The 115343-nt window shown below is 43.9% G+C and carries 95 protein-coding genes and 1 pseudogene (1 of these 96 running past the window's edge); 39 read left to right on the forward strand and 57 right to left on the reverse strand.

Features of this window, described 5'->3' with window-relative positions; genetic code table 11:
- From SNR28_RS08005 to SNR28_RS08015, 3 genes are all read right to left on the reverse strand, one after another.
- Positions 1-908 carry the 5' portion of an ABC transporter permease gene (locus SNR28_RS08005; RefSeq protein WP_277823524.1) on the reverse strand. The gene continues 67 nt to the left of window position 1, outside the view, so 908 of the gene's 975 nt are visible here — the first part of the coding sequence; its start codon is at positions 906-908; its stop codon lies off the left edge, out of view.
- A 68-nt stretch (positions 909-976) separates the two neighbouring features.
- Positions 977-2611 (reverse strand): ABC transporter substrate-binding protein, encoded by a 1635-nt coding sequence (locus tag SNR28_RS08010; RefSeq protein ID WP_375748685.1) that lies wholly within the window; start codon positions 2609-2611, stop codon positions 977-979.
- Between the two features lie 360 nt (positions 2612-2971).
- Positions 2972-4468 carry a family 16 glycosylhydrolase gene (locus tag SNR28_RS08015; protein ID WP_375748686.1) on the reverse strand — a complete coding sequence of 499 codons (1497 nt, stop codon included), beginning with the start codon at positions 4466-4468 and terminating at the stop codon, positions 2972-2974.
- Between the two features lie 204 nt (positions 4469-4672).
- Here SNR28_RS08015 and SNR28_RS08020 point away from each other — a divergent pair, with 204 nt between their 5' ends.
- The 4 genes from SNR28_RS08020 to SNR28_RS08035 all read left to right on the forward strand — a co-directional run bounded on the left by SNR28_RS08020 (position 4673) and on the right by SNR28_RS08035 (position 10130).
- The gene (locus tag SNR28_RS08020; protein WP_375748687.1) at positions 4673-5443 is read left to right on the forward strand and encodes an ABC transporter substrate-binding protein; all 771 of its coding nucleotides are present in this window, start codon (positions 4673-4675) and stop codon (positions 5441-5443) included.
- 192 nt (positions 5444-5635) lie between these two features.
- Positions 5636-6532, forward strand: coding sequence for a type IV pili methyl-accepting chemotaxis transducer N-terminal domain-containing protein (locus SNR28_RS08025; RefSeq protein ID WP_375748688.1), 897 nt, complete (start codon positions 5636-5638; stop codon positions 6530-6532).
- 33 nt (positions 6533-6565) lie between these two features.
- Positions 6566-8242: a methyl-accepting chemotaxis protein gene (locus SNR28_RS08030; RefSeq protein ID WP_375748689.1), complete on the forward strand. Its 1677-nt coding sequence runs from the start codon at positions 6566-6568 to the stop codon at positions 8240-8242.
- Positions 8243-8402: 160 nt separating this feature from the next.
- Entirely contained in the window at positions 8403-10130 is a 1728-nt protein-coding gene (locus tag SNR28_RS08035; RefSeq protein WP_375748690.1) for a diguanylate cyclase domain-containing protein, read from the forward strand.
- Positions 10131-10154: 24 nt separating this feature from the next.
- Here SNR28_RS08035 and SNR28_RS08040 read toward each other — a convergent pair whose 3' ends face one another.
- Positions 10155-11027, reverse strand: a complete 873-nt coding sequence (locus SNR28_RS08040) for a LysR family transcriptional regulator (RefSeq protein WP_375748691.1) — start codon at positions 11025-11027, stop codon at positions 10155-10157.
- A gap of 152 nt (positions 11028-11179) precedes the next feature.
- Between SNR28_RS08040 and SNR28_RS08045 the strand changes: the two genes are divergently transcribed.
- On the forward strand, positions 11180-12454 hold the full coding sequence (locus SNR28_RS08045) for a serine hydrolase domain-containing protein (protein WP_375748692.1): 1275 nt from the start codon (positions 11180-11182) through the stop codon (positions 12452-12454).
- Between the two features lie 67 nt (positions 12455-12521).
- On the opposite strand, the gene SNR28_RS08050 is transcribed toward SNR28_RS08045, so the two are convergent.
- The 9 genes from SNR28_RS08050 to SNR28_RS08090 form a co-directional block, all read right to left on the reverse strand.
- Positions 12522-12956, reverse strand: coding sequence for a cytochrome c3 family protein (locus SNR28_RS08050; protein WP_375748693.1), 435 nt, complete (start codon positions 12954-12956; stop codon positions 12522-12524).
- 70 nt (positions 12957-13026) lie between these two features.
- Positions 13027-13161, reverse strand: coding sequence for an entericidin EcnAB (locus tag SNR28_RS08055; RefSeq protein ID WP_375748694.1), 135 nt, complete (start codon positions 13159-13161; stop codon positions 13027-13029).
- A 117-nt stretch (positions 13162-13278) separates the two neighbouring features.
- Positions 13279-14370, reverse strand: coding sequence for a hypothetical protein (locus SNR28_RS08060; protein ID WP_375748695.1), 1092 nt, complete (start codon positions 14368-14370; stop codon positions 13279-13281).
- Positions 14371-14515: 145 nt separating this feature from the next.
- Entirely contained in the window at positions 14516-15778 is a 1263-nt protein-coding gene (locus tag SNR28_RS08065) for a RidA family protein (protein ID WP_375748696.1), read from the reverse strand.
- A gap of 214 nt (positions 15779-15992) precedes the next feature.
- Positions 15993-17039: an ornithine carbamoyltransferase gene (argF, locus tag SNR28_RS08070; protein ID WP_375748697.1), complete on the reverse strand. Its 1047-nt coding sequence runs from the start codon at positions 17037-17039 to the stop codon at positions 15993-15995.
- A 101-nt stretch (positions 17040-17140) separates the two neighbouring features.
- The gene (gene aguA, locus SNR28_RS08075; RefSeq protein ID WP_375748698.1) at positions 17141-18232 is read right to left on the reverse strand and encodes an agmatine deiminase; all 1092 of its coding nucleotides are present in this window, start codon (positions 18230-18232) and stop codon (positions 17141-17143) included.
- 19 nt (positions 18233-18251) lie between these two features.
- A complete protein-coding gene (locus tag SNR28_RS08080) occupies positions 18252-19658 on the reverse strand; it encodes an APC family permease (RefSeq protein WP_375748699.1) in 1407 nt (468 codons plus the stop codon).
- Positions 19659-20260: 602 nt separating this feature from the next.
- The gene (locus SNR28_RS08085) at positions 20261-20644 is read right to left on the reverse strand and encodes a CoA-binding protein (protein ID WP_375748700.1); all 384 of its coding nucleotides are present in this window, start codon (positions 20642-20644) and stop codon (positions 20261-20263) included.
- An 18-nt stretch (positions 20645-20662) separates the two neighbouring features.
- Positions 20663-21277: a hypothetical protein gene (locus SNR28_RS08090; RefSeq protein WP_375748701.1), complete on the reverse strand. Its 615-nt coding sequence runs from the start codon at positions 21275-21277 to the stop codon at positions 20663-20665.
- A gap of 233 nt (positions 21278-21510) precedes the next feature.
- Between SNR28_RS08090 and SNR28_RS08095 the strand changes: the two genes are divergently transcribed.
- The gene (locus tag SNR28_RS08095; RefSeq protein WP_375748702.1) at positions 21511-22788 is read left to right on the forward strand and encodes a cation:proton antiporter; all 1278 of its coding nucleotides are present in this window, start codon (positions 21511-21513) and stop codon (positions 22786-22788) included.
- 58 nt (positions 22789-22846) lie between these two features.
- On the opposite strand, the gene SNR28_RS08100 is transcribed toward SNR28_RS08095, so the two are convergent.
- Together SNR28_RS08100 and SNR28_RS08105 are read right to left on the reverse strand one after the other, a co-directional pair.
- Entirely contained in the window at positions 22847-23611 is a 765-nt protein-coding gene (locus SNR28_RS08100; protein WP_375748703.1) for an ElyC/SanA/YdcF family protein, read from the reverse strand.
- 25 nt (positions 23612-23636) lie between these two features.
- Positions 23637-26804: an HD domain-containing phosphohydrolase gene (locus SNR28_RS08105; protein ID WP_375748704.1), complete on the reverse strand. Its 3168-nt coding sequence runs from the start codon at positions 26802-26804 to the stop codon at positions 23637-23639.
- A 113-nt stretch (positions 26805-26917) separates the two neighbouring features.
- Between SNR28_RS08105 and SNR28_RS08110 the strand changes: the two genes are divergently transcribed.
- Together SNR28_RS08110 and SNR28_RS08115 are read left to right on the forward strand one after the other, a co-directional pair.
- Complete coding sequence (locus SNR28_RS08110; RefSeq protein ID WP_375749918.1) at positions 26918-27145, forward strand: cysteine-rich CWC family protein; 228 nt, start codon at positions 26918-26920, stop codon at positions 27143-27145.
- A 90-nt stretch (positions 27146-27235) separates the two neighbouring features.
- Positions 27236-28021 carry a hypothetical protein gene (locus SNR28_RS08115; protein WP_375748705.1) on the forward strand — a complete coding sequence of 262 codons (786 nt, stop codon included), beginning with the start codon at positions 27236-27238 and terminating at the stop codon, positions 28019-28021.
- Positions 28022-28093: 72 nt separating this feature from the next.
- On the opposite strand, the gene SNR28_RS08120 is transcribed toward SNR28_RS08115, so the two are convergent.
- The gene (locus tag SNR28_RS08120; RefSeq protein WP_375748706.1) at positions 28094-31798 is read right to left on the reverse strand and encodes an SbcC/MukB-like Walker B domain-containing protein; all 3705 of its coding nucleotides are present in this window, start codon (positions 31796-31798) and stop codon (positions 28094-28096) included.
- Entirely contained in the window at positions 31798-33024 is a 1227-nt protein-coding gene (sbcD, locus tag SNR28_RS08125) for an exonuclease subunit SbcD (RefSeq protein WP_375748707.1), read from the reverse strand. The genes SNR28_RS08120 and sbcD overlap by 1 nt, the downstream gene beginning before the upstream one ends.
- Positions 33025-33138: 114 nt before the next feature.
- On the opposite strand from sbcD, the gene SNR28_RS08130 reads away from it, so the two are divergent.
- Positions 33139-33624, forward strand: a complete 486-nt coding sequence (locus SNR28_RS08130) for an acyl-CoA thioesterase (RefSeq protein WP_375748708.1) — start codon at positions 33139-33141, stop codon at positions 33622-33624.
- Positions 33625-33647: 23 nt separating this feature from the next.
- Complete coding sequence (locus SNR28_RS08135) at positions 33648-34121, forward strand: histidine phosphatase family protein (protein ID WP_375748709.1); 474 nt, start codon at positions 33648-33650, stop codon at positions 34119-34121.
- A 67-nt stretch (positions 34122-34188) separates the two neighbouring features.
- Here the strand turns inward: SNR28_RS08135 and SNR28_RS08140 are convergent, their stop codons facing one another.
- Complete coding sequence (locus SNR28_RS08140) at positions 34189-34527, reverse strand: DUF3316 domain-containing protein (RefSeq protein ID WP_375748710.1); 339 nt, start codon at positions 34525-34527, stop codon at positions 34189-34191.
- A 317-nt stretch (positions 34528-34844) separates the two neighbouring features.
- On the opposite strand from SNR28_RS08140, the gene SNR28_RS08145 reads away from it, so the two are divergent.
- The gene (locus tag SNR28_RS08145) at positions 34845-35099 is read left to right on the forward strand and encodes a hypothetical protein (protein ID WP_375748711.1); all 255 of its coding nucleotides are present in this window, start codon (positions 34845-34847) and stop codon (positions 35097-35099) included.
- 387 nt (positions 35100-35486) lie between these two features.
- Here the strand turns inward: SNR28_RS08145 and malG are convergent, their stop codons facing one another.
- The 3 genes from malG to malE form a co-directional block, all read right to left on the reverse strand.
- Complete coding sequence (gene malG / locus SNR28_RS08150) at positions 35487-36377, reverse strand: maltose ABC transporter permease MalG (protein ID WP_375748712.1); 891 nt, start codon at positions 36375-36377, stop codon at positions 35487-35489.
- A gap of 11 nt (positions 36378-36388) precedes the next feature.
- Positions 36389-37954 carry a maltose ABC transporter permease MalF gene (malF, locus tag SNR28_RS08155; protein WP_375748713.1) on the reverse strand — a complete coding sequence of 522 codons (1566 nt, stop codon included), beginning with the start codon at positions 37952-37954 and terminating at the stop codon, positions 36389-36391.
- A 105-nt stretch (positions 37955-38059) separates the two neighbouring features.
- Complete coding sequence (malE, locus tag SNR28_RS08160) at positions 38060-39241, reverse strand: maltose/maltodextrin ABC transporter substrate-binding protein MalE (protein ID WP_375748714.1); 1182 nt, start codon at positions 39239-39241, stop codon at positions 38060-38062.
- A gap of 753 nt (positions 39242-39994) precedes the next feature.
- On the opposite strand from malE, the gene malK reads away from it, so the two are divergent.
- Positions 39995-41134 carry a maltose/maltodextrin ABC transporter ATP-binding protein MalK gene (malK, locus tag SNR28_RS08165; RefSeq protein ID WP_375748715.1) on the forward strand — a complete coding sequence of 380 codons (1140 nt, stop codon included), beginning with the start codon at positions 39995-39997 and terminating at the stop codon, positions 41132-41134.
- 89 nt (positions 41135-41223) lie between these two features.
- Here the strand turns inward: malK and SNR28_RS08170 are convergent, their stop codons facing one another.
- Positions 41224-41478: a hypothetical protein gene (locus SNR28_RS08170; RefSeq protein ID WP_375748716.1), complete on the reverse strand. Its 255-nt coding sequence runs from the start codon at positions 41476-41478 to the stop codon at positions 41224-41226.
- A 211-nt stretch (positions 41479-41689) separates the two neighbouring features.
- Complete coding sequence (locus tag SNR28_RS08175; RefSeq protein ID WP_375748717.1) at positions 41690-42352, reverse strand: LuxR C-terminal-related transcriptional regulator; 663 nt, start codon at positions 42350-42352, stop codon at positions 41690-41692.
- Positions 42353-42907: 555 nt separating this feature from the next.
- On the opposite strand from SNR28_RS08175, the gene SNR28_RS08180 reads away from it, so the two are divergent.
- Both SNR28_RS08180 and SNR28_RS08185 read left to right on the forward strand, forming a co-directional pair.
- Positions 42908-43405, forward strand: a complete 498-nt coding sequence (locus tag SNR28_RS08180; RefSeq protein WP_375748718.1) for a protein disulfide oxidoreductase — start codon at positions 42908-42910, stop codon at positions 43403-43405.
- Positions 43406-43423: 18 nt separating this feature from the next.
- Positions 43424-44149 carry a DsbA family protein gene (locus SNR28_RS08185; RefSeq protein WP_375748719.1) on the forward strand — a complete coding sequence of 242 codons (726 nt, stop codon included), beginning with the start codon at positions 43424-43426 and terminating at the stop codon, positions 44147-44149.
- A 59-nt stretch (positions 44150-44208) separates the two neighbouring features.
- On the opposite strand, the gene SNR28_RS08190 is transcribed toward SNR28_RS08185, so the two are convergent.
- Positions 44209-44409 (reverse strand): restriction endonuclease subunit S, encoded by a 201-nt coding sequence (locus tag SNR28_RS08190; RefSeq protein WP_375748720.1) that lies wholly within the window; start codon positions 44407-44409, stop codon positions 44209-44211.
- Between the two features lie 225 nt (positions 44410-44634).
- On the opposite strand from SNR28_RS08190, the gene SNR28_RS08195 reads away from it, so the two are divergent.
- From SNR28_RS08195 to SNR28_RS08220, 6 genes are read left to right on the forward strand one after another with little or no spacing between them, the layout of a single operon-like run.
- Positions 44635-45591 (forward strand): AAA family ATPase, encoded by a 957-nt coding sequence (locus SNR28_RS08195; RefSeq protein WP_375748721.1) that lies wholly within the window; start codon positions 44635-44637, stop codon positions 45589-45591.
- 11 nt (positions 45592-45602) lie between these two features.
- Positions 45603-46523 (forward strand): DUF58 domain-containing protein, encoded by a 921-nt coding sequence (locus SNR28_RS08200; protein ID WP_375748722.1) that lies wholly within the window; start codon positions 45603-45605, stop codon positions 46521-46523.
- Entirely contained in the window at positions 46523-46999 is a 477-nt protein-coding gene (locus tag SNR28_RS08205; RefSeq protein WP_375748723.1) for a DUF4381 domain-containing protein, read from the forward strand. The genes SNR28_RS08200 and SNR28_RS08205 overlap by 1 nt, the downstream gene beginning before the upstream one ends.
- On the forward strand, positions 46996-47964 hold the full coding sequence (locus tag SNR28_RS08210) for a VWA domain-containing protein (RefSeq protein WP_375748724.1): 969 nt from the start codon (positions 46996-46998) through the stop codon (positions 47962-47964). The genes SNR28_RS08205 and SNR28_RS08210 overlap by 4 nt, the downstream gene beginning before the upstream one ends.
- On the forward strand, positions 47957-49816 hold the full coding sequence (locus SNR28_RS08215; RefSeq protein WP_375748725.1) for a VWA domain-containing protein: 1860 nt from the start codon (positions 47957-47959) through the stop codon (positions 49814-49816). The genes SNR28_RS08210 and SNR28_RS08215 overlap by 8 nt, the downstream gene beginning before the upstream one ends.
- Positions 49816-51486, forward strand: a complete 1671-nt coding sequence (locus SNR28_RS08220) for a BatD family protein (protein WP_375748726.1) — start codon at positions 49816-49818, stop codon at positions 51484-51486. Before SNR28_RS08215 ends, SNR28_RS08220 begins: the two co-directional genes overlap by 1 nt.
- A 98-nt stretch (positions 51487-51584) precedes the next feature.
- Here SNR28_RS08220 and SNR28_RS08225 read toward each other — a convergent pair whose 3' ends face one another.
- A complete protein-coding gene (locus SNR28_RS08225) occupies positions 51585-52478 on the reverse strand; it encodes a LysR family transcriptional regulator (protein WP_375748727.1) in 894 nt (297 codons plus the stop codon).
- Positions 52479-52611: 133 nt separating this feature from the next.
- Between SNR28_RS08225 and SNR28_RS08230 the strand changes: the two genes are divergently transcribed.
- From SNR28_RS08230 to pepE, 4 genes are all read left to right on the forward strand, one after another.
- Positions 52612-53514: an NAD(P)H-binding protein gene (locus SNR28_RS08230; protein ID WP_375748728.1), complete on the forward strand. Its 903-nt coding sequence runs from the start codon at positions 52612-52614 to the stop codon at positions 53512-53514.
- A 314-nt stretch (positions 53515-53828) separates the two neighbouring features.
- A complete protein-coding gene (locus SNR28_RS08235) occupies positions 53829-54683 on the forward strand; it encodes a MurR/RpiR family transcriptional regulator (RefSeq protein WP_375748729.1) in 855 nt (284 codons plus the stop codon).
- A gap of 54 nt (positions 54684-54737) precedes the next feature.
- The gene (gene dcuC / locus SNR28_RS08240; RefSeq protein WP_375748730.1) at positions 54738-56099 is read left to right on the forward strand and encodes a C4-dicarboxylate transporter DcuC; all 1362 of its coding nucleotides are present in this window, start codon (positions 54738-54740) and stop codon (positions 56097-56099) included.
- Positions 56100-56133: 34 nt separating this feature from the next.
- Positions 56134-56865 (forward strand): dipeptidase PepE, encoded by a 732-nt coding sequence (pepE, locus tag SNR28_RS08245; protein ID WP_375748731.1) that lies wholly within the window; start codon positions 56134-56136, stop codon positions 56863-56865.
- Positions 56866-56950: 85 nt separating this feature from the next.
- On the opposite strand, the gene SNR28_RS08250 is transcribed toward pepE, so the two are convergent.
- From SNR28_RS08250 to SNR28_RS08280, 7 genes and pseudogenes are all read right to left on the reverse strand, one after another.
- Positions 56951-57760, reverse strand: coding sequence for a helix-turn-helix domain-containing protein (locus SNR28_RS08250; protein WP_375748732.1), 810 nt, complete (start codon positions 57758-57760; stop codon positions 56951-56953).
- 24 nt (positions 57761-57784) lie between these two features.
- Positions 57785-58840 (reverse strand): threonine aldolase family protein, encoded by a 1056-nt coding sequence (locus tag SNR28_RS08255; RefSeq protein ID WP_375748733.1) that lies wholly within the window; start codon positions 58838-58840, stop codon positions 57785-57787.
- 91 nt (positions 58841-58931) lie between these two features.
- Positions 58932-60122 (reverse strand): GGDEF domain-containing protein, encoded by a 1191-nt coding sequence (locus SNR28_RS08260; protein ID WP_375748734.1) that lies wholly within the window; start codon positions 60120-60122, stop codon positions 58932-58934.
- Positions 60103-61143 carry an alcohol dehydrogenase catalytic domain-containing protein gene (locus SNR28_RS08265; protein WP_375748735.1) on the reverse strand — a complete coding sequence of 347 codons (1041 nt, stop codon included), beginning with the start codon at positions 61141-61143 and terminating at the stop codon, positions 60103-60105. The genes SNR28_RS08260 and SNR28_RS08265 overlap by 20 nt, the downstream gene beginning before the upstream one ends.
- A gap of 430 nt (positions 61144-61573) precedes the next feature.
- Entirely contained in the window at positions 61574-62728 is a 1155-nt protein-coding gene (locus SNR28_RS08270; protein WP_375748736.1) for a glycerate kinase, read from the reverse strand.
- A 148-nt stretch (positions 62729-62876) separates the two neighbouring features.
- Positions 62877-65522 (reverse strand): mannosylglycerate hydrolase, encoded by a 2646-nt coding sequence (gene mngB / locus SNR28_RS08275; protein WP_375748737.1) that lies wholly within the window; start codon positions 65520-65522, stop codon positions 62877-62879.
- 272 nt (positions 65523-65794) lie between these two features.
- Positions 65795-66242 (reverse strand): annotated as a pseudogene (locus SNR28_RS08280) (fructose PTS transporter subunit IIA); the annotation flags it as partial.
- A gap of 237 nt (positions 66243-66479) precedes the next feature.
- Between SNR28_RS08280 and SNR28_RS08285 the strand changes: the two are divergent.
- Positions 66480-67199 (forward strand): GntR family transcriptional regulator, encoded by a 720-nt coding sequence (locus SNR28_RS08285; protein WP_375748738.1) that lies wholly within the window; start codon positions 66480-66482, stop codon positions 67197-67199.
- Between the two features lie 68 nt (positions 67200-67267).
- On the opposite strand, the gene SNR28_RS08290 is transcribed toward SNR28_RS08285, so the two are convergent.
- The 4 genes from SNR28_RS08290 to SNR28_RS08305 all read right to left on the reverse strand — a co-directional run bounded on the left by SNR28_RS08290 (position 67268) and on the right by SNR28_RS08305 (position 72787).
- Positions 67268-68350, reverse strand: coding sequence for an AarF/UbiB family protein (locus SNR28_RS08290; protein ID WP_375748739.1), 1083 nt, complete (start codon positions 68348-68350; stop codon positions 67268-67270).
- A gap of 183 nt (positions 68351-68533) precedes the next feature.
- The gene (gene aspA / locus SNR28_RS08295; protein WP_375748740.1) at positions 68534-69964 is read right to left on the reverse strand and encodes an aspartate ammonia-lyase; all 1431 of its coding nucleotides are present in this window, start codon (positions 69962-69964) and stop codon (positions 68534-68536) included.
- 200 nt (positions 69965-70164) lie between these two features.
- Positions 70165-71466, reverse strand: a complete 1302-nt coding sequence (locus SNR28_RS08300; protein WP_375748741.1) for an anaerobic C4-dicarboxylate transporter — start codon at positions 71464-71466, stop codon at positions 70165-70167.
- Between the two features lie 403 nt (positions 71467-71869).
- Positions 71870-72787: a LysR substrate-binding domain-containing protein gene (locus SNR28_RS08305; RefSeq protein ID WP_375748742.1), complete on the reverse strand. Its 918-nt coding sequence runs from the start codon at positions 72785-72787 to the stop codon at positions 71870-71872.
- Positions 72788-73374: 587 nt separating this feature from the next.
- Between SNR28_RS08305 and frdA the strand changes: the two genes are divergently transcribed.
- From frdA to SNR28_RS08335, 6 genes are all read left to right on the forward strand, one after another.
- Positions 73375-75198 carry a fumarate reductase (quinol) flavoprotein subunit gene (gene frdA, locus SNR28_RS08310; protein WP_375748743.1) on the forward strand — a complete coding sequence of 608 codons (1824 nt, stop codon included), beginning with the start codon at positions 73375-73377 and terminating at the stop codon, positions 75196-75198.
- The gene (locus SNR28_RS08315; RefSeq protein ID WP_375749919.1) at positions 75195-75935 is read left to right on the forward strand and encodes a succinate dehydrogenase/fumarate reductase iron-sulfur subunit; all 741 of its coding nucleotides are present in this window, start codon (positions 75195-75197) and stop codon (positions 75933-75935) included. The genes frdA and SNR28_RS08315 overlap by 4 nt, the downstream gene beginning before the upstream one ends.
- Positions 75936-75938: 3 nt before the next feature.
- A complete protein-coding gene (gene frdC / locus SNR28_RS08320) occupies positions 75939-76322 on the forward strand; it encodes a fumarate reductase subunit FrdC (RefSeq protein ID WP_375748744.1) in 384 nt (127 codons plus the stop codon).
- Positions 76303-76695: a fumarate reductase subunit FrdD gene (frdD, locus tag SNR28_RS08325; protein WP_375748745.1), complete on the forward strand. Its 393-nt coding sequence runs from the start codon at positions 76303-76305 to the stop codon at positions 76693-76695. The genes frdC and frdD overlap by 20 nt, the downstream gene beginning before the upstream one ends.
- Before the next feature lie 430 nt (positions 76696-77125).
- Positions 77126-78832: a D-lactate dehydrogenase gene (gene dld, locus SNR28_RS08330; protein WP_375748746.1), complete on the forward strand. Its 1707-nt coding sequence runs from the start codon at positions 77126-77128 to the stop codon at positions 78830-78832.
- A 273-nt stretch (positions 78833-79105) separates the two neighbouring features.
- Positions 79106-80044 (forward strand): carbamate kinase, encoded by a 939-nt coding sequence (locus tag SNR28_RS08335; RefSeq protein WP_375748747.1) that lies wholly within the window; start codon positions 79106-79108, stop codon positions 80042-80044.
- A 98-nt stretch (positions 80045-80142) separates the two neighbouring features.
- Here SNR28_RS08335 and SNR28_RS08340 read toward each other — a convergent pair whose 3' ends face one another.
- The 4 genes from SNR28_RS08340 to SNR28_RS08355 form a co-directional block, all read right to left on the reverse strand.
- Positions 80143-80430, reverse strand: a complete 288-nt coding sequence (locus SNR28_RS08340) for a hypothetical protein (RefSeq protein ID WP_375748748.1) — start codon at positions 80428-80430, stop codon at positions 80143-80145.
- Between the two features lie 2 nt (positions 80431-80432).
- Positions 80433-80897, reverse strand: coding sequence for a DUF4405 domain-containing protein (locus tag SNR28_RS08345; protein WP_375748749.1), 465 nt, complete (start codon positions 80895-80897; stop codon positions 80433-80435).
- 172 nt (positions 80898-81069) lie between these two features.
- On the reverse strand, positions 81070-82221 hold the full coding sequence (locus tag SNR28_RS08350; protein ID WP_375748750.1) for a winged helix-turn-helix domain-containing protein: 1152 nt from the start codon (positions 82219-82221) through the stop codon (positions 81070-81072).
- Positions 82222-82339: 118 nt separating this feature from the next.
- Positions 82340-83566 carry an aminotransferase class V-fold PLP-dependent enzyme gene (locus SNR28_RS08355; protein WP_375748751.1) on the reverse strand — a complete coding sequence of 409 codons (1227 nt, stop codon included), beginning with the start codon at positions 83564-83566 and terminating at the stop codon, positions 82340-82342.
- Positions 83567-83753: 187 nt separating this feature from the next.
- Between SNR28_RS08355 and SNR28_RS08360 the strand changes: the two genes are divergently transcribed.
- Positions 83754-84710, forward strand: coding sequence for a YhfZ family protein (locus SNR28_RS08360; RefSeq protein ID WP_375748752.1), 957 nt, complete (start codon positions 83754-83756; stop codon positions 84708-84710).
- Positions 84711-84734: 24 nt separating this feature from the next.
- Here SNR28_RS08360 and SNR28_RS08365 read toward each other — a convergent pair whose 3' ends face one another.
- From SNR28_RS08365 to SNR28_RS08380, 4 genes are all read right to left on the reverse strand, one after another.
- Positions 84735-86441 carry an FAD-dependent oxidoreductase gene (locus SNR28_RS08365; RefSeq protein WP_375748753.1) on the reverse strand — a complete coding sequence of 569 codons (1707 nt, stop codon included), beginning with the start codon at positions 86439-86441 and terminating at the stop codon, positions 84735-84737.
- Positions 86441-87934: an FGGY family carbohydrate kinase gene (locus SNR28_RS08370; protein WP_375748754.1), complete on the reverse strand. Its 1494-nt coding sequence runs from the start codon at positions 87932-87934 to the stop codon at positions 86441-86443. Before SNR28_RS08370 ends, SNR28_RS08365 begins: the two co-directional genes overlap by 1 nt.
- A 23-nt stretch (positions 87935-87957) precedes the next feature.
- A complete protein-coding gene (locus SNR28_RS08375; RefSeq protein WP_375748755.1) occupies positions 87958-88902 on the reverse strand; it encodes a hypothetical protein in 945 nt (314 codons plus the stop codon).
- Positions 88903-89029: 127 nt separating this feature from the next.
- The gene (locus SNR28_RS08380) at positions 89030-90430 is read right to left on the reverse strand and encodes an FAD-binding oxidoreductase (protein WP_375748756.1); all 1401 of its coding nucleotides are present in this window, start codon (positions 90428-90430) and stop codon (positions 89030-89032) included.
- Positions 90431-90642: 212 nt separating this feature from the next.
- On the opposite strand from SNR28_RS08380, the gene glcF reads away from it, so the two are divergent.
- Complete coding sequence (gene glcF / locus SNR28_RS08385; protein WP_375748757.1) at positions 90643-91887, forward strand: glycolate oxidase subunit GlcF; 1245 nt, start codon at positions 90643-90645, stop codon at positions 91885-91887.
- Positions 91888-91954: 67 nt separating this feature from the next.
- Here the strand turns inward: glcF and SNR28_RS08390 are convergent, their stop codons facing one another.
- From SNR28_RS08390 to SNR28_RS08405, 4 genes are read right to left on the reverse strand one after another with little or no spacing between them, the layout of a single operon-like run.
- Positions 91955-94030, reverse strand: coding sequence for an EAL domain-containing protein (locus SNR28_RS08390; RefSeq protein ID WP_375748758.1), 2076 nt, complete (start codon positions 94028-94030; stop codon positions 91955-91957).
- Positions 94023-96386 carry an ATP-binding protein gene (locus tag SNR28_RS08395; RefSeq protein ID WP_375748759.1) on the reverse strand — a complete coding sequence of 788 codons (2364 nt, stop codon included), beginning with the start codon at positions 96384-96386 and terminating at the stop codon, positions 94023-94025. Before SNR28_RS08395 ends, SNR28_RS08390 begins: the two co-directional genes overlap by 8 nt.
- A 13-nt stretch (positions 96387-96399) precedes the next feature.
- Positions 96400-96942: a YfiR family protein gene (locus tag SNR28_RS08400; protein WP_375748760.1), complete on the reverse strand. Its 543-nt coding sequence runs from the start codon at positions 96940-96942 to the stop codon at positions 96400-96402.
- Between the two features lie 9 nt (positions 96943-96951).
- Positions 96952-98967, reverse strand: coding sequence for a TonB-dependent receptor plug domain-containing protein (locus SNR28_RS08405; RefSeq protein WP_375748761.1), 2016 nt, complete (start codon positions 98965-98967; stop codon positions 96952-96954).
- Positions 98968-99419: 452 nt separating this feature from the next.
- On the opposite strand from SNR28_RS08405, the gene SNR28_RS08410 reads away from it, so the two are divergent.
- A complete protein-coding gene (locus SNR28_RS08410; protein ID WP_375748762.1) occupies positions 99420-100532 on the forward strand; it encodes a GGDEF domain-containing protein in 1113 nt (370 codons plus the stop codon).
- A 57-nt stretch (positions 100533-100589) separates the two neighbouring features.
- The gene (locus tag SNR28_RS08415; RefSeq protein ID WP_375748763.1) at positions 100590-101189 is read left to right on the forward strand and encodes a hypothetical protein; all 600 of its coding nucleotides are present in this window, start codon (positions 100590-100592) and stop codon (positions 101187-101189) included.
- A gap of 76 nt (positions 101190-101265) precedes the next feature.
- On the opposite strand, the gene SNR28_RS08420 is transcribed toward SNR28_RS08415, so the two are convergent.
- Positions 101266-102453: a DEAD/DEAH box helicase gene (locus SNR28_RS08420; RefSeq protein WP_375748764.1), complete on the reverse strand. Its 1188-nt coding sequence runs from the start codon at positions 102451-102453 to the stop codon at positions 101266-101268.
- Between the two features lie 78 nt (positions 102454-102531).
- The gene (locus SNR28_RS08425; RefSeq protein ID WP_375748765.1) at positions 102532-103455 is read right to left on the reverse strand and encodes a LysR family transcriptional regulator; all 924 of its coding nucleotides are present in this window, start codon (positions 103453-103455) and stop codon (positions 102532-102534) included.
- Between the two features lie 685 nt (positions 103456-104140).
- Here SNR28_RS08425 and SNR28_RS08430 point away from each other — a divergent pair.
- The 4 genes from SNR28_RS08430 to SNR28_RS08445 all read left to right on the forward strand — a co-directional run bounded on the left by SNR28_RS08430 (position 104141) and on the right by SNR28_RS08445 (position 108448).
- Positions 104141-104524, forward strand: coding sequence for a RidA family protein (locus SNR28_RS08430; RefSeq protein ID WP_375748766.1), 384 nt, complete (start codon positions 104141-104143; stop codon positions 104522-104524).
- 17 nt (positions 104525-104541) lie between these two features.
- Entirely contained in the window at positions 104542-105744 is a 1203-nt protein-coding gene (gene dpaL / locus SNR28_RS08435; protein WP_375748767.1) for a diaminopropionate ammonia-lyase, read from the forward strand.
- A 90-nt stretch (positions 105745-105834) separates the two neighbouring features.
- The gene (locus SNR28_RS08440) at positions 105835-107001 is read left to right on the forward strand and encodes an amidohydrolase (protein ID WP_375748768.1); all 1167 of its coding nucleotides are present in this window, start codon (positions 105835-105837) and stop codon (positions 106999-107001) included.
- A gap of 22 nt (positions 107002-107023) precedes the next feature.
- Positions 107024-108448, forward strand: a complete 1425-nt coding sequence (locus SNR28_RS08445; RefSeq protein ID WP_375748769.1) for an alanine/glycine:cation symporter family protein — start codon at positions 107024-107026, stop codon at positions 108446-108448.
- Positions 108449-108544: 96 nt separating this feature from the next.
- Here the strand turns inward: SNR28_RS08445 and SNR28_RS08450 are convergent, their stop codons facing one another.
- The 7 genes from SNR28_RS08450 to SNR28_RS08480 form a co-directional block, all read right to left on the reverse strand.
- Entirely contained in the window at positions 108545-109297 is a 753-nt protein-coding gene (locus SNR28_RS08450; RefSeq protein WP_375748770.1) for a substrate-binding periplasmic protein, read from the reverse strand.
- 21 nt (positions 109298-109318) lie between these two features.
- Positions 109319-111043, reverse strand: coding sequence for a diguanylate cyclase (locus SNR28_RS08455; protein ID WP_375748771.1), 1725 nt, complete (start codon positions 111041-111043; stop codon positions 109319-109321).
- A gap of 118 nt (positions 111044-111161) precedes the next feature.
- A complete protein-coding gene (locus SNR28_RS08460) occupies positions 111162-111446 on the reverse strand; it encodes a hypothetical protein (protein ID WP_375748772.1) in 285 nt (94 codons plus the stop codon).
- 205 nt (positions 111447-111651) lie between these two features.
- Entirely contained in the window at positions 111652-112407 is a 756-nt protein-coding gene (gene pstB / locus SNR28_RS08465; RefSeq protein ID WP_375748773.1) for a phosphate ABC transporter ATP-binding protein PstB, read from the reverse strand.
- Positions 112408-112454: 47 nt separating this feature from the next.
- Positions 112455-113318 carry a phosphate ABC transporter permease PstA gene (gene pstA, locus SNR28_RS08470; RefSeq protein WP_375748774.1) on the reverse strand — a complete coding sequence of 288 codons (864 nt, stop codon included), beginning with the start codon at positions 113316-113318 and terminating at the stop codon, positions 112455-112457.
- 2 nt (positions 113319-113320) lie between these two features.
- The gene (gene pstC, locus SNR28_RS08475) at positions 113321-114238 is read right to left on the reverse strand and encodes a phosphate ABC transporter permease subunit PstC (RefSeq protein WP_375748775.1); all 918 of its coding nucleotides are present in this window, start codon (positions 114236-114238) and stop codon (positions 113321-113323) included.
- Between the two features lie 96 nt (positions 114239-114334).
- Positions 114335-115156 (reverse strand): phosphate ABC transporter substrate-binding protein, encoded by an 822-nt coding sequence (locus SNR28_RS08480; protein WP_375748776.1) that lies wholly within the window; start codon positions 115154-115156, stop codon positions 114335-114337.
- Positions 115157-115343: the final 187 nt, after the last annotated feature.

Genomic DNA, 115343 nt, shown 5'->3' on the forward strand with positions numbered 1-115343 from the left:
GCGGTAACCAGGATAAGAAGGATGGCCTGAATCAGAGGGTAATCACGAGCAATAATGCCTTTTAGCAGGATGTTACCCAGCCCCTGATAGTTGAACACCACCTCAGTCATAATTGAACCAGCGAATGAGAAACCAATCGCCATTGCGATAGCCGTTGCAACCGGAAGAATTGCGTTACGCCCCGCGTAACGGTACATCACTCGGAAGCTGCTTAAGCCTTTTGCTTCAGCCATGGTCACGTAATCTTCGCCAAGCACGTTAATCATGGCGTTACGCATGTTGAACACCCATGTTGCGATACCAACTACAACCATTGAACCTACTGGGAGTACGGCATGTTTTGCGACGCTGCCAATAAACTCAAGCGTGAAAGCTGGAGATAATTCCGGGTCGTATGTGTAAGCCAGAGGTAACATGTCTAACTTCAGACCGAAGATGTAAAAGAGCAGCAGGGCAGTAACGATGTAAGGGAAGTTACTGATAAACGCCAGAACAGGTGGAACAACCTGACCAACAAAACCAGTGCGGTGGTACGAAGCATAAGTACCGATACTCACACCAATAATCAGCGCAACGATCAATGAACCAAGAGCAAGGAACATGGTCCATGGCAGTGCCATTGCGATAACATCAGATACGTTAACAGGGAACATCAGAACAGAAGGACCTAAATCCAGAGTGAACACACTCTTAATGTAAGCCAGGTATTGCTCAAAAATGTTTCCATCTAAGAAACCGTACATCTCACGTACAGCGTCCATTTGTGCCGGGTCCATACGACCCTGCGCAGCTGCGAAAAGTGCTTCAACCGGATCCCCTGGCATTAGTCGTGGCAACATAAAGTTGAACGAAATTGCAATCAGGAATGCAGTGAAGTAAAAGCCAAACCGGCGAAGTAAAAACGACATATAACTCTTTCAACCCAGGGGAACAGTTTCCTGTCCCCCTTATCTATTTAAATGATTTGAGCGCTAGCTTATTTCAGGTGTAAGTTGTTCAGGATGATTACGCGCTTACCACCGTCGTACCATACTGGCTGAACGTATGGGTTCTCTGCACTTGGCCAACCAACAATTTTCTCGTTGCGGTACTGGAACCATGTTGGGTTAGAGAACAGAGGGATAAACGGTAGTTGCTCAGCAGTGAACTCCTGTAGCTCATCAAGAATCTTTTGCTGCTCTGCTGCGTCACCTGTTTTACCGAAGCTGTCGATAAGTGCGTCGATCTTAGGATCGTTTACACCGTGACCCGCGTGCCATGTCTTACCGATGCGCGCAGTGTGGTAGTACTCCTGGTAAGCAAGGATTGGGTTAGTCGCAACCATTGACCAGTTGATGGACATCTTGTAGTTGCTCTCTTTCAGGTTCTTATCGTAAACCGCCCAGTCAACCGTCTTCACGTTTGCTTTGATGCCTACTTCTTCAAAGAACTCAGTCGCCATCTGTACAACCTGAATCCAGTCTGTCCAGCCGTTTACAACTTCGATATCAAACTCAACCGTTTTGCCGTCAGCACCGTCACGGAATCCGTCACCGTTCTTATCAACAATGCCTGCTTCATCAAGAAGTGCTTTTGCTTTCTCCGGGTTGTATTCAGTCAGGCCGCTGTACTTAGCAGAGATATCCTGGTTGATGCTTGTTTTGTATAGCTCACCAATACCACCAGCGTTAAAGTTAGCTGTTGGGTAACCATATGCCGCGATATCTACGATTGCTTCACGGTCAAGCGCCATTGAAAGTGCCTGACGTACACGAAGGTCGCTGAATGGTGCTTCTTTAGTGTTCACGTAAAGATGAATAGCATCGTTCGCCGGGTACCAGTAGTGGTTACTCTTAGCATCCGCCGCTACGAATGTTGCATCGATATCAGCGATGAAGTTTGAACCCCAGTCGATTTCGCCTTTGATAAGTGCAGGCTGAATCTGAGAGTTATCGTTGTAAGAACGGAAAGTCACACAATCAAGGTATGGGCGATTTTCCAGGTAGTAGTTTTCGTTTCGGCAAAGTTGCATCTGTTGTGGTTTCAGATACTTAACTGTTGTCATCGGACCGCTACCAACCGGATTAGGGTTAGTGAAGGTAGTCAGATCTTCAACTTTTGACCAGATGTGCTTAGGTACGATGTGGTAACGCTCAAGGTTCCATGCAAATGTTGAGTCAGCTTCGTTCAGCTCAAATACAACCGTCTTGTCATCAACAACTTTGATTTCCTGCAGGTTCTTACCAGACCAGATACCTTTCTGGTCGAATGCTGCTGCTTCTTTCGTTAACAGGAAGCTGAATGCAACATCTTCTGCAGTAAGCGCTGTGCCGTCAGACCATTTCAGTCCGTCACGAAGTTTTACTGTGATTGATTTCAGGTCATCAGAATAATCGATGGTTTCTGCAAGACGGAAATCTGCTTTGCCTGTCATGTTGTTAAATACAACCAGTGGCTCAAACATGATTCCGTGAAGAAGGTCTTTAGTAGTGTAAGGGTTGAAGTTTTCAACGAAACCAGTGTTGATAATTGGAACTGTTAGTGTGCCACCTTGCTTGATCTCTTCCGCCTGAGCGAAAGAAGCGAACATTGCGCCGCACAGAAGCGAAGCCAGTACAGTTTTGTTTTGCATCACGCTTTTCCTTAATTTGAATGTTTTATTCAGCTCTTTAACAAATTGGTTCTGCTTGTTTCAGCATCCCTCAATTAGAGAAAGCGCTTTCTTTTTCTGTCAAAAAAATATTTTTCTTCAATCTGGTGAGGGGGAAACCCACAAAAGAAAGCGCTTTCTTTTGTGCAAATATTACTTCTGGTTTTCCATATCAGCAATGAGTAGTGAACTGAAACTCTACATCGATCACAGATCGCTAAAGTAGGGAAGGTAAGGAGTTAAAAGTACTTTAAAACAGGTAGTTAGGTAGGGAACTGTAGCTTAACCCACCAAAACAATGTCAAATTAAGCTACCTGGGTCACACTTTTTTGAGTATTTAATTAACGCTCCCAACGGATATTTTTGATCTGATACGTCATCTCATTAGTTGGTTCCAGTACAAGAATGTTTGATACCGACTGAATATTAGCAAAGTTCCCCGGAGCAAGACTGTTCCCACCAGCCATAATCTCTTTAACAGGCAGGCTTATTTCCTTCCAGACACCGCTTTCAGGAAGAGAAAGCTTATAATCACTGGTTGCGGGCCAGCCGCTATCAATTTTAACCAGTAACTGTGCATTGCTTGCAGCACTAATCACTTTTAAATCAAATAGCACCCTTCCACTATCCATAAATGAGGATAAATCCGTACTCTTAGGCAAAGTCAGATAGAAGTTTCCATCCGGCCCGGTCCGCACTACCTCAATATAGCTCTCGTCACCTAAAGGATATATGGCGTAAGTACTGTTACCAGAGTGCTTATAAGTCCCCGGTTCAATGCCGTCTGCCATTTGCTTATCAAAAATCGTCACCTTTTCAGCATTTATTACTGCTGTTTGATTGCTAGATAAATCAGGGGCTTTTTTACCTTTTACCACTTTCCCTGAATCATCTCTGGCGGAGCATTCACCACTTGCAGATACGCTCTCAGGGCATTGATAAACCCGTACATAATCAACTTCAAATCTTGCTGGAAACGCTGACTCATCAATCCCTTTGTCGTTTTGGCTAGCAGCCCAGGAGCCACCGACCGCAAGGTTAAGAATCAGATGGAAACGTTCATTAAAAGGAGCATCTGATATACCTGTCACCATTTCTCCATTTGAATCCTGGTACTGGGTATACCAACCGTCGGAGGTTTGAGTAGCGAAATGGATACCATCAATCAGCCAGCGGATCTTGCCTTCACTCCACTCTACTGAGTAGACATGGAAATCATCAGCAGGGTTAACGCTATCAGGCAACTCATAACTTGTTCCTGAATAAACGTTATCAGGCCATTTGCGACCATAATGGAGTGTGCCATGTACCTTAGACTCCCCTTTAACTTTCAGGTTAACCGACTCAACGATATCTATTTCACCAGACGCCGCCCATGTACCGTAAACGTTGTCAGTCGGTAACATCCAGATAGCTGGCCAGGTTCCCTGCCCCGCCGGAAGTTTAGCGCGGACATCTACTCTAGCGTATTTCCAATCCCCTTTGTTTTTCGTCTGCAAACGAGCAGAAGTATAAGGCTTAGATTGAGTATTGCTTACATCATAGTTTGGATGATCTTCTGGAAGCGCCGACCCTGTATACGTTTCTTTTTGGGCTTTGATTACTAGTACACCCTCTTCGATAAAGGCATTCTCTGCTCTGTTGGTATAACACTGGGCTTCATCGTTACCGCCACCCCAGCAGTTCTGGTCAAAATTCCATTTACTTTGGTTGATGCCTCCGCCAGTAAACTCATCACTCCAGACTAACTCCCAGTCATCAGTCTCAGGAGAGTCGTTCTGCGCATAAGCTGTTATTGGCAAACAGACACCACTCAGCCCAATAAGCGCGGTTGCCACAGCGTATTGACCTGATTTTTTTTATTTTGTACATAAGACACCCTAATATCTGTTCATAAACCAATTCCGAAAAGCTATCTCTTAAATCTATCTCTAAAAGAAAAAGAAAGCGCTTTCTTTTTGCTGTTTTTAATGTAACAGTATGGATATATTGATGCCGAACAGTTCATCTATGAACTGTGATAACAGTCACCAGAAACAAAAATGAACATAGAAAACCAGCAAACCATCACCTTTTGGAACGGAAATAAGTCTCAGGTTCGTCAGGAGCATGAGTTAAAGATACTGGAGGCCATTTTAGAGGCTACCAGCGATGATACCGATTACCAACTTATCAATGACCCAACTGATTACCCAAATGCTGAAGACGAAGGAGACATCTTCCACAAAGGGGCAGATTTGTTGGTAACCGTAGCCGGAAACAAAAAATTTGAAGGCAGAGCATTCATTCCGGTAAATATTCCAATTGCCAACGGGATTCTGGGAAATCGTATTCTTATTATCAGGGAACAAGATCAGGCAGTGTTTTCAACCATCACAGAAACAGAGTTGAAAACACAAAGAGCTGGTATTCCCGCTACCTGGGCAGATGCCGATCTGTTTCGCCACAATGGTTATAACGTGGTTGAAAAAGGGTTATTCGAAGAAGTATTTCAGCGACTTAAAAGCAATGAGTTTGATTATGTCTCTTTAGGCGCGAACGAGGTTGAATCTATTTACCTCGATATGGCTGAATCTTTAGGTGGTTTAAAGATTGAAGCGGATTTGAAGCTATATTACCCCTTCCCTTTAATCTTTTACGTTCACCCTGAAAGAGCTGATCTTGCACAAATGATTGCTCATGGATTAAAGAAAATTAAAGAAAGCTGCGAATATGATGAGCTATTTGAAGAATATTATGGTGACTCAATAAATAGTCTCAGACTTGGCTCCAGAAAAACGATGTCTTTGCAAAACCCACTGATACCCGCCTGATCTTTACAGCAAAAAACAGTCCCGAGACGTGGAACTGCAACAGGCATTCCACTCTTTCGTTTCAGATAGATGAATATGTGATCAACCTATCCATATCTTATTAAGTTTGATGTCATTTTGTAAAAAACATTCAGCAAATTCTATACTTACCGATAGATAAATAATGCAAACAACTTAATAAAGGCTTTTACTATGAAATTACTTCGTTTTTTCACTTGTTTGGCTGCTATCACTGGAATGGTAATGGGATCATCTATGCTCGCTTACGCCGGACCAACGCCTGCAGAATACGGTGTGGTATTAAATCTCTCTGGCAAACAAAGAATGTTGTCTCAAAAGATGTCTAAAGAGGTCGCACTGGTCGCCCTTAACGTCGATGCAGAAAAGAATATTCAGAACCTTGCAGCAACCTCTGCTCTATTTGATAAAACTCTGAAAGGCTTAAAAGATGGAGATGCGTCTCTGGGTCTTCCTGCAACAGAAAGTAAAAGAATCATTCGTCAGCTAGATAAAGTGTCGGATATCTGGGCTGAGTTCTATCCGGTGATACAAGAAGTCGTTTCATCAAAGTCCGTTTCAAAAGAACAGCTTGATACTATCGCTAAAAATAACCTTCCACTCCTTAAGCAGATGAACAAAGCCGTCGGTCTTTACGAAAAAGATGCGAAGAAGACGGGGTTAAGCTCTGCACCGGGGCTAGCTGCAACGCTTAACCTATCCGGTAAACAGAGGATGCTATCTCAGAAAATGAGTAAAGAATTCTTCCTGATTGCGCTTGGCTACGAGGTAGAAGACAACAAACTCAACCTTCTTGAAACTTATTCCCTGTTCGACAGAACTCTGAAAGGCCTGAAAGACGGGGATGAAACCCTCGGACTACCGGGAACAAAACCTGAACATATCCGTAAGCAACTGGATGTCGTCAATGGTCTTTGGCAAGACTTCAAACCTTTGGTTGAAGCAGGATCTTCTCATAGCAGCTCTGGTGCTTCACCTGAACAGGTAACCCAGATTGCCAATCTAAACCTGCCGCTGCTCAAGGAGATGAACGCTGCCGTACAACTTTATGAAGCGGAAGCTGCGAAATAAGTAAAAGCGTTAATCGTTATTGAAGGAGCGCTCATGCTTATTAAAACCAAGTTAATTGCTATCGGCTGTTTTCTGTTCGTAACCCTGATAGGGATCAGCATTGCTGCAAAGTATTCTTTTGATCAGCTATCCACCAGCTTTGAAGAAGTCGTTGAAGGTGCAACTAAAAGTGCTGCAAGCGCTCAGGCAGCGACCGAGAGCTCCAGCAATGGTAGCCAAAAGGCCGCAGAAATAAATATGCACATGCTGGGCATCGTCGATGGTATTAACAGTGCCAATCAACGAACCCGGCTCATCAGCAAAAAAGTTGAAGATATCAGCGTTACTCTGGAAGAGCTCATCGAGACAATCGAAGAGCTTTCCGAGGATGTCGCTGATGAGGAAGCGCTGGCAATTCTGGAAGAAGTGAGTGACGAGGTCAGCGACATCAGTGAAAGCCTTAAGCGTGAAGCTCTTATTAATATCATTGAATCTTCTAAAACTCTGAACTCTTTCAGTCAGCAGATTTCAGGTGAAGCAAACGAAGTAGCAGAGCTCGACACACTACTAAAAAGTCAGGTGAGTATTAGTCAGTCGAGCCAGCAGAATAGCCAGGATATCCAAAAACTCGCCCAGCAATCTTCTGAGGATGTCGCCTGGCAGGAACAGTTTATTGTGACAGCACTGATACTTATGGCTTTTTCAGGGTTGCTACTTACCTTGGTCATCTTAAAAGTGGTTGTTACCCCTATTAATAAAACCGTGAAGCTAATGAAAGACATCGGTGAGGGTGAAGGGGATTTGACCCAGCGCCTTGAGGTGCATGGCAAAGACGAGATGGCTCAGATTTCGGTCGCTTTCAACCGATTTGTAAGCCGAATTCAACATTTAATTCAGGATATTACAGAGTCTACCACTCAATTACGGGAAGCTTCGGTCAATACTCTTCAAGCCATGCAAGAAGGCGATAGAGCGATGCAGAACCAACAGCAAGAAGTGGAGCAAATTGCTACTGCTGTTGGACAGTTGAGTACCAGTTCTCTGGATGTGGCACATAATGCGGACTCTGCTGAAAAGTCCTCACTGGAAGTGAATCAGCACACCGAATCCGGTCAGGCTGTTGTTGCAGAAGCGGTGACATCGGTGACAAAACTGGTCGGCGAAGTAGAGAACGCGGTAACGGTCATCGGTTCACTGAGCGATAAGTCGTCTTCCGTGAATTCAGTTGTTGATGTCATCCAGTCGGTATCAGAGCAAACCAACCTGTTGGCCTTAAACGCAGCAATAGAAGCAGCCAGAGCTGGAGAACACGGGCGTGGTTTTGCTGTTGTTGCTGATGAAGTAAGAACGTTGGCCTCCAAAGTTGAAGCAAGTACATCCGATATTAGAAACATCATTGACGAAATGCTCGCCATGACCGAGAAAGCCGTCACGGTCATGCAATCAAGCCAGGTGGTGAGCAATGAGACTCTCGAAGGAGCAAACTCCGCGCGGGAAGCTCTCGACTCCATTACTGAAGCGATGCACACCGTTATTGCGATGAATGCTCAAATCTCGGGTTCTGCGAATGAGCAAAAAGGGGTGACTGAGTTACTTAATCAACGCATTACACAGGTTAACGAGCTTTCAAATCATACTTCTCTTCAGGTATCGAGAACCCTGGACACCTGCGAGTCATTAAACGAAATCAGCGAGAGTCTTTCGAGGAAGTTAGATCAGTTTAAGGTGTAATCTATAATTATCTAAAAGAACCTGATCTTAATGTGTGGTTCAAAAGTGAGAAGGAGGTTCGGGTATACTCGTTAACTAATTTTTAGCCCGTTTACAAAGAACTATGTATTTCTCAAGTTATAGAGGCGGAGAGCAAAACTCCTACGGAATGGTCAGTTCTGTGACCCGTTACATCCGACTCTTGCTATTAATAGCTCTTTTGGTAACAACGGCGCTCCAGGCTTCGCATGCTGAACGTAAGAAAAAGATTCTGGTCCTGCATTCATATCATCAGGGTTTAGAGTGGGCAGATAATGTCAGTCAGGGAATCCAGCAAGTCTTCGCTCCTCTTACAACCGAATTTGAGGTTTACTACGAATATCTGGACAGCAAAAGGAATGCGGGAGAAGACTACTTAAATAAAATTGCAACCTACATAAATCTGAAGAACAGCAATGTTCAGTATGAACTTATTATCACGGTCGATAATAACGCCCTCAGAATGTTAAATCAGGGACAACTGGCATTCCTCGGTGATCCTCCCGTTGTATTTTCGGGCCTCAATAATTATAAACCCGCACTAATTTCAAACCTCACAGAAGTCACAGGCATCGTTGAAACCACGGATCATAAGAGCACAATCGATCTGATGCGCAAACTTCATCCAGAATCAAAAAATCTGACGGTTATTCTCGATCAAACACCAACAGGTAATCAGATTTACGATGACATTCGCAACATTGAAAACAAGTATCCCGATATCAACTTCCATTATCTAAGAGATTTTTTGTTATCGGACATACCCGAAATAGTGAGAGGTTTTAGCCCGGATGAGCTTTTATACTTGCTCACATTTAACCGAGACAGTGCGAACAACTTTATCTCTTATACCGAAGGGATTGAGATCATCGCTCGCCATACTCAAGCCCCCATTTATGGTTCCTGGGATTTTTATATGGGGAAAGGCATTGTCGGAGGAAAAATAACGACAGGCCTGCTTCAGGGGCAAACCGCAGCTGAAATTGGTTTAAGAATTTTGCGAGGGGAAAACCCCAACAGCATTAAGATCATGGAAAACAGCCCAACTCGGTTTATGTTCGACTACACCTACATACAAAAATATCAGGTAGATGAAAAGCTGTTGCCAATAACAGGACAAATCATCAACAAGCCACCAGGCTGGTTTGAAACCCATAAAACCTTGTTGTTAAACATCTTCATCTTTTTGTTTAGTGCCGTGCTCGTTGCCCTTTACCTCAACAAACAAAAGCAGAATCAGCTTCAGGCAGAATATGCCGCCCACCTTGAAGAGAAAGTTAAACAACGCACAGAAAAGCTAAGAGAAGCCAATGAGAAGTTGCAGCGCCTGTCTGAAATAGATGGCCTGAGCCAGCTATATAACCGACGTTACTTTGATAAAACCCTAAACAGTGAACTTCAGCGCCACCAGCGTACCACTCAGCCAATTTCACTGCTTATGTGTGATATCGATTATTTTAAAAACTATAACGATACCTACGGCCATTTAGCCGGAGACGAATGCATCAAGCAGGTAGCAAAATTAATGCAATCACAATGCATGCGAGCCAATGACACTATCGCCCGATATGGTGGAGAAGAGTTTTCTGTCATTCTCCCTGACACAGATGCAGAAAGCGCACGCGTGATTGCAGACAAAATCTGCACAAGCCTTTACGACACTTCGATTCCTCACGTTAGCTCTCTTATTGCAGACAGAGTCACTATAAGTATTGGTATCGCCGTTGCTACTCCGAACAAGACGACAACGTCACTCGATATTATTTCTACCGCAGACACCGCATTGTATGCGAGCAAGCATAATGGCCGTAATCGGTTTACACTGTTAGAGCATCCGGCTAAACCAGTTCCGCTGAGTGGCGTTTTATAACCCTTATGAGCACACTTTTCGTAATTACAACAACTCGATTAGCTGCTCACGAACAGGATCAAATACTTTCTCAGTTGGCCATAAAAGTTCCACTGACCAGTTAAGACGAAAATCATCTTCAACAGCAAATACCGTCAACTCACCAGACTTCACTTCATCACTGATCATCATTTGAGGCACATTGGACCAACCCACTCCTTGTTTAGCAAGTGCCATAGCAATGTGAAAACTGTCTGCGTTGACTATTTGATGACTGTATACCTGACTCTCAACACCAAGCGTGCGTAACGGAGACATCACAATCTGAGTCATACCACGAACTGTACTTGGAGATATTGATTTTCCTGACTGATAATTATGCTGCTTTAAGTACTGTTCAGTTGCTACACGTACGAAGTCGAAATCCAAAAATCGAAAGCTATTAATATCCGCAGGTAAAGAAAATGTACTCAAGGCAAAAGCCATGTCGGCTTTGTTTTGGATCAACGCCTCCCTAACCGACTCCGTATCGCCCGTCTTCAAAGTGACTTTCAATGCAGGCATCTCTTTTATCATTCTTCCGATGGCATCCATCACTCCCAACTCCACCACCGCTGTATCGACCATGATGGTTGTCTCACCAGAATGCCCCAAAAAAATGCTTTCAATTTTTCCTTCAAATAAATTTGCTTCTGTCAGCAAACCTTTTGCATGGTCATAGAGTGCCTTAGCTTGCATGGTTGGCTCAAGTGAACGGCTATGACGAACAAATAGATCAAATCCAAGCTCATCCTCTAATGCACTGATTTTTCTACTAAAGGTTGATGCATGTCGCTTTGATGCAGTGGCTGCCTGAGCAAAACTGCCCGAATCATACACCTCTACAAATGCAGATAAATAGTCCAGATTGATACTCATTTTCTCTCTCCAAATCCCATAAGCATGCATAAAACGCACGCTCAGCAATTATGCCTTTATTGAATCCATGGTTAAAGTCTTTATCAGAAACACGAATTACACATGACTTTCCACTGCCCAGTCGTCATCAAACGTAGAATTAGGAAACCATTATGAAACTGAAAACTCTATCTCTTGCGGTACTACTAAGCAGCGCTTTTGCAGCCAATGCAGCTACATTCCATCAGCCTGACCAAGCGTTCATCGAATCAGCAGAAGCTTCTGGCCTTCCAGCACAGCTTTGGGATTCTGCGGAGTATGCAGCGTCATCTTTCCCGAATGCTTATAAATTTACCCCATCGTACGAAGTTGAGAGATCGGGTGTTGCACCGGAAGCTTTTAAGAAAGGTGAAGAACTGGATTTCGATAAAATTATGGTTCCTGCGATTGACGGAGAAATGTCTCTGAACGATTTCCTTCGTGACCGTGTTAAGAACCACTCAATGGTTGTGCTTAAAGGTGATCAGCTTCTTCACGAACACTACTGGAACGGTATGGATGAGCACTCAACTCACCTTGATATGTCTGTAACTAAGTCTTTCACTGCTATGTTAGCTGGTATTGCGGTCGCTGAAGGCAAATTGGACATGAGTAAGCAGGTTACTGACTACCTTCCTGAACTAAAAGGTACAGCCTGGGATGGTGCAACCGTGCAAGAAACCGCAGATATGCGCACATCCGTTATTCAGGAAGTCCAGAAACACAAGTCTTGGGATACTCGTATGACTGACTCTCAGGGCTGGAATGGTGACTTCTCTGAGATTTACCCTAACGGCATCAAAGACTACATGCCTATGGTGAAGGAAGTATCAGAGCCTATGGGGAGTAAATACTCTTACCAATGCATCAACACAGAAGTTCTGGGTAAAGTAGTAGAAGCAGCGACAGGTGAAAAACTGGCAGACCTGCTAGAGAAGCACTTCTGGGGCAAAGTAGGAATGGGTGAGAATGCGCACTATCAAGCTGACTACGCAGGTAGCCCTGTCGCATCTGGTGGCCTGAACGCAGCAACAAAAGATCTTGCACGTGTTGGTCGCATGCTAATGAACGAAGGTAAGAACTACAAGGGTGAGCAGGTTGTTCCAGCGGAGTTCATCAACAACATACTTAAAGGTAACGACAAAGTACGTAGCGCATGGCTGAAAGGTAAAGAGTCAGCACTAGCTGAAGGCTGGTACAAAGATCAGTTTCGCGTACTAAACATCGGTGAGCGTACTATTATGGCTATGGTAGGTATTCACGGTCAGGTTGTGGCAATGGACCATGAAACGGGTACTGTGGTTGCGATGAACGGAGGCTACCCTCAAACTGAAACACCTCGTATGGCTATCGCTATCTTCTACAAGGCTCTGCCGGCAATCTTCGCTGCAGCAGACAAGGTAAAGTAATCCTGAACTAACACCAGTAAAAAATCCTATTTTGGGCAACCAAAATCGGATTTTTTCTTTTAAGTATTCACTCAGCGATATGCCAATCGGGTAGAACTGATTTCCAATCTTCTTTATGACATTCCGAGCATGTAAATCGTGAACGCCTATGCACTTTATGACAGCTCGAACACTCATTTCTTGTGTTATGTATTCGATGTGGGTTTATCAGCTTTTTATCTTCAAAGTAAGCAGTACTTTCAATTAACCCTTCATAATTGTCATGGCACTCAAAACAGAACTGGTTTCCAAAATCCCTAGGGTAAAAAGGATGCTCATATCGGCCTGATTGATAGAGTTCTTTTTCTCGTGCGATCTTCTCTTCTGATCTTTCATGGCAATCGGAGCAAGACAACTCCCCTTTACTCTGGTGCTTATGTACAAGCAAATGCGGCTGATTTATAGCGTTTTCAATGTAAGGTTGAATCATATGGCAACCATTACCACATTCCTCCTTACTCATATCAGAACTTGTGTCCGAGAATACTGAAAATGACGCTATAGAAATAATCAGAAAGAGCAGTGTTCTCAAACTACTCCGTCGCCTCATGAATAGCTTCTTTTGTATCATTCCACACTTTTGAGGAGTCCTCTTTCACTCCTTCCCATGTGTTAGAACAACCACCAACAAAAAGTGCCAAAACAGCAAGCAAAGCAGCAAATTTCATTCTTTATTCCTTTTTCGTTTTCAAAGCTTAAACATAACAAATATTTATTAAAATCAAAAATACCCCTCGCTGAATAGGGGTCTGTACCAAATACCATATAGAAAAATTGGTTAATTTTTAGTTAGTACCAAGCTCCTTCCGCAAGTAGCTGACTAACTGCTCAGAGCCATCTTCACAAGCGAGTGTGTCAGGGTATGGAAGTTTACATACCTGTTCGATACAGTTCGCCAGTCTGTCACCTTCTAAATCACTTAACTCTATCTCCTTAAACGGCACACGCTCGCTAAGAAACGCATTTAAATAAGGCGTTTCCGGCCAGTCTGGGCGAGTTAAGCTAAGCACTCTTACCCTTTTGTATTTTGCCAAAGCCGCTATCTCACAATAGCTACCGTAACCTGGCTTGGTAATGATGACATCGCTGCTTGCAACCAACTCCAGAAAAGAGAACGGCAGGTCAGCAATTGGACGAAGATCAGTACGTGATTCAGAGACCGGTTGATCTACCAACCACTGCCACCCTTCTAATTTCGGTAACTGTGATAACTCTATTGGCATAGGGAAACCACCTAGAGCAAAGAGTATGTTTTGACTATCGTTTAGGTTGTTTTCAACTATTAGAGAGGCAGAAGGTTCTTTCGGATGGCTGGCGATACTGGCGATGTTGAACTCTTGGTGAGAGCTTTCAGGCACACTCGGTAGTGGCTTAAAAATGTAGTCCACACTCTGATAAACAAGGTTCATCCTCTGGTGCAACTGTAAACTATGTTGCTCATTCTCGTTCAAGCAGTAAGCCTGATAGATTTGAGCCCAATTGAAGGGACAAACGGTGGCCGTTTTTATCCCTAGCTGTTTAGCTGCCTCTAGAGAAATAGGAGAAATATTGCTGATCAACAGGTCTGGTTTGATGTCAGCGAGACAACGCTTTTCTCTTTCAACGCAATCCCCCCAATCCTCAAGTAATTGCTTATATTTGGCAAAGCTAGCTACAACATCAACCTCAATCGGTGAATGCATCAACATGCCGAAATCATGTCCCATAGCGATATGAGTAAATTCCCCCTGAATGCGGCCTTCAAGGTAGCTGGCTGGCAGTTTACTCAACACCGTTATCCGACAATCAGGAAGTTGATTAATGACCTGATTGATCACCGAACAAGAGATAGCACCATGACCAAAGCCATGAGCCGTAATGGAAAAACAGATATGCATAGTACTCGCCAAGCCTGAACAAAGTTCTTTTATAACAGATCAATACTTGTTCTTGTTAATCAGAGAGAAATTAAGTGGGTAAAAACAGAAAAAGGAGCAGCGAATAGCGCTGCTCCTTTGAGTATCATCAGAAAAGAACGGTGCATTAAGCCTGTGGAGGTGTGCCTTCACCGTTTGAAACAATGGCATCCATCTGAACCAGTGCATTCATTGGAATATCAGAAACACCGATAACTGTGCGAGCTGGAAGGTCACCGTTAAAGAAGCTCGTATAAACTTCGTTTACCGCTTCCATATCAGCCATATCTCGTACCTGAATATTCACCTTCACGATGTCATCCATCACGTGATCAACACTTTCTACGATTGATTTGATGTTGTTCAGACACTGCATTGCCTGCTCTTTTGCACCAATAGCAACCACTTCACCGTTTGCTGGATCAATTGGTAGCTGTGCAGAAATATTATTGTAGTGAGAAAACGCCACAGTTTGAGTCGATAGCGCGCTTACTGGCGCTGATTCCGTGTTGTTTGGTCGAATCACAATACCGTGTCTGTCTTCGATTTCTTGCGGTGGAGTACCATCACCGTGTGATACCGTCGCATCCATCTGTACCAACGCATTCATTGGCAAACCTTCTGTAACCACAACAGAGCGAGCAGGCATGTAGCCAACCGTTCTTGCAATCGATGAATCTGGGAAGAAGGTCGTGTACACCTCGTTAATCGCTTCAACGTCATCAAGGTTGCGAACGTGAATATTGATCTTCACGATATCATCAAAAGGTACGTCAACGCCTTCCATGATAGCTTTGATGTTCTTAAGACACTGAGCAGCTTGTTCTTTCACACCACCGACAGCAACGTTGCCTGTTTTAGGATCAACAGGAAGCTGAGCCGAAATGTGGTTGTAGTGAGAAAATGCAACTGTTTGAGTTGACGTTGAACTTAGTGGTGCATTTTCTGTATTTCTTACCAGTTTGATAAGGTCACAAGGATCTTGTGGGTGTGTACCTTCACCATTAGAAATAACCGCGTCCATCTGAACCAGTGCGCCTTCCATTGGAAGTGCTGCAACAGAAAGAACAGTGCGAGTTGGAAGATAGTTCTGGAAGAAAGAAGCGTACACTTCGTTTACAGCATCATAATCGGTGATGTTTTTTAGGTATACGTTGACGCGAACAACGTCATACATACCATGGTCGATGCTCTCAACGATCGCTTTGATGTTGTTCAGACACTGTTTCGCCTGCTCTTCTACACCACCAGAAACAAGCTCACCTGTCTTAGCATCTACTGGCAACTGCGCTGAAATGTTGTTGTAGTGGGAAAAAGCCACTGATTGTGTAGATACAGAACTCACCGGTGCATTCTCGGTGTTTCTTGAAACTTTAATGATACCGCTCATGTCGATATTTCTCCTGATTGTTTTCTTAGCGGATTTCCGGCATTAACTAAGGAAATCGCAGACAATAAAAGTCAGCCAAGCCCATGATTATTTAAGAATCGGGTCTGGAAGTTTGCCGAAAAATCGGCTTGTTATTGGATATAAACAGAGTCCGCGCTAGGGCCGGTTAGCCCAGAGACAGCGCGAACTTTTAGATGTTTTCTTGAGTACGGACTTATAGAGTACTTAGGAAAGTTTGAATCTTGTCTTCGTGACGACGGATAGTTTCTTCCGTTGGAATAACCGCGTCTTTGTGAGTGAAGTAAACCAGAATTGCCATCTGTGCTGTCAGGCGGTTTTCTGCTTCGTCAAATGCGACTGAGTACTCACTTTCCAACGCACCACGCGTTACTTCTTCTTTATCATTTGCTGGTAGGCAGTGAAGAAGCATTGCACCTGGCTTCGCTTTCGCCATTAGCTCTTCAGTGATCACGTAGTCTGGCATAAATGCAGCTAGACGCTCTTCTTTCTCGTCCATCTGAGTAACCCAGTAGAAACTATCACCGTATACCACGTCACACTCGCTGATTCTTTCAACATCGTCAGTGATTTCGATGTGGCCGCCAGACTCTTTACAGAAAGACTCTGCAAGCTCAACCCACTCTGGCTCCATCTGGTATTTCTTAGGACCGATTTGCTTGAAGCCCATACCGTATTTAGCACAAGTCAGCATTAGAGAACGACATACGTCTGTTGCATCACCCATGAATGCCAGAGTCAGTTCAGACAGTTTACGACCATCTGTGATGTGCTCTTTGATAGTGAACAGGTCAGCCAGCATCTGAGTTGGGTGGAAGCGAGTATCCAGACCGTTAATCACAGGTACAGTAGACATCTCTAACAGGCCATCCAGTGTTTCAGGGCTGTTAGTACGCGCCATAATCACGTCACACATACGAGATAGTACGCGAGAAGTATCATCGATAGACTCTTTACCACCAAGGTGAATGTCTTTTGGAGAAAGGAATAGTGCATGGCCACCTAGTAGCGTTGCTGCAACTTCGAATGAAACACGAGTACGAGTCGAGCCTGCTTCGAAGATCATACCTACAGATTTACCTTTGAAAAGCTGAGGGATCGCGTTGTCACGACGTGCTTCTTTCAGATAAGTCATCAGTTCCATCATGTTGTCCATCTCTTCTACAGAGAAGTCCTTCATTGAAACCATGTGCTCCATGTTAGGTTTTTTTAGTTCAGTTGCACTTGAAGATGGCAGTTTCATGTTTTGTTCCTTAATAAATTTTGTATCTCACCATTCGCCCGTCTGTATGTTTGGGCGAATGGTTTTGTAGGGTTAATGAGTTTTGAATAAATCTTTTTGAATTAAACTTTTGGTACCTGCTGAGTAATGCAGTGAACGTTTCCGCCGCCAAGAAGGATTTCGCGAGCATCTACACCATTTACTTCATACCCAGGGTAAAGTCTTTCCAGAATCGCTTTCACTTCTGCGTCGTAACGCTCATCTAGAAGTGGCAGTACAATCTGGTTGTTAGTGATCAGGTAGTTTGCGTAAGATGCCGCCAGACGCTCACCTGCTTCACGTTCCATACCTTCTGCGATGTCGATACCCGCTGCTTCATGCTCTTTCATAAATAGCGGACCAGGCATTGGCAGTTTGTGAACCTTAATCTGACGACCTTTTGCGTCTTTCTGACTTGTTAGGTAGTCATATGCTTCACGGCTGATTTCATACTGAGGATCGTTTTCATCATCACACCATGTCAGTACAACTTCGCCTGGCTTAACAACATGGATGATGTTGTCAACGTGGCCATTAGTTTCATCGTTGTACAAACCGCGAGGTAGCCAGATGATCTTCTCAACATTCAGGTGATCGCAAAGTACTTCTGTCAGCTCTTCTTTGCTCAAGTCCGGGTTGCGGCTTTCGTGAAGCAGACACTCTTCTGTTGTATATAGCGTGCCTTCACCATCAACATGAATCGAACCACCTTCCAGCACGATTGGTGCTCTGTAGCGAGAGTCTGCTGTGACTTCACACATCTTCTGAGCAACCTGGTCATCGCGGTTCCATGGAGAGTACAGGCCGTCAACAAAGCCACCCCATGCGTTGAATTCCCAGTCAACACCACGACGTTCACCGTTGTCGTTCACTACATAGCTAGCACCAATGTCACGCATCCATGAATCATCTGTTACTGTCTCCAGAACACGAATGTTGTCTGGCAGACGCGATACTGCGTTGTCGTACTGGCCTGGGTTTACCAGCATAGTAACTGGTGTTGTTTTACTGATCTGCTTCGCAACTTCAACAAATACACGCTGAGCAGGTTTTGCACCGTCACGCCAGTTGTCTGTTCTTTCTGGCCATGCCATCCAAATTTCACTATGAGCTTCATGCTCACCTGGCATTCTGAATCCGTCTTGCTTCGGAGTGGTTTCTAGTAATTTTTTCATTTTATTTTCTCCAGTATTCTTAAGCTTCTTGATGCTCTTGAGGCTGTTCAGCTTGTTTTCTTTTTAGTGCGCCTAGCAGGATCCACTCACCAATTAAGATAGTTACGATGACACCGATGAGTACTGGGCCTGTGTAACCCCAATCTGCAATTTCAAGGTCTAGTGCTTCTGGGAAGATAAACAGTACTACCGCCTGGAAGATAACGAAGAAGCAGACAATAGACATAACCCACTGGGCACCGATACCACCAGGCACTTTGAATGGACGCTCACGGTCACCGTCAACCAAGCGTAGCTTCAGGTACGCTGGGAACATGAACAGATAAGGTAGTAGGAAAATACAGCTTGAGAATGCGAAGATAGACCAGAACAAGTCGTCGTTACCTTGCGCAAACAGAGCGTAAGACACGATTACTACTGTCGATACAATACCGGTGATGTTGTTTGCACCAACTGGAGAGCCTTTTTCAGACACTTTCGCTACAGGAGCAGGTAGTTCGCCTTCCTGAGCCGCTTCCGCTGCCGCACGGCTTGCACCCATTGTCCAGCTCACCATGTTGCCGATTAGAGTTAGCAGAGCGAACACACCGAACAGGTAAACCATCGCAGTACCCATAGGTCCGTCACCAAATAGAGTCTTGAAGGTATCAATCAGACCAGCAACAAGGCCGATGCTCTCTACTGGAAGCGCCATCAGGATGCCAACCGTACCGAAGATGTATAGGAATGCAGTGATACCAATAGATAGGAAGACGGCTTTCGGCATATCACGTACGTCTTTCATCTCTTTGGTCATGGTCGCAACCAGTTCAAAGCCCATTAGGTTGAACACGATTGCAGGAAGGAAAGCAACTGCCGAGTCTAGTGACGGAACCATTGCTGGTAGCGAGAACTCGTTTGCTACGCCATTTTTCATTGCGTAGACGAAGCCACCTACACCAAGAGTACCGATTACAATGATCTTTAAGATTGCACCAACGTTTGTTACCCATACACCGATATCTGCTGATACGTTACAGATCCAGACTGTGAACCAGGTAAGCGCCACACAAATGGCTATCTGGCCCCATAGAGATAGGTCCGGCATAAACAGCTCTGCAAACATACCCGCGAACATGATGTAAACCGCTGGCATCCATAGTCCTACGTTAATCCAGTAGAACCAGGTTGTTCTCACAGCCCATTTAAAGTTGAATGCTTCTTTTACCCAATCGTAAATACCACCGTCACCAGGGTAAGTTGTACTTAGTTCAGAAGTTATCAGCCCGTATGGAATTACAAAGAATACCAACATGACTAGCCACCAACCGATAGAGCTTACCCCTATGCTTGCTGACGCGGTTAATGTATCCACTACCAATACAGCACACAATGTAAACAGCGCTATACTGGTGACCCCCATTTTACCTGTTTGTTCGTTACTCATAGCGTAATCCTTATTAACTACTAAAAGTGTTCTTAGAAAGTAGGATTATTCTAATTAGGATTTTATGGGGTTTAGTTGACTTGAATAGAATATCGGCAGGTAGGTTATTAGGGACTTAAAAAACAGTATATAGCTAGCATACAAGGTCAGAATTAAATAAACCGGTTAAAAAATTGATTCTGATCATTTTATTACAGACAGAGTTAATATAGCGGAACAAATCTCTCTCAACCTAACTAAAAAAGCAATCACACCTTGATAAAAAACCGCCAGAACACGAACACAACTCACTGTTTTATATGAAAATAATATCAAAGCCCAATTTTAATAAGACATTAAAACTCAATATCGATCCTTGATTCACAAAATAGACTGGTTGTGTGACTGGAGTAGCAAGCAATACTAATTTTACCTCCAAAAAGTTGAATAATTGATTTTAGTCAATCGAAATAAGACACTTAGAATAAGATAAAATAAAAATCCGAAAAAAATAAAAAAGAGTGGTGATTTATTTCTTAATCACTACTCTTATATGAAAAGTATATAAGTAACCTAATTAATAGTAGATAAATTAATATCTCTTATATATTACAAACTCGTTTTTAGAACTCTTCGGCATCCAACATTATCAGGGTGCACTTTTCTACAACTTCAATCCCCTTCTCTTTAGCCTTAGAGAGCAGTTCCGGATTCTCTGTTCCTGGGTTAAAGATGATTCTTGATGGGCTAAGGTTCAAAATTGAATCAAGCATGAGTGCCTGACGCTCCGGACCAACATACAGCGTCAAAGTATGGACATCCCCCGTCACATCATCAGGTGATACCACCAGCTCAATACCTTCAAGATTTAAGTTCTTCTTCGGTGAAATTCCCACCTGATTATTGAAACCATTTGCTTTCAGCTTGTTATGAGCTTTAAAAGCATAACGTTCTGGTTTGTCTGATATCCCTAATATCGCTATACGCGCGCTGCTCTCTGTGTTCACAACTTTCCTCCACCCTACTTATAATTTTTTACGGTACTCGCCTTCGCTAATCATTTCAAACCCTACCCGCTTCAGATAACCAACATGATCAGGAGCCGTAGATTTTGCTATCAAAGTATTGATTCCCTTTTCCTTCATTACTTCAGGGTGAGACTCAAAACAGTAGTTAGCGATTTTCATATCCCGGTACTCAGGCGTCACGTAATCCAGAAGCACTGACATGGTTCCTTCATGATCCGTATTTCCGACCAGAACCCCGGCAATGCTGTTATTTCTCAACATATAAAACGCGGTATCGGCTTCATGAAGCTTATCCGCAGCAACCTGAAGTTCTACCTCTTTGCTGTATGATTCGATGAAATGGTTAAAGTACTCAGACTGAGTTGTAGTCGATATGAGTGTGAACTGTTCTTTGGTTGAAAATATCTTCCAAAGGAAATAGACATTGATGCCTGCAATCCCGAGATTCATAAACATCGTTGGGTAGGAATCAATAAAATAAGCGAACATCGCAAATAGAATACAGCCAATGAAGTTGATGACCCGAAGTTTCATAATAGATGTCATGGTCAACGACACTAATACGACCAATGAGGCCAGATAGCCAAACCACTCTACCCAGTCAAATTCCATTGTAACCTCCTGTTCTTTTTCTTTAAATTTTTGTCTTACACCAATCAATGTAGTCATACATGAGCAAATTTTCACGGTTTATCATGATTATATGGCAATGATTTTCCAGACCGTCATTTCTGCCTGACTCAGTATTGATAAAAACATAGCGGAAAACTAACCAACCAGGCGTTTACCCTGTAACCGACATGGGGACAAAATTCACCCCAACTTTTTTCCACAAAGGCCATACTATGTCGGCTTATCAAACTCTCTGTATTTTGTCTGGCTTTGCCATTCTCATCGCATTCATCAACAGCAAAATCGGCAAGATGCAATCTACTATCGCAATCACTGCGGGTTCAGTTTCTCTCTCTCTGCTTATCTTAATTGCAGGCCAGAGTGGCTGGTTTAACCTTACAGAAATTGCCTACCAAACTGTTGCCAGCCTCGATTTCGATGACTTGCTACTCAAAGGAATCCTAGGATTTCTGCTTTTTGCTGGCGGGCTTGGTATCAAACTGCCTCACCTTAAAGATCAGAAGTGGGAGATCGCCATTCTGGCATTATGTGCAACACTGTTCTCCACCTTCTTTATCGGCTTCGCATTGCACTACTTCTGTCAGCTTCTGGGCGTCGATTTTGCGTTGGTTTACTGTCTGTTATTCGGAGCACTAATATCGCCAACCGATCCCATTGCTGTTCTGGCAATAGTAAAAAAGCTTGATGCACCAAAACGCATTTCAATACAAGTTGAGGGAGAGTCCCTGTTTAACGACGGATTTGGTCTGGTTCTGTTCGTGACTCTATACACGGTAGCATTTGGTAATGAAGCTCCAACAGCAGAAAGTGTTATCCATCTCTTCACTCAGGAAGCGATAGGTGGTATCGCTTATGGCTTTGCTCTGGGGCTTGTTTTCCATCACCTGATATGTGCAACCAACGACCACTCTATGGAGCAGTTACTGACCATAGCCATTCCGACCGCTGGCTATGCTCTTGCCGAGCTACTGCATGTGTCCGGACCTCTCGCAATGGTGGTTTCAGGAATATTGATTGGTAATAAAACCCGTTATGTCGGACTTTCTCTAGAAAGTCAGGAACATCTGGACAAATTCTGGGAGCTTATCGATGAGTTTCTGAATGGAGTCTTGTTCCTGCTGATTGGTATGACAATGCTACTGTTTGAGTTTCACAAAGAGGACTGGATATTGATAGTGTTTTCGATTCCTTTGGTACTCAGCGCTCGTTACTTGAGTGTTTATCTCTCTTATCTGGGATTCAAGAGATACCGTAACTACAATCCGCACTCAGTAAAAATATTAACCTGGGGTGGTCTGCGAGGCGGACTTGCGCTAGCAATGGCACTTTCAATCCCTTCTGGTATTTGGGTTGTGCCGGATAAGTTGATAGATGTAAAAGAGGTGATTCTGGTAATGACTTATGCCGTAGTTGTTTTCTCGATTCTGGTGCAGGGCTCCACTATTACACCAATGATTGAAAAAGCGAAACAGGCTGAAAAAGCGCAGTAACCTAGTTAGCGTCAGCACTCTTTGTTGCTGGCGCTTCTCCAGACAGCTCAAGCTCCTTCTATACTTTTTGCTTAAACCACTGTACCACTTGCCCCAAAGTCTCATACCAGGCAACGGTAGTCTGATATAACATTTCACCGTCAGGTAAATAGTATCTCCAGCCTTTTTCTGATCCTCCATGACCTTTTATCCAGAATCCTGCTGGAGCAGCTCTAGGATATACGCCCTCCGCAAGGAAATACTTCATAGCTCGTTGCATAGAGTCTGCATTCGTGACCAGAATAGACTCTTTCTCACGTAACATCGGAGCAATGTAGTATGCTTCCTCTTCCGTATCTCGTCCCGAATGCTCAGTGATAACTTTATGCTCAGAAACACCTAACGATACCAAAGCTTGCTTCACTCTGGCTGCATTGCTTTTATTGAGGTCTTCTGAATAACCTGAGGTGATAATCGTTGCTTTTGGGTGTAAATGATGAATCCTTAAAGCCTCAACCACTCTTTCAAGAGAACAAACACCTAATTGAGTGGTAGCCGGTAACATATCATTTTCCGTATGGCGACACCCCAACACCACAATATAATCTATTTCAACATCTTGCTTAGTGTAAGCGGGATAGTCTTTCTCCAATTGATACATAAACTTATCGGAGACAGGAGGCAATGTAGCGAGCAACAACACTACCGTAGCTAATACAAGGAAACGAATACTTGTTCTGGGGCTTTTCCAGTGGAAGATAATCGCGAGTATCAGAAGAATGACAATCACATTAACCGGCATAATAAAAACAGAAATAATTTTCTTTAAACTGAACAGATCCATCGCTCACCATACTCGTTACTTCACTTTACAGATACGCACTTATATCTACTTCATCTATCTGCTCGGGTAGCAGGTACTCCTTTGCATACCTGAGATAAATCCCGCTGGTTAGAAACAGTTCAAACACTTGCGGATCAATATGTTCATTCTGTACGAACTCATAGAGAATATCGATTGCGACACTTAATGACTTCGCTTTTTTGTAGGGTCGATCATCTGCAGTAAGCGCTTCAAATACATCAGCAAGAACCAAAATCCGTTCACCAACAGAAAGATCTTCGGCTGACAACTTTCTCGGATACCCCGTCCCCTTAAGTGTTTCGTGGTGTGTGGAAGCAAATTTAGGTACGTTGGACAGCTCAGGAGGGAATGGAAGACCTTCCAGAATCTTGATAGTACTTACCGTATGCTCGTTAATTCTGAACCTTTCCTCAGCATTAAGCGTCCCTTTACGGGTTTTCAGGTTGTATAACTCTCCCTGATTATTCTGCCATTTCGGAGGCTCAAGTTTGATTTCGAATTTAGGATCGTACTTCGGCTCTCGCTCCCACGGAATAAGATGCTCAGGTTTATCCGCTAACAGATGTTCCGTTACAGGAAGCATTTCATCAAGCTCAGACAGGCGTTTCTCTTCAACCGGAGATAATCCTAATCTGTCGCTAAAGTGGCGCATCCAGGTTTTATTCGCAATGTCTTCTAACCTTTTGATACTGCTGTCATCCATCGCCTCACCACCAATATTACTGATCGCAACAAACTCATAATCAGCACGCAAAGCTTCAAATGCCCTGTCTAACTCTTTGTTATACACCTCTTTATTTTCTGGATGCTTAATGGTGTTTTCCAGACAGGCGATTTGTGCATCGCGCCACAGCACTTCAAATCGAGTACGGATTTCATGAATTCGATTATAACTCGACTCTAACTTGCTGCCCTTATCGACGACATGTTCTGGTGTCGTGATTTTGCCACAATCGTGCAACCATGCTGCCAGTTTGAACTCCCGGTATGAGTCTTTATCGTCTATTGAAAACTCACCAAATTTGTCATCTTTTAATTGGCTCGCCTCCTCTGCCATCATTAATCCAAGAACCGGGACCCGGTGGCAATGGCCTCCGGTATAAGGTGACTTATCATCAATCGCCTGAGCAATAAGCTCGACAAAGGAATCCATTAATTTCTGTTGCCTTAGCTCATGCTCTGCAATGGCTTCTGACATTTCCACCAGAGAAATACCAAGCTCATCGATTTCCTTAATAACAAACTCTCGCTTCTCCACCAGATCGTATTGTCGTCGCATAATTTTTTGGTTTTCCAGAGCCAGCATACGAATGGGTTTGACTATCGGATTCGCCAGTAACCAGCAAAACGGAATAACCAAAAGTATCACCGCTATGGTTATGCCCGTAGAAATGTAAACTTGCCTGCGGCTGTTTTGTAACACCTCATCAGTGCTGACCAAAATAGCGATAAATTGCTCACCGCTAGTATCAACCGGAGCGGTATAAACCAACCGACTTGTTCCTTTCAGAACGAGTTCTCTGGATAAAGGTTGGGCGTTGGCAGAGGATTTATCGGGCAATAGTTCCTTGTATGGCACCACTCTGGAGTTACTTTCTCCTGTCTGAAGGGAGCTTTTTAGCCACTTATCTTCCAGATAGTTTCTGTCTTCCTCAGGCAAATTCGCAAGTGCCATGTTAAACAATGCCATCAGCATCTTGTATTCCGGATGGAAAACGTACCGAAGAGAGGAATCAAACTTGGCCGGAGCTAAATCGATAGCCGGTTGCACCTTGAGTCCGGTTATATGATAAGTGTCCATGTTGTAGTTTAGTATCACCTCACTACCCAATGCGCCTATCGCTTTATTTTGCTGAACGGCCTGAAGGGCATGATAAATAGAACCAACTTCCAGAATCTTAATCTCCGGATAAGCCTGCCTGATTTCAGGAACGACCGACCATCCAGCTGGAATGGCAATGATTTTACCGATAAGCTCTTTCAAAGACAGGTAATCTCTTTCCCCTTCCTTTGTCGCCATTACCATCGTCATATCAAGCAACGGTTCTGAATAGAGCCCCCAGGATTTGTTTGTATCGGTTCTATAGACAGGTGTCAGAACTTCAATATGTCTTTCCTGAAACTGTTCAACCAGTTGCGACCACGATACGCCATTTACAAACTCTATCGAGAGACCAAGCCTGTCTGCGATTAACTGCGTGAGCTCAACAACGTAACCTCTTGGCTCTCCAGAAATGGAATAATCCATCGGGGCCCAGTCTCGCTCGTTTGATATACGAATCGTGTTCAGTCTATTAATGTAAGCTCTCTCTTCAATGGATAAGTTAAGAGGCGCTGCCTGACGTTTCTGATAAGACGTATTTATCGAGTTTGTTGCAACTAGATTTGTCGCAATTAGGGTGCCTTCACTGTCAAAGATATAGGCTTCGCTGCTGGCTAACACATTCCCCCTTGTCACTTCTTTCGATAAGAAATCGGAAAGTGTTGAGAGAGCAATATCGATAGCGATAACGGCATCAGAGCCTTCAAGCTTCATGGAATAGGTTTGCCCCGGAGCCTGAAGGTGTTGAAATAAATAGGGCTCGGTTTTATTTGCGCTGACGTCATCTGCTATTCGAAACCATGGGCGGGAGGAGGCGTTGTATTCTGTGGGCTCTGATTTTTTGTAGGTAGGACTGAAGTACTCATCCAACAAGACAGTTTCCCGGACGCGTTTATCATCAACATTCCGAACAACGATCTTGGCAAAGCGATCGGTAAGAGAAGCGCCTATCTGTGACCGAATAACCGGGCTGGATTCAAGATTGATCAACTCGTAAAAGTCACCATTTTGAAGCCCTATGTAGGCAGCATACAATGCGTTATTGTTGGTAAGCAGGTTTCTGAACAGTTCAAAGGTTGCCTGTTCGTCAAATATGCCATCTTCAATAAGCGATGAGTTTCTTGCGAGCAGTTCAACAGTATGCCCAGCCTTCCTATCGATACGAGCTATCTTATCTTTTGTTTCAACGGCTGCCTGATTGGCAGACTCCTCTACGGCTTGTCTCGCAATTTGGCTAGAAAAGTAATATTGAAGACCTATCGCTATTAATGCCGTTGCCAAAGTTCCTAACATAAATATGGCAACAACGGTGACTCTTATGGAAACTTTTCGTTTAACCTGATCGACCATCTGAACGTCCTGTAAAAATGTCCATCCCGGACATCTATCAAATTAGAGTTTTTATTTTTGATAGATTAATCTTAATACAATACAAGAAACCTGCTGAATTTATTGGATAAATGATGAGAATAGATGGATTAAAACCAGACCCGAGTGTTTGTCCGTTATGCGGACAAAAGAACGACTGCCTAAATCTGGGAGTCACAGATACTAAAAGAAGGTGTTGGTGCAACGATAGCGCTATCAAATTCTCTGAAGCGCTTCTTGCAAAGGTCCCAAAAAAACTTTTGGGAAAAGCCTGTATTTGTAGAGCCTGTGTATTGAGATATCAGGATAAGAACTCGGACTGAAATTACATTATGGATTCGTGACTGATGCAATATCTAAAGCAAATAAGATAACGCTATGTTTTATTTAAAATTCTAATAAATGAGTAACGTATGAATCTAAAACGTCTATTTGGGCTGGGACTGGTTGGGCTATCACTTCTATCTGGTAGCGCATTTTCGGCAGATTATCAGAGCGGTAATTATCCTCGTTTTTCGTATGCCAAACTTTTTTCTACTGGAGAAACGGTTAACGAAAAACCGAATATTGTTTTAGCAGCCATTGAAAATGGAGATGCTATTCCGCTGAAGTACGACCAAGCATTTCTAAGTGCCAAAAATTACCTGTTTCCTCAAAAATTTTATACCGATTCCTACACCGTTGATCGTGTCGCCAACAGACAGTTTGTAAATGCCATTGCCTCGCTGGTTAAAGAGTTTGCGTGTGCTGAATACCGTTTCCGGCGTCGATTACCAGAATCCGACCAATGTGCCGGGCATGTATTTGACCAAAACAAAAAAGAACATATGCCCTTTGTGTCTGGCCGCTATTTGGATTCAAGGATGGAACAAAACGCGGATGATAAAGCAAGCCGTGTGAGCTTTTACGCTTATCTACCAAGTGGAAATGAAACAAGTCTGGAGTCGGCATTTGGCAGCGTACATGAACTCGGCACCTTTTTCGGTCGGTTTGCACACAGGCAAAGCTTGATCCTGAGTGTTAATATTCAGGCTTACTGGTTGGATTCCGATCTATTCCGCAAAGAGAAGATCAATGAGAGTCCGCTTACCTACTTCATCGTTCTGCCTAAAGCCATTGATATCTCAAAGCAAGGCAGTGAAAGAGCAGCGGCAGAGTTTGCCGTCAATAATGCTCAGATACTGATTCTGGGCCGATAACTGATTCAGTGTCGGTAGATATTACTCCCCCATAAAACGAAAGCGCCATTTCAGGCGCTTTCGTCATTGTCATCAACGAGAGCTAACCCTATACCGGCTATCAAGCTCACTCACGCCAAGGCCACTCTTTTTCATAACTTTAAGCTGTACCGGAATACGCTCTTTCATCGCTTCGATGTGACTGATTACTCCAATCATTTTTCCCGACGCGTTCAGGCTGTCCAATGCATCGAGAGCCAGATCCAAGGTTTCTGCATCCAAAGTACCGAAACCTTCATCAAGGAACAACGAGTCAATACTGGTTTTATGACTCACCAGATCAGACAGGCCAAGCGCGAGAGCGAGGCTTACCAGAAAGCTTTCACCACCAGACAGTGTTTTGGTATCACGTACTACGTCACCCTGCCAGGTATCCAGAACCGCCAGCTCTAATCCTTCCCCGGAACCACGTTGCAGCTCGTATCTACCGTGCAGACGAGTGAGCTGTTTATTTGCTAAGTAGACAAGATTATCCAGTGTCAGACCCTGTGCAAACTTCCGGAACTTATTACCATCCGCAGACCCTATCAGGGAGTTCAGGTATTGAAGATCGTCATAGACCTCGCGATAGGCTTCTATCTCTTCAAACAACGCTTTTTGTCCTTCTCTGCGCTGCTTGTCAGATTCCAGCTCATTTTCTACTTCGCCTAGACGTTTGGTTGTCTCTTCTAAGGTTTTCGCCGTCTCAATACTCTGCTCTTTAACCTCATCAATCGTAGTTTCCTGATACTCTCTGGACTGAGGGACTGCCATCAAGCGTTCTAGTTCTTTTGATGTCGATTCAACCAGCGTTTTGGCTTTTTCAATAGCTGACTCTAAGCACTGCTTCTGTTCTGTTAGCTGTTGTTTCTCTTCAGTTTCAAGTAACGCAGCTTCAAAGTCCGATACTGAGTCGAACTGGCTGCCTATTAAAGCAATATTCCACTCTTCAAGCCGCTCTTCAGCATTCTTAGTTAACTCGTTTACCGATGATTCAAGGGTTTTTGTTTCCCCAGAGACAGCTTTTACATCACCCTGCGCTTGCGTAAATAACTTCTGTGCTTCATTGAACTCAGATTCGGTTTGTTTAAGCTGGCTCTGGCTTCTCTCCCTTTCTTGCTGCGGATTTTTATCACCGAACAAAGCAGAACGTGTTTCACTAGCGTTTGCCATGGACTTGTTGGTTGCGTCCAGTTTTTGTCCCAGCTCATCAAGCTGTTTTGTCAGGTCGCTGATACGAGCTTCTGATGCACTGACGGACTCAACCAACGCTGATTTCTGAGGCATCAACTCATTGCGTTTTGCTTCCATTTCTTGCCAGCGCGTAAGATGGTCCTGTTTGTCCGCAATCCATTCTGAGAGTTCACCTTCAGGGTTAAATCCTTGCTCGATGATCTGCTTTTGTAGCTGCTCAAGTAAGTTCTTTTGCTCAACGACAGCAGTATGTAAACGTTGTTCCATTGATTTCAGCGTATGACTTTCATGCTCCACTTGCTGACGCTGAAGTTGCAGTTCATTCCCTGCTTTTTGAGATTCCTGAGTCGCTAACTGAGACTCTTCTTTCAAGCGACCCAGTTTTTCTCTTAGCTCTCGGTATAAAGTAAATAACTCGGTTTTTGCTATTCTTTGTTGTTCCAGGTTCTGTACAAAAGTGGTAAATGCTGGCTGGTCATCGATGGATGCCATACATTGAATCAAAGGTGACTTCTCCTGCCATTTCGAGTTGAGAAGCTCTAACTCCGATTCAGAGCGCTTGAGACGCTTCTCTTCTTCGCTGATTCGATTTGCAAGCGAATCCAGATTTATCTTGGACTCTTTGCCTTTTGCTTCGATCTCTCTTAGCTCGATTTCCGCCTTTTGCTTTTTCTCCAGCTCTTCAGATACGTTAACTTCATTACCTTGCTCAATCAGAGGGTGGTCATGGGATCCACAAAGCGGACAAGCCTCACCAGACTGAAGTTCTGCGCGATACTGGGTTAGCAATGCTTCCTGACTCACTAGCTTATCCAGCACTTTTATGTAATCAGACTGCTTCTTGTAGCTCTCTCTGAGTTTAGTGACATCAGTCTGAGTAGTAAGCAAAGTCTCATTCAATTGCCTGATTTGCGTCTGTTTCTCTGAGGTTTCTTTTTGCAGGTTCAACCACTGGTTTTGATAAAGTTGCAGTTCATGAGTTAAAGCCTGTTTCTGATTGAGTTCCTGCAACTGCATTTCCAAACCATCCAACTCAACGGGAACATCAGACTGACTCTCTGATGCCTTTGCTTTCAATGCCTCTAGCTCATGTTCTGCTGTAGCGAGTTCTGCCTGCTTATGCGTAAGGCGTTGTACCGCGTCCCTGTTTTTTGTTTCAGAGTCAGATATCGTATGTTGCTTTTGTTCCAGAAGCTTTTTTTGATTTTGCGTCTGATACTTGAGGTCTTCAGCCTGTTGGTGTGCTCTGTCGATTTGAGATAGCTGCTCTTTCCACTTCTGCAAGCTACCCGATAAGGCACTGTCTGCTCTGTTTTCATCCAGATAGGTCTGAATCTCTTTCAGGCTGGTTTCTACTTGCTTGAGTTGAGCTGAGTTATCACCATGCAGTGTTTTGCTCTGAACAAGTTCATTGTCCAACCCAGATTTTTGTTGGGTAAGATCCTTGACTCCTTGATGAAGTCCTTTGATTTCGATATCAAGTGGCAGAACTTTGTTGTTTAACAGTTCTTCAAGCTCAGCATGAGTGAGTCTCATTTCCTGATATGCCTTTGAAAGCACACCTACACTCTGCTCCGACTCCTCTGCTCGCAATTGAAGAGCCACCGCAGATTTCTGTTTTTCACTCAGCTTCTCTTTCTCAGCACTGAGTTGCGTGTTTGCTAGCTGAAGCATCGTATAAGGTGCTCTCAGCTTGTCTGCGGGCTCACTGTTCGCCAGTTTCTCTAACTGAGGCTTAGCCTTATCAAACTCACCATGCGCATGCTCCAAATCAAGCGAGAAATGGTGTTTATCATGCTGTGATTTGGTGACTTTCTCCCACCAACTGAGATGAGCGGCCTGAGCCTCAGATTGCGTTTTCTGATCCGTTTGTTTTTTCAGCGTATCTGCTCGCTCTTGCTCTAACTCCTGAATAGCCTCTGCTGTTAATAGCTGAACACCCTGCGCTTTCGCTTCTAATTCAGCCATCGTGAGCTTGGCCTGATTAAAACGCTCATATACCTTGGCTGAGATCAGGCTGTAAATTTCTGTGCCTGTCAGTTCTTCCAATAGCTCTGCGCGCTCAGATTCTTTGGCATTTAGGAAAGCCGCAAATTGGCCCTGAGAGAGCAACATAGACTTGGTAAAGCGTCCAAAATCCAGTCCGGTAATGCTTTCAACCAGTTCGGATTTTTTCTTTACTTGATTCGCAAGGACTTTACCTGATTCAACCTCAGCCAGTTCGACTTGTGCTGCCTGCAAATTACCATCAACTTTCCCACGAGAACGGCGCATGCTCCAGAATGCCCGATAGGCTTTACCCTTAACCTCAAACTCCACCTCCGATTCACAGTCGGCGGTGCCCCGAGTCATCAGTTCATTGGTTGACGCTGAGATATTCTCCAGCCTTGGTGTCTTGTGATAAAGGCCAACACATATCGCATCTAAAATCGTCGTTTTACCAGCACCCGTTGGCCCGGTAATGGCAAACAATCCGTTCTCAGAAAAGGGGGACTGAGTGAAATCTATCTTCCACTCGCCTTTGAGTGAGTTTAGGTTTTTAAATCGAAGGCTAAGAATCTTCATTACTCTTCTCCTCCTACTTCTACATCGTGCACGATTTCATGGAAGGTCTGTGTAATTCGCTTTACTCGTAGCTTCTCTTCATCCGACTCAAATAACTCATTCGCCAGCCGGCGATCAAACACTTCTATTGCTGAAAGTTCAGAAAGGGTTTCGTTCTGATTACTGTTCATCGATAAACTCTGAACACCACGCTCGCGCTGCAACTGAATCACTTCCACGTTCATACCTTCCGTCATCGCCTGCACCCTTTGCTGAAGATCGGAAAGAAAGTCCTGCACCCGAACAACAATCGAAAGCCAGATCGTTTCTTCAGTATCGGAAAGGTCTTTCAGTTGCGTTTCTATCTCGGCCAAATCCCCTTTCAGCACTTGCATCTTTTGGAACATAGGAACATCGACCGGCTTTATAGATGCTGACTGTGATTCTTCAAACTCAACGACTACAACCTGTTTTTGAGATTTGAGCTCGTCAAAGCTGAGAGGAATCGGTGAACCGCTATAACGAATATACTCTTTCTTCGCCACTAACTGTGGGCGATGAATGTGGCCTAGAGCGATATAATCGGCAGGAGGAAAACCGTCAGCAGAGAACCCTTCCAATGTCCCGATATAGATATCCCGTTCAGAATCTGTTTTCGTTACGCCAAGCGCGGTGAGATGGCCGGTAGCAATAATTGGCACATCAAGTTGGTGCTCTTCTCGGTAAGACAAAGCGTATTCGTATAAGCTGTGGTAATGACCTTTTATTGCGTCACCCAGCTGTTTCTGTTTTTCCGATCCTGAATCACCAGCGAAGCTTTGCAATACATCTCGCGCCCGGATAAAAGGCACTGCACATAGAAGTGCCCCAGCTTTTCCATCGTCTTTATCTAATACGATCAACTGCTCTTCTAATTGATCTGAAGTATTGGAAACCACATGTGTGTTCAAACAAGAGAGCAGTTGTTTTGATTCATTAAGCGTCGAGACTGAGTCATGATTTCCACCCAGTACCACTAAGGTGCAATTCAGGGCATTCAAATCAACAACAAACTGGTTATACATTTCGCGTGCGTAACTCGGAGGTGTACCCGTATCAAACACATCTCCCGCAATAATCACTGCGTTGATCTTTTCAGACTTCACCAGCGCAAGTAGCCAGGCAATAAATGCCTGATGTTCGGATTTTCTACTCTTGGTGAAAAAACTTTGCCCCAGGTGCCAGTCGGAAGTATGAAGGATACGCATAATATATAAGTTACTGATAACTCGGTTTATTGGATAGTTAGGCTGATTGTGCCATATTAGGTAGGTAGCTAATAGCAAATAAACCCAAACTAAGATAAAGAATAAGGAAGTTCTATGTCGGAAAGACAACGCGATGTCACTTTACGTTTTCTAGCTGAACCCGGAGACGTCAACTTCGGAGGTAAGGTTCACGGTGGCGCGGTAATGAAGTGGATCGACTTAGCCGCCTACGCCTGCTCCGCTGGTTGGAGCGGTAAATATTGTATTACCGCATATGCCGGCGGTATCCGTTTTGTGGCACCAATTCATGTGGGTAATCTAGTCGAAGTTAGTGCCAAGGTTATCTATACGGGCAGTTCGTCCATGCATATCGCGATTGATGTTCAGGCCAGCGATCCAAAAGAACTCAACAAGTCTCTAACCACGCACTGTATTGTCATTATGGTCGCGGTGGATGGCAACGGTAAGCCCACGAAAGTGCCCGAGTGGGTTCCTGAATCTGAAGAAGATATTAAGCTGCGCGATTCTGCAATTAAACTGATGAATATGCGTAAAGAGATTGGTGAAGAGATGGAGATGCATGTCAAAATGCTGAAGTAATCTCGAAAGCAAAGGAAGGCATCATGTTACAGCTGACTCTTTTGAGACACGCCAAATCAAGCTGGGATCATCCGGGGTTGGATGATTTCTTACGCCCTCTCAATGGCCGTGGGTATAGGCAAGGTGAAAATCTTTCTGAACACTTTCCCTTGGATATAGACGTTATCTGGTGCTCTCCTTCTGTCCGTACTTACACAACAGCGCAATGTTTAATACAGGATCGACCAGAATTACAAGACAAACTTGTATTGGTTGATTCTGTCTATGAAGCAAGCACAGAAGACCTCCTTCACGCTCTTAGAAGTGGTTGTGATTTCAAACATATTGCGATGATCGGACACAACCCAGGGATAGAGCTTTTGGCGAGTCATCTCTGTGGGCAAACTATCACATTTAAAACCGCACACAGAGCCTTGCTCAATATTAATAGTGAGAGCTGGAAATCAATAAGCTACGGAAACGCAGAACTAGTCAGTATCTGGAGACCAGAAGTTTGACTAGTTCTCTTAGCAGACAAACTGTCTAACTCGAGCCGGCATCAACATACGGCTCGAGTACAATCATTTAGTCGTTGTCACGATGAGCAGTGTAGTGGTAATCAACATCTACGGCTGCACGATAAAGAACTTCACCACGGTTCTTGGAAAACTCTTCCACCGTTACTTCAGTTTTGTCTACATCGATATTGTGAGCACTGGTTTTGCTTGTCGATAGGTTCCATCTTAGCTGGCTATCGGACATGGTATTTAAGCTCTCAACCATATCGAAGCCAGAGTTATAGGCTTGTTCCTGAGAACTAAAACCTTCTGTTCTTATCGTTCTGTGGTCATAAAACGTGTCGTTTGCAGCAAAAGCAGTCGTTGAAACCAATAGTGCAGTAGCAAGAATCGTTAGATTTTTCATAGAAACCTCACCTGAATAAACATCTTTTTCATATTGATAGATTTTGTTTTTCCGAACCCGTATTCGAGTTCATGTATTCATAATGAGCGCTTACTGCACACTCGTACAGTAAAAAGTTATAAATTAATATATTCATGAATCTGATGATCTTCATCACGCTATTTTTCAATGAGATATACTGAGTATTTATTTTTTGCGTTTATGTTATTTTTTGAATTTATATCACCCAAATAAATGAAAAATTGAGATAAAAGAGCTGCGTGCTGTAATTTTTCTTTAACGATCTTTTGCTCTAATGCTACCTGTCAGTTGCTTCAATGATAAGAACCGTGCAAACACCAACCACACTAAACAATAAAACGATCAGTAACCCAGATGCTGTCGAGTATCAGTGGGTAAGAACTATGTATGTGGAAGGGTATAAAAGCGATGAAATAAACCGCTATATCCAGGCCTGTTTCGGTGGCGATGAGATTTTTGTAGACCTTTTTAGAAAAGTAGCCCTGCATGAAGAGAGCATTTACGTATTGATGCAATATGTAGGATGTGCGCCATCTAGTAAAGAGTTCTGATTCCGTACTTAAGCGTAATGCTTTGAGGTTTGCTGGGTGTGCTCGGTGGAATGAGCATGCTAAAAGATGAAGCATGATTCATCTATTTAAACTCATTGTGCGGCTCATGTAAGCGAGTATTCCCAGTAAGCCTCTAATTCAGTATCTCCAATTAGCACACCCAGTAAACCTATATTCACTCCAAGCATTTTTCTCGCTATGTGGGATGTCCATCTACAAATAAAAAGCCCGGGTGTTTCAGCCCGGGCTTTGGTAACAAAACTATTAGATTCCTAACAGCCAGCTATGCTTACCTAATTGTTTGTTGTCGCTTAACCTGTCGGCGGCCAAACCAGTATTAGTTAAGGGACAGACAAAATGAGCGGCCATTGGCCGCTCTTATTATTTTTATCCTTTCACACCGCCCGCGGTGAGGCCACCCACCAGCCAGCGCTGCGCTAATAAGAATACTGCGGTTATAGGTAGTGCAGATAGTACCGCTGCCGCCGCGAAATCACCCCATAGATAGTTCTGAGGATATAGATACTGCTGCATACCTACTGCTAGCGTATACTTGTCTACGTCAGATAGCAACAGAGATGCTACAGGAACTTCACCTACCACACCGATAAAGGACAGAATAAATACTACCGCCAGAATTGGTACCGACAGTGGAAGCAGTACCAAACGGAACGCCTGCCATGGTGTCGCACCATCCAGTGCCGCAGCTTCTTCCAAAGAGCCATCGATAGTTTCAAAGTAACCTTTGATTGTCCAAACGTGCAGTGCGATACCACCCAGGTAGGAGAATATCAGACCACCGTGGGTGTTCAGACCCAGGAATGGTATGTACTGACCTAACTTGTCAAACAGTGCGTACATCGCAACCAGAGCAAGTACTGCCGGGAACATCTGGAAAATCATCATCGCTTTTAGAATGGTGCTCTTGCCACCGAACTTCATACGAGCAAAGGCGTATGCCGAGGTAGTAGACAGAGCCACAATTAGTATGGATGAAATACCAGCAACCTTAACAGAGTTCCACAACCAGGTTAGAACCGGGAATGGAGGAGGCGTTACCGTGCCATCCGCATTAGTTACCGAGAAACCTAAAGCAAGCTTCCAGTGTTCCAGAGATGGATTCTCTGGAATCAGGCTACCCGTTGCAAAGTTACCCTCACGGAACGAGATAGCGATAATCATCAGCATCGGGAAGATGATAAGTGACAGGAATACCCATAGAGCAATATGAGTAGCCCACACACGGTATTTCAGGCCTTTACCTTGTACCATTGCCATAATATTACTCCTTAATCCTGCTCAAGTTTTGTGAAGCGTAAGTTTAGTAGCGCTAGAGCACCAACCAACAGGAAGATAAGCGTTGCGATTGCACTTGCCAGACCGAAGTCCTGACCACCGCCACCTTCGAATGCAATACGGTAGGTATAACTTACAAGCAAGTCTGTGTAACCAGCAGGCTCAGAAGTACCGATCATGTTCGGACCACCGTTTGTCAGCAGGTAAATCATTACAAAGTTGTTGAAGTTAAACGCAAAGCTCGCAATCAGAAGCGGAGTCAGAGGCTTAATCATCAGTGGAACTGTAATCTTCATAAAGTTCTGGAACGGACCTGCACCATCAATCGCCGATGCTTCGTATAGGTCATCCGGAATCGCCTTAAGCAGACCCATACATAGAATCATCATGTAAGGGAAACCAAGCCAGGTGTTTACAATCAGCACCATAGCACGAGCCATTACAGGGTCAGAGAACCATGCCGGGCTGATGCCAAACATCGCTTCCAATACCATGTTGATCTCACCAAAGCTCTGGTTAAACAAACCTTTAAAGATCAGGATAGAGATAAATGCCGGAACCGCGTAAGGAAGAATCAATAGCACTCGGTATATTGCACGGCCTTTCAGCTCTTCCCACTGAACAACACTTGCTAGCACCAGGCCAATCACCAGCGTGAACAATACTGTTAAAGCAGAGAACACAATCGTCCAAATGAAGATGCCGATAAATGGCTCTTTGATACCTTCATCCTGCCAGACACGCTCAAAGTTGGCAGTATCAACCGATACGACAAAACCAGGAGAAACCGTATTTCCGTAGAACGCACCATTTTCGTCAACGCGCTGGTAGTAACCGACTTCCATATTCGGTTTCAGCAACTCATTGGTCTCATTGTTCAATAGAGACTCGCCATCTTCTTGTAACGTATACAATGGCTGAACAGCTGCGAATTTACGAAGACCACTCATACGAATGGTGTCGCCATCCTGCATATGAAGGTCAATAGTACTTAGGCTAGGACGATTCTTGATGATCGCTTTGATTGCCTCTTTCTCACCATCAACAGATGCAACTGGCATTAGATCCAAGTCTGCAACGGCTGATCCAAGAATAAATTCTTCAGTTGCCAGAGTCTGATCACCATCCACAACGACTAGGCGGTGACCGTTATCAGTCTTGTACAGATTAAACGGATAGCTATCGCCACTCTGGAACGTTCTGTCCATTAATACTGACTGAGCTCGCTCAAAAGAGAGCTGATTTTTGGCACTGTAGTTAGTGAAGGCAAGACTCACCGTATAAAAAAGAGGGAATAGGATGAAAAGAATCATCCCTGCGATACCTGGGTAGATATAGCGTTGAGCGTATGTCTTCTTACTACCGAAAATATAAAGTGCCAGAGCGGTTAAGACGAGAGTAAGCAACGCGAACGCTGTCTCACCGCGCGAATACATCAAAACCGTGGCATAACCATTTACAATGCCCACCGTGGCCAGTGTCGCCCACTTGATAAAAGCGGTCTTGCTGGAAGGCATTGTGGATGAAGCTAAAGCACCTGTACCTTGAACTGACTGCATAAAGAAACCTGCTAGCGGAATATAAAAACTAAGGAGGGGTCACCCCCTCCCCAAAAGGATTTGTTCAGGGCTAAGCCTGTGAGCTTAACCCTGGGGAGTTATTTATTACTTAGTCATCTGCTTTTCTGCATCTGCAAGCGCTGCATCTACAGTTTGACGACCGTCAACGATGTTTACGATAGAGTTCTTAGCTGCACCCCAGAATGCACCCATCTGTGGGATGTTAGGCATGATCTCACCGTTCATCGCGTTGTCCATTGTTGCTGCGATGCGCTGATCTGAATCTAGTTCACGCTGGAAAGAGTTAAGAGCAACAGCACCTAGTGGCTTGTCGTCATTTACTTTGCGTAGACCTTCGTTAGTCAGTAGGTAGTTCTCAATGAACTCTACCGCTAGATCCTGGTTTGGAGACGCAGTGCTGATACCAGCAGTTAGTACACCAACGAATGGCTTAGAAGACTGACCATTGAACTTAGGCAGAGTAGTTACACCGTAGTTGATACCTGCTTTCTCAACGTTACCCCAAGACCAAGGACCGTTGATAGTCATCGCTACGTTACCTTTAGTGAACTCAGACTCAGATACAGAGTAGTCCATGTCAGGAGAGATGATCTTCTTATCAATCAGACCTTTAACGAAGTTCATAGAACCTTTAACACCAGCGTTGTTGATACCAGCATCTTTCGTGTCATAGCCGTTTGCAGTGTACTTGAATGCGTAACCGCCATCAGCAGCCATTAGAGGCCATGTGAAGTACGGTTCTTTCAGGTTCCACATGATTGCAGACTTGCCATCTTTCTGAAGGTTAGCGTGTAGCGCTTCAACTTCTTCCCAGTTCTTAGGTGGGTTTGGCACTAGGTCTTTGTTGTAGATTAGAGATAGAGACTCAACCGCTACAGGATAACCAATTAGCTTGCCATCATACTTAACCGCGTCCCATGCGAAATCTACGATACCTTCTTTGATTTCTTTAGAAGGTTTAACTTCTGCAAGAAGACCTGCTTCTGCGTAACCACCGAAACGGTCGTGTGCCCAGAATACGATGTCAGGACCATCACCAGTTGCAGCAGTCTGAGGGAACTTGTCCTGAAGTGCGTCTGGGTGAGCAACAGTTACCTTGATACCTGTGTCTTCTTCAAACTGCTTACCTACTTCAGCAAGACCGTTGTAGCCTTTGTCGCCGTTTATCCAGATTGTCAGTTGACCTTCTTCGATCGCAGCGTTTGCGCTTAGCGAACCTAAAGCAGCCATAGTACAAACAGCAATCGTGCTTAGGGCTTTTTTCATGTTTATATCCTTTTTTTATTTGATGATGTAGGGCTATCCACCGGGTAAGCCATATTTCGATGACTATAATCTATAAAATGGGCACCCATATCATCATCCCAGTTTCTACGCCCCTGTTATTATGGAATAGTTTCGTGATCTTCATCGCCAAGCGCTAGAGATCAAAATCACAAAACGAGCAATTAACGTGATCAAAAACACACATTGGGGCCCGTTTTTTTTGAACTTGATCTTACTTTGCGTTTCTACACCCCTGATACCTCCTCCCCCCCTACTCCCCCCGCAAATAATTTAATCGGGAGGATGTATAGAAGACTCAGATCGCTGAAACTGCATACATCCAAGAGTGGATGGTAAGAACCCTTTCAGCGTTGTACCAGGTGAATAGCCTCACTTGTACAATAAATCGCTGGCTTGCAATGCCGAGTGGGTTGGTAATCATCAGTTGTTCGCATATTGGTATTTATTTACGGGGGAAGCGAACAATTTGGTGTGGGGGAATACTGACCTACCATTGGCTTTGATGGGTGATGGATACCTGACATAAAGGCATCACCCATTTCTTTTTTCCATCACGTTTGGCGAATGAATAGAGTTTGATTATTTTTCAAAATTTGTAAGTCTGATGTCACTTTCTTAAAAGTCATTCAGTTTTGAAAAATAAACATCCCCTAATCTGTTTCCTATTGATACTGGTCACAATACAATTGTTTGTGGTAAGTACTTATAAAAATTAAATCGAGGACAAGCTACATGGCGAGCGTCACGTTAAAGAATGTATGTAAAGCTTATGACGACGTACTAATTTCAAAGAATGTCGATCTTGAGATCAAAGAAGGCGAGTTTGTTGTTTTCGTTGGTCCATCTGGCTGTGGTAAATCTACGCTTCTACGCTGTATTGCCGGTCTTGAAGATATTACTTCAGGTGACCTGTACATCGGTGATGAACGTATGAACGATGTTGAACCATCAAAACGTCGTGTAGGTATGGTGTTCCAGTCATACGCACTTTACCCTCACCTTAATCTTTACGACAACATGTCGTTCGGTCTTAAGCTAGCGAAAGCAGACAAAGGTGAAGTCGACAAACGTGTCTCTCATGCAGCTGAAATTCTTCAGCTTGGTCACCTGCTAGAGCGTCAGCCAAAAGCACTTTCTGGTGGTCAGCGTCAGCGTGTCGCTATCGGTCGTACACTTGTTTCTCAACCAGATGTATTCCTTCTGGATGAACCGCTATCAAACCTTGATGCGGCACTTCGTGTAAACATGCGTAGTGAAATCACCAAACTGCAGCGTCAGCTAGGCTGTACCATGATCTACGTAACGCACGATCAGGTAGAAGCGATGACAATGGCAGACAAAATTGTTGTTCTTGATGCAGGCTGGGTATCTCAGGTTGGTCGCCCGCTAGAACTTTACCATTACCCAATTAACCGCTTCGTCGCTGGCTTTATCGGTTCACCGAAGATGAACTTCATGAGTGTTCAGATCGAAGATGTTGAAAACGAGCGCGTACTGGTTCAGCTTTCTAACGGTGAAACATTCTGGATTCCAGTAGATGGTAAGACAGTGAACAAAGGCGAGCGTATGTCTTTGGGTATCCGTCCAGAGCACTTGCTGACTGCCGATGATGCAGACGCGGCTATCGAAGGTGACGTACAAATCGTTGAGAAACTCGGTAACGAGACTCAGGTTTACCTACATCTTGATGGTGCAGATGCAGATGTTATCTACCGTGTGCCAGATACCATCCCGGTAGAGCCAGGTGATAAGTTCCGTATCGGTCTGGCAGCACACCGTTGTCACCTATTCCACAGCGATGGCACTGCTTGCCGCCGTCTGTTCCGCGAAAATGGTGTCGACTACGATCAGATGCTGGAAGATCAGAAGTAACAGCAACTTCTCGAACAAAAAATTTAGCCCTCTTGTTGGCATGCAACAAGAGGGCTTTTTGTTGAATCCTGTGGTGTCAAAAACCTAAGTCAGTTGAGTACCCCATCGGAACCAACGGTATACTCCATATGACCTCCCTGAGCGTCGTAGACAATCGTTAATGGACACTCTGTTTTGTTTATACTGTAGCTGAGTGAAGAGCCGTGCGAGACGGTACTGGACAATCGGCTACCCGATTCCGTCATAATCTTTAGCATACCCTGGCTATTATCAGAGGTGATAAAAAGATGAACCTGCTGATTCAGGGCAGAACAGTCGATAACTATTCCTTTATTCTCAATCATTTTCATATCCTGTCAGCCGTGAAACGGTAGCGCCAACTTGTTTTATAAACTATTGGCCGACTCTTAATTATAGTTAAGATTTTAGGGCTGAGGATTATATGAGATATGTTGCAAAAAAGAAGATAGTTATATGTGGTTATTTTTCAAATGGATAAGTATTAATTAATACTAAAGTTTAGGGATAAATACGTACAAAAGTATTATCTACGATCTATTCGATAATATTCTCTTTTACCCAGATCAGAGCCTGAAGACGATTTCTGGCGTTTATTTTTTTGAAGACGTTATGAAGGTGAGTTTTTACGGTATTTTCGCTAACGAACAGCTTGTCTGCTATCTGGGTATTTGAATCGCCATTGCCAAGTAAAGTGATGATTTGTTGCTCTCGCTTGGTTAGCTTATTTAGCCCTGGAGACGGCTTCACCTTGTTCTTCTGGCGATAGAACATAATATACTCTTGCGCCAGTTTACGGCTAAACCAGAGCTCACCCTGAAGGATTTTATCAACGCCCTGAATCAGCATATCGATATCATCGGAAACATAAAATACGCCATTCAAATTAGACCAGGCCATTAATTGGCTAATATTAGTGTCGTCAGGACAGTTAATCAGCACTTCTGCAGCGTGATTGAAATAGAGGTTACGACAGGTATGGTAGATTTCTCTCTTCTCTTGAGAGAAGTGGCTTAAATCGACGATAACGGTATCAGCAATAATGTCTCTATGAGTAGCCATCTCATCAGACAAATGATTTACAGAAAAAAGACTGATATGAACATCCAGTTTCTCTTCCAATGTATCTTTCAACATTGAACTCTGCATGCTGCTTTCTGTAATGATCGCTATTTCGCGAATGTCATTGTGATCCATCATAATCGTGTTACGCTTCCCGGCCCTAATTCTATAGTTAATAGTGAAGAGGCATAAATAAGCATATCAGAGTTTATATGGAACAATGTTCATCTTAGATGCGTTTTCGCTAATATATTCAAGGCTTCTAATAAATGAGAAGAATTGAATCTGATTTTTAATAACTCAGATTTTCTGCATTTTAAATCACGATTTTGGCGAATATTGAGAAAACCCCATATCTAGTACATAAACTATCGTTTTAGTATCAGCATATAGAATTAAGTACTTAAATAAACTTGACCTTCGAAACATTCACAAAAACACGCGTTAGTTATTTTTGATATAAAGAATATAAATGAGAATAAATCAGATATGCCTTATCACTTGATATTTACTCAAAACGCCTTACTCTACTGAGTTCAATCAGTTCATACTGGCGGTATCTGTTGGTGAACTACGACGAGTTTACACCGCTTTTTTTTCTTTCTTGCCGTTGTTATCACTTTCAACCGCAAGCTATGTCTATGCAAAATCCACCGGATGTACTAGAGCTCTTAAGCTTGTAAGAGAGTAAATATGAAAATAAAGCTGAGAAAGTGGCTAAAAGAGTTGGTGAGTATTCTGATTATCCTCACCATTGTGTCTATTGCGCTTGATTATTATCGCAGCTTCAATATGCCTAAAGGAAATGTACCAGCTCTGATAACAGAGACTCTGGATGGTCAACGCGTTGATCTGGTTGAAATGAGCCAAGAGCAACCAGTTATTCTCTATTTCTGGGCAACCTGGTGTGGCCCCTGCAAAGTAGTGAGCCCGACAGTTAATCAATTTGCGGAGAACTCAAACGTGGTCACTATTGCTCTTTCCTCAGGGCCTGACGAAAAAGTAGAGCGCTATCTGGAAACCAAAGACTACCAGTTTCCAGTCGTTAACGACATTAACGGCAAAATTAGCCAGCGTTGGAATGTTCAGATAACGCCAACCATCGTCATTATAAATAAGGGCGAAATCAAATCCATCACCACAGGTATCACCTCTCCGGTTGGCCTGTGGATTAGAACGCTGTTAGCGTAACAGCGCTTAAGGAACCCAATGAAAAATCTACTCGTAAAATCAACCATCGTATTAACTGCCGTCTTGTCGGTAAACGCATATGCAGCACTAACCGCTGAACAGGAACAGCAGCTTCAAGAGATCAATGCGCTATTAGAAAAAAATCCGAAGATCATTGCTAACCTTCATCAGAGTCTGATTCAGTTTACGGAAAGTAAAGCCCAGTTCTTAGAGCAGAAAAAGAAACATGAAGAGTGGATGAATGATACAAAAATACATTCCATTTCCGGAAACCCCGATGGGGATGTGGTTATCTACAACTTCACTGACTACAACTGCCCCTACTGCAAAAAACTGGAAGTCGGATTAGAAAGACTGCTCGAAGAGTATGACAGCGTAAAAGTCATTAATATCTACGTTCCTTTGCAGCAGCAAGAAGTCGAAGGAATTGATACAACGTCCGCGGCCTTTGCACTAAAAGTGTGGCAGCAAGATCCAGCCAAGTTCCCTGAAGTTAACCAGTTATTGTTCGCCAAGAAAGGCAAGCATACAAAAAATTCTTTGGAAACTATCGCTAAGAAGACAGGTACCGAGCAGTATCTCGTCGAAGATGGCGTGATATCCGCGTCGTTGTTCAAGAACTACGACACCTTCAGCGATCTGGGTTTAGGCGGAACACCAGCCATCTTTATCGGTGAAGAAGTGATTCCGGGATATATGCCATACGAACAGCTGGAAGAGCTTGTTCAGCAACATATGGACTGACGAAAAAAAGAAGCGCCAACCGGCGCTTCTTTCATTTCAAATCTATTTCTTGGGTTAAATCAGTGAACTGGCACGTCACTCTTCTGATTGAACTTGCCGAAGTATTGCTCCATAACCTCAGGAGTCAGTTTACCTTCTGCTTCCAGTCTTTTCAGCTCAGCAACAATCTCTTTTTGCTCGTCAAGAGAAGGAAGTTTTACCTCTGGTTCGTTTCCCATTTCCTGAGACATCTGCTCAAGTTCTTTTTCAAAGTCGCTCATTATCTTTACCTGACTTAATTTAAACTCGGCAAATTTTACCCATTTCGTCGTCGCTATGCCAGCAGTGTATAGCACTAACATTTTGCTCAAAGGCTAAGCTATTAAAAGAATGATACTTTTACGCTTGATTCGTTCCCGACCACCCCAATATTTAATCTACCGGTGAGGAGTGAACTTTTTCCGGAAATAAAGGCCAAAGCATCGTTACAAGGAGATTTTTTGTCAATGCATTCCCAAACCTTTAAGAAGCTTCAGAATTACCTGGAATCTCAGGTAATTGGCCAGTCAGAACTGGTAAAACAACTGCTCGTTGCACTACTGGCAGACGGTCACATTCTGGTAGAAGGGCCTCCGGGGCTGGCAAAAACCCGGGCAGTTAAAACGTTGTCAGACTGCATCGAAGGTGATTTCCACCGTATTCAGTTTACCCCCGATTTGCTACCAGCCGACCTAACAGGGACAGATATCTATCGCCCGGAAACCGGTGAGTTCACGTTCCAGCAAGGCCCTGTTTTTAACTCACTCATCCTCGCCGATGAAATAAACCGGGCACCGGCAAAAGTACAGGCAGCGATGTTGGAAGCCATGGCAGAGAAACAGATCACTGCTGGGCAAAAAACCTATGCATTGCCTGACCTTTTTTTGGTCATGGCAACACAAAACCCGATTGAACAGGAAGGTACCTATCCACTTCCAGAAGCACAGCTCGACCGCTTTCTGTTGCACCTGGATGTAAGCTACCCCGACGAAGAGAACGAGTTGGCGATACTAAGGCTTAACCGCGGGGAAGCGATGGGTGTAGAAGCCGCAGAGCACGTAATGGTTTCTCAGTCAGAGATATTTGAAGCGCGCCAGTCTGCACTGGCTGTACATATGTCAGAAGCGATTGAGAAATACATAGTACGCTTGATAATGGCAACCCGCATCCCAGACAAATACAGCCCTCAACTTGCTGAATGGCTGGATATGGGGGTGAGTCCAAGAGCAACCATCGCTCTTGATCGCTGCGCCAGAGCTCACGCATGGCTAAGCGGTCGTGATTTTGTGACACCAGAAGACGTACAAACCATGGCGTTTCCGGTGCTGAGACACCGACTACTGCTGACCTATCAGGCACAGGCAGAAGGGATTCATAAAAATCAGATTGTCCAGCAGCTCATCTCTTTGGTTGGCGCTGCTTAGCTTATCTGATTATGAATCACCAATTACCCAAATTCAGTGATGGCGTCACTCTCAATCTTAATGAGTTGCTGCAATACAAATCCCAGACGGTTCGTTGGCTTCCACCAGCAAAGAGTCTCTGGTCTCAGCTCAATGGACAGCACCAAAGCCGGCAACTGGGTCGGGGGATGGATTTTTCAGAGGTGAGAAAATATCAGCCGGGTGACGATATCCGTACCATCGACTGGCGCGTAACTGCGCGTACGGGTAAACCTCACACCAAACTGTTTACTGAAGAGCGGGAAACACCGGTTGTCATCTACGCGGATATCAGTAACACCATGAGGTTTGGATCATCGTTGATGCTGAAGTCCGTTCAAATGGCTCACATGGCAAGCCTGATAAGTTGGCTGGCTGTCGAGCAGAAAGACAGAATAGGCGCGGTCATTGACACCGGGGCAACACTTGTTGATATTCGTCCTACCTCGCGAAATCGAGGACCACTACAGTTGCTGCACCACCTAGTCGAAAAGCACAACGAAGCACTTAGCGATCATTCCGTTTCCTCTCACCCTATGGAGAAGGGATTAAGTGCACTAAAGCGGTTGTGTCCTAAAGGAAGTGACATTATCCTACTGAGTGATTTTGTCCGCTTCGAACAAAAAGACATCGCGCTTATCTCTCAACTCAGACAACATAACCGAATACAGTTGATTCACTTTTATGACCCTCTGGAAAAAGGGCAGACAAAGTATAAAGGCACCGAAAAAGTGACCAACGGGAGGAATACTTCCTGGTTAAACTTTTCAGCTAAATCAACGAAAAAACAACTGGAAGACCTGTTTGAAGACAAACAGGAAAACATAAAACAGGTGAGTCGCTCTCTGGCGATTCCCTACTATTCTATTTCCAGTGCTGAACCTTTAATCTATCAAATTGCCGGGAAGCAATAATGTCAGAAACAACAACGACCAGTCATCCTCTACCTCTTGATGTACTTCAACTACCTGAACCTCCCGGGTTTTGGCCATTTGCGTGGGGTTGGTGGAGCCTGTTAGGTTCTCTCTTACTTATCATTATTACTATTTATGGCATCTGGAAATGGCAGAAAAAAAGAAACGCAGCAAAAAAAGCGGCGCTTTCCCTGCTAAATCTGGAGCGTCACACTATTTCACCTTCGGGCGCGATGGAGATCGTCCGACAAGCAGTTCTTAGTTATTACCCCCGGGCAAAGGTCGCTCAATTATCCGGTACAAGTTGGCTCGCATTTTTAGATAGTCAGGTTAAACAGCCAATTTTTGCCGATCATGTTGATACCTGGTTGGCTGCGCTGTACGAAGAAGATGCTGAATATGAAAGGGAGCAGTTGATTGAGCACTGCCATCAATGGCTTCAATCCGCACTTCCACCCAAGAGGGGGGGACGTTGATCCAATTTGAGTTTGTCTGGTGGTGGATGTTTTTCTTATTGCCACTGCCTGTATTGGTTTACTTGTTTGCACCATCAGAAAAAGAGAGTGCCTCGATTCACCTCCCTTATATTCCCGAGGGTGGCTCGGCGTCAGCACCCTCTAACCTGGTCTTAAAAATTCTGGCTTCCATTTTGTGGGTGGCGCTGATTACGGCAGCTGCCCGTCCGGTCTATTTTGGTGAACCTGTAGAAAATCACCCTAAACACCGGGATTTAATGTTAGTGGTCGACCTGTCTGGTTCGATGCAAATTGAAGACATGGAATCAGAAGGCGACTATGTAGACAGGCTAACTGCCGTTAAGCAAGTACTTACAGACTTTATTGGAAAACGACAGGGCGACCGACTTGGTCTGATCCTATTTGGTGATAACGCTTACCTTCAAACACCACTGACCATGGATCGACAGACCATCACTACACAGCTTAACCGTACCGTACTGGGTCTGGTTGGAGAGAAAACTGCACTTGGGGAAGGTATCGGTTTAGCGACTAAAACCTTTGTTGATAGCGATGCCCCGCAACGCGTAATGGTATTACTCAGCGATGGCGCGAACACAGCCGGAGTACTGGAGCCCATTGAGGCGGCTCAAATCGCAAAAAAATATAACACCACCATCTACACTGTGGGTGTGGGTGCCGGACAGATGCAGGTAAAAGAGTTCTTCTTTACCCGCAATGTAAACACTGCGAAAGATCTTGATGAAGCGACGTTAACCAAGGTTGCCGAAATGACTGGAGGAAAATACTTCCGCGCACGCAATCAGGATGAACTGCAAAATATCTACGACACCATAAACGAACTCGAACCTATCAGTGAATCGAGTGAAGTGTGGCGGCCGCAATCGGAATGGTTCAAGTATCCTTTGGGACTGGCACTCATTCTATGGGTAATCATTACAATAATGAGGCGTCACCATGGTTGATTTTGAGCTGCTCTATCCCTTTTGGCTCATTGCATTACTGCCTCTTTGTCTGGTGTTGTACTGGTACGCTAAACGCCAGTCTTCCACCGGCTTAATCGCGCCACATATCGCCTCGAAGCTGGGCATTAGCCAACGTGGCGTAAAGAAACCGACGATATACCTGCTAGGAGCAAGCTGGCTACTTATGACCATTGCTCTCGCTGGCCCAAGTTTCGAAAAAGCACCTCTGCCATCTTACAGTGCAGATAGCGCCAGAATGCTGGTTTTGGATATGTCCCGCTCTCTCTATGCTAACGATGTTAAACCCAGCAGGCTCGCGCAGGTCAAATATAAAGCGATGGATTTACTACCTTATTGGAAAGAAGGCAGTACCGGCCTTGTCGTTTACGCCGGGGATGCATACACAATAAGCCCGCTTACTTCCGATTCAGCAACGCTGAAAACTCTGATCGCTAATCTGTCACCAGAGATTATGCCCTACCCCGGAGCCCAAGCTGACGCTGCGGTACAGCTTGCTATCGATACTTTTAAGCAATCGGGATTCAGCAAGGGTGAGATCATTCTGATTACCGATGACATTGATGCTCAGGAGAAAGAAGCAATTTTGGATCTGTCCAAAGGTAGTCGCTGGAAAGTATCGATTCTTGGTATCGGAACCAACGAGGGAGCGCCAATAAAGTTAGCAGATGGAAACATGTTAACAACAGCTACCGGTTCTCCTGTTATCGCCAAACCGGATTTTGGCAATATGAGGGCGATCACCAAGGCAACTGATGGCAGGTTTGCTTCTATTCGAAGTGACAACTCAGATGTAGAAGCCATAGGTGAGTATACCTCTCAAATGGATTTGGAAGCTTCTCAAAAGAATGAGCAAAGCTTTGAAGAAAGAGTAAACAATGGATTCTGGCTAATTCCTTTTGTCATCCTGCCTGCTTTGTTGCTGTTCCGTAAAGGGGCGATATTCTTAGTTGTATTCGCTTTTTCACAGCCATTCACCTCCAATATAGCCGAGGCTTCTCCATGGCAAAACAGGGATCAGCAAGGACACCAGCAGTTCGAAAATAAACAGTACCAAGAAGCGGCAAGTACTTTTCAAAATCAGTACTGGAAAGGTCTCGCACAATATGAAGCCGGAGACTACAAAAACGCTGTTGAAAACCTGAAAGCAGGCCAGGGTGAATCTGCAAAGTACAACCTTGCAAATGCCTATGCTCAGAGTGGGGAACTGGAAAAAGCAAAGTCCCTATATGAAGAGATACTCGAGGCAAATCCGAATCACCAGTCAGCCCAAAAGAACCTGGAAGTTGTCGAGCAGGCACAGCAACAGCAACAGCAACAGCAACAGCAACAGCAACAGCAACAAAATAGTGAACAACAAGATTCTGAGAAGCAAAATCAATCTTCACAAGATCAGCAGTCAGATAAAGATCAGGGAGAGAGCTCTGATAGCCAGTCTGAAAACCAGCAGAATCAAAATAGCAACCGACAGCAAAGCGACTCTCAACAAAGCAACAACCAGCAAAACTCTGACGACAGAAACCATAAGCAACGTTCAGAGAGTGCTTCAGAACAGCACACCAGTGACTCTGACAAACCGAATAACGAAGCACAGCAGGAAACGGAAGAAAGTGCACCTCAAGAAGTACAAAAAGCTCAGGAAGAGTCAGCAGATTCTGAAAAACAGCAACAAGCTCAGGTTACCCAATCCGACAACAGCGAGCAGATAGACCCAGAGCTAAGAAAGCTGGAACAGGTTGAAAGTGCACGTGATCCTTCTCGATTACTCAGGGCACAAATGATCCTTCAGGCTCGTGATAAAGAAACACCGAAAAACTCAGGGAAAACTTGGTAATGAACAAGCACCGCAATAAACCATTGGTATCATCGATTCTGTCCATGCTCGCCCTGAGCCTAACCTTATTTAGCCAACTTACTCATGCGGCCACTGCAACCGTGTCCAGTAACAAACTCGCGAAGTCAGAAGTATTTCAGCTTAAGATTGTCGCGAGTGAAAATTTAGATGCGGAAGATGTTGATTTTAGCGTACTTGAAGAAGACTTTTTTATCGGAAAGCCTCGATTTGGTTTTTATACCAATATCACCAACGGTAAAAAAACAGTGAAAAGTGAGTGGGCTCTGGCGCTTGCTCCATTGCGTGCGGGTATTCTAACTATTCCTTCGTTCAAAGTTGGCAACAGTCTTACTCAGCCAATTTCTATTACTGTCACCGTTGATCCAGCAGCCACCACCCAGGAAGATTTAGTGGAGGTGCAAGTTCAGTTGGATAAAAAAGAACTCTATCCAGGTGAACTCAACACTCTGGATACTCGAATCATTCTCAAAGCCGATTCAAGACAAATACAGAGCGCTAATATCCTGCCTCCTTCTGTTCAGGGAGCTGATACCGACGCTTTTAGCATGGAGCCGATTGGAGAGCAAAAGCAATATCAGGCAGCCTTGGATGGAATGGAAGTGATTGTTGTAGACCAGAGTTACAAACTTACCGCCAATCACTCAGGTAAGTTCGTCATCAATGGGCCAGCTTTTAAAGGTGCCATCCTCGATAGCAGTCGTCGTTCCGGTGGCTCACGTGTCATTCCTATCAATACAAAACCTGAGCTGCTGGTTGTTACCGTACTGGACAAACCGAAGAGTTATCAGGGTAACTGGTTGCCAAGCTCTGCTCTGACGCTTACACAAAAATGGTTGGATGAATCTGGCAATGAGATAGATGTCGACTCAGTCAACCTTACGGTTGGTTCCCCAATTACGCGCCAGATAGAACTGAGGGCGAAAGGCATTTCATCGGAGCAATTACCTAACCTGAAGGTGAACTACCCAGGCAGCATAAGAGTCTATGAAGATTCACCACAAATCACTCAAGAAGATGGCACCGCAATACTGAAGCTGAATCAAGTTTTGATTGCCCGCAGCGCTGGTGATATCGATTTGCCAGATGTTGCTCTGAGTTGGTGGAATACCACAGAGAAAAAAGAAGCACGCTCAAAGATTTCGGGAATCCAGTTAGTCGTAGAGCAGGGGGAAGATGCCAATGTTTCTGTTACACCTGCAGTTCCACATACAAAGCTGCCCGAACCTCAAGTCATTACTGAGACCAAAATCGTTAAGGATACTGGATACTGGCCTTATGTTACTGCGCTATTTGCGCTTCTTTGGTTAGTGACTTTCATCCTGTATATTCGAGCAAGAACTCAATCCCGTGATACAAGTACCGAACCAGAGCAAAAAGGCGAGGATAACACCACCAGAGCTCTCGTTCAGGCGATTCAAAGCCGGGATGGATTTAAGGCTAATGCACTACTCAATCAATGGATTGCTGAACGTTCAAGACTCGCTCCTGAATTGCAGACAAGCATTAAAACTGAAGCTGAACTAATGCAGCAATCGCTTTTCGGTGCACAAAGTTCCGATTGGTCAGATCAAAAGCTTCTCAAGCTGATAAAAAAGGCTGAAAAACTAACCGTAAGGTCTGAAGTTCGAGAAACGCTTGCCTCTTTATAGGTGTAAAATCGCACCGCCTGAGCTACAGAATGAACACTATTCGGAGATCGAATTCCTATAATCTTTAGGGGTTCGATCTCCGCGTTCTAACTCTTCAACTAATTACCGCTTAATCGTTCATTTCCTCTCAGAAATTCAATCAACACCCTGACTCTCAACGGCATATAAGTTTTGTCCTGATACACCGCATAAAATGGAATTGAGATACCGTGTGACTCTGGTAACAACCTGACGAATTTCCCACTCTCTAGCTCATCTTTGACCATAAAGCTCGGCATAATGCCAAAACCAATATCCTGATTAATAAAAGCGATCATAGAGTTGGTGTTTCTGACCAAAACACGTGGCTCCATGTTGACTCTGGTAACACTTCCTTTGTCCGATTTTAACGTTAGCTGCTTAGTACCATGGACAACACCATGTGAAACCCAATCCAGCTTGAGTAAATCCTGTGGTTGTTCAGGGAGTACCGTTTTGTCGATATAAGACTGAGTGGCGCACAAAATATCTTCAAACTCCCCAATTTTAACTGCGTATAAACGAGAGTCTTCCAGCGCGGCTGATGCACGAATAGCAACATCACACCTTGATTCAATAAGGTCGCTGTAACTGTCATCCTCTACCATATCTAGCTTGATCTTTGGATACTTGTGCAAAAACTCACTAAGTAAATTGGCGATAATCTCATTGCCATGTGGGGCTGATAATCTGACCACACCACTTGGCTCATCAATCTCAGAAACAATTTCACTGTTTGCCTGGGCCGATATCTCTTTAATCAATCGGCACTTATCATAATACCCGGCACCAGCATCGGAAAGAGAGAGTGAACGTGTTGTACGGTGAAGTAAGCGAACTCCCAGTTCCTTTTCTAATTGGGAAACAATCTGAGACACTCTGGCCTTCCCCATTCCAAGCTCTTCAGCAGCCTTAGTGAAAGAACGGTTTCCTGCGACACTCGCAAAAACCATCATATTATCAACAGATATCATTTAGCACTCACTGTTTAGCCAGAATAAACATTAAGTTTATCTTTACCACGATTATCTATCAATTAATAAACGTTATAGTTCCTATCACTTGCTAAGACTCAGCAATCATCATTTAGGAATTGGAGAAATAACGATGTCAGACAAAAAATTACTGGTAACAGGAGCTTCAGGTAAACTCGGCAAACAAGTGGTGTCCTACCTACTGAACGAATTTCAAATCAAACCAGAACAACTTATTCTAACAAGCCGAAATGTTGAGGCTCTGTCTGAATACGCCGCAAAGGGCGTAGATGTTCGCAAAGCTGACTTTTCAGATACAGCATCTCTAGAGAAGGCATTTCAGGGTGCCGATAGCCTGCTCCTCGTTAGCATCGATGCTATAGGTCAACGAAGCGAACTTCACGCAAACGCAGTAACAGCAGCGGAAAAAGTGGGCGTTCAGCACCTGACATACACTTCTATGCCTTCGGCTGATACCTCACCAATCGTATTTGCTTTTGAGCATGTAGCCAGTGAAAAGGCGATTGCAGATTCAACCATCCCAAACTGGACAGTACTACGTAACAACTGGTACTTCGAAAATCTACCTGAGTTCTTTGCTAGTACTTTGCAGACAGGTACCTGGTTAACATCAACAGAACAGGGACGAACTGCTCAGCTCAGCCGAGCAGACCTTTCCTATGCTGCAGCGGCTGCTTTAGTGAAATCAGGTGAAGGTAAACAAATGCTGACGCTAAATGGTCCCGAATCATTGACGACGGAAGAAATGGCGAAGGATATAGACTCCGTTCTGGGAACTAACATTAATGTTATTCAGATGTCTGATGAAGCGTTAAAAGCTCAATTGGAATCTTTCCAGCTTCCGGAAGGTTTAGTCGCGATGATTACCACCATGGAACAGCATGGCCGAGGCAACTATTCGGATGGTACAAGTGAGGATTTTGAAGCTCTAACAGGTAAAAAACCGCAGACATTCAGCCAATGGCTTACAGAAAACAAAGAGAATCTTCTGACTATCGTAAATTCTGCTGCTTAAAATCCACATCACACACCTGCCGTTATTTAAAGTCGCCTAAACTTAGGCGGCTTTTTTCATTCTATTAACAGTTATTCTAGTGATAAATATTACTTATATATAAAGTGTATCAAGCTGTGAGAAAAATCCAAACATATGGTTAGAATATAATTATATTATTTGTCCAAATATCGTTTAAAAACGAACCAACCTACCTTTTTATAATATATTTTCAACTTCCAGTCACAGTTTTGTTGTGGGAAAATTTTATTCCCTTGAACTACTCATCACCTGTGCTTAAAAATTAGCATATATTAAAAAGGATAATAGAAAATATGAATTGCGAAGAATTTATTGAACAAGTAAAAAGAGTAGATTCTTTAACGCCAACAGAAAAGGTTATCGCAAATTACTTTGTGAACCATTTTACTATGCTGCCGTATGCAAAAGTTGAAGAGTTGTGCGAGCAAATGGGGATAGGGAAAGCAACCCTAGGTCGTTTTCTGAATCATTTAGGTTATACCGGTTTTATCGAGTTCAAAAGAAAGGTCTCTGAAGACTTGGTGGTTGACCTTGCCACTCCAATAGATCGAATAAAAGAGTACAACGAACCTGATTCAAAGGACTCGTTACTTGAAGAACATCAACAGGAAATTAAAATCAATTTGGAATCGACCTATAAACTGCTGTCTCAAGCGGACTTTAACACTGCTGTGCAATACCTTCAGAACAACGAAGGTAAGCTATACGTTATTGGTAGCGCATCGGCAGAAGCCTTGGCAAATTACTTTTATTTGCTCGCACGTTACCTACGAAAAGAAGTTAAATTGCTGCATGCAGATACTTCAACACTGCCACACCAGCTCGTTGATGTTGATAAGAAAGATACTTTACTGACTATTTCTTACCATCGATTCTCAAGCACAACAGTACAGTGTACTCGCTGGTTCGATAAACATGGAGGTAAAATTATCGCTATCACCGATCAGCCAGTCAATCCGTTTGTCTCATATGCGGATGTTTTATTTACTGTAGATAGCCAAAGTAAAAGTATATTTAACAATCGAACTTCTGGTTTATTTTTAATAGAAGCATTGATAAAGGGAATGTCTTCAGAAATTAATAGTGAAGATCGATTCTCAAGAATAGAAAGCACATTCAACGAATTTAACATATTCAAAAATAATTAATCAAACACAACACTTAAATATAAATAATATCACTAATTCATTTAGAGGTGAGAGATGTTCACATATCTAGCTATACCTATTATATTCCTTGTCGGGTATTTCATAATAAAAAAATATAATACACAAGCCGTACTACTGGTCTCAGGCTTGCTCATGATCGCACTCGGTGTCGTCGCTGGTGCGGAAGAGTTTCTTCCAAAAGGCGGAAAACCAACAGGGTCTGTCATCGTCGACTTCTTCGAAGTGATTACTGTTGTTGCTTCTTCTACCCTCGCGAAACTCGGCCTGATTATTATGGCTGTGGGGGGATTCTCAAAATATATGAGCCACATTGGTGCGGCTAACGCCATGGTTCAGGTAGCGACTAAACCACTTTCCCACATCAAAAACCCATACATAGTACTGGCAATGGCTTATATCACTGGCCAGTTGATTAACGTGTTTATCCCAAGTGCAACCGGTCTGGCTCTATTGCTTTTGGTTGCCATGTACCCAATTCTTGTCGGTGTAGGCTGCAATCCAGCGGCAGCCGCGGCGGTTGTTGCAACGACTGGTTGCCTGGACTTGGGGCCTGCGTCATCTGCAGCAAACAAAGCAGCAGAAGTTTCTGGTATTGACGTTGCTACTTACTTCATTAGCTATCAGCTAATGGTATCGGTTATTGCGATGATTGTTATTGCCATTCTGCACTTCTTCAGTCAACGCTACTTCGATAGGAAAGATGAAGAGAAGGGTGTTAAGCACGAATTCAATCTGGAATCGAAAGAACAGCGCAACGTACCAAAATGGTTTGCTTTCCTACCTGTGCTGCCTCTGTTTCTGCTACTTACATTCAGCAAATTTGGAATCGACACGATTAAAATGAATGTCGTTACTGCGATGTTTATCTCACTGTTTGTCTCTATGATTTGCGATTATGTCTTCTGTCGTGATGGCAAATGGGTATCAGACTCGCTAAAGGTTTATCTAAATGGTATGGGTGGTGTATTTGCCAGCGTGGTCAGCCTGATTATCGCAGCACAAGTCTTTGTTGCCGGCCTGAGCACTATCGGCTTTATAGATCTTCTGCTTGGCTCTGCTTCTCACCTTGGCTTCGGCTATCTGGCTATGGTTATAGTATTAGTTGGCATCATCACCATCGTGACACTTCTGTCAGGTTCTGGTAACGCTTCTTTCTTCAGCTTCTCTAACCTTGCACCGGATGTGGCCGCACAAGTTGGCGCACACGCTGCTGCAGTTGCACTTCCGATGCAGTTAGCTTCTGGCTTAATGCGCTCGGCATCTCCTGTTGCAGGCGTAATTATTGCCAGCGCGAGCGTTGCAAATGTATCTCCAATTGAGCTGGCGAAGCGCACCGTTATTCCAATGACTGGCGGCCTGATTACCGTACTTATCGCATCACAGATGCTTATATAAAAAAAATCGAAAAGAATTAAAACAAGGAAAAACAATGAACATACTACTATTTAGCAACGGCAAGGCTAACCCTGATCAGGCTCTGCTTGAGTATGGCTCGGAGTGGATCGCTCCGGCAATCGCCAAAACTAAAGCTAAGAAGCTGCTATTTATTCCATACGCAATGATCAGAGGCCAGTACGATGAGCGCTTGAGACAGCTTCAGGAGGAGTTCAATCGTTATAGTGTGACCATCTCAGGAATCCATCAACACGAAGATCCGGTAAAAGCCGTCGAGGAAGCGGATGGTTATATCGTTAGTGGTGGTAACACCTGGGTATTGAACAAACAACTTCACGATCTGAGCCTGGTTCGTCCACTTCGTAAAGCAATTCTGGCAGAAGGTAAGCTTTACATCGGCTGGAGTGCGGGTACGAACATCGCCTGCCCAACTATTCGTACAACCAACGATATGCCAATTGTATCGGCAGCCATTTTACCGTCACTGAATCTGGTACCTTTCCAGATCAATCCTCACTATGTGGATGCGACCCTTGCCGGACATATGGGGGAAACTCGCGACGAACGTATTGAAGAGTTCTTAATTCAGAATCCACATGAGATTGTAGTTGGTATCTGTGAAGGAACCATGCTGCAAGTTAATGGCTCAGAGTTGACTTACCACAGCGCAAACGAAACAAAACCGAAACTGTTCCGTCTCAATCAGAAGCCAGCTTATCTGACCGAGCTGGGTGAGATTGCAAGTCTGCTAAAATTTGGTTGCTAGGGTCTGTTGACCTTAGAGAGTTAGCGACTAAACCAAAAGCACCTTCGGGTGCTTTTGGTTCTTATCACGGCATTATTCGCCTACTTCAATACATAGATGGCGCGACGCCATAGAGCGATTTGAAAGCCCGATTGAAATGGCTTTGATCAAAGAATCCAACCTCGGCAGAAATCTCTGCAATGCTTTTATCAGACTTTCTCATCAGTTGGCACGCCCTTTCGAGACGAAGTTGTGTTAACCATTTGTGTGGCGTTATTCCGACCGACTTTTCGAATCGTCTCAGAAACTGATAACGATTTAGATCTGACAGTGATGATAGCTGATCCAAGGAAATCTTATCGCTGATATTTTCGTGGCAATACTCCACTACCCAGTTTAGATGCTTATCAGATAACGCACCTTTTACTACAGTCGACTTTCGTTTAGTCAGGTTTTCCAACAATGGAAGAAGCGTCTTTAACCATTGTTCTTCAAAAGGAAGCGATGTTATTTCCTTTTGATGCTTGAGATAGTTGAAGAGATAAACCAGCTGTTGCGATATCTGGTGATTTTCAACCATTGCCCCACCAAACTGTGGCAAATTGTTCACTGAAAACATATCTGAAAAACATGCCTGAACAAGCTCTGGAGATATTCTGAACGTATTCAGTTGATAGGGGCTATCTCTGTATGTAATGCCATCATGAACCTCTCCCGGAGGCATAACGGAAATTCTTCCAGGAGCCAATAGAACCTTATTCCGATTAAATTTTTGCTCCTGGACACCAGACACGACTAAGCCAATATGAAAATCGATATGATAGTGGGGTTTAAAGGTGTATTCGGAGTACGCTCCCTGACTTAACATTAAGTCATGAGAGTCGGACAAACGGAAATATTCAACTTTGTCTGTCATTTCCACCTCGTGAATACACTGGAGTTAAACGTCACGCGCTGTATCGAGAAAATACTCGATTTCTTCTGGTGTGGTAGCAAAGCTTGTGACTAAACGCACAACACCCTCTTCCCAACGATCATAGTAAAACTGAAAACCTTTCGCCAACAACTGCTCAATAGCTGATTGGGACATTCGACAAAAAACAATGTTGGTTTGGGAAGGGTTTATTAACTCGATGCTACCAATTTCACTTAGACCCGCTCTCAGTTTATCTGCCATGTTATTGGCATGTCTGGCATTTCTCAGCCAATGCTCTTCGGTTACGTATGCATCCAATTGTGCAGACAAAAAGCGCATCTTTGACATCAAATGGCCTGCACGTTTTCGTCGATACGCAAGTTCTGATGACAATGCCGAATCGAACAACACAATCGCTTCTACACCCAATGCACCATTTTTTGTTGCTCCAAATGAGAGCGCATCAACCCCTACTTTCCACGTCATATCTGCGGGAGAACACCCTAACGCGGCCACTGCATTGGCAAAGCGGGCGCCATCCATATGAAAACGCAAATTATGGGTTTTGCAGATATCGCCAATACACCGAAGTTCATTGAGCGAGTAGATACTTCCGGTTTCTGTTGCCTGTGTAACACTGACCACTGACGGTTGCACAGTATGCACATCGTTATTTTTCTGAGATGCCCGAAGTTTAAGTCTATCTGCATCGATCTTACAGTCAGGCCCATCTATTGAAATGAGTTTGGCACCATTGCTAAAAAACTCGGGAGCACCACATTCATCATTATTAATATGGCTTTCCGGGTGACATAATACGGCTCCCCATGCCGGTGCCATGGCCGCCAAACAGAGACTATTGGCCGCTGTTCCAGTTGGGACTAAAAAGACAGATACGTCTGTTTCGAACAGCGTACTCATTTTGTGTTCTAGCTCTTTAGAAAGTTCATCATTTCCATAGGGCGTTGCGGCACCGGAACTGTGATGCAGGATACTTTCCAGTATTTCTGAAGACGCCCCTGCGATATTGTCGCTGGTAAAGCTTATTGTATTAAATTGAGGATGTGGGTTAGTGCTCATGTTTATTACTCCTTCACAGTAACAATCATGATGCCTAACTCAATACCATGCGGATTGTAAAAAATTGCGAATTTTATACTAACGGGGACTACTAACCTTCAGAATGGAACTCGACCTTGTTTCGTCCGGCAGATTTAGCACGATATAAGGCTTTATCGGCTAACCGAACCAACATGTTCAAATCCTCGACGGGCAAAGAGGAGCTGGAGCTAACCCCAAAACTGGCGGTCAGAGCAATCTCCGCTTTAAATCCATTCGATTCGACCTCAACCCTTAATCGCTCTGCTTTCTTGACGCTGCTACCAAGATCCATCCCTTTCAGAACAATCAGGAACTCTTCACCACCCCACCTGGCCACCACATCTGAATCCCTGCAGTTTTTGTGGAACAGCGACACAATTTCTCTTAACACATCATCGCCAATATCATGCCCATGCTTGTCATTGACCTTCTTAAAATGATCGATGTCCACTAGCAGTACTGAAAAAGCAATGTTTCTGGCATAAAGGTCATTGACATAACGAGTCACATACCGCCTGTTGTAAGCCAGCGTAAGGGGATCAACGTTTGCTTCTTTCACTAGGTTATCTATGCAGGCCTGCAAGTACTCAGAACCTTGCATCAGGGCAACGTCAGGATCAGTATTTTGCTCAGTAAGCATACGCATCGCCTGATTCATTGAATTCTGCATACTTAGCAGTGAGATATACCTGAGGGTAAGTTTGATGTGTTTCTTTTCGGTCGCTGTAAATGGTACATGGCGTTCAACAATGACAACATATCCCTGATATTGGCAGACAAACAACTCGCCTGTTGATACTTTTACGGCATACTCGTCTGAGTTAATTAACTTGAGTCGGGCAATTTGAACGGTGTGAGGGCTCAGGTTTTCAGACAAAATGATTTCGTCATCATTTAATACACCATACTGTTGAGTTTCGCCCAGGAAATGCATTAAATTGGTACAAAGCAGTTTTTCAAAATCTTGCTGACCACTACTTTCCACAATGCTTCGGAAATCCCGTTTAATTAGCTGATATTTTCGGGATAACTCATCAAAATGCTCCGCACCATCAAGCAAGTGTACAACCTGATCCCGAATCTCCAACTGCTGCTTCGGTGTTGTAGAATTTGGAATTCCAAAGAAAAGGCCAGTCGAGGCCAAAGGGTAAGAAATCTGATCACCCGGGAACTTATCCTCAGAGTCACTCAATGAGACAACACCAACAGCGCTAATGGCTTCAATCAGTTGTTCAACAGCTTTATTCTGTGCGTTCGACACTCGTTACTATCCTTACAAAAGTATCTCTGTCCAGCTCTGCCTGATAATACCCGTCTTCGATAATTCTATCGAATGGTACTCTGGTAATCAGAGATTCAAAATCCGTATCTAACTCAGGTAATAAACTCTTTAATAATTGTACATCTTTCATGTCGTACATGTAGGAAGGTACATGAGATTTTTCTTCCACCAGTGTTTCAATTGGTATCACTGACATAGGGAAGAAGTAAGTACCTATGGAAATCACTATACCACCGGGCTTTAAGAAAGCCGGAGCCTGCTCAAATGCCTGACTTTCATGCAGAGGATCTTTGCCTGCTGCATCAATCACCACATCAAACTGGTTATGCAAAGCTCGTTGTTCTTGCCCTACAGTAAAGCCAAGTCTCTCTGCTTTGGCTAATCTGTTAGGTAAGTGGTCATAAATAGTGAGCGTTTCTGCACCCATTTTTCTCCAGACCGCGGCACAAGATATACCAACGGCTCCGGCCCCTAGAATAAGCACTTTTTTATTCTTAAGAGATTTCCCATATCGATGGTAAGAGTGGACCGCAACAAGCAGCGGTTCAACAAAAGTGAGTAACGATTTGTTCTCGACCTCAATAACATTCTCAACATTCACTGCGGAATACTCACAAAAACCACCATGCGCCCCCGCGAGCCCATGATACGCTTTGTTTGTGCAGAAATGGACGTTTCCTGATTTACAGTGCTCACATTCCCCGCAGTATACCAGCGGCAAAATTGCAACGGATTTGCCAAGCTGCTCAGAAGATACCGCAGAACCTGCTTCAACAATTTCTCCACCATATTCCTGACAGGGAATGAGTGGCAACCCCATTCCCGTTAGCTTGTTGGGTTCCGGGCTAATAATGAAAGGGCCTTCTATAAACTCATTAATTTGGGTCTGACTCAACCCTGCATCGGTCACTCTGACCAACACCTGGTTCTCCAGAACTTCAGGACGCGGAAGCTCTTCAAGACGAATGTCCCGACGGTTGTAATACAGTAATGCTTTCATAATGGCCTCACATACAAACTACGAACCCAGTTATTATTATTTTAGTTAGTTACTATAAGCCGACACAGAAAAACCGACGTTAAACTCATAAAACATTGATCAGCCCATGATTTATAAGTAAAAAAAACCCATCCGGGGGGATGGGTAATAGGCACAATTGCTGTTTGACGATCGATTGTTGGTTCGTGCCTCAATATTTACCAGTCACGCGACACTAAATGCGAAAGGACTAAATCTACGGGGGTGAGACTTCATTCGCACGAGCCCTAATGGCACATGTGGGCTGATATCGGAAAGCCTTGAATCAGCACCATTGGTAATACTTTCATCAGAAAAAGTTAAAGAACTCACACTGAACTGATTTCCATCCAGTTAAATGCCCCCTCGACAACCTTTTTTCAAACAAGGTCAGCATGAGCTCTTTAATTCGTTAATTCTTAAAACGCTCTCCACCAAGTTTAAGGATAGAAGCGATATTTCTCGCTGTACGAGTCAGGTTTTTATCTGCTTCATCAAGCACCTGAGCCAAAGGCTGAGGTGAGCGAACCGTACCAAAAATGCCCGACATCTTTGAATATAACTCTTCAACTTCTTTACCAAGTGAGCCAGCAATGCCAATAACAGGAATGTCTCTCTCTTGCGCACGTTTGGCGATACCGAATGGTGTTTTACCCTGAAGTGTCTGGTTATCCATCTGCCCTTCACCGGTAATCACCAGATCTGCACCTTCAAGTACTTCATCCGCATTCAATGTATCCAGAACCATATCAATGCCCTGTTTGGTTTGAATATCAAACGCCAGGCTAAGTCCCATTGGCGCACCGCCTGCCGCACCGAAGCCTTTGGTGTTCTTATGATTTACACCCGTGATCTTCTCAGCGACATCAGCAAAGTTTGCCAGAGATTTGTCCAGATCCTGAACATTCTCATCTGTCGCACCTTTTTGAGGGCCAAAGATTGTACTTGCTCCGTTCTCGCCGCAAAGTGGGTTTGAAACATCGCATGCAACGACAAATTCTGTCTTGTCACAACGTGGGTCTATACCAGACAGGTCTACCTCTGATAATGAAGAAAGAGCGGCACCACCAACAGGTAGTTCTTTGCCCGTCACATCCAGCAATTTTGCACCAAGTGCCTGCAGGATACCCGCGCCACCATCGTTGGTTGCACTACCACCCAAACCAAGAAGAATTTTTGATACTCCCGCATCAAGCGCAGCCTTGATAGTCTCGCCTGTGCCAACTGTTGTCGCTGTTAGTGGATTGCGCTGCTGCGGAGTAATCAAATCCAGCCCGGATGCGGCCGCAATTTCAATTAATGCTGTTTTGCCGCCATCTTTTTCATTTAACAGTGCCCACATGGCTTCTACAGGTTCGCCTAAAGGCCCAGTTACCTTAGTCACCTGTTTTTCACCACTTAAGCCCTGTAGCAATACTTCAACCGTACCTTCACCACCATCTGCCAGAGGTAACTTTACATACTCTGCATTTGGAAAGACTTCAGAAAAACCTTTCTCAATACAGGTCGCTACTGCCATCGCGTCAAGCGATTCTTTAAACGAGTCTGGTGCAATAACAACTTTCATATCTCTTCCTGTGTACCAATCTGAATAAGTGAAATTAACCTCCCTCAAAATTGAGGGAGGCGGAGCCGATATAGGGGAGGTTGGCTCCAACCCTCTTCCGTTAAGAAGAGGGAATACGACATCTTACAATCGTTATTTTTCTTAAAAGTTAAAACTTAACTTTGAACGTTTTCGCCTGACACTGAGCAAGAGTACCGAACGTACCAGCTTCAACCGCTTCTACACCTGGGCGAGGCTGCTCATCCATCTGTACTTCTACCCAATCTGTAACAGGTTTATCAAACGCGATGCTACCTGCAGTAGTTGCAGTTTCAGAAGGGTTGTATACACGAATAATCAGTGCATCTTCATCTTCTGCTTTCTTCAGTACGCTCAGTACCGCGCCTTTCATATCTTCCTTAAGCATGCTGTAAGTCATTGGCAGATTCTGGTCACCAACATTCAGCTTCATTGCGTTGTAAGGAATCTTGTTGTAACAAGCAATTGGAGTCACGTACTCACGAGCCTGAGACATCACATCTGCTGAGATATGGTCGCCAGCAAAGCCACAGATAGAGAAGTTACAAACCAGTTTACCGCGAGTCTGAGAGTCCGGAGCAGGGATCTTGATACCTGAAGGACGACCAGGACGAAGTAGCAGGTTCTCTTTACCAAGTACACCAACACCACGTAGAAGAGTCAGAGCGAATGTATCGCGCTTCTCGTTGCCCTGAGATGAAATCACCTCAAACTCACGCAGACCGTTACTGAATAGTGCAACACCACCTGCCTGATTTTCTACCGCAGCGAAGTTCATTAGCTGATATACAGGTACCGGAGCTTCTTTCCACTTCTCTTCTTCCCATTGAGCCATTGCAGGGTCTTGAGTAGGACGAGTGATAACACCGAACTGGTTGTCTGCAACCACAGTTTCAGATACCCATGGCGTTGGGATAAGCACACGTACACGGTGGTCGTCAGCCTGGTTGTCCAGTTCCATGCTCACGTCGATGCGACGAGAACCTTCACGCAGAATTACCTGAGCTTTCACATCGACAAAGCCATCCTGATTTGTACGCTCTTCACGAGCCACAAGGTCAGTTGGTACGTTCATGCGGAATGCGATGTTAGCGACAGACTGGAATGCCTGCTGTTCAACGCTAGTCTCTACATCAAACTCGTCAGAGTAGATTAGCCACTCTTTACGTGATGGAGAGTAGTCGTACTCATCACCGTCATCAGAGCCATCTTCCAGACGTAGAACCTGGTCGTATTCGTGGCCAGTTTCTTTATCAAGCACTGTTAGCGTACCGTTCGCATTGACAGTAATAGAGTAAAATTCGTTCTCCATAACGTTGCCTTCGTTAGCAACAGCCTTCTGAGCACCCGCTTCGTTACCCTGAATGTGCAGAGTTGTGTAGCCCATTGCAGGAACATTGATCTTCAGTTGAATATCGTATTCCACAAACGGGTCGTAGTTTCCGTAGTGAACGATTTGGCGGTCAATCTTACCCGGGTCGATTACGCGAGAGTCTTCAATGAAGTACTCAACATCGTTACCCGCTTCGTCAAAAATCTTGAACTCGCTGGCACGGATAGTGATCATCGTGTTCACGATTTCTTCACGTGCATAAGGCATCAGGTTGAAGAATGCCAACTTGTCACAGCCTTCGCGCTCTGGCATATGGTCAACAATCTTACGCTTGTAGAAATTGATAAGGTTTGTGGCCATGTCGTCAGCAAGGATGTAACGAGCAAGGATTTCAGCATGTACTTTATCCGAGCAGCAGCAACCGATTGAGTCGTGAGCGTGGTTCTTCATGCTCTCTTTCCACATTTTCTCGATCAGACCGTGGTGGTATTCAAAACCAAGGTCGTAGGCGATAGAAGCAAGCGGCTCAAGAATGTTAACAATCTTGTTCTCAACTTCAGCGTGGATAATCTTGATATCCATACGAGTTGAAGAGATGGTACGGTGAACACGCATGTATTTACCGTCGTTGAATTCGCCCTTAATAGTGTCAAGCTGATCACGCATTGCTTCAATACGCTCGAACACTTCTTCGTAGCGGCTCATTACGAACTCGCGCTCTGGGTAGATTTCACGCAGGCTGTCCATCACCTCGAAGATATCTTTCTGAATCGGCATCTGATCGTGACCGTTAGGCAGAAGAATGTCTTTGGTTACAGAAGCAGACTCAAGTACAGGGAAGTATTTGTCCAAACGACCACGCAGACCTTCTTCGTCTTGTGGCAGGTACTTACCAATCGCATAACCCAGCGGAAGAACCTGTGCTGTTACTTCACTACCGTCGTTTGATTGCCATAGGAACTCAGTTTTGTTTGTACCGTGACGCTCTGAACAACCACGCCAGAACATAGTACGGTTGAAACCAAAACCGTTGTAAATCATTGGTAGCTGTGAACTCATTGAGAATGAGTCTGGCAGGTAACCGATTTTCATTGGTTCGCCAAGCTGTAGCGCATCACGCAGGCCGTACATCATGTTACGTACGATAGACTCACCCGAAACCTGCATAGTATCTGTCTGAGAGTACCAAGGGCCAACAATCAGTTTTCCTGCTTCTACAAGAGCTTTAACGCGCTCATGGTTTTCAGGCTTGATTGCAAAGTAGTCTTCAAGAACTGCAGTCTGACCGTCAAGAACGTAGTATTTGTATTCTGGATCATTCTCAAGACGAGTCATGATCTCTTCCATGTTGTTTACAAGAAGGATTCGAGACTCTTCAGTTGTGAAATACCACTCACGGTCCCAGTGCATGTGCGGAGTGATATGAACGCGAGATATAGTCATTGTTTAGTACCTGAGTTTGCCGCTACAAGTAGCCAGCGAAATTAAAATTGTGTGTAGCAAGAATTCGTATGACAGCAATGCTGTTGCATTGAGAGCCAGTTCACTGCCCCTCGATAATCGGGATGCTTAGCCTTTAAACCAGCTAGCAACTTTACCGAAGAAACCTTGTGGTTCTTCTTTTGCTGCTGGAGATGCTGCCGCAACTGCTGGTGCAGGTTCTGCAACTGGCTCTACTACAGGAGCTGGCGCTTCTTCTTCGCTCTGCTCGTCAAAAATGGCCAGAATTTCTTCAGCGGTTGTCGCATTCAATGCTGCTTCACGAACTTCGTCATCAATAAGCGTTGAAGTCAGCGCAGTCAGAAGGTGCATGTGAGTAGAACCTGCTTCTGCATTTGGGATAGCAATAAGGAAGATTAGGTTTACGTCTTCCATCTCATCTTCATCAATACCCGGCCACTGAACGTCTTCTTTTAGCGTTGCTACTGCAAATGCTGCTTCTTTAACTGCGTCAGTTTTACCGTGTGGAACCGCAAGACCTTCACCCAGCGCTGTAGCACCGTGCTCTTCACGAGCGAATACTGCGGCAAGGTACTCTTCTTTATCGTTCAGTTTACCTTGCTGGTCTAGCTGCTCAGCCAGTGCTTTGATCGCTTCGTCACGGCTTTCAAAAGTAGTCTGTAGGTTAATCAGTGCTGGATTCGTAAGAGTTGTCAGGTTCATAACGGGGCCCCTATTGCTTTGAATTAGTAATTTGTACACTTGTTTAGTACATCTTTAGCTTAATAATACACTAACAATACAAATCATCCGTGATCAATGTCTCATTTAATACATATTTGTATCTTTGTTGTATTATAAAGACAAAAATGAACTCAGATTGTTATTGTCTTACCTTTGGTAATTTGTATCATATAGGGAAATACCTAATAATATAGAAGCCAGAACAAAGAGGTACCAATGGCCAGACTCCCTATGTACAGACAAATCGCAGACGCTATTCGAGAGAAGATTGGCACTGGCGAATATAAGGTTGGTGAAGCCCTGCCAACCGAAGCTCAGCTACGTGAAGAGTTTTCTGTAAGTCGTGTAACAGTAAGGCAGGCTCTAAAGCTTCTTATCGAAAATGGGGAGCTGGAAAGTGTTCAGGGAAGTGGTACTTACGTTAAAGCAAGCAAAGTTAACTATGATATTTATCAGCAGACTAGCTTCAATGAAAAGTGGGCTCATCTAAATGTGGTTACGCGAAGCGAAGTTCTGGCTTTCGAGATCACGCTACCAAGCCTTACTATGGCTGAACATCTTAACGTTACCGAAGACGAGCGTATTTTCTATATAAAACGCGTACGCTTTATTGATGATAATCCCATTACTGTTGAAGAAACCTGGATGCCGCTGACACTGTTCCCGGATTTGACTTATGAAGTGATGCGAAACTCAAAATATGACTATATTGAGAATCAAAAAGGTATGGTTATCGATCGTAGTGAACAGGAAATCGTACCGGTATTGCCGCCAAACAAGGTATCTGATCTGCTTGGTATCGACCCTAGCCAACCAATCATCGAAAAGAGAACGCGCAGCTATCTAATGGATGGCACTGTATTTGAGTACAGCCGTAACTACTTTAAATCAACCGATTACAAATTTACCCTTGTCGCTAAGCGCCATAAGGGATAATACAAGTTTTACTATTTATTGAACGGCCGATTAATTATCGGCCGTTTTTGTTTCTTATCGTGAATTGTTCAGACTTGATACTCTTCAACAAGCTCACTTTTTTCAATGTATTGACGTATGAGTTCAGAACGTTTTTTTCCACTATTCTGATAAAAAAGCCCCCCACCTTCTCTCAATAAATCGTAATGTTTATCAAGCATACCAATGACTGCTTTCACTCGTAGCGCAGTGGTCGATGTACAACTTTTCCCATCCAAGTCATCTTCTATATCCAGAACATGTGAACGGAACATATCCAACATGTACCTTCTCTTTAACTCATCTGAGTCAGATACTGCCTTTTCGTATTCTGCTTGCATTTCAACATAGTGAGAAACCACAGTGTCATCTGCCCCCTGCTCAATCAGCCACTCTAGCTTTTGGGATATCGCTTCCAACGCAGCTTTCTTAACCATTCTGAACAATTTAAGCGCCGCATCTGAATCAAGCTCATTTTTCGCTATCCAACCAGATAAGAAACGGGTTTCAAATCTTTCGCAGAATTGAAATATAGGGTCACTCAATCCATTGCTGTTCAATTCTTTCAAAGGGTTAAATGGGTACATGTATCCGAAATCGAACATCCATAACTGCTGTTCTTCATCGACTATCATATTTCCCGAACACAAGTCCCATTCAAACAAACCCGCCTTCTCGCACGCAAACAGTGTAGAAAACAGTTGGGATACTATGGCTTGATTCGGTTTCTGCAACAGTTCACCTTCCAGCCAGGGAGATAAAATAATACCCATTTGGTAATCAGCATAAATTGTAGGAACGATGTGCTGGTAATCACCAGCAGTTGTTGCATCATCTTTTAGTTTCTGAAAGTCAGAACGACGTTGAACCTCATTTAGAAACGAATATTTTCCGTCAAGGTTTTGTACTTTCGATTCTTCCCGTTTCTTCTTTAACGTGTAGTCGTTTCCTTTTATACGGAGACGATATACCTCTGCTGTCAATCCACTTGTAAAAACTTCAACAACACAGGGGGAGTCAGGAGTAATCGCTGCCAACTCTTCCGGTTTTAACGGGCAAGCTGTCGCTAAGCCTACGATTAGGTTCTTTCCACTTTCATCAAACTCTTGCTGCTCTTTTTGACGCTGATTCACTGTATTCTCCATGAGACTTTTTGTCCTAATGGGGATCGATATTAACAATTCACTTTGTAGTTGAATTCATCCTGTAGATAGAATTTTAGGGATGATAGAGGAGGCGTATTCACGGTTCTTTAATACACAAAAAAGGGCTGCTTAAACAAGCAGCCCTTCCAGCATAATTAGGAATACTAAATATTAGTTAAATAGCTCTGCAGTATACTTAGGTGCCATTAGGTTAGATGATGAGAAAATCTTATTAACTTGCTCTTCGTTTAGAAGGCCTCTCTCAAGAACAACTTGTTTTACATCTTTACCGGTTTCAGCACAGATCTTACCAACAATATCGCCTTCATGGTGGCCAATTAATGGATTTAGATAAGTAACAATACCAATTGAGTTATATACAAAGTCTTCACAAACAGTTTCATTAACTGTTATTCCTTCGATACATTTCTCAGATAGGTTAATACATGCATTACCCAACAGTTCAATTGATTCAAATATAGCTTGACCAATTACTGGTTCCATTACATTTAATTGTAACTGACCTGCTTCTGCTGCAAATGTTACCGTCGTATCATTGCCAATAACTTTAAAACAAACCTGATTAACTACTTCTGGAATAACAGGGTTAACTTTCGCAGGCATAATAGATGAACCCGCTTGCATTTCAGGTAGGTTCAGCTCATTTAGGCCAGCACGAGGACCTGATGATAGTAGACGAAGGTCGTTACAAACTTTAGAAAGCTTCACAGCCATACGCTTGAATGCACCATGTACAGTGACATAAGCGCCACAGTCTGAAGTTGCTTCAATCAAGTCTTCAGAAGGTACACAGTTTAGACCTGTCGCTTCTGCAAGGTACTTAACTGCAAGTTCCTGATAACCATCTGCTGCGTTCAGACCAGTACCAATAGCAGTTGCGCCAAGATTCACTTCAAGTAGAAGATTCGCTGCATATTTCAGGTTTTTAATCTCTTCTTTCAGAAGGATACTGTATGCGCCAAACTCCTGGCCAACTGTCATAGGTACAGCATCCTGAAGCTGAGTACGCCCCATCTTGATGGTATCTTTGTACTCTTCGCTCTTCTTATCAAAAGACGCTTTCAACTGCTCGATTGATGTGATCATTTTCATGATGCTGTTGTATACAGCAACACGGAAACCTGTTGGGTATGCACAGTTAGTAGACTGACTCTTGTTCACATGATCGTTCGGGTTGATGATGTGATAGTCGCCTTTTTCATGTCCTTTAAGCTCAAGAGCAACGTTAGCGATCACTTCGTTAGCGTTCATATTTACAGAAGTACCAGCACCGCCCTGATATACGTCTGAAATAAACTGATCCATGCACTTACCTGTGTCCAAAATAAGGTCACAAGCTTTAATGATATATTCGCCAACATCAGCAGGAATCGTACCTAGTTCCATATTTGCACGTGCTGCTGCCTTTTTCGTATAAATCATACCTTTCACGAATTCAGGCACATCTGAAATTATCTTTGATGAAATAGAGAAGTTATTTTTAGCACGTAGAGAGTGAATCCCGTAATAAGCATCTGCTGGAACTTCTAGCTTTCCTAATAGATCTTCTTCAATGCGGAACTCATTTGAAATCTTGGTCATGACAGCTACCTTTGTTGGCATTTAAATTACACGATTATAATGTTATTTATTTAGCCCAAAGTACAATGCCGAAAAGTATGTTTTGATGCTGTTTCGGCATAAAGGAAACTTATGCTAAAAATGTGATAAGACACATAGAAAAAGAGGAAGCAATGCTTCCTCTTTTATTAGATTTTCTAATGAATTTTGAATGCTAATTCTTAGATAAGAACACCACCGAACGCAAAGCCCAGAGCAACAGCACAAGCGATAGTTACTACACCAGGGATGAAGAACGGGTGGTTGAACACATATTTACCAATTCGTGTTGAACCTGTGTCGTCCATCTCTACCGCCGCAAGCAATGTTGGGTAAGTAGGTAGTACGAACAGCGCACTTACTGCAGCGAAAGACGCAACTGCTGTCAAAGGTGCTACACCAATAGCAAGTGCTGCTGGCATTAGAGCCGAAGTCGTTGCACCTTGCGAGTATAAAAGCATAGAAGCAAAGAACAGAGTAATTGCCAGCATCCAAGGGTGTTGCTCTAGAATACTTGCTGAAAATTCTTTAATTTCGCTGATGTGACTTGATACGAATGTATCACCTAACCATGCAACACCAAGTACACACACACATGCGCTCATACCTGATTTGAAAGTTGCAGCATTAGCAATTTTCGAAGCATCAATCTTAGTTAGCATAACAATCGCAGTCGCTGCTGTTAGCATAATTGCCATAATTGCATGGTTACGACCGATTGTTGGGCTTTCAATAAGACCAACCGCGCCACTGATCATTGTTGCGTAAGAAACCACAGCAACAATCGCAACTAAGAAAATGTATACCGATGTTTTAGCAGAAGGAAGAATTTCACGTTTTGTGCTTCCCTGCAGCTTGATAAGACCTTTAGCCATGCGCTCTTGATATACAGGATCATCTTTTAGTTCACCGCCCATCATATTTGCAACGAACGCACCAACCATACATGCAGCAAAAGTAGTAGGGATACAAACAGCAAGCAGTGTAATGTAACCAACGCCTAGAGGCTCAAGAATGCCAGAGAAGAATACAACAGCCGCTGAAATCGGTGACGCTGTAATCGCGATCTGTGATGCTACAACAGCAATTGATAGTGGACGTGATGGACGAATACCTTGCTCTTTAGCAACTTCGGCGATAACAGGAAGAGTAGAAAAAGCGGTGTGACCTGTACCAGCTAGAATTGTCATAAAGTAAGTAACGATAGGCGCATAAAAGGTAATACGCTTAGGGTTCTTACGCAGGAACTGTTCGGCTAAATCAACCAGCCAATCCATACCACCTGCAACCTGCATTGCTGCGATTGCAGTAATTACTGACATGATGATCAGAATTACGTCTACAGGAATATTACCCGCATCCAAACCCAATAGCATAGTTAATGCAATAACACCTGCACCACCGGCAAAGCCGATGCCTATACCGCCAATTCTTGCCCCTAAGAATATAAAGAGGAGAACAACTAATAACTCAACAACTACCATATTTTGTTTCCTTGATATTGGTTAATTTTATAAATTTAAACTCTTATATTTATGGATGAAATTAAGATACACAAAAACAAATCATTTATTTCAGGCAAAAAGATTTCACCCACTTTGAATACAAAATCAAGTGGTACTAATTTAAATAGAAATTTTTATAACTCTGTTAAAGCAAACGCAACAATAAAATAATCAGAAACTTTTCTATTAACTGTACAAATGAATACATACGATTTAATAACTTAGTAATAGAGTACCCATTTAGGGTAATCTTGAGAAATGTTTCGTTTATTATGTGTATAGCAAAATAGCATCAGGCTATATTTTATAAGTGTGACTTATTTCTCTTTATGAAGGTGAAACATAGTGTATGGCAATGGCAATACACTATGTATTTAGTCCATTACTGAAACTTAGCGTTTAAGCCACTTAACTCTTTAATCGGACTGATCTTTATAAGTTGTTTCCATATAGCCTCACAAGTTGGGTGTAACTTGGAAACGTAACGATAGACATACAGATCGAGTGGTACCGGCTCTTTCTCTTTTAGAATAACAAGCTCACCAGACTCCAATTCTTTCCTGATTGTATAGTCAGGGAGCCAGCTTATGCCCTTCCCTTGCAAAACAAATTCTTTGTTTAGATCGCTCATAGAAGACGTAGACACAATGTTCTTCTTCAGAGCTTGCTGTGCTTTGTTCAGCGCCCTGCCCATATAGCTTTCAGGCGTATATGCCAGACTTGGAACATCTTCATTCTCACTGAGATCGAACAGTGGATTGCCTTCAAAATCTACTGCAGAAACGCAATAGAGAAAGCTGCGCCCAAGATAGATAGATTGGTATGGTGCAACCTGAAGTCTGTCATCATAAAACGAAAATAGAAAATCGCTCTTACCATCGATAAGTCTCTCGATGGACGTATCAACCTCATTGGCAACGATAGACAGGTTTGTGTTTAGTGCCGGATTGAATATACCTTCGTGAATTCGGGGTAGTATGCCAATTGCAATTGAGTGTGCAGCGCTAAGCCTTACCGTATGACGTCCTTGAACGGAGCTACCAGCTAAACGACCCACCTCTTCATCTAGCTGGAAAAGAATGGACTCTGCCGTCGTCTTAAACTGCTTTCCTGATGTTGTCAGTTCAATCGGTGTTTTGCTTCTGTCGATAAGTGTGAGGTTCAGTTCAGACTCTAAGGATTTGATCCTTCGGCTAAAAGCGGGTTGAGTAATATTTCTAGCTGATGCTGCTTGCGAAAAACTTCCTAGCTCTGCAAGGGTGATGAAATCACGCAGCCATTTGGTTTCTATATTATTCATTTATAGCCCCTAAAACTGTAATAGAAGAACCTTGCTTAAGCGTATCCTTGCTAATAAAAGATTCAGTGAAAAAATGAATGGCGTATATGAAAACACTAAACTCAGGTGGTATCAAGCGCTGCTGACCAACATATGACACACCATTTGAACTTTTGTGCTATCAATCATAACTTAAACAACATGACACACTGTTTTGATGCGTAAAACCTATTTCCTGAGAAACGATTCCTGCTAATTATTTCTTCGTCTTTAATTCAGATCAATATTTTAATTTATTTTCCATGCAATTTAGACATCCGGCTAACTTAGTTTCGCATTTTACAAGAATATCACGCATCTTTATTGTGGTATTAAATTGGTAAAGCACGTATTCAAAAGATACAAAAGGTACATATAGTTACCAAACGCCATAACCGCTATTAATGAATACGACGGGTAACTTAATATGTATGTTATTAAATCGACACGTTCCTAATAAATAATTTTAGACTCTGATAGAGATAAATATTGAACTGAGATGAGATCTTCGTCCCAGATCAATATCTATTTTTATTTCAATTATTATAAATTACCACTGGAGGATAGCTGTGAAAACCATAACCACAGATATCGCAGTCATCGGCGCTGGCGGCGCTGGTCTTCGTACTGCAATCGCAGCGGCTGAAGCCAACCCTGACTTAGAAGTCGCCCTGATTTCGAAAGTCTACCCTATGCGTTCACACACCGTGGCCGCAGAAGGCGGGTCAGCTGCGGTCATCAAAGATGAGGACAGCCTGGATAACCACTTCAACGATACCGTTGGCGGTGGCGACTGGCTGTGTGAGCAGAATGTCGTGGAGTATTTCGTGGAGAATGCGACCCGCGAAATGATTCAGATGGAACAATGGGGCTGTCCATGGAGCCGTAAAGAGAACGGGGACGTGAACGTGCGCCGTTTCGGTGGCATGAAGGTGGAGCGTACCTGGTTTGCCGCCGATAAGACCGGCTTCCATATGCTGCACACCCTGTTCCAGACCTCGATTAAGTACGATTCCATCAAGCGCTTTGACGAGTACTTCGTGGTCGACCTGCTGGTTGAAGACGATGAAGTACAAGGTCTGGTGGCGATTCACATGTCTGAAGGTGAGCTGGTCACCATTAAGGCTAAGTCAGTAGTATTGGCGACGGGTGGCGCAGGTCGCGTGTACAACACCAACACCAATGGTGGCATCGTGACTGGTGATGGTATGGCGATGGCCTATCGTCATGGTGTGCCACTGCGTGATATGGAGTTTGTTCAGTACCACCCAACGGGTCTGCCGGGTACCGGTATCCTGATGACCGAAGGGTGTCGTGGTGAAGGCGGTATCATCGTCAACAAGAACGGCTACCGTTACCTCCAGGACTACGGCATGGGACCGGAAACCCCGGTGGGCGAGCCAAAGAACAAATACATGGAGCTAGGGCCGCGTGACAAAGTGTCACAAGCGTTCTGGCATGAGCAGCAAAAAGGCAACACCATTGAGCACCCACTCGGTGATGTGGTGCATCTTGACCTGACCCACCTTGGTGAAGAGTACCTACAAGAGCGTCTGCCGTTTATCTGTGAGCTGGCAAAAGCGTACGTCAACGTGGACCCAGCGAAAGAGCCGATTCCAATTCGTCCAACGGTGCACTACACCATGGGCGGTATTGAGTGTGACCCGAACTGTGAGACCAAGATTAAAGGTCTGTTTGCCGTGGGTGAATGTGCCTCTTCTGGTCTGCATGGTGCGAACCGTCTGGGCTCAAACTCTCTGGCGGAGTTTGTGGTGTTTGGCCGCGTAGCGGGTGAGAACGCCGTGAAACGCGCAGAAGAGTTCAAAGGCTGGAATGACGCGTCGATTGAGAAGCAAGTGAAAGCGGTGGAAGCACGCATTGCCGCCCTGCTTGAGCAAGAAGGCGATGAGAACTGGGCTGAGATTCGTACTGAAATGGGTAAAACCATGGAATCGGGCTGTGGTATCTACCGCCGTGAAGACCTGCTGGAAGAGACCATCAACAAACTGGCTGAGCTTAAGAAGCGTTATAAGAACATTGGCATTAAAGACAAAGGCAAGGTGTTTAATACTGACCTTCTGTACGCCATTGAAGTGGGCTACGGTCTGGAAGTGGCCGAAGCGATGGCGCACTCAGCGATTCTTCGCCGAGAGTCCCGCGGTGCACACCAGCGTTTAGACGAAGGCTGCACTGAACGTGATGATAAGGACTTCCTGAAACACTCTCTGGCGCACTTCAATGAAGATGCGGCGCCATCGATTGATTACAGCGATGTCATCATCACTAAGTCTCAGCCTAAAGCGCGTCTGTATGGTGCAGCAGCAGAAGAAGCGGCAGCCAAAGAAGCCGCTGAAGCCGCGGCCAAAGCAGGTGAATCAGAGGAGCAGAAATAATGGCGAACCGAGTACAGAAAATCGACATTCTGCGTTATGACCCTGAGAAAGACGCAGAGCCGTATACCCAGACCTTTGAAGTGCCGTTTGATGAGACCATGTCTCTTCTGGATGCACTGGGTTACATCAAAGATAACTTAGATAAAAACCTGTCGTTCCGCTGGTCTTGCCGTATGGCGATTTGTGGCTCTTGCGGCATGATGGTGAACAACTATCCAAAACTGGCGTGTAAGACTTTCTTACGTGACTACCCGGATGGCATGCTGATTGAGCCACTGGCGAACTTCCCGATTGAAAAAGACTTAGTCGTGGACATGACGCCATTCATTGAGCGCTTAGAAGCCCTGAAGCCTTACATCTTAGGCAATGACCGTACACCAGAAGATGGGCCAAACAACCAGACCCCTGAGCAGTTGGCAAAATACAAGCAGTTCTCTGCGTGTATCAACTGTGGCCTGTGTTACGCCGCGTGTCCTCAGTTTGGTCTGAACCCTGAGTTCTTAGGTCCTGCGGCCATTACTCTTGCGCACCGCTACAACTTAGATAGCCGTGACAATGGTAAAGAAGAGCGTATGGAGCTGCTTAACGGTGAAAACGGCGTTTGGGGTTGTACCTTCGTGGGCTTCTGCTCGGAAGTGTGTCCGAAGAACGTCGACCCGGCTGCAGCTGTTAACCAGGGCAAGATAGAATCTTCGAAAGACTTTATGATTGCGATGCTGAAACCACAGGAGGCGTAAAACATGAGTAACCGTAAACCTTATGTTCGTGAAATGAAAGCCACCTGGTGGCAGAAGAGCAAGTTCTACCGTATGTACATGTTGCGTGAAGCAACGGTACTGCCGCTGATTTTCTTCACTTTGTTCCTGACCTGGGGGCTGGGCAGCTTAGTGAAGGGACCAGAGTCGTGGGAAGCGTGGCTGACCTTCATGGGTAATCCATTGGTGATTATCATCAACATCCTGGCGCTACTGGGCAGCTTGTTCCACGCTCAGACCTTCTTTGGCATGATGCCTCAGGTGATGCCAATTCGCATCAAGGGTAAGTTGCTGGATAAGAAGTTGATTGTACTTTCGCAGTGGGGCGCCGTGGCGGCGATTTCCCTGATTGTTCTCATCATCGTATAAGGAGTCGATTGTGGTAGATAAACATCCAAAACGTTCAGACGAGCCGGTATGGTGGGGACTGTTCGGTGCCGGCGGCACCTGGTTTGCAATGATCACCCCTGTGACCGTACTGGTTCTGGGTATCCTTGTTCCCATGGGAATCATCGATGCTGAAGCAATGAGTTATGAACGCGTGGCGGACTTTGCCACCAGCTTTATTGGTGCTCTGTTTGTTATCGGTACGCTGGCGCTGCCTATGTGGCATGCGATGCACCGTCTGCATCACGGTATGCATGATCTAAAGATCCATATCGGTACAGCCGGTAAGATTGCTTGTTATTTCTTAGCAGGAACAATCACCGTACTCTCTGTTGTTTTTGTCTTTATGATTTAAGGCAGATACGCAATTTAAAGGCGAAAAGGATTGGTGCTCACGCATCAATCCTTTTTTATTTTCAATAAAAACCACACCACCTAATCCTTTATAGGTATTTGTTCATAAAAGTATTTTTCCCTTCGATTTTTGACCGAATCAAAAGTGAGAAGTCGATCATGCTAATTTGAACTACCAAGTTGTTTCTGATGTGTAAATTTGTTTCTGCTGATGAAACTCACCGTTGCATGAACCTTCACTAATACCCAAAATCAACGCCAAAACATCGGAGCTATCCACTTGTTTTGCCTTGCTTTGCTGCAAAAGCTTAAACAAAGCTCTTTAGCGAACAGTCTGTTTTTAAAGCTATCTTCGATTATTGAGTTGGATAGAAGTGTTAATAAATGATTACACTATTGGTGAACAACAATTGTGATAGCAGGTATTAGCAATGGATAAGAACACCCTAATCGGAAAATTCAAAGAAATTGTAGGAGCGAGCCAGGTACTCACTCAAGCTGGAGAAACGGAATACTACCGTTCAGGTTTTCGCTCCGGTAAAGGTGACGCTCTTGCAGTTGTGTTTCCGAGTACTCTGCTAGAACAATGGAATGTGATCAAAGCATGTGTTGAAGCGAACTGCATCATCATTATGCAGGCGGCTAAAACAGGCCTGACAGAGGGTTCAGCACCAAGCGGTAGTGATTACGACCGAGAGGTTGTTGTTATCAACATTACCCGTATAAAACAGCTTCATCTGGTTGATGGTGGTAAACAGGTTATCAGCCTTCCGGGTGCAAGCCTTCATAGCCTTGAAAAAGCACTTAAGGCCGTAAATCGCGCACCGCACTCCGTTATTGGCTCTTCTTCAATTGGTGCCACTGTTGTCGGAGGCATCGCAAATAACTCCGGCGGAGCTCTGGTAAAGCGCGGCCCGGCTTATACCGAGCTGGCACTGTTTGCGCAGGTTGATAAAGAGGGCAAACTGCACCTTGTGAATCACCTTGGCATCGAAGGTCTGGGTGAAACACCTGAAGAAATACTCACTAATGTTCAGGAAGGGAACATCAACCCGGAAAATATCAAGTTTGATGCAGGTATGGCATCAGACAGAGAATACGAAGCACGAGTAAGAGATGTCGACTCGGACATCCCATCGCGATTCAACGCAGATGAAAGACGACTTTATGAAGCGAGTGGCTGTGCTGGTAAACTCGGTGTCTTCGCAGTACGAGTAGACAGCTACCCAGTTCCGGAAAAAGAGCAAATTTTCTACATCGGAACCAACGATCACGACAAATTAACTCAGCTTCGCAGGGATATGCTGTCAGAGTTTACTCACCTTCCTGAAATGGGTGAGTACATGCATCGCGATATCTTTAATCTGGCAGAGAAGTACGGCAAAGATGTATTTCTGTCAATCAACCACCTTGGTACAGACAATCTTCCAAAGTTCTTTGCCCTAAAAGCGAAGGTAGAGAACTTTTTAGGCCGCTTCCCATTTGTCTCCAAATACCTTCCGGATATCGTACTTTACTATGCGACTAAACTCTTCCCTCAGCATCTGCCAAAACGCATGCTGGAGTTCCGCGACAAATACGAACACCATCTGATACTTAAAATGAGTGATGGTGGTATCGAAGAGGCAAAAGCGTATCTTGAAAAGAACTGGTCAGAGGGCTCAGGCGGAGGCTATTTTGTTTGTACTCCTGACGAAGGTAAAAAAGCACTGCTTAACCGCTTCGCCGCGGCTGGTGCTGCCATTCGATACGAGACAATTCACAACAAAGAAGTAGAAGAGATTCTGGCCCTTGATATCGCGTTACGACGTAATGACCGAGAATGGGTAGAGAAGCTGCCTGAGGAGATCACCAAAAATCTGGTTACTCCTTTGTACTACGGTCACTTTATGTGTCACGTCTTCCATCAGGACTACATATTTAAGAAAGGTACCGATACTAAGAAGATGAAGAAACTGATGTTAGAGCTCTTAAACCAGAAAGGCGCTAAGTACCCTGCTGAACACAACGTTGGTCACCTGTACGAAGCGGAAAACACTTTGCAAGAGTTCTACCACAAGCTAGACCCAACCAACACCTTCAACCCGGGTATCGGTAAAATGACTAAGTACAAACGTAACTGTAGTTGTTGCCATTAACTCAATACTAAAGGGATGATCGCTCCCCCCAAGTGATCGTCCCTTTCTTGATGGAAAATCAAATATCGAAAAATGGCATGCTAAGCAAACATGATTTGTGGAGTAGAACACACATAGCAGCCCCAATCACCACAAGAAATCGATAAACAGTCCTGCTCACAGTTTAAGTCACCACTAACTGGTTAAGTATAGGGGTCTTAAATTGGTGAATAATTCAAATGCGTACCAACCCGAAAGTGAGTATGTGTTGAGTTAAAACAGTAGGAAACAAACATGAAAATAGTATTAGCTTTAGGCGGTAACGCACTACTTCAGCGCAAAGAAGCGCAAACACTGGAAAACCAGCTAAAGAACATCACACGCGCATCAACCAGTATCGCAAAGATCGCTGAAGGTAACGAACTTGTTATCGTTCACGGTAATGGCCCTCAGGTTGGCATGCTGATGGAGCAAAACGCCACTTACCACGAAGTAAAACCACAGATCACGCCTTACCCAATGGACGTACTAAGTGCGGAAACGTGCGGCATGATCGGCTGCTTGCTTCAACAAGAGCTGATTAACGCGGACAATGCTTGCTACCCAATCAGTATCATCACTCAGACATTGGTAGAAAAAGCCGATCCAGCATTTGAAAACCTGACGAAGTTTGTAGGTCCGGTTTATAGCGAAGAAGAAGCTAAGAAAATCATGGCGGATCGTCCAAATCTGCAGTACAAGCCAGATGGCGAATACTACCGACAAGTTGTTGCTTCTCCTAAACCGATTGATATCTTTGAAATCCCACAAATCAATGCACTACTTGCGACAGGCAGCATCGTTATCGCTGGTGGTGGCGGTGGTATCCCGGTTTACAAAGATGATGATGGCAAGCTTAACGGCGTCGAGTGTGTTATTGACAAAGATTACACTGCAGAGCTGATTTCAGAGAGAATCGATGCAGATATGTTCATCATCTTAACTGATGGCAACGTATGCGAGAACTTTGGCACTCCAGAGCAGAGAAGCATTAAACGCATCTCTCACGAAGATCTTGGCAAGTACGATTTCCCTGCTGGTTCTATGGGACCAAAAGTAGATGCCGTACGTAAGTTCGTGAAACAAACGGGTCGCAAAGCAGTCATCGGCTCTCTGTATGAGCTAGATGAAATTCTTAAAGGTCACTCTGGCACCTCTATCGAGGCTGAATGTGAGCTTGAATACTACAGCTAATTCGCAAAATTAGTATCGGGAAAAGCTGACTATGTCAGTGACAAAAAGGATTGATGTTTCAGCATCAATCCTTTTTCTTTTAGTGGTTCATAAATCTGTCATTCACGTGCTTTTTGAAGCCGTTTCTTTCTGCCAAAGATTTTCATTAACAGCAGTGACAAAGTCATTGGCACACCAATAAGAATAAGCTCTTTGATAAACGGTAAGATAAACATCAACATGGTCGGAGCATCTGGTTTTTCTCCATCTCCATGTGAGTAACCTTGCTGATTTATTTGAGCCGCCCAATCCGTCATTTCCAGCCCAACCAACAGCACACTGACCATCATTGAAGTCACCAAAACAACCGTTAATCTAAACTTCCACTGAGTTTGAAGATACTTCATTGTTAAGCCTCCTTTGCTCTCATTCTCTGGGTCAGCTTAACGATCCAGTTCCAGTAAAGCGCCAGGTGAATACCTATCATCGGCATGATCAAGGTTGCAGAGTCATGGTGAATTTTGGACCAGAAATCTTGAATCTCGATATCAATATTGAATGCTGGCAATAGCGCAACCGAGACAAGGAAACCGCTGACAAACACTAGCAGCATCATTAAATAAAGAAGGTAAGCCCAAACAATACCAAACTTCTCTTTAAAAGAAGCCTTTGACGTTACTCTGCGATAGCTCGATTTGATCCAGTCCCAATGCAACAAAATATGAATAGCAAACGGAAGAACAAAAAATAAACTAAACCATTCATGCAGCGGAATGCCCGTAGATTGCGGAGCCGACACAAGCATGAAGCTTATCAGCAGTACCCCATCCATCACATAACGTGTCTTCTGCAAGTTTTGTTTCCAGTCAGACATCTCAATCACCTCAGTCAGCTCATAAGCCCGATTAATGACTTAACATGACAAACATTGTTAATTTGAATGGTATTTGTATCAACTCTCTTTACAAACAATTACATTCAAATCTGGTGACATTCCATGCAACTGAGTCAGCTTTTTGACCGTAGCTCGAAGGGAGATGTATTTTCTAATTGGTCGACACTCTAGCTATCGTAAAGCCGCCACACTGATTGAATGAAGCAAAGGAACACAGTTCTGCATTAAGTGATTCTAGAAATGCCTCTCTCTTTTTCAATGACTTTTCAATGTGCAGGTGTACCACTTCCAGTATCGACGCCTTTCTATTGACTTTGCAATCCGCTCTTGCGACCAACTTTCCATCCCACAAAATCGGCAGACAAAAGTAGCCAAACTTACGTTTGGGAGCGGGAACATAACACTCTAAAAGATATTCGAAATTGAATAAGTTATTGGTTCTTTTTCTCTGAATAAGCAAGTTATCAAACGGAGAGAGTATCTGAGCTCGTTTTCGGGATAAGCGACCATTCAATAGCTCAAGCGAGGATGCGGTCACAAAATAATGGGATTTAGCCACTTTTACCTGTCTGATATCACCCATTTCCAGGAGTTCATAAAGTGATCGCGCAACATCGTTTTTAACACCCTTAAGCAGATAGGTCATTTCTGACAGGGCTCCTAAGCCGTGGGCTCTTAAAAAACTCAGTACCAGAAAACGAGCATATTCTTCGTTGGTCGGAAGAGAAGCATCGACATGGTCAGGTAAAACCCGCTCTGTTAAATCGTAAACTTTATGGAAATTTCTGCGTTCAGGAACCATCAGGTCCCCTTGCATATAAAGTGTTTCCAAGGCCTGCTTAGTTGGTTTACTCTCCCAACCTGTTTTTTTAACTACATCAGACTCAAAGTCTTTTGCCATCAATGGGCCTTCATGTTCTATTTTCTTTAGAACATTCGCCATTAATTTAGGGTTTCTCTTGAACCAGTGGTTCTGGGTTCCTGTTTTCAAAGCGTGCTTACGAGGAAGACTATACCGGAAATCTCTCATCGGAAGATAAGATGCAGCGTGCGACCAGTATTCAAAAACATCACCATTTGCCACCAACTTATCCAGATATTCAGGCTTATATCCAGAGTTTCGACTCCAAAGGGTATGATGATGTGCTCTCTGAACAACGGAAATTGTGTCGACCTGAACGTATCCAAGCCTCTCAAACACAGAAAGTGTTTGAGAGTAGGCACTACCTTTCCCCGCTTTTGTAGCGAGCCCTTGTGAAAGCAGTGCAAGCTTTTGTGCTTCTGCGATTGAGAGAGTTTGCATACCTGTTTAATTCGGACCTTATCTGCGATACCAACTGAACTTGTTCAGTTTGGCATTTTTTTAGTTCAGAGTTAATACCTCTTAATCACCGCAGAGAGTCCTCACTCTTCAGATAGCATCAAAGCACGTTATTCAATGCAACGATCAACCTGTCTACTTCCTCTGGTGTTGAATAGTGAACCAGAGAAAAACGTAACACACCTTCAGATGAATCTATCTCCATAGCTTCGAGCAAACGAACCGAATAGAAATGCCCTGCACCACATAGTACTCCTTGCTTACCCAAGTTCTCCGCTACTTCAATAGGAGAACGGTTTAGCGGAACAACCGATACCGTCGCAGCTCTGTTGCTTACCGGGCCGATAAGCTTTAGGTCATCTCTTTTATCAATATAATCCAACAACATGTTCAGTGGTTCTTTCTCTCCCTCCCTAAGTAGATCTCTTACCGCTTGAGCTTTTTCACTCTTGGTTGCTGCTTCATTCTTGTAGTAATGTTGATAGATTGCTTCGAAGTAATCACAAACGCCTTTAACAGCAGCGATCTGCGCATGATCAGGGCCAGCAGGCATAAGCCTTTTTTCTCTGATCTCTGCATTGAAAAAATGTCCCTGATTGCTCAGATTCTCAGCCATATCATTCGTAATCACCATCACCCCTAAATGTGGGCCATAAACCTTGTAAAGGGAGAAAAGATAGATATCAGCACCTAATGCTGGCACATCTGGCAGGCCATGCCCGGCAAAGGAGACACCATCCACAACCGTTCGGATATTATGAGATTTAGCGATTTCACAGATCTCTGAAACCGGGTTTATTTCCCCCAATATATTGGAGCAATGAGGAAAGGTCAGTAACCTGGTTTTATCCGAAATCAGCGCTTTAAGTTTGTCGATATACAGAGCCCCTGTTTCACCATCAATCTGCCACTCCTTTACCACAATACCTAGCTGTTCAAACCTTCTCCATGCACCAATATTGGCTTCATGATCCTGATTGGTGACGATTATCTCATCACCTGCCTTAAGCCAACCCATCATGGCATTGGCAAGAACATAGGTATTTTGAGAGGTGGAAGGCCCAAAGTAGATATTCTCAGCCTCGACATTCAGCCAGGCGGATAATGATGTGTAGGCTTCATTCATCATATTGCCGGCTTTCATTGAAACCGCATTCGGATAATAGGGCTGAACTTTACACTGGCGATAGTACTCTTCAAGACGCTCCATCACCTGGCGACACATATAAGAACCGCCAGCGTTTTCTGCAAAAACCGTATCTGACAAACTGATGTCGCTAAACGCGGGGAACTGCTTACGAACAAAATCTCTATCCAACTGAGTCATGATGCTTCCTTTGCTTTTTCTGATCTATAAACAATGTAGTCTAAACCAATGACCAGAACTGAGCCCGATGTCCGTTTCTTATATGCTGACTGACTGCATCAAGCAAAAACCGTATATTTCTTTGTAGAAAGCTCATAAAAATACGGTATGATTTCAATCAGGTAACATCGTCAGCTGGTAAATACGTATGTCTCAAACTCAGATTGTCTCCGATCAGGATCAAGCCATTCTAAGCGCAAAACGCTACATTGTTATTCACGCCTTAGAAGCAGGTGTCGATGGAAAACTGCTAACCAATACTCAGCTGAATGAGCAATACGGTATCGTGGCGGGTACTATTCAGCGTGCGCTGACTTCCCTTAAAAACAGTGGAGCGCTTATCACCCGCTCGAAAGGTCATATGGGACGTGTGATTACTCAGATGGACACGGGTTTGTGCTGGAGCATGGCAAAACTGAAACCGGTACAACTTTTGATGCCAAGCAGCGGTTCTATCGAGATAGACATACTGATCAAAAATATCACCAGCAAACTCAGTCAGCTAAATATTCCTTACTTTATCTCCAATGAACCCGGTGGTGAAAATCGAATAGAGAAAGTCATCGCTGGAGACTACGATATCGCCCTTGTTTCTCAAGGTGCGGCTGAAAACATGCAAAATAGCCTGACTGAAGAACAGGTTAAGACGCTTGAGCCAAACACCTACTACTCACTAAACCGACTTGTGATTGTCTCAAGAGATTCAGACTCCACAGAGCAGTGGAAAAACATCGCTATTGACCGCAACTCTTCTGACCATACCAGGATCACCGAAGCGGAATTTCCTCAGACGAACGGATTTGAATATACCGAGACTGATTTTCGCCAAATCCCTGCTCGTGTCCTTAGAAAAGAAGTCGATGCAGGTCTGTGGCATATTACATCCAGCCCGGTACCACTTTCTTTCTCTGGGTTGAAAGCCTCCAAATTCACAAACGAATCTGCAATTTCAATCCATCAAAGCTTGTCTGCTGCTACTTTTGTTATCAATCCAAATCGACCTGAGTTAACTTCTTTATTGGCTGAGTTGGAAAATCAGGAAATTGTCGAGCAACAAAAAAAGGCTTTTGCAGAGGAAGATCCTTATACAAAAGCCTTTGACTAGCTAAGCAGTCTAATTGGGCAGAGCTTACTCTTTCACAAGTTCTGCTGTTTTCGCCTGTAACTGCGGCTTCTCAACATGAACAGGGCGATGCTTACAAACCAGATCATAGTAAGCATCTATCTGACTAAGCTTCTCCTCTTCCGCCCAGCCAAGCAGTTCCTGCATCTCCTGAGCGATCAAGCCAACCTTCTCAAGACCACCTTTATTGTCCCAGAAGAACTCCGAGGTACGTCTTACCAGCACATCTTTAAGTGAGCAGGCTGCTTCTTCTTTCACACAATAATGGATCTCTGCTGATGTCAGGCCGCGTTTAGACAAGTCCGTACGAAGTGCTTCATCACTGAGCCAATACTCTGCAACTTTGAAGGCGTTGTAGCCGTACCTTGATGCCCAAACCAAAGCCTGTTTCGTTGGAATGCCCTTCTCTTCCAAACCAGATATCACCATATTCTTCGAATAAGGCTTTTTACCCTTTAATGGCTTATCGGGCTCTGGATGTGAACCGGAGATACCAATTTTGCTTGCACTATATGGAACCAAATCTGGTGCCAGATATTTGTACTGATCATGTTTAACAACCGCATCTAACAACTGTTTAGCCATGACACGATTACTGGTCAGCTTGCCTCCTATAATCGAGAAGATACCGGAATCACTCTGCATAATCTGATGCTCTCGTGGAGTCTTACTGTTATTAAGATCATCCTTTGGCGCAATCAGTGGTCGTAAGCCTGCCCATGAACCAATGACATGATCTTCAGTAAGCTTCGCCTCTGGCATCAGATGGTTCGCAACATTCAGCAAGTAACGGATATCCTCTTTCTCTGGATGGACGTCATTCAGGTCACCGTCATAAGTCGTATCTGTGGTGCCAATAAACACTCTGTCGTCCTGAGTGGAAGGAATCGGCCAGACAACACGTCCATCATCCGGTGAGCGCATAAAGATCGCTGAATGCAGAGGAAAATCCTTCTTGCGAAGAACAATATGAACCCCTTTTGTTGGCCTCAATACCTTCGAGTCTGGCTTTTCAAAGCGCAGGACATTGTCACTCCACGGCCCAGTTGAATTCACAACATAGTGGCCTTTAATCACCTGCTCTACACCAGTGAGCGTATCTCTTACCTGAACACCATCGCACTTATTATCGCTGTAGGTTAAGCCTGTCACTTCACAATGATTCAGCACCTGAGCGCCATGTTCTGCCGCACTTTTAACCGTATCAATGGTTACGCGTGCATCATCAGTAGATACATCATAGAACATAGCCGCACCGAGCAAGCCTTCTGCCCGGAACTGTGGCTGCCTTTTCAGCACCTGTTCCTTGCTAAGCATTTTATGACGACGCTTGTTCCAGTTTCCGGATACAAAATCGTAGAAAGTCAGCCCCAGATTTAACAGCCATTTTTTGTCTGGCGTATTGTCATAAAACATATACAAGAATGGCTGAACCTTGGTGAGGTGAGGAGCAAGGCGTAAAGCCAGTTCTCTTTCTCTGACTGACTCTGCCACCAAACCAAACTGGTATGTTTCCAGATAACGCAAACCACCATGAATCAGTTTAGAAGAACGGCTTGATGTGCCAGACGCAAAATCTTCCTTCTCAACCAGAATCACCTTAAGACCCCGAAGGGCGGCATCACGGGCAATCGCGGCACCCGTAATACCTCCGCCTACGACAACAAGATCAAACGTGATACCTTCCAGTTGCTGTAAACTTGCTCTTCTCATTATTCTTTACTCCATTCCCTTGAGCGTTCAACGGCTTTTTTCCAGGTTTTGTACTGCTTATCCCGCACTGTCTCGTCCGCTTGTGGTGAAAAGACTTTCTTATTCCTGCCTATCGCAAAGGCTTCTTTTTCGGACTTCCACAAACCAACACCCAATCCAGCCATCAATGCTGCACCAAGGCTGGTTGCTTCAACATTGCGAGGGCGAATAACATCCACACCCAACTGATCGGCCTGGAACTGCACCAGAAGATCGTTCTTCGAAGCGCCTCCATCAACAGCAATACTCTTGATATCAAAACCAGATATTTCCTGCATGGCAGTAACAAAATCACGCACCGAATAGACGATGCCTTCCAATGTCGCTCTTACGATATGGCCACGAGTTGTACCCGGCGATACACCTAAAATCGTACCGCGTGCATAAGAGTCCCAGTAAGGAGCAGACAGCCCGGTAAGAGCAGGAACAAAGTAAACACCACCGTTGTCCTCAACCTTGCCAGCCACCGCTTCTGACTCAGCAGAAGAGTCAATAATCTGAAGACCATCTCTTAACCATTGAACCGCAGAGCCTGTACAGCCAGCGTACCCTTCTAATGCGTAGTGAGTTTTACCCTCTTTACGCCATGCTATCTGGCAGACAATACCACTACCTGTGTCTATTTTTGGCTCTGTGCCAATCAACATATCGAGGAAGGTACCCGTACCGTGGGTACACTTAATCATACCCGGCTCAACACACTCCTGAGAAAACAAAGCAGCATGTTGGTCTGCAATCAGCCCGGAAATAGGCACGCTGCCACCCATGACCTGCTCATCTGTCAGGCCAATATTTGCGGAGTCATCAACAACGGTTGGGAACAGAGATAAAGGCAAGCCCAGAGCACTTAACCACTCTTCATACCATTCATCATTAACCAGATCGTACGAGCCCGTTACCGACGCATTCGAAGCACTGATGACATGTTGATTCCCACCTGTCAGGCAGTAAACCAGCCACGAATCAATTGTACCGAAAGCCAGCTCACCAGCTTCTGCGCGCTCCTTCATCAGAGGGACGTTATCCATCATCCATTCAAGGCTAAGACTTGAATAAACAGGCGCTAACGCCCAGCCAGTTCGACTATAGACCTTCTCTCCCCACTCTGCGGATAGCTCTTCTGCACGAGCAGCAGTTCGGGTATCCTGCCAAACAATGGCTTTTGTTATAGGCTGGCCTGTACTTCTGTCCCACACCACGCTGGTTGCGCGCTGGTTAGTAATACCAATACAGGAAACATCGTTCATTCTTATAGAGAGACTTTCCAGTGCCTGGTCGATCATCTTCTGGGTCACATCCCAGATTTCATTGGCGTCCTGTTCAACACGATCCGGAGCCGGATGATAGTTAGGAAACTCGCTATAAGCCTGAGCAAGAATATGACTGCGCTGGTTATAAATAAGCGCTCTGATACCTGTGGTTCCCGCATCAATAACTAAGATATATTTGTCCATAATATTTCTCCCTTATGTGATTGTTATTGAAAGGCAACTTGCAAGAAGATAAGTGCCGAAGTGACAGGCCAGATAGCGCTGGCAGGTGGATCAATATGAGTATCGGCCCGAATTAGCCAGAAGCGAGCAAATAGCTGTCCGGTAACGGCAGCGATTAAACCAGCAAGGGCACCGATTATAACCAGCATAGTTTCGCTCTCTACAACACCCATAAATAGCGAGACCGCGACAGCACTTACTAACGTTATATGGTGAGTAGCTGGCACCAGTACATTCATCGCAAGAAACAAGAGCGAAACCGCAGAGATAGCAAAACCAACCAGAATAACACCCGGTGCTTCCGGATAAGCTTTCAGTAGTTCGAGTGCAGCCCACGAAGACATAGCACCAACAAAAACACCTAGCCAGGCAGTCATAGAAAATGTGTCCTGATAAGCCAGCCACGAATGCTGCTCACACGTTTTGAATCGATCCAGACCTTTTTTCCCTTCGCAATGCTGACCTACAATACCGCATTCGCTATACATTAACCGTGCGACAACCGCCGAAATAACAACCGTCAGTGCTACAGAGTCTGTGTTTGCTCCGATACCGTCTATCGATGCAATGATCGACTGCACTACATAACCAAACACACCAAAGCCTGCACCCACCAGCAATACGCTCGGGCGGCTTAAGCTCACTAAGGGGGTAACAATATCTCGGCCACTTTCCAACCAGCCTTTCTTAGCGGCATAAGCGGCGGCAGCAACACCCGCGGCAAAGGAAATATGCGGACCAAAGAATGGTCCAAGTCCGATTAGATTCAGGAAGCTGGCATCACCACCTCCCACTAATACTGCGATACCAACCAGTATTGCGATACCGGTAAATACGAATGCAACCAATCCTCCAAAGGTTGCTCCAAGGAAACCACCCGCAGCGGCTCCGAATAATCCCATGACACTGATATTGAAGAGATTCTCCATCCTTTTGTCCTCTTTAACGTTATTGGTAATGGCCAACGTCAACCTTTTGTTGTTTTATTGGTTATAGCCATAAAAAAGTGGCTTCCGGACAGCTGAGGGTACCTGCCACCGGAAACCTAAGATTGATCTAGTCCAGACCAAGTTTTCCTGGGTTTAGAATTGAATTAGGGTCCAGCGCGGCTTTTATTTTTCTAAGGATCAAATGCGCTTCACCGATAGAGCGTCGGCTGTATGGTGAACGGGCTAAACCACCACCATGATGATGAGAAAGTTCAGCACCATGCTTGATACAGACCTCCATCGTGGTACTCCATATTTTCTTGAGTGTTTCAACAGATGCTTCATTGCTTTCCTCCTGTCCTAGCAGGATGACGTACATTGATGTTCCCTGATTGTAGATATGCGAGAAGTGCGAAATGACCTCGTTCGCAAGAGGGTCCAGTTCTTTCTTAAGATCCTCCCAAAGACCATGGATTGAATCCCAGTTATGTGCGATTTCAATGGTTTCACCAAAGCCTCCTTTAGAGGCCAGAAGGTTTTCCACCGTAGAGAAATCGAATCTTCTGTCCATCCAGCCCAGAACACCTTCTGGACCTATCGCTTCACCACCATGTTTCGTTGCGATCTGATTCAATACTCCTTGTTCTGCGTCTACCATTGCAGGTAAACCACGGCTGCCTAAGAACAGTACTGGGCTATCGAATGTTTTATCCTGCATGGCATGACGAGCTTCTTCGGTATCGTAGAAACGAACAAGGCAAGGTTTCAGATTCGACGCCGCAATCTCTCTCATCAGAGCCAGGCCATCTTTCACGGTAGGAATCGCATAGGTCATAAAGGCTTCTGCTTCCTGAATCGGGAAGATTTTCAGCGTCACCGAAGTAATCACGCCTAATGTGCCTTCAGAGCCAAGGAAGATTTGTCTTAGATCAGGTCCCATCGCAGCGCGAGGGTTTGCTTTTAACGTCATCTTCTCACCAGTAGCAAGAATCACATCGTAACCCACGACCAGATCTTCAATACCACCATACATGGAAGAGAACTGACCTGTAGCCAGAGTTGCTAACCATCCACCAACGGTAGAACGATAAAGTGACTGTGGAGAGTGCCCCATTGTCCAGCCCTGTTTTTTCAGCAGCTCTTCAAGGTCACCACCGTTAAAACTACAGGTTGCTGTCACCGTCATATTGGCTTCATTCACCGAGTAGCTGCTTGGTATTTCCGAAATATCTAAAACAATACCGCCCTTAGTCGGTAGCGGCTGGCCCGTTACTGAAGATGCGAGTGCACGTACGGTTACCGGCACTTTTTCCTGGTTTGCCAACTCCAGAACCTGACAAATATCGTCATCACTTTCTGCTCGGACAACAATATCTGCCTTGTTTGGATGTTCCCCTATCAGGTTGAGTTTTGTCATCAAAGGCCAGGTATCGTGACTGCTCGCCTCCAGGTCTTTTTGCAACGTGGAAACCTTCTGCTCTCCAAGCGCTTCACGTAGTGCCGATGCTGTTAACTGATAATTACTCATAATTCCCTCTTAACTGAATATTTGATCGCGCCAATTAGTAAAAAATCGTCTTTCTTAAGTTAACACTCCATATTTGGAGTAATCAATATTTTGACTATTGATCTAATGTGGCGTATTGTCAAAGTGAGATTTTCAAAACGAGAGCTGACGCATACATCTGGCTAAAATCTGTACTCCTTTTAGCTAGTGGTGATGCTTAAAGAGGGTGGGACATGCTTACTGATCTAAATGAGGTATATCGAGATTCAGTATCAGCACAAGAGGCTGTTGGAATCATTAAACGGTGTGTTCATCGTGGGTTTTGTAATGCAACCTGTCCGACCTTTATAGAGACTGGCGACCAAAACAGTGGCCCAAGAGGGCGGATCTATATCATTCGATCTTTTCTAGAGGGAAAAACGTTAAGCTCAGAAGAGAAGGAACATCTCGACTTATGCCTTGCATGCCGTAGCTGTCAGACAACCTGCCCTGCCAGTATTGAGTTTGGACGTTTGATCAATATTGCCAGAGAGATGATCGAAGCCGAAACCACACGTTCATTGAAAGAGCGTCTAATACGCTGGTCAATACGCCAAACAATCCCCTATCCGGAACGTATTTCCAGAGCGGTCACTATTGGTCGTATTCTATCTCCTGTATTACCGAGACCTCTTGCAAAGAAGATCCCGGCGAAGGGAAAAAATCCGATGCAACCCGATGCGAAAGCAAGAATAAAGACGGCTACTTCCAGCCAACGAACCGTGCTTATCCTTAAAGGATGCGCACAACCTTCCATCACACCAAACACCAATATTGCTGCTCGCAATGTACTTGCCAAACTCGGTATACATACTCAGGAAATACCCGGCTGTTGTGGTTCGGTGAACGTAAACCTTGGCGATGTTGAAAGTGCAAAGGCTAAGATGCGAAGTAATATCGACAACTGGTGGCCGCTGATTGAAGACGGTATTGAAGCTATTACTTCTCTATCTTCAAGCTGCGAACTGATGCTAAGCGAATATGTAAAGTATCTAAAAGACGATCCTAATTACGGCAATAAAGCCGCTAAATTAAGCAAAATAGTCAAGAACATCGGTGAAATACTCGTTAATGAAGATCTATCCAGATTCACTACCAAAACACCAACTTCTAAACTTGCTCTGCATACACCGTGTTCTTTAAGGCATGGTTTAGAAAAGCATGAGTTACCGGAACAGATACTAAAACAGCTTGGTATAACCCTCACCCAAAGTGAAGATAACCATATCTGCTGTGGATCCGGTGGTACTTACTCTCTCCTTCAATCTGAGATGAGCCAAAAGCTGCTTCGAAACAAAATTACCGCATTGAATCTCGAATCTCCTACCCTGATAGCAACATCCAATGCCAGTTGTCAGGTGCACCTTGCCTCTGAAACAGCACAACCAGTGAAACACTGGATTGAGATTGTAGATAGCTTATTGACGCATAAAGAATAAAGTAACTGTAGCTGAGCGTACGGAACGAAACCAGGCAGGAACAATACTTGGCAATCCTGTTCTATTTTTAGTTTTCACGAGATGTATTCATTATCTCTTCAATGGCATCTGCAGACATGGGTTTATAGTTTACGAAACCTTGTATCTGGTCACAGCCGTAGTGCTTCAGAGAGGTGAGTTGTTCTTCAGTTTCGACACCTTCAGCAATAACTTCTAGGCCCAAGTTTCGGGCGAAATCTACGATTGATCGAATGATTGCTACGTCTTTTTCCTGCTCGGGAATACAGTCCACAAAAGACTTATCAATTTTTAGCTGTGAGATGGGCAGTAGTTTGAGTTGCCCCAGAGAGGAATAACCGGTACCAAAATCGTCAATAGCCATCCGAATACCTAACTCTCGTAACGTTGTCAACGCTTGCTGGAAGCCTCCATCGTTAGGCTCACTGGCAATCAACGAGTCTTCTGTAATCTCTATTTCGAATAGCTCGGGTTTGACGGAATACTTTTTCAACTCACTTTCAATGAAGTCGCAAAAATCATCACTATTTAACTGACTAGCGGACACATTGACGGCAATTGTTAACTCAGAGCAAACGGTATCTTGCCAACTTGCTAGCTGCTTTATGGCAGTAGAGATAACCCATTTCCCGATAGGTACAAGCATGCCCGCCATTTCTGCAACTGGTATAAACTCAGAAGGTGGAATCTGTTCTTTGTCACCCCGGTCCCAGCGTATCAGCGCTTCTACCCCAATAACCTGATCGCTGATTGAACACATCTTTGGCTGATAATGCAGATAGAAATTATCGTTGTCCAACGCCTCTCGAAGCTCATTTTCCATTGACCAGTTTCTGATGGTTTCCTGTGTTAGCTCAGATGAATAAAACTTAAGTTTCTCGTCCACTGAACTTTTGGCCTGATACATGGCTGTATCTGCATTTCTGAGTAGTTTGTCATGTGTCTTACCATCATCAGGATAGACACTAATACCAATACTGGCCTTAACGTGCAGACTATATTCAAGAACGTTAAACGGTGTATTGAACTCCTCCAAAATTCGGTGTGTTAGAGCCGTTATATCATGGGCACTTTCTACTGAGTCGAGCAAAATAGCGAATTCATCGCCACCTAATCGAGCCACTGAGTCATACGCACGAACCGCGTTCTTTAAGCGGCTCGCGACCTGAATAAGAAGCTCGTCTCCGACATGGTGCCCAAGCGAGTCGTTAATGTTCTTAAACCTGTCCAGATCAATAAACAACAAGGCAACTTTAAGGCCTGAGCGTTGAGAACGCTGGATAGAACCTTCCATCAAGCGGTGGAACAGAGTTCGATTAGGCAAATCAGTCAGGGCATCATGATGAGCAATATGGGTTAGCCTCTCCTGAGACAGTTTCTGCACGGATATGTCCTGCAAAGTACCCACAACTTTGGTACTACCATCTCTTTCCAATCGTCCCTGAATGACAACAAATAGCGTTTTGTGTTCATTTATTTGTATGCGCGTTTCCAGCCTGAACGGCTCATTTTTGTTTAGCGTGTTATCTAATAAAAAATGAAAATTATGGCGATCAGAGGTATGAACTAGGTCGACAAAGTACTGTATCCCGTGCTCGTAACTGGTACCGGGAATCCCAATCATTTTGCAAAGATTCATAGAAAACCTGAGCTGATCTTTTTCTGTATCCAGCTCCCAATGCCCGAGGCGAGCAATTTCCTGCGCATACTCAAGGCGTTTTTCACTCTCTTTAAGTGCAAGATAATCCCGACGGGAGCGAAGAATATAGCGAAGACGATAGCCAAAAAGTGACCAATTAATCGGCTTCACAATAAAATCTGTTGCCCCATAATTGTATGCGCTTTCGATAGACTCCCTATCATCCATGCTTGTGATCATAACAACAGGAGTATCATTCCCGTGCCTAGCCTGCCGGATATAACTACAAATATCAAACCCACTAAAATCAGGTAGATTAATATCCAGCAAAATAATGTCGAAGGTATACTGATGAAACAAGTCCAGAGCCAGTTTTCCATTCTCAGCTTCAAATACTTCAAACTCATTCATCTGATTGATGGCCTCACTGAGGAGCAACCGCGACACGGCATCATCTTCAACAATCAGAACCTTCTTATTATCCATCAACGGCCTCACTCGCTTTTTCGTTGAGGTAGACCTCAAAGTACTGCTTAACACTGGTTGATTCATTGCTAATGAACTGGATCAGTTCACTGGCTTGATCTGAATCTTGATCTTTTGCTGCAACTTCTAACTTACGACTTAACTCCGAAAGGGTTAATGCCCCCACATTTGCGCTGCTCGACTTTAAGCTATGCGCAGCGAATCTTAGATTTTCGTAATCGTCATACTCACTAAACGTCGATATTGCGTTGTCCAAAGAGGTTAAAAACATATCGATCACCTTATCGATAAGATGACCTGAGTCGGAAGGGTGAATGTCGTTTATCGCCTGCAATACCGATGGATCAACCACGGGTGTGTCTTTGTCGGATTCTTGACCCTCTTGCTCTTCAATATGATGAGATGTTAACTGAGGGTACTCTCTTGGCGTAGCAAGCTTTCCACGAATCACATCTAATAGCTGAGTCCGGGAAAACGGCTTGCTTAAGTAGCTATCCATTCCCGCTTCCAGACAACGCTCCATATCTCCTTCCATTGCATTTGCGGTCAATGCAATGACAGGCAAACTATTAGCATTTAATGCCTCTTCCTGAGCTCTGATCGCTCTTGTTGCATCCAGCCCGTCCATAACCGGCATTTGAATATCCATCAATACCAGGTCATAAACCCCTTGTTTTAACTTTGAAATTGCCTCTCTACCATTAATTGCCGCATCCACCTGAAGCCCCATAGACTCCAGCATGATGGTTGCTACCTCCTGATTGACCTCGTTGTCTTCCACCAGCAAGATCTTGTAGGGGTATGAGAACACAAAGTCTTCAACGTCTGAAGGTTCAGCCTCAAGAGGCGCTTCAGTATCAACCACCCTCTCGCTTGAGCTCAGTGGAACTGTAAACACAAAGCAGCTGCCTTTACCTTTTTGAGAGTCGACCTGAATCACTCCCCCCATCATTGACACAATCTGTTTAGCTATTGAAAGTCCAAGACCAGTGCCTCCAAACTTACGAGTTGTAGAGCTGTCCGCCTGAGCAAAGGACGTGAATATGTGATCCAGCTTTTCAGGTGCTATTCCGATTCCCGTATCATTAACTTCAAATCGGATCATCTCCTCCCCGTCAGCCGAATAAGGGGAGACTCTAATGGTGACATTGCCCTTTTCAGTAAACTTAATCGCATTGCTAATTAAGTTAATCAGGATTTGTCGCAGACGGACCGGATCACCGTTGTAGATGTTAGTCAATGAGGGGTGATAAGAGATGACTAAATCCAGGTTCTTCTTCATCGCCTGCTCACTAAAGAGGCTTCCAAGGTTATCTATCAACTCACGCAAGTTGAACGGAATATTTTCGATGGCCATCTTTCCGGATTCAATTTTCGAAAAATCGAGAATATCGTTGATGATCGAGAGCAGGTTCTCCCCCGACTGGTGACTGATGGATGCAAAGTGACGCTGCTTTTCTGTGAGTTCGCTATTTAGCAGCAACTCTGTCATACCAAGAATGCCATTCATTGGCGTGCGAATTTCGTGGCTCATGGTTGCGAGAAACTCACTTTTTGCTTTGTTTGCAGCTTCTGCCCGCTCTTTTTCTGCCACAAGTTCTACCGTCCTGCGCTCAACTTCCGCTTCCAGATTATCTCTGTGTTGCTCAAGTTTTCGTTCCCTGATATCGACTTGCTCTAACATCATGTTGAACCCGGTCATCAAAGCGCCAATTTCATCTCTGCGATCATTATTGATTCTGAGGTGATAATCCTTGTTCTGAGAAACTCTCTCCATGGTATTGGTCAGAGAGAGTATTGGTTGAGAGATATGCCTTTGCATACGGTTTGAAGCGATGTAAGCCACTATTGTTCCAAGTAAAATACAGGCAAATGCAAAAGGAATTTGCATGACGAGCTTCTGTTTCAACCCACCCAAATCGTCAATAATGACAACATGACCAATCACCTTCTCGTTGAGAATAATTGGCTCGGCTTCAACTAAATACCCATCTAACTCCATGTTTATATCATCAACTTTAAGTCTTATGCTCTTTAGCTTTTCATTGCCTGATTTCACATATTCCGCGAGAGGCTCAGAGTCAGAAGTGTAAATTCGGGCCATCACTATTTCAGGTTTCGCAGACAAACTCTGGAGGGTTTCCAGAGCAGCAACTGAGTCCGAGAAACTGACAGAAGCGGTGTTCTGACTGGCAATGATTCTTGCTAGTGTGGTGAGTTCATTTTTTGACTCTACGTAGGAATCACTATACTGAACGACAGCAGTTAATATGGTGATCACGAATGCCACCAGAGTTCCCGAGACAAACCCGAGCACCGTTAACTGATTTCTGATGGATGGTTGTTTCCTATACATCCTGCCTACTTCCTTACTCATCAACCAAAATTGCTAGTTTCAGCAAATGGGAGCTGATATGTAGCTCCTGCGTTTCAAGTAACCCAACATTAATCTGAAACCTTAGCCGCTGCTCAATTTCAGTCAGGTTGATTAAGCCACCACTTTTAATAAAACGTTCATCGTCGCTAATGGTGATAACTTGCTTCTCGTCTATCAGGGAAAGAATATAGCGGTACCTTTTCCTCTCTTCAGGTGCAATATAAAGTACATGGCACCGTTTAAAATCACTTACCTCGCTGGGCATGATGACACGGCTCAATCTCTTACCAATCGTCTTACCTTCTATACCTTGTAGCCGTTCTATGACTTCATTGCTTCCATATAGACAGAAGTTTATAGATGTCATGTCACTGCGGCTCTGGCTCTCTGGCCAGCTAGTAAACTTTGCGATGTTATAGATATAAGCCGATTTCAGGTTCGCAAGCGTCTCCTGTTTTGCCTGTGCAGGAACAACTAACTGCACCAGTAACAAAACTGAAAATACTACTTGTCTTGCGTAACTAAATCGTGACATAAAGCAGCCCTACCAGTTCATCGTTGCACTGACAAAAACGCTTCTTTCTATCGCGGTAACCGTGGTCCAGGTTTCAGAATTGTTGAACTCTGAGTGACTGCTATGCAAGATATTCTTCCCGACAAGTGCTAGCTGAACCCAGTCCGTAGCTAACCAACCGAGTCTTACGTCGGCATTTGTGAAGGCTTCGATATTATCACCGTCATAAAGTGTCCACTTTTGCTCGTCTTTATAAAAAACTCGTAAATCCAATTCCCAGTTAGATGCAATATCATAGCTTGCCCACGCAGATACCTGATGATTAGGTGATCGATCTTCCACAAGGGATATCAAAGAATCATTGTAAACATTCGACTGAATATCATTCAGATCAACTTCATTAAACGAGTAACTCAGCTTATATCGGCTGTATTCAGTTGCATGCCAGGTTGCCAACAACTCACTCCCATATGCATGACCAGAAGTGTTATTCGCCAGTGTGAGCTCTAGGGTGCATAAGGTCATGCTGCTGCAGTCGGGAGTACCTTGGGTATAACTTCTTACATTTTCGTAGTCATTGAAGTAAATGTTCCAGTCTAAAGCCAGTGCCGATATGGGCATCCATCGCATACCAAGTTCATATGCATTTACCTCTTCCGAATCAAACGAATCTGATCCTTCTACTGTCACCAGTAATGGAAGAGGCATTCCAGGAATGGTACCAGCAGGAGAACTGAGGGTTACTACACTGATATCGTTCTCGCCCCGCGAAGGAATACGTGTTGCTCTTGATATCGCTCCCCAGAGAGTAAATTGCATGGTAGGTACCCAACTCATTCTTATGTTCGGTTGGACCTCTATATCGCTGTAAGTATTCCCTTCTACTTTAGTCCCTAAGGTTAGAGATATATCTGATTCCGTAAACTCAATCGTATCTTGTGCAAATAGGTTCCAAATATTGAGTTCATCTTTCTCTTGATCTACTTTGAATAACAAGCCACTCTCTATCTTGTTTTGATTCCATCGATATCCCCCTCCCCAAACTACGGTGTTGTCTGTAAAGGGTTTAAATTGATGCTCAACGCTCAGATCTATGGTATCTGAGCGCTCGTCATAACGAATATCATCCCGCTCATAATAGTCATACCAAAGCTGCACGCTCAGCTCCGAATCTAACCCCATAGGTTTGCTCCAACGAGTATTTAGATTGCCTCCATTCGTCCCTACAGTGTCTTGAACTCGATAAGGAATAAATGGTGCACTAGTAGCAACAGCGGTTAGATCCTGATCAAGATCGTGGTCAAAAATATCACCCTGTACAGTGAGTAAATGCCCCATATCTCCCTGCCAATCCATACGAAAGCCTGACTGGAGGTAATCTGCATCGGTATTAAGCTTGTTTCCCTTGGTATCGACGTTCTCATCTAGCTTTCTTGTTTTCGCATAGACACGCATTTGTGTATTTTCTGATACATCCGCACCAAACCTACCAACAGCTAAACCTTTTAGTTCGTTTCCGGCGGCAAGCTTTATCAACGTACCTTTAGTGTCAGCGGCCTCTTTGGTAATGATGTTAATAACACCATTTACGGCATTGGTTCCCCATAATGTCGCTCCGGGTCCACGAATAACCTCTATTCTTTCGATGTCATCAAGTGCGTACTCATGGTTTTCCCAAAACACACCTGAGTAGGTAGAGGTGTAGACACTTCTACCATCAATCAACACCAGTAGCTTATTCTCTAGTCGGCCATTAAAGCCTCGCATACCGATTGCCCACTTATTATTGTCAACCTGAGCAACATGCATGCCGGGAACAAATTTCAAAACTTCTGGAATGGAGGTCGCACCGGATCGTCGAATCTCGTTTTGAGTGACGACATATACTGCTGCTGCGGCATTAGATAGTTTTTCTGATTTCTTACTTACTGAAGTGACTTCAATCTGCATTAAGTCTTCAAGACTTAGCTCAGTGAAGTCCTGTGAATAGCCAGCGAAGGCGAAAAATAGAGGCAATACCCCTACAATTTTTGATCTGGTAACCATAACCAATGACTCCTGACAAACTCTATAAAAGCGAACACATCCTGTGTTTCTTATTTAGCTCATATTTTTATTTGTTATATAAACTTGAAGAATTTTAAGAGCTAATATAATAGTTTTACCTTATATAGCCTTCATATGATACTAGTTAGGTATTATTTTCTTAATTAGTTGGCACAAATCGATACACACTTTGATCTTCGGCAGAAAAAGTACTGAACCTCCATCAAGATGCGCAAACTTCAGTGGTTAAATTTCATTCATAACAACAAGTAATTGTGCGCTTTATAAGTAAAGCAAGTAATTTTAGAAATGAGCAACTTTTTGATGAATTTTAGAGTAAAAACCCTTTGGTCACGCTTTATAAAGAGTGCATGAAGTGATAGTTAAGCCACTTCTTTATGAAACTGTTTTCTATATAATAAATTCAGTACGGAAATACATCAGGATAAAAAATGAAATCTTTTCAATGGGATAAAAGCTTCGAGACTGGCATTGCTGATGTTGATGAACAGCACAAATATCTTGTCTCTCTGGTGAACAAGTACAGTACAATGACCGCCGAACAGAAATACTCTGCTGTAGAAAGCGCAAAAGTACTGAACGAACTCACAGAATACACGCTTTACCACTTTCATGAAGAAGAGAGGATGATGGTAAAAGCGGGCGTAGCTAAAGAGCACCGGGATGAGCACTTTGCTACCCATCAAAAGTTCGTTCAGGATCTAAAAGAGTTCGCAGATTCCTTCGATTCATACAGTGAAGAACATTCCACCCAACTGCTCGACTTTCTTGTGAACTGGCTGGTATATCACATACTTGGCAGCGACCAAAATATGGCGAGACAAGTCAACGCCATTGAAAAAGGTATGGACCCGAAGCAAGCTTATCTTGATGAAGAACGTGAACACGACGAAGCGGTTGGGCCATTGTTGAAAGCCCTAAAAGCGATGTTTGAGCAAGTCTCAGATCGAAATAAAGAACTTATTCTGCTGAATCAGTCTCTGGAAGATAAGGTTGAACTGCGCACGAAAGAACTCTCTGATGCCAATCGAAAGCTTGAGAAACTCTCTCTGACCGATGCTCTCACTCAGCTTCCAAATCGTCGATACGCCATGAACGCAATAGACAGGCATTGGAAAGCATCTGTTGATCAAAAGACGTCTCTCGCATGTATGCTACTTGATGTCGACCTGTTCAAGCAGGTTAACGACAATGCAGGGCATGACGCAGGGGATGACTTGCTAAAGACCCTGTCAGAAACCTTTTTATCAAAATATCGCAGTGAAGATGAAGTTTGCCGACTAGGTGGCGATGAATTTCTTGTTATATGCCCCGGACTTAATCTTCATCAAGCTATGAGTTTGGCAAATACCGTACTCACCAAGGTACAGGCTATCAAAATCCAATATGAAAATTACTGCTGGGAAGGCAGTATCAGTGTTGGCGTTGCTGAACTTGACGAATCTATGCTAGAAGCCAGCGAACTGATAAAAGCCGCAGACACATCTGTTTATCTCGCTAAGGACGCAGGTAAAAATTGTGTAAGAGCCATTCAGCTGAGTTAAAACAACGATTCGATTCTTCTCGTCTTATATTTTAAATGGTTCGATATGGAGTTTGTTGTGAAAAAGCTATCATTGATTGTTGTCCCTCTTCTGTTTTTGCTCTCTGCTGATCCCGCTGCAGCCAGATACTGCACAACTAAAAACTGGGAAACCTCAACGAGTTATTACAAAAAGCAAGAGAAGAGATACAACGGGAATGTTAAAGCTGCCAATATCGAGATCGAGCAATATAACAGTTACGAGTTTCTCCAGGATAGCTTTAACTCTGATCAGTTAGCTCAGATTTGGCTAGGTGATAATGACGCAGCAAAACTCGCTCTCAACACTCAGAAAGATCTCTTTATGGATGAAGTTATAAAACTCAACAAAGTTAGAAGCAAAATCCTCGCCACCATGAAAAAACTAAAAACCAATAAAGAGCTATGGGAAAAACTGGCGGACTACTGCTACGACGAAGATAATTATAAAGATTACAAAGCCGGTCGCGACAATATGAGAAAAGGAATTAACCTTCAAAAACAAGCAGACGAACTACTCTCTAAAGTAGAACGAATAAAGCTTAGATACCTAAAAGAAGTTGGTTTGATCAACAGCTCAAAAGACAAAGCCAGGGAGCATTGCGAAAGCACCGGCGCTACATGTGGTGATTTTGATTAAACTGCTGAAATAGCCTATACATCAGCGCTAAAAACGCAGCCAACCCCAAAAACTGAGGTTGGCTTTTTTGTTACTTCTACTCTTTGCGCTTATGCTTTGGAACGTAGTTCAGAATTGATATAGGAACCTCTTTCTTAGGAGTAAACCCTTCGATAGTGCGTCGCTCTATAAGATGTCCAAGGCGGCTTTCAATCATACAAAGGTTCTTAAAACTATCTTTAGAGACTAAAGACAAAGCTTCACCAGCCGCATCTGCACGCCCTGTACGACCAATACGGTGTACATACTCATCCGCAGGATATGGAAGGTCGTAGTTGATAACGCAAGGCAGGTTATCAATATCAATACCACGAGCCGCAACGCCTGTTGCAATCAGATATTTGAGTTCACCAGACTTAAAGGATTCCAGAACCTTATTACGTGATGCCTGATTTCTTCCACCGTGAATCGCATCAGCAGCAATGCCACGTTTTTCCAGTTGAGAAACCAGTTTTGCAGCGCCATGTTTGGTTTCAATAAAGATCAAAGCCTGTTCCCAGCGATCTTCCTTAAGCAGATGCGCTAACAGAGCTGACTTTGTATCTTTATCTACAGTAATTAACCATTGTTCGATATTCGCTTTGGAGGCCGCATGTTTAGTAATACTGATTTCATGCGGATCGTTGATGGCAGATCTCGCTAGCTCACGAACCGGGTTAGACAACGTTGCTGAAAATAACAGGTTCTGTATGTCTTCCGGCAAACGAGCAATAATTTTATTTATGTCCTCGATAAAGCCCATATCCAGCATTCGATCTGCTTCATCCAATACAAGGATTTCAGCCTCATCAAAGTGAACCGCTCGTTGACCATATAGATCAATCAAACGACCAGGCGTTGCCACCAGGATATCGATTCCTTCGATCAAGCGAGCTTTTTGTGGCGCATCATCTACACCGCCAAATACCGCCATCGCTTTAAGGCCAAGGTGCTTGCCATACACTTCGATGCTCTTCTCAACCTGAATAGCCAACTCTCGTGTTGGTACGAGAATCACTGCACGAGCACGCTTTTTGCGCTGAGTTTCACCCTTGCTTAGCATTTCCAAGATAGGTAACACAAAACTAGCGGTTTTACCTGTACCAGTTTGCGCAGCAGCAATCAGATTCTCTCCTTTCAGAACAACCGGAATGGCCTTCTTCTGAATAATGGTAGGAGTTTCATAACCGGCATCGGCTACGGCTTTAACGATAGGATCGCTTAATCCAAGTTTAGAAAATGACATGGGAATCTCTGATGGCTGGTAGGAATGGCCGCTAGTCTAGTTGTAGAAGCGGTTCGGGGCAAGCTGAGAATGCTTGCCCTATTGATTTACCATTGCTCTTAAGCAAAACGAGCTTTGCATGACACCAAGAACGGTGTCCCGGAACCATTTGTGTGAAGCATCGTTGTCATATTTAGGGTGCCATATAAGCCAATACCTCTGCTTTGGAACACGAAACGGCATAGGGAAGTAAGTGACAGGAAAGTTCTGTTTCATGCTAATCGCTATATGCTCTGGTATCACAAGGAGTAAGTCTCTGCGGCATATTGCAGATAAAGCCGATGAAAAAAAAGGGACAGTAAATTGTACTCGTCGGCTTAACCCTTGTTCTGATAACCATTGGTCCACAAAACTATCTTTATCACCGCCTCCAACAACGGAAGCGTGATTAAAGCTTAGAAAGCTATCCAGATCCAGTGAGGATGATTTTGCCAGTGGATGCTTTGTACTCATAACGCATACCGGATGATCTTCACCAATAAGCATTCCAGATAATCCATCAGGTGGCTTTGGCAATGTACTTGATACTAACTGAATATCCAGTTCACCCAGGTGTTCATATTTTTTAGGAGACCAAGAGTGGTAAATAACATTCAGATCCGGAGCTTCCTCTCCTAATTTATCAACAAGGTCGGGCATAAAATATTGAGCCACATGATCGGATGAAGCTATAGCCACCTGCCCTTCCCACCGAGCTGGCTCAAAGACCTCGGGCTCAAACAGATGGTCACACTCAGTCAGCAGCCCATCTAGCTTCCCCTTAAGCTGTTCGGCTCTAGGAGTCGGAACCAAATGGTTTTTCTCCCGAACCAGTAACTGATCATCAAACAGTTCCCTAAGCTGAGTGAGCTGGCGACTAACTGCAGACTGGGTGAGGTGTAAACGCTCAGCGGCATGGCTAACGTGGCACTCTTCCAGCAGTATTTGTAAAGTTCGCAATAAGTTAAGGTTATTATTTTTCACTTTATACCAACGCTTTTCGATTATTGGGTATATTTAACTCTATAACTGACAAATAATATTAATCTCTTTACTATTAAAAATATTAACGAATAAAATTTCTATATCTATATTATACCAACAATCGACCTGTTACATTCCTGTTAATTGATTTACTTTTATTCAACGTTATAGCAATCACTAGTCTAAACTAATTAACTAAGATTTATGTTTCTCTGTCTTTATTAAATAAGATAGATCACATTATTTAGATTTTGATATTAATCAAATTCGTAAAAATATTGTGATGTAACTCAATAGATAAAGTCATCAGTAATGCCGATAGTTAATCACTCTTAACTTTAAAGGTATCGCATAAACTTTTGCAAATATGCCGATTACTCTCTTGCCCGAAAGTTCTTGTCGATCACTCACCCAAGCCAATAACCACTTATTTATCAAAAATTTAAATTATTCCAAAAGCGTGAGAAGCAGTCGTACTTTTCCCGTAATGAGAATGATTTAAAGAGTATTCATTTACCCCAAAGCAGCTTGTTCATTTTTCAAACAACTTACCACTATGAGCAATCATCATAGTGGTAATGAAAATTTGTTGTTTCAAAGAATCTCCCTCCTCTTGATAGCGTTTAATCACTCCACAAGCGAACGCTTTTTAATGAAACATATTTGAATTTTCTCCGAGGTACACATGAAAAAAATCGTTAATACAGAGCTAGCGCCTAAAGCAATCGGCCCATATTCACAGGGAACTAGCTTGGCAGATATGGTTTTCACATCAGGCCAACTGCCTTTAGATCCTGAATCAATGGAGATCGTAAGTGGCGGAATCAAAGAGCAGGCTCGACAGTCACTTGTGAACCTAAAAGCCGTTCTTGAAGAAGCCGGAGCATCACTAGATACGGTTTTGAAAACCTGCTGCTTTTTATCTGACATGAACGACTTTGTCGCATTCAACGAAGTTTATACCGATGTATTTGGTACCGAAGGGGCACCAGCTCGTTCATGTGTTGAAGTTGCACGCCTTCCAAAAGATGTGCTGGTCGAAGTCGAAGCTATCGCTTTCACCAAGTAACCTTTAGGTGCCATAACATGAAATCTCTAGAAACAACCATTCCAAACGTATTAAAAAGTATCGAAAACCAGTTTGCATCTCCATGTTTAAGCGAAGGTTTTGAGGCGCATGACCTTGAATTGGTGCGTAGTTTTCATAGCCAACTACCTGGCTATGAACGAACTCCGCTGCACTCGCTTGATGCTTTGGCAGAAAAACTTGGTATTGGCCGAATCCTATTGAAGGATGAAGACTATCGCTTTGATTTAAATGCATTTAAGGTGCTCGGTGGCTCATATGCAGTGGCTCGCCTGCTAGGTAATAAATACGACATTCCTACCGATCAGTTAAGTCTGGATAACCTAAAAGCAAAAATTACTGAGCCAATGACCTTCACTTCTGCTACCGATGGAAATCACGGTCGAGGTTTAGCTTGGGCAGCAGATAAATTGGGGCAGAATGCCGTTATTTATATGCCAGTGGGCACTGCTGAGGAGCGAGTGAACAACATTCAGAAGCTCGGTGCAGAAGTCATTGTTACGGATGTTAACTATGACGACACAGTGCGTATTGCTTACGAAGCTTCTCAGAAGAATGGCTGGAAGTTTGTTCAAGATACCGCCTGGGAAGGGTACACCGATATACCTCTTTGGATCATGCAGGGTTATACAACCATTGTTAGTGAAAGTATTGAACAAATGCATGAGCTTGAAGTTGCTCCGACACACATCCTCTTACAAGCCGGTGTTGGCTCCATGGCAGGTGGTGTATTGGGCGCGTTTGCCAATCACTACGGGATAAACAACCTCACAAGTATCATCGTAGAGCCTGAAAGAGCCGACTGTATTTACCGCTCAGGTGTCACCGGAAATATCGTTAATGTTACTGATGATCTAGATACCATCATGGCTGGCTTGGCGTGCGGTGAACCTTGCTCTATCGGTTGGGATATTCTCAAAGCAAATGCATCAGGCTTTATGTCTTGCAACGACTCATTAGCAGCTACAGGTATGAGAGTTCTGGCAAACCCTATTGGAAATGATCCAAAAGTGGTTTCAGGCGAGTCCGGCGCCATCGGTTTGGGCGTCCTATATACCCTGGCAACACATCCTGACGCTAAAAACATAATGAAGCAATTTGGTTTCGATAAAAACTCGACGGTATTTATTCTAAGTACCGAAGGAAATACCGATCCTGTGAATTACCAAAACATAATTTGGAATGGTGCTTATTCAAGCTAACACTCCAAATTAAATAAATGTCAGCCAATATCAGTTTTAAAAAAATTTAAATATTAAAAATATAATTTCAATAACTTAAACGGAAACAAAATGAACAAAATATCAGAACAATTAGCGAAGGAAATGGCAGAATGGCGACACCATTTGCACCAACATCCTGAGTTTCAGTTTGATTTGCCAATGACCTCTAAATTCGTCGCTGACAAGCTCAGAGAATGGGGAATCGAGGTACACGAAAATATTGGGCAATCAGGTGTGGTTGGTGTTCTTCGTAAAGGTGACTGGGAAGGTAAAAAAGCGGTCGCTCTACGAGCTGATATGGACTGTATTAGCCTACAGGAAACAGGAAACGTTCCTTACAAATCGTGCATTCCAGGCAAAATGCATGGTTGTGGTCACGATGGTCATACGTCTTCACTACTAGGTGCAGCTAAGTATCTGGCTACTGAAGGTAACTTTAACGGAACCGTACATTTCCTATTCCAACCAGACGAAGAGAATGGTCAGGGCGCAACGGCAATGATCAATGATGGTCTGTTCGAAAAATTCCCTACCGATGAAGTTTACGGCTACCACAACGTACCCGGCTTTGAAGCGGGTTCAATTCACATGTCTTCGGGTGGTGTGATGGCAAGTGAAAACTTGTTCACCATTAACCTGGTTGGTCGTGGTGGTCATGCTTCCTCACCTCACATGTTAGCAGATCCGGTAGTTGCACTTTCTCAGGTTATTAGTGGTCTTCAGACTATCGTTTCGCGCACAATCAACCCAATGGAAACCGTCGTTTGTTCAGTAACAGAAATACTGACTGATGGCGCAAGAAACGTTGTACCGACAAAAATAACCATCAAGGGCGACTACCGAACATACACCACAAAAAATACCGATCTTGTAGAAAAACGTATGAACGAGATCGTCAAAGGGGCATGTGAAACTTACCACGTTGAAGGTGATGTGCATGTTTCCAGGGAATTTGTAGTTTCCTATAACTCCGTAGAGCAAACCAAAGCAGCGGCAAAAGCGGCGATTGCACTGGTAGGTGAAGACAAAGTCGATACCAACGGAGAGAAGAAAAGCTTCTCCGAAGATTTTGGTTTCTTCGCTGAAAAAGTATCAGGTTGCTACGTGTTTATTGGCAACGGTACAGAAGGTGCAAACGGCTATTTCCTTCATAACCCTAACTACGACTATAACGATGATATTTTGCCAGTAGCGGCTGGATTCTATTGTCAGATCATCGAACAACAACTAGCTTAATAAAAACTGAGAGATAAAACTTATGATAATGGATGCTATGTCATACCTGAACGGTATATTCTGGGGCTATCTAATTCTTGCTCTGCTAATGGTTTCTGGCGTGTTCTACACGATTAAGTGTGGGTTTCCTCAGATACGATACTTCAAAAGCTTATTCACTAACTTTAAAAAAGAGAAGTCCGTTTCCGGCGGTATCTCCGGCTTTGCAGCTTTATGTGCTGCATTAGGCGGCCAGGTTGGTACAGGCTCTCTTGTGGGTGTTGCTGCCGCACTTTTCTCCGGTGGCCCTGGTGCTATATTCTGGATGTGGATGACTGCTGTTGTGGGTATGGTTATCTCATTCGCAGAAGCCGTACTGGGACAACTGTTCCGTAAAAGTAATGGTGACGGCACATTCCGTGGTGGTCCTGCTTACTACATGACTTACGGCATGAACAACAAAGTGATGGCTATGGTGTTCTCTGCATGTATGATTTTCGGTATTGGCTTTATTTACCTAATGGTGCAGGGTAACTCTATTGCTCAGGCTGCTGAGGGTGCTCTAGGTATTGATCCTCTGCACACTGGTATCTTTACTGCGATTCTGGTAGCTGCTGTTATCTTTGGTGGTGTTAAGCGTTTATCTGAAGTGGCATCTTATCTCGTTCCTTTTATGGCCGCTATCTACATCGGTTGTACTGCCTTTGTTCTTATTACAAACTTTAGCTTAATCGATGACGTATTTACGCTAATCATGACCGAAGCATTTAGATTTGATTCTGCTGCTGGTGGTATTGGTGGTTACACTATCGCTGTAGCTCTTCGCTACGGTATTGCTCGTGGTCTGTTCTCAAACGATGCAGGTGTAGGTACTGCGCCAAGTATGCACGCTACTGCTTTAGTTAAACACCCAGTAAACCAAGGTTTCTCTGCGATGCTAGGCGTGTTCTTTACGACTATCGTTGTTTGTAGCTGTACTGCTTTCACTATCATCATCACGGGTGCAATGGATACTGGCGAGACAGGCATCAAACTGACTCAGGAAGCCTTTGCATTGGGTTATGGTGAAAATGGTAAATACATTGTACTGATTGCGATTTCTCTGTTCTGTTTCACAACACTTTTGGCCGATATTTACTATGGCGAAGTAAACCTTCAGTGGTTCAGTAACAACAAGAATCTAATCAACGGTTATCGTGTCATAGCGTTAGTTCTGGTTGTAGTAAGTGGGATTGTATCCATTGATTCACTGTGGACACTGGTCGACTTTGTTCTGGCAATCATGGTGTTTGTGAACATCATCGCTCTTATGTATCTGAGCAAGTATGTATTCTTCGCACTAAGAAACTACGATGAGCAAATCAAAGAAGGTATCGAAACGCCTGTGTGGGACTACACCATAGATGTAACTGAAGCGGACTTGGAAAAACCAGCCAACAGAGTTTCAGAGGTTCGCTTCGAAAGCTAGAGCGTTAAAAACAGTCTGAAGTCTCACCATACATTGGTGGGACTTTTTTTGGATTTAGAGGGGACACTTTGCACTTTGAGGGAAGACCTGTCTTAATTAGTTAGAGTTGTTGGATACATACTTTCTATATAACTTGTCGTAGCGGCCATCTGCTTTTAATTTATCCAAAGCCTTCTGCCATTTATTCACCTCTTCATCCGGGGTGTCCAGTGAGAAAGTAAGATAAAGGGTAGAATCATACAGTTTTAGATCGGTTCGCTTTATGCTGGATAAATCAATGTCTGCTTTCTTTGCCAACTCAGGCAATATCAACTCGCTCATGGGTGTTGCGTCAATTCTGTCACTGGCGAGCATTTGTAAAGAAATTAGCTGATCATTAGTAGGATAAATATTCTTAAATCCAAGTCCCTCCAGATACGTATGATCTGCATTTCCCCTACCTACACCAAGAAACGGTACCTTGGACAGATCCTCTAATGTCCTGATGGAGTCCGGATTATCTTTATGTTTATAAACGTACACACCACTGGTAATCAGCGGTCCGACCCACTTGACGGTTTTATCCCGTTCCTCTCGCCATGCAACGATAAAAAAAGCAATGTTTGACGTGGTTTGTACTTTCCGCAAACCTCTGCTGAAAGGATACATTTCAAACGAAACTGGGTGACCAAGTGAGGTCATCATCTCTTTAATCAAATCGATCGCGAAACCACGGAACTCACCGTTTTCCTCATAGGTAAATGGTGGAATATAGTGAGTGATGAATCGATGGTTCGGTTGCGAGTATACAGACTGGGAAACCGATACCAGACTAATCATCAAAACTAGTAACGCGATAGACCGATACATACCTTTCCTTTGGTTCTATAGCTATAGACAAACCTGGTTCTTGCCATTTTGCTTCGCCCGATACAGTCTCTTATCTGCAAGAATGATAAGCTCCTCTTTGTTGCTCGCTTCACCTGTATCAGCCACTCCGATGCTTATCGTGATTTTAAAGTCTAAACTGTCTATAGACTCTACGGCTCTACGAATTCTTTCACACGGAGATAGCGCTGCTATGGAGTCAACTCCCTGAAGGACAACCAAAAACTCTTCGCCTCCCCAACGGCCTAGCAGGTCCTGAGGCCGCAAATGACTTTCCATTGTTTTTGCTATTACTTTCAGAACACTATCGCCTACACCGTGTCCGTGTTTATCATTAATAGCTTTGAAATCATCAACATCAACCAGAGCTATAGCAACTGTCTTCTGGCGATTTTCACCCTCCAAAAAAAGAATATCATCCAATATATCATTGATAGCACGACGGTTTGGTGACTCCGTTAGTGAGTCTGTATGAGCTAACCTGGCCATTGAGCTCGATAACTCTTCCAGTTTGATATTGCGGGCCCTTAGAATTTCAGTTTGTTCTTTGACTTTATCTTCAAGTGCTAACTTAAGTGCCTTAAGATTTTTTTCTGCATGTATACGGCGTCTTATATTTATCAATAAGATGGCTATCACTAATGTCATTGCGGCAATAACGTAAGAAGAATATAAGATAACCTCTCTATGCTCTTCAAAATAACTTGGATTGTGATTAATAATCTCACTACCTTCAGGTACGTTTTCTAAACTAAGTCCAAACCTCTCCATATTCTTATAGTCGAATCGTGGAGAAAACTCTGAACTGGGTAAAATACCAATGCTTTGAGGAGAAGTACCATTCAATACCCTTTTTGCCATGCTAGCTAACAGCGTACCTTGCTGCTTAGGGTCATTTATCGCACCTCCTACTATACCTCTACCCAGCATAAGTCCTCCCCCCCACATCCCGTACACTGGAACAGGACTTTCATTAGCTAGCTTGGGTAGGTCACGAGCATAAGAAAAGTATTGCCCTCCACTATCTTTATGGATAGCCAACATAAGAACCGCAGAGTCAGACGGCAAATTTAATACGCGTTGGTGTAATTCCGAGAAATGAAAGTCATCCCATATTTCAAATTCCGGCCCACCAACGACAGGTTCTGTATTTAGTTCAGAAAGAACATCATTCGCTCTGGATACCATTCTCCTACCTAGTTCTGTTTTGTCTGCCAGTAGAACCACTTTTTTCACTGATGGTTGCAATTTCAGAATGAGTTCCAGATTGGCTTTTATCGCCATACCTTCTTTTATGCCGAACACATTATCCTTACCAACGACAGAGTCAGGGTTAAAAACATTTACACCCATAAAGCCCAGAGGCAGCCCCGGAAACAATTCGTCCCCGTTTTCCATAAGAAAGTAGAACGCCGCATCATCGCTGGCCAGGACAACGTCTAAAGGAAACTCATTATATTTGTACTGAAAAAGAGACTTCTTAAGCTCATGATATTCCGGATCATCGATAAATCGCCGTGAGTCCATAAACTCAACATGAATGTTCTCTTCAGGAACTAAAGACAATAACTCGCTCGTTACACCTTCAACCAGCTGCTGAGTCCACGAATACTGAATGTGGTATGAGTTGATGAGTAAAACTCTCGGTGCGTCAGCACCAATTACAGACTGGGAGAATGTAAGGAAAAAGGTAAAAACAATCCTGATAAAACCAGAGTTTCGCGCCATGCTGTTCTAAATAATTATTCCAGATAACAATAAGTATATGACGCTTTAGAAGTTTTACTTCGCAATATAAAAACAAAAGCCCCTTTGAGTCATACATAGACAAAGGGGCTTAGCTGGCTTAACTCTTTTTTTGCCGTCTTGCAGAAAACATATCAACAACATACTGAATCAGTGAAGTTAGTAAGTTATTGTTGTTAAATTCATGCATGACATGAGTAAAGTTAGATTTGAATTTTTTAGTTGCTTCCTCAGGATTATCTGCATAGATAACATCGCCATCTACCTCAAAACCTGAATTCAACAACTGCTCTTTCTCCCTAAGAAATGACTCTTTACCCATTTCAAGGTAAGTAAACTCGCTTCTATCTCCACCAGAAACAATAAAAAACTGATATTTAGCCATTTTAATCTCCTTCATCACTTAAAAACTGAGTTTAAAAAGGTGATTAAGGAAACCTCAGAGTACGCCTCAGTACTCATCGCATCAATCAATAAAAGATAAAGAACTTATCAATCGCGAGATACATCTCAGATACAAAAAAGCCCCTCGCGAAGAGGGGCAATAGTCCATCACTTGTTATTGTAGTGAATTCTTTTCTCTCGGTTATTTAACCGAAATCACCGTTAACGTAGCCTTTAGTGCGGTCATCTTGCGGGTTAGCAAAGATGTTCGCTGTTTCATCATGCTCCACCAGCTCTCCCATCAGGAAGAACGCAGTACGATCTGAAATACGACGTGCCTGTTGCATGGAGTGAGTTACGATAACGATGGTGTAGTTTTTCTTCAGCTCTTCCATTAGCTCTTCGATTTTGTGAGTCGCGATTGGGTCAAGTGCTGAAGTTGGTTCGTCCATCAGGATGACATCTGGCTCCATTGCGATAGTACGCGCAATACACAGACGCTGCTGCTGACCACCAGAAAGGCCAAATGCGTGTGACTTCAGACGATCTTTTACTTCATCCCAAAGTGCTGCACCACGTAGCGAGTTCTCAACTACTGAATCGATATGCTTTTTGTCTTTGATACCCTGAGCACGCAAACCATAAGCCACGTTCTCATAAATACTCATCGGGAATGGGTTAGGCTTCTGGAACACCATACCTACTTTGATACGAAGATCCGCAACGTCGATATTGCCGTAGATATCTTCACCATCCATCGTCAGACCGCCAGTGATCTTTACGCCCTCGATAAGGTCGTTCATACGGTTCAAGCAACGCAGTAGCGTTGATTTTCCACAGCCTGACGGACCAATAAGCGCGGTTACTTTCTGAGTTGGAATCGGTAGGTTGATTGCTTTTAGTGCCTGATTCTCACCGTAGAACAGGTCCAGATTTTCAATGTTAAATTTATTGCTCATCATATTTATCTCTTAATTCTTAAATTCTGTTTGTAGTTGGGCCTGTAAACCTAGTAGGTTGCCGTGTTAAAGCGGCTAGCAATCAGTTTAGTAACCATGTTGATCAGTAGCACCACTACGATAAGTACCGTTGCTGTACCGTAAGCCTGATTCCACTCTTCAATAGTGAACAGCTCGGTTGTCAGCTTATATAGGTGAACCGTCAGCGTTCGGCCTGAATCAAGCAGAGACTCAGGAATACGCGCTACCATACCTGCAGTCAGGAATACCGGAGCAGATTCACCAATGACACGACCAATACTCAGAATGACCGAAGTTAAGATACCTGGCATTGCACTTGGCAGGATAAGACGCCAGATTGTGTAAATTTTGGAAGCACCCAGACCATATGAACCTTCACGGTAAGTCTGCGGAACTGCCATCAACGCTTCTTCCGTTGTACGAATGATAACTGGCAGAATCAGGATACTCAGTGTCAGTGCACCAGATAGTATCGAGAAACCAAGGCCCAGAATCGCAACGAAGAAGGTCATACCAAACAGACCAAAGATGATCGAAGGGATACCAGCCAGAGATTCGGTACAAAAACGAATTACTTTAACCAGTTTACTCCCCACCTTCGCATATTCTGTCAGGTAGATTGCCGTCATAATGCCAAGTGGTGCAGCCACTGCAATAGACGCAATAACCATATAAATGGTTGAGATGATCATCGGGAAGATACCCTTCTCTTCACCTGTCGCCGTGTACTTATCGGTGATGAAGTTCCAGTCTACAAACTTAAGACCGTTAGAAAGGATGTACCAGATAATCCAGAACAGGAAGCCTACTGTTAACGCAGCAGCAGCCCATACAAATACATTTAAGATGGCGTCTTTGTTCTGACGCGCTTTTTTTAGTTTTACTCTATCCATCTTTACTTAGCCTTCTGACGATTCAGGTAAAGCAGAGCGCCGTTAAGCACCATAATAAAGGCCAGCAGAACCACGCCTGTCGCATACAATGCATTGGCGTGAACACCACTTGCGTATGACATTTCAATCGCGATGTTTGCTGTCAGGGTACGTGCAGAATCCAGAATGCCACGAGGCATTGCCGGTGCGTTACCCATTACCATGATAATTGCCATGGTTTCACCAAGAGCACGACCAATGCCCAGAATCACACCTGTCATGATGCCTGAGCGCGCAGCCGGAACCAGCAGCTTAAAGATGGTGTAGATTTTTGAAGCACCCAGCGCCAGAGAACCTTCTTTGTAGGTACGAGGCACCGCACGAATAGAGGTTTCAGATACTGTGATTACCGTAGGTAGAATCATCACACCCAGAACGATAATACCAGCCAGAATGGTGTTGCCCGCAGGAACATTAAAGATGTTTTGAATAAGCGGAACAATTATCACAAGGCCGAAGAAGCCATATACCACCGATGGAATACCGGCCAGAAGTTCAACCGCTGGGCGGATAATATTGGCTACCGGCTTTGGTGCTATCTCAGCAATAAAGATGGCCGTTAGTACACCAATTGGCACACCAACGAGTACCGCACCAAGAGTCGATACCAGAGAGGCAACAATCATGGTGTAAACACCATAAAGAGCAGGTGGAATCCAATCCTGGCCTAGAACGATGCCAGTAACACCCGCTTCCTGAAACGCAGGAATACTCTCTTTGACAATGAAGTACGCAATAATCGCCAATGAGACAATACCAATCACTGCACTTGTAAGAAATAAGCCATGAAAAATGCGTTCTTTCCAGTCAACGCGCTTTTGCTGACGCAGACCTTTCGATTTATCGCGAGCCATAGGCATTTCACTATTTACGATGGACATAATTAAAACTCACATACCAGGGAGTAGATAACAGGAATGTTAAGTAAAGAGCTCAGCCCAATGGCGGGCTGAGCAAAAGATTCGATTGGTGTTAACTTAGTTAACTGAGATATAGCCTTTGCCGTCAACCAACGCCTGAGCGTCATCAGTTAGCATCCAGTCAAGAAACTTCTGAGTTTCAGCTGATGGCTTGCCTTCTTTGTATAGAACAAGGAATGGTCGAGCTACTTTGTAAGAACCGTTCTTCACGTTGTCTACAGTCGCTGGAGTACCGTCAACAGATAGTGCTGTAACAGACTCATCGACAGTACCTAGAGAGATGTAGCCAATCGCGTATGGGTTAGAAGCAACCATAGTTTTCAGAGCACCGTTGCCGTTAGCAACCTGAGCTCGTGGAGAAATAGCCGTTACCTTCTTACCAGAGATTTTTCTTTTCAGTTTCATGATATCTTCGAAAGCACCACGAGTACCAGAAGCGGTATCACGAGTGATTGCTACGATTGGCTTGTCTGCACCACCAACATCTTTCCAGTTAGTGATTTCGCCTTTGTAGATAGCCGTTACCTGCTCTGCAGTTAGCGCTTTAAGTTCGTTCTTAGGGTTTACAACTACTGCGATACCATCGCGAGCGACAACCATTTCAACCAGTGTATCTTCTTTTTCCTCAGCCTTAAGGTTACGAGAAGACATACCAAGATCAGCACTTCCATTCTTCGCAGCTTTTACACCTGCAGAAGAGCCTGGGCCCTGCACTTCAACAAAAACATTTGAGTGAGATTTCATGTAAGTCTCACCAAATACTTCCATTAGCGGAGTGACACTTGAAGAACCTACAGCTGAGATTGTTTCTTTCGCTGATACTGGAGTTACTGCTAGTGCACCTAGAAGAGCGATTGCACCGAATACTGTCTTTTTCATTACAATTTTCCTTTGCTGGCATTCTTTGCCGTTTCACTTGAACGGTTGCCACTTTAGGATTTGTGTATGACATTCTTGTTACATAATATTGAACACTCTATGACAGTCGATATATATGAGCTCGTACATATGGCCATTCTCTACCTTATTGAAAAGCAAAGAGAAACGTATATACAATGACGATATG

This window comes from Vibrio iocasae (assembly GCF_042245395.1).
Taxonomy (GTDB): Bacteria; Pseudomonadota; Gammaproteobacteria; order Enterobacterales; family Vibrionaceae; genus Vibrio; species Vibrio iocasae.

Coding starts and splice junctions, on each gene's coding strand:
- SNR28_RS08010 (WP_375748685.1), bottom strand. CDS start 2,611: ATGCAAAACAAAACTGTACTGGCTTCGCTTCTGTGCGGCGCAATGTTC.
- SNR28_RS08020 (WP_375748687.1), top strand. CDS start 4,673: ATGAACATAGAAAACCAGCAAACCATCACCTTTTGGAACGGAAATAAG.
- SNR28_RS08025 (WP_375748688.1), top strand. CDS start 5,636: ATGAAATTACTTCGTTTTTTCACTTGTTTGGCTGCTATCACTGGAATG.
- SNR28_RS08030 (WP_375748689.1), top strand. CDS start 6,566: ATGCTTATTAAAACCAAGTTAATTGCTATCGGCTGTTTTCTGTTCGTA.
- SNR28_RS08040 (WP_375748691.1), bottom strand. CDS start 11,027: ATGAGTATCAATCTGGACTATTTATCTGCATTTGTAGAGGTGTATGAT.
- SNR28_RS08045 (WP_375748692.1), top strand. CDS start 11,180: ATGAAACTGAAAACTCTATCTCTTGCGGTACTACTAAGCAGCGCTTTT.
- SNR28_RS08050 (WP_375748693.1), bottom strand. CDS start 12,956: ATGAGTAAGGAGGAATGTGGTAATGGTTGCCATATGATTCAACCTTAC.
- SNR28_RS08055 (WP_375748694.1), bottom strand. CDS start 13,161: ATGAAATTTGCTGCTTTGCTTGCTGTTTTGGCACTTTTTGTTGGTGGT.
- SNR28_RS08060 (WP_375748695.1), bottom strand. CDS start 14,370: ATGCATATCTGTTTTTCCATTACGGCTCATGGCTTTGGTCATGGTGCT.
- SNR28_RS08065 (WP_375748696.1), bottom strand. CDS start 15,778: ATGAGCGGTATCATTAAAGTTTCAAGAAACACCGAGAATGCACCGGTG.
- argF (WP_375748697.1), bottom strand. CDS start 17,039: ATGAAACTGCCATCTTCAAGTGCAACTGAACTAAAAAAACCTAACATG.
- aguA (WP_375748698.1), bottom strand. CDS start 18,232: ATGAAAAAATTACTAGAAACCACTCCGAAGCAAGACGGATTCAGAATG.
- SNR28_RS08080 (WP_375748699.1), bottom strand. CDS start 19,658: ATGAGTAACGAACAAACAGGTAAAATGGGGGTCACCAGTATAGCGCTG.
- SNR28_RS08090 (WP_375748701.1), bottom strand. CDS start 21,277: ATGGAATTTGACTGGGTAGAGTGGTTTGGCTATCTGGCCTCATTGGTC.
- SNR28_RS08095 (WP_375748702.1), top strand. CDS start 21,511: ATGTCGGCTTATCAAACTCTCTGTATTTTGTCTGGCTTTGCCATTCTC.
- SNR28_RS08100 (WP_375748703.1), bottom strand. CDS start 23,611: ATGGATCTGTTCAGTTTAAAGAAAATTATTTCTGTTTTTATTATGCCG.
- SNR28_RS08105 (WP_375748704.1), bottom strand. CDS start 26,804: ATGGTCGATCAGGTTAAACGAAAAGTTTCCATAAGAGTCACCGTTGTT.
- SNR28_RS08110 (WP_375749918.1), top strand. CDS start 26,918: ATGAGAATAGATGGATTAAAACCAGACCCGAGTGTTTGTCCGTTATGC.
- SNR28_RS08115 (WP_375748705.1), top strand. CDS start 27,236: ATGAATCTAAAACGTCTATTTGGGCTGGGACTGGTTGGGCTATCACTT.
- SNR28_RS08120 (WP_375748706.1), bottom strand. CDS start 31,798: ATGAAGATTCTTAGCCTTCGATTTAAAAACCTAAACTCACTCAAAGGC.
- sbcD (WP_375748707.1), bottom strand. CDS start 33,024: ATGCGTATCCTTCATACTTCCGACTGGCACCTGGGGCAAAGTTTTTTC.
- SNR28_RS08130 (WP_375748708.1), top strand. CDS start 33,139: ATGTCGGAAAGACAACGCGATGTCACTTTACGTTTTCTAGCTGAACCC.
- SNR28_RS08135 (WP_375748709.1), top strand. CDS start 33,648: ATGTTACAGCTGACTCTTTTGAGACACGCCAAATCAAGCTGGGATCAT.
- SNR28_RS08140 (WP_375748710.1), bottom strand. CDS start 34,527: ATGAAAAATCTAACGATTCTTGCTACTGCACTATTGGTTTCAACGACT.
- SNR28_RS08145 (WP_375748711.1), top strand. CDS start 34,845: ATGATAAGAACCGTGCAAACACCAACCACACTAAACAATAAAACGATC.
- malG (WP_375748712.1), bottom strand. CDS start 36,377: ATGGCAATGGTACAAGGTAAAGGCCTGAAATACCGTGTGTGGGCTACT.
- malF (WP_375748713.1), bottom strand. CDS start 37,954: ATGCAGTCAGTTCAAGGTACAGGTGCTTTAGCTTCATCCACAATGCCT.
- malE (WP_375748714.1), bottom strand. CDS start 39,241: ATGAAAAAAGCCCTAAGCACGATTGCTGTTTGTACTATGGCTGCTTTA.
- malK (WP_375748715.1), top strand. CDS start 39,995: ATGGCGAGCGTCACGTTAAAGAATGTATGTAAAGCTTATGACGACGTA.
- SNR28_RS08170 (WP_375748716.1), bottom strand. CDS start 41,478: ATGATTGAGAATAAAGGAATAGTTATCGACTGTTCTGCCCTGAATCAG.
- SNR28_RS08175 (WP_375748717.1), bottom strand. CDS start 42,352: ATGATGGATCACAATGACATTCGCGAAATAGCGATCATTACAGAAAGC.
- SNR28_RS08180 (WP_375748718.1), top strand. CDS start 42,908: ATGAAAATAAAGCTGAGAAAGTGGCTAAAAGAGTTGGTGAGTATTCTG.
- SNR28_RS08185 (WP_375748719.1), top strand. CDS start 43,424: ATGAAAAATCTACTCGTAAAATCAACCATCGTATTAACTGCCGTCTTG.
- SNR28_RS08190 (WP_375748720.1), bottom strand. CDS start 44,409: ATGAGCGACTTTGAAAAAGAACTTGAGCAGATGTCTCAGGAAATGGGA.
- SNR28_RS08195 (WP_375748721.1), top strand. CDS start 44,635: ATGCATTCCCAAACCTTTAAGAAGCTTCAGAATTACCTGGAATCTCAG.
- SNR28_RS08200 (WP_375748722.1), top strand. CDS start 45,603: ATGAATCACCAATTACCCAAATTCAGTGATGGCGTCACTCTCAATCTT.
- SNR28_RS08205 (WP_375748723.1), top strand. CDS start 46,523: ATGTCAGAAACAACAACGACCAGTCATCCTCTACCTCTTGATGTACTT.
- SNR28_RS08215 (WP_375748725.1), top strand. CDS start 47,957: ATGGTTGATTTTGAGCTGCTCTATCCCTTTTGGCTCATTGCATTACTG.
- SNR28_RS08220 (WP_375748726.1), top strand. CDS start 49,816: ATGAACAAGCACCGCAATAAACCATTGGTATCATCGATTCTGTCCATG.
- SNR28_RS08225 (WP_375748727.1), bottom strand. CDS start 52,478: ATGATATCTGTTGATAATATGATGGTTTTTGCGAGTGTCGCAGGAAAC.
- SNR28_RS08230 (WP_375748728.1), top strand. CDS start 52,612: ATGTCAGACAAAAAATTACTGGTAACAGGAGCTTCAGGTAAACTCGGC.
- SNR28_RS08235 (WP_375748729.1), top strand. CDS start 53,829: ATGAATTGCGAAGAATTTATTGAACAAGTAAAAAGAGTAGATTCTTTA.
- dcuC (WP_375748730.1), top strand. CDS start 54,738: ATGTTCACATATCTAGCTATACCTATTATATTCCTTGTCGGGTATTTC.
- pepE (WP_375748731.1), top strand. CDS start 56,134: ATGAACATACTACTATTTAGCAACGGCAAGGCTAACCCTGATCAGGCT.
- SNR28_RS08250 (WP_375748732.1), bottom strand. CDS start 57,760: ATGACAGACAAAGTTGAATATTTCCGTTTGTCCGACTCTCATGACTTA.
- SNR28_RS08255 (WP_375748733.1), bottom strand. CDS start 58,840: ATGAGCACTAACCCACATCCTCAATTTAATACAATAAGCTTTACCAGC.
- SNR28_RS08265 (WP_375748735.1), bottom strand. CDS start 61,143: ATGAAAGCATTACTGTATTACAACCGTCGGGACATTCGTCTTGAAGAG.
- SNR28_RS08270 (WP_375748736.1), bottom strand. CDS start 62,728: ATGAAAGTTGTTATTGCACCAGACTCGTTTAAAGAATCGCTTGACGCG.
- mngB (WP_375748737.1), bottom strand. CDS start 65,522: ATGACTATATCTCGCGTTCATATCACTCCGCACATGCACTGGGACCGT.
- SNR28_RS08285 (WP_375748738.1), top strand. CDS start 66,480: ATGGCCAGACTCCCTATGTACAGACAAATCGCAGACGCTATTCGAGAG.
- aspA (WP_375748740.1), bottom strand. CDS start 69,964: ATGACCAAGATTTCAAATGAGTTCCGCATTGAAGAAGATCTATTAGGA.
- SNR28_RS08300 (WP_375748741.1), bottom strand. CDS start 71,466: ATGGTAGTTGTTGAGTTATTAGTTGTTCTCCTCTTTATATTCTTAGGG.
- SNR28_RS08305 (WP_375748742.1), bottom strand. CDS start 72,787: ATGAATAATATAGAAACCAAATGGCTGCGTGATTTCATCACCCTTGCA.
- frdC (WP_375748744.1), top strand. CDS start 75,939: ATGAGTAACCGTAAACCTTATGTTCGTGAAATGAAAGCCACCTGGTGG.
- dld (WP_375748746.1), top strand. CDS start 77,126: ATGGATAAGAACACCCTAATCGGAAAATTCAAAGAAATTGTAGGAGCG.
- SNR28_RS08335 (WP_375748747.1), top strand. CDS start 79,106: ATGAAAATAGTATTAGCTTTAGGCGGTAACGCACTACTTCAGCGCAAA.
- SNR28_RS08340 (WP_375748748.1), bottom strand. CDS start 80,430: ATGAAGTATCTTCAAACTCAGTGGAAGTTTAGATTAACGGTTGTTTTG.
- SNR28_RS08345 (WP_375748749.1), bottom strand. CDS start 80,897: ATGTCTGACTGGAAACAAAACTTGCAGAAGACACGTTATGTGATGGAT.
- SNR28_RS08350 (WP_375748750.1), bottom strand. CDS start 82,221: ATGCAAACTCTCTCAATCGCAGAAGCACAAAAGCTTGCACTGCTTTCA.
- SNR28_RS08355 (WP_375748751.1), bottom strand. CDS start 83,566: ATGACTCAGTTGGATAGAGATTTTGTTCGTAAGCAGTTCCCCGCGTTT.
- SNR28_RS08360 (WP_375748752.1), top strand. CDS start 83,754: ATGTCTCAAACTCAGATTGTCTCCGATCAGGATCAAGCCATTCTAAGC.
- SNR28_RS08365 (WP_375748753.1), bottom strand. CDS start 86,441: ATGAGAAGAGCAAGTTTACAGCAACTGGAAGGTATCACGTTTGATCTT.
- SNR28_RS08370 (WP_375748754.1), bottom strand. CDS start 87,934: ATGGACAAATATATCTTAGTTATTGATGCGGGAACCACAGGTATCAGA.
- SNR28_RS08375 (WP_375748755.1), bottom strand. CDS start 88,902: ATGGAGAATCTCTTCAATATCAGTGTCATGGGATTATTCGGAGCCGCT.
- SNR28_RS08380 (WP_375748756.1), bottom strand. CDS start 90,430: ATGAGTAATTATCAGTTAACAGCATCGGCACTACGTGAAGCGCTTGGA.
- glcF (WP_375748757.1), top strand. CDS start 90,643: ATGCTTACTGATCTAAATGAGGTATATCGAGATTCAGTATCAGCACAA.
- SNR28_RS08390 (WP_375748758.1), bottom strand. CDS start 94,030: ATGGATAATAAGAAGGTTCTGATTGTTGAAGATGATGCCGTGTCGCGG.
- SNR28_RS08395 (WP_375748759.1), bottom strand. CDS start 96,386: ATGTATAGGAAACAACCATCCATCAGAAATCAGTTAACGGTGCTCGGG.
- SNR28_RS08400 (WP_375748760.1), bottom strand. CDS start 96,942: ATGTCACGATTTAGTTACGCAAGACAAGTAGTATTTTCAGTTTTGTTA.
- SNR28_RS08405 (WP_375748761.1), bottom strand. CDS start 98,967: ATGGTTACCAGATCAAAAATTGTAGGGGTATTGCCTCTATTTTTCGCC.
- SNR28_RS08410 (WP_375748762.1), top strand. CDS start 99,420: ATGAAATCTTTTCAATGGGATAAAAGCTTCGAGACTGGCATTGCTGAT.
- SNR28_RS08420 (WP_375748764.1), bottom strand. CDS start 102,453: ATGTCATTTTCTAAACTTGGATTAAGCGATCCTATCGTTAAAGCCGTA.
- SNR28_RS08430 (WP_375748766.1), top strand. CDS start 104,141: ATGAAAAAAATCGTTAATACAGAGCTAGCGCCTAAAGCAATCGGCCCA.
- dpaL (WP_375748767.1), top strand. CDS start 104,542: ATGAAATCTCTAGAAACAACCATTCCAAACGTATTAAAAAGTATCGAA.
- SNR28_RS08440 (WP_375748768.1), top strand. CDS start 105,835: ATGAACAAAATATCAGAACAATTAGCGAAGGAAATGGCAGAATGGCGA.
- SNR28_RS08445 (WP_375748769.1), top strand. CDS start 107,024: ATGATAATGGATGCTATGTCATACCTGAACGGTATATTCTGGGGCTAT.
- SNR28_RS08450 (WP_375748770.1), bottom strand. CDS start 109,297: ATGTATCGGTCTATCGCGTTACTAGTTTTGATGATTAGTCTGGTATCG.
- SNR28_RS08455 (WP_375748771.1), bottom strand. CDS start 111,043: ATGGCGCGAAACTCTGGTTTTATCAGGATTGTTTTTACCTTTTTCCTT.
- SNR28_RS08460 (WP_375748772.1), bottom strand. CDS start 111,446: ATGGCTAAATATCAGTTTTTTATTGTTTCTGGTGGAGATAGAAGCGAG.
- pstB (WP_375748773.1), bottom strand. CDS start 112,407: ATGATGAGCAATAAATTTAACATTGAAAATCTGGACCTGTTCTACGGT.
- pstA (WP_375748774.1), bottom strand. CDS start 113,318: ATGGATAGAGTAAAACTAAAAAAAGCGCGTCAGAACAAAGACGCCATC.
- pstC (WP_375748775.1), bottom strand. CDS start 114,238: ATGTCCATCGTAAATAGTGAAATGCCTATGGCTCGCGATAAATCGAAA.
- SNR28_RS08480 (WP_375748776.1), bottom strand. CDS start 115,156: ATGAAAAAGACAGTATTCGGTGCAATCGCTCTTCTAGGTGCACTAGCA.